Annotated in this window: 118 protein-coding genes and 1 pseudogene; 56 read left to right on the top strand and 63 right to left on the bottom strand. The window is 59.5% G+C overall.

What is annotated here, in order from left to right; translation table 11 throughout:
• Window positions 1-409: 409 nt before the first annotated feature.
• Complete coding sequence (locus ACMVPR_RS12510; RefSeq protein WP_416883154.1) at window positions 410-1,174, top strand: hypothetical protein; 765 nt, start codon at window positions 410-412, stop codon at window positions 1,172-1,174.
• The gene (locus ACMVPR_RS12505) at window positions 1,171-2,133 is read left to right on the top strand and encodes a hypothetical protein (protein ID WP_416883153.1); all 963 of its coding nucleotides are present in this window, start codon (window positions 1,171-1,173) and stop codon (window positions 2,131-2,133) included. The genes ACMVPR_RS12510 and ACMVPR_RS12505 overlap by 4 nt, the downstream gene beginning before the upstream one ends.
• A gap of 537 nt (window positions 2,134-2,670) precedes the next feature.
• Here ACMVPR_RS12505 and ACMVPR_RS12500 read toward each other — a convergent pair.
• A protein-coding gene (locus ACMVPR_RS12500) for an IS3 family transposase (protein ID WP_416883152.1) occupies window positions 2,671-3,800 on the bottom strand; the annotation gives its coding sequence in 2 pieces (ribosomal slippage) (window positions 2,671-3,557 and window positions 3,557-3,800; 1,131 coding nt in all).
• Window positions 3,801-3,938: 138 nt separating this feature from the next.
• Here ACMVPR_RS12500 and ACMVPR_RS12495 point away from each other — a divergent pair.
• Window positions 3,939-4,631 (top strand): hypothetical protein, encoded by a 693-nt coding sequence (locus ACMVPR_RS12495; protein ID WP_416883151.1) that lies wholly within the window; start codon window positions 3,939-3,941, stop codon window positions 4,629-4,631.
• Between the two features lie 39 nt (window positions 4,632-4,670).
• Here ACMVPR_RS12495 and tnpC read toward each other — a convergent pair whose 3' ends face one another.
• Genes tnpC through ACMVPR_RS12480 form a run of 3 tightly spaced genes read right to left on the bottom strand, consistent with a single transcriptional unit; the run spans window position 4,671 to window position 6,974 of the window.
• The gene (gene tnpC / locus ACMVPR_RS12490) at window positions 4,671-6,182 is read right to left on the bottom strand and encodes an IS66 family transposase (protein WP_416882482.1); all 1,512 of its coding nucleotides are present in this window, start codon (window positions 6,180-6,182) and stop codon (window positions 4,671-4,673) included.
• A 55-nt stretch (window positions 6,183-6,237) separates the two neighbouring features.
• Complete coding sequence (gene tnpB, locus ACMVPR_RS12485) at window positions 6,238-6,591, bottom strand: IS66 family insertion sequence element accessory protein TnpB (RefSeq protein WP_416882483.1); 354 nt, start codon at window positions 6,589-6,591, stop codon at window positions 6,238-6,240.
• Window positions 6,588-6,974, bottom strand: a complete 387-nt coding sequence (locus ACMVPR_RS12480; RefSeq protein WP_416882484.1) for a transposase — start codon at window positions 6,972-6,974, stop codon at window positions 6,588-6,590. The genes tnpB and ACMVPR_RS12480 overlap by 4 nt, the downstream gene beginning before the upstream one ends.
• Before the next feature lie 729 nt (window positions 6,975-7,703).
• Here ACMVPR_RS12480 and ACMVPR_RS12475 point away from each other — a divergent pair.
• Window positions 7,704-8,636, top strand: coding sequence for an AAA family ATPase (locus tag ACMVPR_RS12475; RefSeq protein ID WP_416883150.1), 933 nt, complete (start codon window positions 7,704-7,706; stop codon window positions 8,634-8,636).
• Window positions 8,637-8,779: 143 nt separating this feature from the next.
• On the opposite strand, the gene ACMVPR_RS12470 is transcribed toward ACMVPR_RS12475, so the two are convergent.
• Entirely contained in the window at window positions 8,780-9,733 is a 954-nt protein-coding gene (locus ACMVPR_RS12470) for a LysR family transcriptional regulator (RefSeq protein ID WP_416883149.1), read from the bottom strand.
• Between the two features lie 145 nt (window positions 9,734-9,878).
• Here ACMVPR_RS12470 and ACMVPR_RS12465 point away from each other — a divergent pair, with 145 nt between their 5' ends.
• The 4 genes from ACMVPR_RS12465 to ACMVPR_RS12450 all read left to right on the top strand — a co-directional run bounded on the left by ACMVPR_RS12465 (window position 9,879) and on the right by ACMVPR_RS12450 (window position 15,178).
• Complete coding sequence (locus tag ACMVPR_RS12465; RefSeq protein ID WP_416883148.1) at window positions 9,879-10,889, top strand: TAXI family TRAP transporter solute-binding subunit; 1,011 nt, start codon at window positions 9,879-9,881, stop codon at window positions 10,887-10,889.
• Window positions 10,890-10,963: 74 nt separating this feature from the next.
• Complete coding sequence (locus ACMVPR_RS12460) at window positions 10,964-11,692, top strand: aspartate/glutamate racemase family protein (protein ID WP_416883147.1); 729 nt, start codon at window positions 10,964-10,966, stop codon at window positions 11,690-11,692.
• 23 nt (window positions 11,693-11,715) lie between these two features.
• Window positions 11,716-13,935 carry a TRAP transporter permease gene (locus tag ACMVPR_RS12455; RefSeq protein WP_416883146.1) on the top strand — a complete coding sequence of 740 codons (2,220 nt, stop codon included), beginning with the start codon at window positions 11,716-11,718 and terminating at the stop codon, window positions 13,933-13,935.
• A gap of 4 nt (window positions 13,936-13,939) precedes the next feature.
• Entirely contained in the window at window positions 13,940-15,178 is a 1,239-nt protein-coding gene (locus ACMVPR_RS12450) for an NAD(P)/FAD-dependent oxidoreductase (RefSeq protein ID WP_416883145.1), read from the top strand.
• Window positions 15,179-15,591: 413 nt separating this feature from the next.
• Here the strand turns inward: ACMVPR_RS12450 and ACMVPR_RS12445 are convergent, their stop codons facing one another.
• Genes ACMVPR_RS12445 through ACMVPR_RS12435 form a run of 3 tightly spaced genes read right to left on the bottom strand, consistent with a single transcriptional unit; the run spans window position 15,592 to window position 18,928 of the window.
• On the bottom strand, window positions 15,592-16,449 hold the full coding sequence (locus ACMVPR_RS12445) for a fumarylacetoacetate hydrolase family protein (RefSeq protein WP_416883144.1): 858 nt from the start codon (window positions 16,447-16,449) through the stop codon (window positions 15,592-15,594).
• Window positions 16,446-17,381, bottom strand: a complete 936-nt coding sequence (locus ACMVPR_RS12440) for a ketopantoate reductase family protein (RefSeq protein ID WP_416883143.1) — start codon at window positions 17,379-17,381, stop codon at window positions 16,446-16,448. The genes ACMVPR_RS12445 and ACMVPR_RS12440 overlap by 4 nt, the downstream gene beginning before the upstream one ends.
• Complete coding sequence (locus ACMVPR_RS12435; protein ID WP_416883142.1) at window positions 17,378-18,928, bottom strand: trimethylamine methyltransferase family protein; 1,551 nt, start codon at window positions 18,926-18,928, stop codon at window positions 17,378-17,380. Before ACMVPR_RS12435 ends, ACMVPR_RS12440 begins: the two co-directional genes overlap by 4 nt.
• Before the next feature lie 110 nt (window positions 18,929-19,038).
• Here ACMVPR_RS12435 and ACMVPR_RS12430 point away from each other — a divergent pair, with 110 nt between their 5' ends.
• Entirely contained in the window at window positions 19,039-19,935 is an 897-nt protein-coding gene (locus ACMVPR_RS12430; protein ID WP_416883141.1) for a LysR substrate-binding domain-containing protein, read from the top strand.
• On the opposite strand, the gene ACMVPR_RS12425 is transcribed toward ACMVPR_RS12430, so the two are convergent.
• Window positions 19,924-20,610: a Type 1 glutamine amidotransferase-like domain-containing protein gene (locus ACMVPR_RS12425; RefSeq protein ID WP_416883140.1), complete on the bottom strand. Its 687-nt coding sequence runs from the start codon at window positions 20,608-20,610 to the stop codon at window positions 19,924-19,926. The genes ACMVPR_RS12430 and ACMVPR_RS12425 overlap by 12 nt on opposite strands.
• A gap of 230 nt (window positions 20,611-20,840) precedes the next feature.
• On the opposite strand from ACMVPR_RS12425, the gene ACMVPR_RS12420 reads away from it, so the two are divergent.
• From ACMVPR_RS12420 to ACMVPR_RS12400, 5 genes are all read left to right on the top strand, one after another.
• Entirely contained in the window at window positions 20,841-22,319 is a 1,479-nt protein-coding gene (locus ACMVPR_RS12420) for an ABC transporter substrate-binding protein (protein WP_416883139.1), read from the top strand.
• 81 nt (window positions 22,320-22,400) lie between these two features.
• Window positions 22,401-23,360 carry an ABC transporter permease gene (locus ACMVPR_RS12415; protein ID WP_416883138.1) on the top strand — a complete coding sequence of 320 codons (960 nt, stop codon included), beginning with the start codon at window positions 22,401-22,403 and terminating at the stop codon, window positions 23,358-23,360.
• A complete protein-coding gene (locus ACMVPR_RS12410) occupies window positions 23,357-24,244 on the top strand; it encodes an ABC transporter permease (protein WP_416883137.1) in 888 nt (295 codons plus the stop codon). The genes ACMVPR_RS12415 and ACMVPR_RS12410 overlap by 4 nt, the downstream gene beginning before the upstream one ends.
• Window positions 24,241-26,286, top strand: coding sequence for a dipeptide ABC transporter ATP-binding protein (locus tag ACMVPR_RS12405; RefSeq protein WP_416883136.1), 2,046 nt, complete (start codon window positions 24,241-24,243; stop codon window positions 26,284-26,286). Before ACMVPR_RS12410 ends, ACMVPR_RS12405 begins: the two co-directional genes overlap by 4 nt.
• A complete protein-coding gene (locus tag ACMVPR_RS12400; protein ID WP_416883135.1) occupies window positions 26,283-27,347 on the top strand; it encodes an Ldh family oxidoreductase in 1,065 nt (354 codons plus the stop codon). The genes ACMVPR_RS12405 and ACMVPR_RS12400 overlap by 4 nt, the downstream gene beginning before the upstream one ends.
• Here ACMVPR_RS12400 and ACMVPR_RS12395 read toward each other — a convergent pair.
• The 5 genes from ACMVPR_RS12395 to ACMVPR_RS12375 form a co-directional block, all read right to left on the bottom strand.
• Window positions 27,296-28,390: a dimethylsulfoniopropionate demethylase gene (locus tag ACMVPR_RS12395; protein WP_416883134.1), complete on the bottom strand. Its 1,095-nt coding sequence runs from the start codon at window positions 28,388-28,390 to the stop codon at window positions 27,296-27,298. The two genes, ACMVPR_RS12400 and ACMVPR_RS12395, sit on opposite strands and share 52 nt — an antisense overlap.
• A 14-nt stretch (window positions 28,391-28,404) precedes the next feature.
• Window positions 28,405-28,734: a hydroxyisourate hydrolase gene (locus ACMVPR_RS12390; RefSeq protein WP_416883133.1), complete on the bottom strand. Its 330-nt coding sequence runs from the start codon at window positions 28,732-28,734 to the stop codon at window positions 28,405-28,407.
• Between the two features lie 5 nt (window positions 28,735-28,739).
• A complete protein-coding gene (locus ACMVPR_RS12385) occupies window positions 28,740-30,458 on the bottom strand; it encodes a thiamine pyrophosphate-binding protein (RefSeq protein WP_416883132.1) in 1,719 nt (572 codons plus the stop codon).
• Between the two features lie 15 nt (window positions 30,459-30,473).
• Window positions 30,474-31,670, bottom strand: a complete 1,197-nt coding sequence (locus ACMVPR_RS12380) for an alpha-hydroxy acid oxidase (protein ID WP_416883131.1) — start codon at window positions 31,668-31,670, stop codon at window positions 30,474-30,476.
• A 318-nt stretch (window positions 31,671-31,988) separates the two neighbouring features.
• On the bottom strand, window positions 31,989-32,930 hold the full coding sequence (locus ACMVPR_RS12375; protein ID WP_416883130.1) for a LysR family transcriptional regulator: 942 nt from the start codon (window positions 32,928-32,930) through the stop codon (window positions 31,989-31,991).
• An 876-nt stretch (window positions 32,931-33,806) separates the two neighbouring features.
• On the opposite strand from ACMVPR_RS12375, the gene ACMVPR_RS12370 reads away from it, so the two are divergent.
• Window positions 33,807-34,880, top strand: coding sequence for an ATP-binding protein (locus ACMVPR_RS12370; protein ID WP_416883129.1), 1,074 nt, complete (start codon window positions 33,807-33,809; stop codon window positions 34,878-34,880).
• Window positions 34,881-35,123: 243 nt separating this feature from the next.
• On the opposite strand, the gene ACMVPR_RS12365 is transcribed toward ACMVPR_RS12370, so the two are convergent.
• Complete coding sequence (locus ACMVPR_RS12365; RefSeq protein WP_416883128.1) at window positions 35,124-35,972, bottom strand: fumarylacetoacetate hydrolase family protein; 849 nt, start codon at window positions 35,970-35,972, stop codon at window positions 35,124-35,126.
• 312 nt (window positions 35,973-36,284) lie between these two features.
• Here ACMVPR_RS12365 and ihfB point away from each other — a divergent pair, with 312 nt between their 5' ends.
• From ihfB to ACMVPR_RS12350, 3 genes are read left to right on the top strand one after another with little or no spacing between them, the layout of a single operon-like run.
• Window positions 36,285-36,566 carry an integration host factor subunit beta gene (gene ihfB, locus ACMVPR_RS12360; RefSeq protein ID WP_292267937.1) on the top strand — a complete coding sequence of 94 codons (282 nt, stop codon included), beginning with the start codon at window positions 36,285-36,287 and terminating at the stop codon, window positions 36,564-36,566.
• A gap of 6 nt (window positions 36,567-36,572) precedes the next feature.
• A complete protein-coding gene (locus ACMVPR_RS12355; RefSeq protein WP_292267930.1) occupies window positions 36,573-36,923 on the top strand; it encodes a LapA family protein in 351 nt (116 codons plus the stop codon).
• Window positions 36,924-36,931: 8 nt separating this feature from the next.
• Window positions 36,932-37,588, top strand: coding sequence for a phosphoribosylanthranilate isomerase (locus ACMVPR_RS12350; RefSeq protein WP_416883127.1), 657 nt, complete (start codon window positions 36,932-36,934; stop codon window positions 37,586-37,588).
• A gap of 90 nt (window positions 37,589-37,678) precedes the next feature.
• On the opposite strand, the gene ACMVPR_RS12345 is transcribed toward ACMVPR_RS12350, so the two are convergent.
• Together ACMVPR_RS12345 and ACMVPR_RS12340 are read right to left on the bottom strand one after the other, a co-directional pair.
• A complete protein-coding gene (locus ACMVPR_RS12345; protein WP_416883126.1) occupies window positions 37,679-38,725 on the bottom strand; it encodes a quinone-dependent dihydroorotate dehydrogenase in 1,047 nt (348 codons plus the stop codon).
• A complete protein-coding gene (locus tag ACMVPR_RS12340; RefSeq protein WP_300584905.1) occupies window positions 38,722-39,057 on the bottom strand; it encodes a DUF952 domain-containing protein in 336 nt (111 codons plus the stop codon). Before ACMVPR_RS12340 ends, ACMVPR_RS12345 begins: the two co-directional genes overlap by 4 nt.
• A gap of 163 nt (window positions 39,058-39,220) precedes the next feature.
• Here ACMVPR_RS12340 and ACMVPR_RS12335 point away from each other — a divergent pair, with 163 nt between their 5' ends.
• Window positions 39,221-40,804, top strand: a complete 1,584-nt coding sequence (locus ACMVPR_RS12335; protein WP_416883125.1) for a bifunctional metallophosphatase/5'-nucleotidase — start codon at window positions 39,221-39,223, stop codon at window positions 40,802-40,804.
• Here ACMVPR_RS12335 and ACMVPR_RS12330 read toward each other — a convergent pair.
• A complete protein-coding gene (locus ACMVPR_RS12330) occupies window positions 40,794-41,438 on the bottom strand; it encodes a flavodoxin family protein (RefSeq protein ID WP_416883124.1) in 645 nt (214 codons plus the stop codon). The two genes, ACMVPR_RS12335 and ACMVPR_RS12330, sit on opposite strands and share 11 nt — an antisense overlap.
• Window positions 41,439-41,447: 9 nt before the next feature.
• Here ACMVPR_RS12330 and ACMVPR_RS12325 point away from each other — a divergent pair, with 9 nt between their 5' ends.
• The gene (locus ACMVPR_RS12325; protein ID WP_416883123.1) at window positions 41,448-42,113 is read left to right on the top strand and encodes an SOS response-associated peptidase; all 666 of its coding nucleotides are present in this window, start codon (window positions 41,448-41,450) and stop codon (window positions 42,111-42,113) included.
• 57 nt (window positions 42,114-42,170) lie between these two features.
• Window positions 42,171-43,556 (top strand): FAD-binding oxidoreductase, encoded by a 1,386-nt coding sequence (locus tag ACMVPR_RS12320; protein ID WP_416883122.1) that lies wholly within the window; start codon window positions 42,171-42,173, stop codon window positions 43,554-43,556.
• Between the two features lie 121 nt (window positions 43,557-43,677).
• Here the strand turns inward: ACMVPR_RS12320 and ACMVPR_RS12315 are convergent, their stop codons facing one another.
• From ACMVPR_RS12315 to ACMVPR_RS12300, 4 genes are all read right to left on the bottom strand, one after another.
• Entirely contained in the window at window positions 43,678-44,559 is an 882-nt protein-coding gene (locus ACMVPR_RS12315; protein WP_292267923.1) for a carbohydrate ABC transporter permease, read from the bottom strand.
• 11 nt (window positions 44,560-44,570) lie between these two features.
• Complete coding sequence (locus ACMVPR_RS12310; protein ID WP_416883121.1) at window positions 44,571-45,596, bottom strand: carbohydrate ABC transporter permease; 1,026 nt, start codon at window positions 45,594-45,596, stop codon at window positions 44,571-44,573.
• 77 nt (window positions 45,597-45,673) lie between these two features.
• Window positions 45,674-46,915 (bottom strand): ABC transporter substrate-binding protein, encoded by a 1,242-nt coding sequence (locus tag ACMVPR_RS12305; protein WP_416883120.1) that lies wholly within the window; start codon window positions 46,913-46,915, stop codon window positions 45,674-45,676.
• Between the two features lie 78 nt (window positions 46,916-46,993).
• Window positions 46,994-48,046, bottom strand: coding sequence for an ABC transporter ATP-binding protein (locus tag ACMVPR_RS12300; RefSeq protein WP_416883119.1), 1,053 nt, complete (start codon window positions 48,044-48,046; stop codon window positions 46,994-46,996).
• Window positions 48,047-48,336: 290 nt separating this feature from the next.
• Here ACMVPR_RS12300 and ACMVPR_RS12295 point away from each other — a divergent pair, with 290 nt between their 5' ends.
• Entirely contained in the window at window positions 48,337-50,217 is a 1,881-nt protein-coding gene (locus ACMVPR_RS12295; RefSeq protein ID WP_416883118.1) for an acyl-CoA synthetase, read from the top strand.
• Window positions 50,218-50,362: 145 nt separating this feature from the next.
• Complete coding sequence (locus ACMVPR_RS12290) at window positions 50,363-50,761, top strand: DUF1801 domain-containing protein (RefSeq protein WP_416883117.1); 399 nt, start codon at window positions 50,363-50,365, stop codon at window positions 50,759-50,761.
• Here the strand turns inward: ACMVPR_RS12290 and ACMVPR_RS12285 are convergent.
• The 11 genes and pseudogenes from ACMVPR_RS12285 to rpsU form a co-directional block, all read right to left on the bottom strand.
• Window positions 50,758-52,176 (bottom strand): amidase, encoded by a 1,419-nt coding sequence (locus ACMVPR_RS12285; RefSeq protein ID WP_416883116.1) that lies wholly within the window; start codon window positions 52,174-52,176, stop codon window positions 50,758-50,760. The genes ACMVPR_RS12290 and ACMVPR_RS12285 overlap by 4 nt on opposite strands.
• Window positions 52,173-52,493 (bottom strand): ArsR/SmtB family transcription factor, encoded by a 321-nt coding sequence (locus tag ACMVPR_RS12280; protein WP_416883115.1) that lies wholly within the window; start codon window positions 52,491-52,493, stop codon window positions 52,173-52,175. Before ACMVPR_RS12280 ends, ACMVPR_RS12285 begins: the two co-directional genes overlap by 4 nt.
• 71 nt (window positions 52,494-52,564) lie before the next feature.
• A pseudogene (locus ACMVPR_RS12275) lies at window positions 52,565-53,799 on the bottom strand (mandelate racemase/muconate lactonizing enzyme family protein).
• Between the two features lie 85 nt (window positions 53,800-53,884).
• Window positions 53,885-54,964 carry an alcohol dehydrogenase catalytic domain-containing protein gene (locus ACMVPR_RS12270; protein WP_416883114.1) on the bottom strand — a complete coding sequence of 360 codons (1,080 nt, stop codon included), beginning with the start codon at window positions 54,962-54,964 and terminating at the stop codon, window positions 53,885-53,887.
• Between the two features lie 74 nt (window positions 54,965-55,038).
• Window positions 55,039-56,244: a TCR/Tet family MFS transporter gene (locus ACMVPR_RS12265; protein WP_416883113.1), complete on the bottom strand. Its 1,206-nt coding sequence runs from the start codon at window positions 56,242-56,244 to the stop codon at window positions 55,039-55,041.
• 66 nt (window positions 56,245-56,310) lie between these two features.
• On the bottom strand, window positions 56,311-57,099 hold the full coding sequence (gene pcaD / locus ACMVPR_RS12260; protein ID WP_416883112.1) for a 3-oxoadipate enol-lactonase: 789 nt from the start codon (window positions 57,097-57,099) through the stop codon (window positions 56,311-56,313).
• A gap of 10 nt (window positions 57,100-57,109) precedes the next feature.
• Complete coding sequence (locus ACMVPR_RS12255; protein ID WP_416883111.1) at window positions 57,110-58,087, bottom strand: threonine ammonia-lyase; 978 nt, start codon at window positions 58,085-58,087, stop codon at window positions 57,110-57,112.
• Window positions 58,088-58,090: 3 nt separating this feature from the next.
• Window positions 58,091-58,912, bottom strand: coding sequence for an alpha/beta fold hydrolase (locus ACMVPR_RS12250; RefSeq protein ID WP_416883110.1), 822 nt, complete (start codon window positions 58,910-58,912; stop codon window positions 58,091-58,093).
• On the bottom strand, window positions 58,912-59,589 hold the full coding sequence (locus ACMVPR_RS12245) for a haloacid dehalogenase type II (RefSeq protein ID WP_416883109.1): 678 nt from the start codon (window positions 59,587-59,589) through the stop codon (window positions 58,912-58,914). The genes ACMVPR_RS12250 and ACMVPR_RS12245 overlap by 1 nt, the downstream gene beginning before the upstream one ends.
• A 77-nt stretch (window positions 59,590-59,666) precedes the next feature.
• Window positions 59,667-60,218, bottom strand: a complete 552-nt coding sequence (locus ACMVPR_RS12240) for a hypothetical protein (protein ID WP_416883108.1) — start codon at window positions 60,216-60,218, stop codon at window positions 59,667-59,669.
• Between the two features lie 340 nt (window positions 60,219-60,558).
• Entirely contained in the window at window positions 60,559-60,765 is a 207-nt protein-coding gene (rpsU, locus tag ACMVPR_RS12235; protein ID WP_092835189.1) for a 30S ribosomal protein S21, read from the bottom strand.
• A gap of 210 nt (window positions 60,766-60,975) precedes the next feature.
• Between rpsU and ACMVPR_RS12230 the strand changes: the two genes are divergently transcribed.
• Window positions 60,976-61,668, top strand: a complete 693-nt coding sequence (locus ACMVPR_RS12230) for a COQ9 family protein (RefSeq protein ID WP_300584924.1) — start codon at window positions 60,976-60,978, stop codon at window positions 61,666-61,668.
• Between the two features lie 2 nt (window positions 61,669-61,670).
• Here ACMVPR_RS12230 and ACMVPR_RS12225 read toward each other — a convergent pair whose 3' ends face one another.
• Window positions 61,671-62,309: a ribonuclease T2 family protein gene (locus ACMVPR_RS12225; RefSeq protein WP_416883107.1), complete on the bottom strand. Its 639-nt coding sequence runs from the start codon at window positions 62,307-62,309 to the stop codon at window positions 61,671-61,673.
• A gap of 133 nt (window positions 62,310-62,442) precedes the next feature.
• On the opposite strand from ACMVPR_RS12225, the gene ACMVPR_RS12220 reads away from it, so the two are divergent.
• Complete coding sequence (locus tag ACMVPR_RS12220; protein WP_416883106.1) at window positions 62,443-63,216, top strand: DUF1013 domain-containing protein; 774 nt, start codon at window positions 62,443-62,445, stop codon at window positions 63,214-63,216.
• 63 nt (window positions 63,217-63,279) lie between these two features.
• Here ACMVPR_RS12220 and ACMVPR_RS12215 read toward each other — a convergent pair whose 3' ends face one another.
• The 6 genes from ACMVPR_RS12215 to ACMVPR_RS12190 all read right to left on the bottom strand — a co-directional run bounded on the left by ACMVPR_RS12215 (window position 63,280) and on the right by ACMVPR_RS12190 (window position 67,893).
• Entirely contained in the window at window positions 63,280-63,660 is a 381-nt protein-coding gene (locus ACMVPR_RS12215; protein ID WP_416883105.1) for a rhodanese-like domain-containing protein, read from the bottom strand.
• A 107-nt stretch (window positions 63,661-63,767) separates the two neighbouring features.
• Window positions 63,768-64,361 (bottom strand): recombination mediator RecR, encoded by a 594-nt coding sequence (recR, locus tag ACMVPR_RS12210; RefSeq protein WP_292267901.1) that lies wholly within the window; start codon window positions 64,359-64,361, stop codon window positions 63,768-63,770.
• A 94-nt stretch (window positions 64,362-64,455) separates the two neighbouring features.
• Window positions 64,456-64,800 carry a YbaB/EbfC family nucleoid-associated protein gene (locus tag ACMVPR_RS12205; RefSeq protein WP_416883104.1) on the bottom strand — a complete coding sequence of 115 codons (345 nt, stop codon included), beginning with the start codon at window positions 64,798-64,800 and terminating at the stop codon, window positions 64,456-64,458.
• Window positions 64,801-64,815: 15 nt separating this feature from the next.
• A complete protein-coding gene (locus ACMVPR_RS12200) occupies window positions 64,816-65,199 on the bottom strand; it encodes a hypothetical protein (RefSeq protein WP_416883103.1) in 384 nt (127 codons plus the stop codon).
• Window positions 65,175-66,923, bottom strand: coding sequence for a DNA polymerase III subunit gamma/tau (locus ACMVPR_RS12195; RefSeq protein WP_416883102.1), 1,749 nt, complete (start codon window positions 66,921-66,923; stop codon window positions 65,175-65,177). The genes ACMVPR_RS12200 and ACMVPR_RS12195 overlap by 25 nt, the downstream gene beginning before the upstream one ends.
• 76 nt (window positions 66,924-66,999) lie before the next feature.
• Window positions 67,000-67,893: a substrate-binding domain-containing protein gene (locus ACMVPR_RS12190; RefSeq protein WP_416883101.1), complete on the bottom strand. Its 894-nt coding sequence runs from the start codon at window positions 67,891-67,893 to the stop codon at window positions 67,000-67,002.
• A 134-nt stretch (window positions 67,894-68,027) separates the two neighbouring features.
• Here ACMVPR_RS12190 and tsaA point away from each other — a divergent pair, with 134 nt between their 5' ends.
• Together tsaA and ACMVPR_RS12180 are read left to right on the top strand one after the other, a co-directional pair.
• Window positions 68,028-68,519 carry a tRNA (N6-threonylcarbamoyladenosine(37)-N6)-methyltransferase TrmO gene (gene tsaA / locus ACMVPR_RS12185; protein WP_416883100.1) on the top strand — a complete coding sequence of 164 codons (492 nt, stop codon included), beginning with the start codon at window positions 68,028-68,030 and terminating at the stop codon, window positions 68,517-68,519.
• Window positions 68,520-68,622: 103 nt separating this feature from the next.
• Window positions 68,623-69,651, top strand: a complete 1,029-nt coding sequence (locus tag ACMVPR_RS12180) for a fatty acid desaturase (RefSeq protein WP_300584934.1) — start codon at window positions 68,623-68,625, stop codon at window positions 69,649-69,651.
• A 109-nt stretch (window positions 69,652-69,760) separates the two neighbouring features.
• On the opposite strand, the gene rpsI is transcribed toward ACMVPR_RS12180, so the two are convergent.
• The 4 genes from rpsI to ACMVPR_RS12160 all read right to left on the bottom strand — a co-directional run bounded on the left by rpsI (window position 69,761) and on the right by ACMVPR_RS12160 (window position 72,911).
• Window positions 69,761-70,249 carry a 30S ribosomal protein S9 gene (gene rpsI, locus ACMVPR_RS12175; RefSeq protein ID WP_292267911.1) on the bottom strand — a complete coding sequence of 163 codons (489 nt, stop codon included), beginning with the start codon at window positions 70,247-70,249 and terminating at the stop codon, window positions 69,761-69,763.
• Entirely contained in the window at window positions 70,249-70,713 is a 465-nt protein-coding gene (gene rplM / locus ACMVPR_RS12170; protein ID WP_292267912.1) for a 50S ribosomal protein L13, read from the bottom strand. The genes rpsI and rplM overlap by 1 nt, the downstream gene beginning before the upstream one ends.
• Before the next feature lie 175 nt (window positions 70,714-70,888).
• Complete coding sequence (locus ACMVPR_RS12165) at window positions 70,889-71,413, bottom strand: GNAT family N-acetyltransferase (protein ID WP_292267914.1); 525 nt, start codon at window positions 71,411-71,413, stop codon at window positions 70,889-70,891.
• Window positions 71,414-71,501: 88 nt separating this feature from the next.
• Window positions 71,502-72,911, bottom strand: a complete 1,410-nt coding sequence (locus ACMVPR_RS12160) for a PLP-dependent aminotransferase family protein (protein ID WP_300584936.1) — start codon at window positions 72,909-72,911, stop codon at window positions 71,502-71,504.
• A gap of 111 nt (window positions 72,912-73,022) precedes the next feature.
• On the opposite strand from ACMVPR_RS12160, the gene ACMVPR_RS12155 reads away from it, so the two are divergent.
• Window positions 73,023-73,250: a DUF1127 domain-containing protein gene (locus tag ACMVPR_RS12155; protein ID WP_416883099.1), complete on the top strand. Its 228-nt coding sequence runs from the start codon at window positions 73,023-73,025 to the stop codon at window positions 73,248-73,250.
• A 68-nt stretch (window positions 73,251-73,318) separates the two neighbouring features.
• Here ACMVPR_RS12155 and dacB read toward each other — a convergent pair whose 3' ends face one another.
• From dacB to ACMVPR_RS12140, 3 genes are all read right to left on the bottom strand, one after another.
• Window positions 73,319-74,827, bottom strand: coding sequence for a D-alanyl-D-alanine carboxypeptidase/D-alanyl-D-alanine-endopeptidase (dacB, locus tag ACMVPR_RS12150; protein ID WP_416883098.1), 1,509 nt, complete (start codon window positions 74,825-74,827; stop codon window positions 73,319-73,321).
• A gap of 97 nt (window positions 74,828-74,924) precedes the next feature.
• On the bottom strand, window positions 74,925-75,533 hold the full coding sequence (locus ACMVPR_RS12145) for a nicotinate-nucleotide adenylyltransferase (RefSeq protein ID WP_416883097.1): 609 nt from the start codon (window positions 75,531-75,533) through the stop codon (window positions 74,925-74,927).
• Between the two features lie 2 nt (window positions 75,534-75,535).
• Window positions 75,536-76,321 carry an enoyl-CoA hydratase gene (locus ACMVPR_RS12140; RefSeq protein ID WP_416883096.1) on the bottom strand — a complete coding sequence of 262 codons (786 nt, stop codon included), beginning with the start codon at window positions 76,319-76,321 and terminating at the stop codon, window positions 75,536-75,538.
• 56 nt (window positions 76,322-76,377) lie between these two features.
• On the opposite strand from ACMVPR_RS12140, the gene ACMVPR_RS12135 reads away from it, so the two are divergent.
• Complete coding sequence (locus tag ACMVPR_RS12135; RefSeq protein WP_416883095.1) at window positions 76,378-76,803, top strand: PaaI family thioesterase; 426 nt, start codon at window positions 76,378-76,380, stop codon at window positions 76,801-76,803.
• 5 nt (window positions 76,804-76,808) lie between these two features.
• Here ACMVPR_RS12135 and ACMVPR_RS12130 read toward each other — a convergent pair whose 3' ends face one another.
• Window positions 76,809-77,180: a tellurite resistance TerB family protein gene (locus tag ACMVPR_RS12130; protein WP_300584942.1), complete on the bottom strand. Its 372-nt coding sequence runs from the start codon at window positions 77,178-77,180 to the stop codon at window positions 76,809-76,811.
• 180 nt (window positions 77,181-77,360) lie between these two features.
• On the opposite strand from ACMVPR_RS12130, the gene ACMVPR_RS12125 reads away from it, so the two are divergent.
• Together ACMVPR_RS12125 and ACMVPR_RS12120 are read left to right on the top strand one after the other, a co-directional pair.
• Window positions 77,361-78,938 carry a lysine--tRNA ligase gene (locus ACMVPR_RS12125; RefSeq protein WP_416883094.1) on the top strand — a complete coding sequence of 526 codons (1,578 nt, stop codon included), beginning with the start codon at window positions 77,361-77,363 and terminating at the stop codon, window positions 78,936-78,938.
• A 63-nt stretch (window positions 78,939-79,001) separates the two neighbouring features.
• Complete coding sequence (locus tag ACMVPR_RS12120) at window positions 79,002-79,418, top strand: DUF4864 domain-containing protein (RefSeq protein ID WP_300584944.1); 417 nt, start codon at window positions 79,002-79,004, stop codon at window positions 79,416-79,418.
• Window positions 79,419-79,439: 21 nt separating this feature from the next.
• Here the strand turns inward: ACMVPR_RS12120 and ACMVPR_RS12115 are convergent, their stop codons facing one another.
• Window positions 79,440-79,919, bottom strand: coding sequence for a HugZ family protein (locus ACMVPR_RS12115; RefSeq protein WP_416883093.1), 480 nt, complete (start codon window positions 79,917-79,919; stop codon window positions 79,440-79,442).
• A gap of 95 nt (window positions 79,920-80,014) precedes the next feature.
• On the opposite strand from ACMVPR_RS12115, the gene parA reads away from it, so the two are divergent.
• From parA to ACMVPR_RS12075, 8 genes are all read left to right on the top strand, one after another.
• Complete coding sequence (parA, locus tag ACMVPR_RS12110; protein WP_416883092.1) at window positions 80,015-80,656, top strand: ParA family partition ATPase; 642 nt, start codon at window positions 80,015-80,017, stop codon at window positions 80,654-80,656.
• A gap of 30 nt (window positions 80,657-80,686) precedes the next feature.
• Window positions 80,687-81,532 (top strand): DUF6206 family protein, encoded by an 846-nt coding sequence (locus ACMVPR_RS12105; protein ID WP_416883091.1) that lies wholly within the window; start codon window positions 80,687-80,689, stop codon window positions 81,530-81,532.
• Between the two features lie 114 nt (window positions 81,533-81,646).
• On the top strand, window positions 81,647-82,054 hold the full coding sequence (locus ACMVPR_RS12100) for a universal stress protein (protein WP_416883090.1): 408 nt from the start codon (window positions 81,647-81,649) through the stop codon (window positions 82,052-82,054).
• Window positions 82,055-82,102: 48 nt separating this feature from the next.
• Window positions 82,103-82,654, top strand: coding sequence for a hemerythrin domain-containing protein (locus ACMVPR_RS12095; RefSeq protein WP_416883089.1), 552 nt, complete (start codon window positions 82,103-82,105; stop codon window positions 82,652-82,654).
• Window positions 82,655-82,717: 63 nt separating this feature from the next.
• Window positions 82,718-83,710 (top strand): methylmalonyl Co-A mutase-associated GTPase MeaB, encoded by a 993-nt coding sequence (gene meaB, locus ACMVPR_RS12090; RefSeq protein ID WP_416883088.1) that lies wholly within the window; start codon window positions 82,718-82,720, stop codon window positions 83,708-83,710.
• A gap of 509 nt (window positions 83,711-84,219) precedes the next feature.
• Entirely contained in the window at window positions 84,220-84,510 is a 291-nt protein-coding gene (rpmB, locus tag ACMVPR_RS12085) for a 50S ribosomal protein L28 (protein ID WP_247081535.1), read from the top strand.
• A gap of 102 nt (window positions 84,511-84,612) precedes the next feature.
• Window positions 84,613-84,963: a hypothetical protein gene (locus ACMVPR_RS12080; RefSeq protein ID WP_300584951.1), complete on the top strand. Its 351-nt coding sequence runs from the start codon at window positions 84,613-84,615 to the stop codon at window positions 84,961-84,963.
• Between the two features lie 41 nt (window positions 84,964-85,004).
• Window positions 85,005-85,490 (top strand): copper chaperone PCu(A)C, encoded by a 486-nt coding sequence (locus tag ACMVPR_RS12075; RefSeq protein WP_416883087.1) that lies wholly within the window; start codon window positions 85,005-85,007, stop codon window positions 85,488-85,490.
• 5 nt (window positions 85,491-85,495) lie between these two features.
• Here ACMVPR_RS12075 and ACMVPR_RS12070 read toward each other — a convergent pair whose 3' ends face one another.
• A complete protein-coding gene (locus ACMVPR_RS12070; protein WP_416883086.1) occupies window positions 85,496-86,191 on the bottom strand; it encodes an NAD-dependent deacylase in 696 nt (231 codons plus the stop codon).
• 44 nt (window positions 86,192-86,235) lie between these two features.
• Between ACMVPR_RS12070 and ACMVPR_RS12065 the strand changes: the two genes are divergently transcribed.
• Window positions 86,236-86,700: a low molecular weight protein-tyrosine-phosphatase gene (locus ACMVPR_RS12065; protein WP_416883085.1), complete on the top strand. Its 465-nt coding sequence runs from the start codon at window positions 86,236-86,238 to the stop codon at window positions 86,698-86,700.
• On the opposite strand, the gene ACMVPR_RS12060 is transcribed toward ACMVPR_RS12065, so the two are convergent.
• The 4 genes from ACMVPR_RS12060 to ACMVPR_RS12045 all read right to left on the bottom strand — a co-directional run bounded on the left by ACMVPR_RS12060 (window position 86,688) and on the right by ACMVPR_RS12045 (window position 88,108).
• Window positions 86,688-86,870, bottom strand: coding sequence for a CTP synthetase (locus tag ACMVPR_RS12060; RefSeq protein ID WP_416883084.1), 183 nt, complete (start codon window positions 86,868-86,870; stop codon window positions 86,688-86,690). The two genes, ACMVPR_RS12065 and ACMVPR_RS12060, sit on opposite strands and share 13 nt — an antisense overlap.
• A gap of 91 nt (window positions 86,871-86,961) precedes the next feature.
• Window positions 86,962-87,162, bottom strand: coding sequence for a hypothetical protein (locus tag ACMVPR_RS12055; RefSeq protein ID WP_416883083.1), 201 nt, complete (start codon window positions 87,160-87,162; stop codon window positions 86,962-86,964).
• Between the two features lie 75 nt (window positions 87,163-87,237).
• Complete coding sequence (locus tag ACMVPR_RS12050) at window positions 87,238-87,543, bottom strand: DUF6455 family protein (RefSeq protein ID WP_416883082.1); 306 nt, start codon at window positions 87,541-87,543, stop codon at window positions 87,238-87,240.
• A gap of 253 nt (window positions 87,544-87,796) precedes the next feature.
• Window positions 87,797-88,108: a TraR/DksA family transcriptional regulator gene (locus tag ACMVPR_RS12045; RefSeq protein WP_416883081.1), complete on the bottom strand. Its 312-nt coding sequence runs from the start codon at window positions 88,106-88,108 to the stop codon at window positions 87,797-87,799.
• A gap of 175 nt (window positions 88,109-88,283) precedes the next feature.
• On the opposite strand from ACMVPR_RS12045, the gene ACMVPR_RS12040 reads away from it, so the two are divergent.
• Window positions 88,284-88,745, top strand: coding sequence for a hypothetical protein (locus ACMVPR_RS12040; RefSeq protein WP_300584957.1), 462 nt, complete (start codon window positions 88,284-88,286; stop codon window positions 88,743-88,745).
• Window positions 88,742-89,278, top strand: a complete 537-nt coding sequence (locus tag ACMVPR_RS12035; protein ID WP_416883080.1) for a hypothetical protein — start codon at window positions 88,742-88,744, stop codon at window positions 89,276-89,278. The genes ACMVPR_RS12040 and ACMVPR_RS12035 overlap by 4 nt, the downstream gene beginning before the upstream one ends.
• Window positions 89,279-89,290: 12 nt before the next feature.
• Here the strand turns inward: ACMVPR_RS12035 and ACMVPR_RS12030 are convergent, their stop codons facing one another.
• The 3 genes from ACMVPR_RS12030 to ACMVPR_RS12020 all read right to left on the bottom strand — a co-directional run bounded on the left by ACMVPR_RS12030 (window position 89,291) and on the right by ACMVPR_RS12020 (window position 90,989).
• Entirely contained in the window at window positions 89,291-89,917 is a 627-nt protein-coding gene (locus ACMVPR_RS12030; RefSeq protein WP_416883079.1) for a hypothetical protein, read from the bottom strand.
• 154 nt (window positions 89,918-90,071) lie between these two features.
• Window positions 90,072-90,506, bottom strand: a complete 435-nt coding sequence (locus tag ACMVPR_RS12025) for a hypothetical protein (RefSeq protein ID WP_416883078.1) — start codon at window positions 90,504-90,506, stop codon at window positions 90,072-90,074.
• A gap of 246 nt (window positions 90,507-90,752) precedes the next feature.
• Entirely contained in the window at window positions 90,753-90,989 is a 237-nt protein-coding gene (locus ACMVPR_RS12020) for a DUF2442 domain-containing protein (RefSeq protein WP_416883077.1), read from the bottom strand.
• A gap of 364 nt (window positions 90,990-91,353) precedes the next feature.
• On the opposite strand from ACMVPR_RS12020, the gene ACMVPR_RS12015 reads away from it, so the two are divergent.
• Both ACMVPR_RS12015 and ACMVPR_RS12010 read left to right on the top strand, forming a co-directional pair.
• Window positions 91,354-91,539, top strand: a complete 186-nt coding sequence (locus tag ACMVPR_RS12015; protein ID WP_416883076.1) for a hypothetical protein — start codon at window positions 91,354-91,356, stop codon at window positions 91,537-91,539.
• Complete coding sequence (locus tag ACMVPR_RS12010; protein ID WP_416883075.1) at window positions 91,532-92,203, top strand: Fic family protein; 672 nt, start codon at window positions 91,532-91,534, stop codon at window positions 92,201-92,203. The genes ACMVPR_RS12015 and ACMVPR_RS12010 overlap by 8 nt, the downstream gene beginning before the upstream one ends.
• A gap of 93 nt (window positions 92,204-92,296) precedes the next feature.
• Here ACMVPR_RS12010 and lepA read toward each other — a convergent pair whose 3' ends face one another.
• The gene (lepA, locus tag ACMVPR_RS12005) at window positions 92,297-94,099 is read right to left on the bottom strand and encodes a translation elongation factor 4 (RefSeq protein ID WP_416883074.1); all 1,803 of its coding nucleotides are present in this window, start codon (window positions 94,097-94,099) and stop codon (window positions 92,297-92,299) included.
• 177 nt (window positions 94,100-94,276) lie between these two features.
• On the opposite strand from lepA, the gene ACMVPR_RS12000 reads away from it, so the two are divergent.
• Entirely contained in the window at window positions 94,277-94,624 is a 348-nt protein-coding gene (locus tag ACMVPR_RS12000; protein WP_416883073.1) for a hypothetical protein, read from the top strand.
• Here ACMVPR_RS12000 and ACMVPR_RS11995 read toward each other — a convergent pair.
• Window positions 94,618-95,382, bottom strand: coding sequence for an alpha/beta fold hydrolase (locus ACMVPR_RS11995; RefSeq protein WP_416883072.1), 765 nt, complete (start codon window positions 95,380-95,382; stop codon window positions 94,618-94,620). The genes ACMVPR_RS12000 and ACMVPR_RS11995 overlap by 7 nt on opposite strands.
• A gap of 63 nt (window positions 95,383-95,445) precedes the next feature.
• On the opposite strand from ACMVPR_RS11995, the gene ACMVPR_RS11990 reads away from it, so the two are divergent.
• The 3 genes from ACMVPR_RS11990 to ACMVPR_RS11980 are packed head-to-tail and all read left to right on the top strand — an operon-like array spanning window position 95,446 to window position 98,035.
• Window positions 95,446-95,820 carry a hypothetical protein gene (locus tag ACMVPR_RS11990; protein ID WP_300584966.1) on the top strand — a complete coding sequence of 125 codons (375 nt, stop codon included), beginning with the start codon at window positions 95,446-95,448 and terminating at the stop codon, window positions 95,818-95,820.
• Between the two features lie 41 nt (window positions 95,821-95,861).
• Window positions 95,862-96,527 (top strand): SDR family NAD(P)-dependent oxidoreductase, encoded by a 666-nt coding sequence (locus ACMVPR_RS11985; protein ID WP_416883071.1) that lies wholly within the window; start codon window positions 95,862-95,864, stop codon window positions 96,525-96,527.
• A complete protein-coding gene (locus tag ACMVPR_RS11980) occupies window positions 96,521-98,035 on the top strand; it encodes a cryptochrome/photolyase family protein (RefSeq protein WP_416883070.1) in 1,515 nt (504 codons plus the stop codon). Before ACMVPR_RS11985 ends, ACMVPR_RS11980 begins: the two co-directional genes overlap by 7 nt.
• A 41-nt stretch (window positions 98,036-98,076) precedes the next feature.
• On the opposite strand, the gene ACMVPR_RS11975 is transcribed toward ACMVPR_RS11980, so the two are convergent.
• Window positions 98,077-100,356, bottom strand: coding sequence for an NADP-dependent malic enzyme (locus tag ACMVPR_RS11975; protein ID WP_416883069.1), 2,280 nt, complete (start codon window positions 100,354-100,356; stop codon window positions 98,077-98,079).
• Window positions 100,357-100,442: 86 nt separating this feature from the next.
• Window positions 100,443-100,634: a DUF3072 domain-containing protein gene (locus ACMVPR_RS11970; protein WP_416883068.1), complete on the bottom strand. Its 192-nt coding sequence runs from the start codon at window positions 100,632-100,634 to the stop codon at window positions 100,443-100,445.
• A 118-nt stretch (window positions 100,635-100,752) separates the two neighbouring features.
• Between ACMVPR_RS11970 and ACMVPR_RS11965 the strand changes: the two genes are divergently transcribed.
• The 6 genes from ACMVPR_RS11965 (at window position 100,753) to ACMVPR_RS11940 (ending at window position 106,014) form a co-directional block, all read left to right on the top strand.
• On the top strand, window positions 100,753-101,145 hold the full coding sequence (locus tag ACMVPR_RS11965; protein WP_300584971.1) for a cytidine deaminase: 393 nt from the start codon (window positions 100,753-100,755) through the stop codon (window positions 101,143-101,145).
• Complete coding sequence (locus ACMVPR_RS11960) at window positions 101,145-102,437, top strand: thymidine phosphorylase (protein ID WP_416883067.1); 1,293 nt, start codon at window positions 101,145-101,147, stop codon at window positions 102,435-102,437. The genes ACMVPR_RS11965 and ACMVPR_RS11960 overlap by 1 nt, the downstream gene beginning before the upstream one ends.
• Window positions 102,434-103,642, top strand: coding sequence for a phosphopentomutase (locus ACMVPR_RS11955; protein ID WP_416883066.1), 1,209 nt, complete (start codon window positions 102,434-102,436; stop codon window positions 103,640-103,642). The genes ACMVPR_RS11960 and ACMVPR_RS11955 overlap by 4 nt, the downstream gene beginning before the upstream one ends.
• A 62-nt stretch (window positions 103,643-103,704) precedes the next feature.
• Window positions 103,705-104,682, top strand: coding sequence for an adenosine deaminase (locus tag ACMVPR_RS11950; RefSeq protein ID WP_416884654.1), 978 nt, complete (start codon window positions 103,705-103,707; stop codon window positions 104,680-104,682).
• Window positions 104,679-105,311: a uracil phosphoribosyltransferase gene (gene upp / locus ACMVPR_RS11945; RefSeq protein ID WP_292269705.1), complete on the top strand. Its 633-nt coding sequence runs from the start codon at window positions 104,679-104,681 to the stop codon at window positions 105,309-105,311. Before ACMVPR_RS11950 ends, upp begins: the two co-directional genes overlap by 4 nt.
• Window positions 105,312-105,369: 58 nt before the next feature.
• Window positions 105,370-106,014 carry a hypothetical protein gene (locus ACMVPR_RS11940; protein WP_416883065.1) on the top strand — a complete coding sequence of 215 codons (645 nt, stop codon included), beginning with the start codon at window positions 105,370-105,372 and terminating at the stop codon, window positions 106,012-106,014.
• Here ACMVPR_RS11940 and ACMVPR_RS11935 read toward each other — a convergent pair whose 3' ends face one another.
• Window positions 106,015-107,040: a hypothetical protein gene (locus ACMVPR_RS11935; RefSeq protein WP_416883064.1), complete on the bottom strand. Its 1,026-nt coding sequence runs from the start codon at window positions 107,038-107,040 to the stop codon at window positions 106,015-106,017. It lies immediately after the preceding gene.
• Between the two features lie 252 nt (window positions 107,041-107,292).
• On the opposite strand from ACMVPR_RS11935, the gene ACMVPR_RS11930 reads away from it, so the two are divergent.
• Entirely contained in the window at window positions 107,293-107,679 is a 387-nt protein-coding gene (locus tag ACMVPR_RS11930) for a lysozyme inhibitor LprI family protein (RefSeq protein ID WP_416883063.1), read from the top strand.
• Between the two features lie 15 nt (window positions 107,680-107,694).
• Here ACMVPR_RS11930 and ACMVPR_RS11925 read toward each other — a convergent pair whose 3' ends face one another.
• Window positions 107,695-109,323, bottom strand: coding sequence for an AMP-binding protein (locus tag ACMVPR_RS11925; RefSeq protein WP_416883062.1), 1,629 nt, complete (start codon window positions 109,321-109,323; stop codon window positions 107,695-107,697).
• Window positions 109,324-109,429: 106 nt separating this feature from the next.
• Between ACMVPR_RS11925 and ACMVPR_RS11920 the strand changes: the two genes are divergently transcribed.
• On the top strand, window positions 109,430-110,080 hold the full coding sequence (locus ACMVPR_RS11920; protein ID WP_416883061.1) for a sulfotransferase family 2 domain-containing protein: 651 nt from the start codon (window positions 109,430-109,432) through the stop codon (window positions 110,078-110,080).
• Window positions 110,081-110,193: the final 113 nt, after the last annotated feature.

Here is a 110,193-nt window from a genome sequence, read left to right as displayed (position 1 = left end):
GGCCCATCGTAGCTGAGTGTTTCTGTTCCGTGAAAGGTTGCCGTGTCAGTGGCGATGCCGTGAAAACTGACGACAGAAAGCAGCACGGACGCTGCTGCTGGACACTTAAAAAGTCCGGTTCGACGAACAGTAAATCAAGAGAGGGGATTTGCCCAACCACAATAAAACTATCCGCAGCTAGGGCTGGCAAATGTAGGGGCGAAGCTCGCTACCCATCGACTTGAGACCTCGAAGCGGTAATCGAACTGCCTCCAATGCTCAAGCCCTAACACGACAACTTCCTCGGCAAATCTTCCGGGCGCCTCGCTTTTCGGGCCGAAGCACGTCACCCAAACATGAAAACGTTCCGAGGAACGATCAACTGCAATTTTTCGCGCCTTGTCTTTTGGTGCGCCAGGAAAGCCATGCCATGAAACCATCCAATTATGTTAAGAAAACCCCTCTGGCTGTAGACTACAGCAAACGTCGCCGAGCGACTTTCTCGCCGCCGCCGCTTGCTGATCCCGATGATCCCCACAAAATTGTTCGTACACGGTTGGGCAAAGATGATATCGGCAAATCCAGCGGCACTTGTCGCGTCGCTTTCCTCACCCGTTTGCATCGGCGTGCGGCCATTGAGGAATTCTGGTGCGCTTCTTATGAAGAAGCACAAGTTTTTCTGCAGATTGCCGGCCATCCTGACGTCGTGAATTTTAAGGAACAATTCACCGAGGTGCCTTTTGAAGACCTTGACGGAAAGCAGACATTTACACGCCTCGATGCTCATGTGATGTTTCGCGATGGGCGCGAAGTCTTGGTTTCGATCAAGTATGACGAGAAGGCGCGGCGCAAGTCCTACTTGAAGGAAGTTGCGAATATTGCAGCGCAAACGCCAGTTGAAGTCGCAGATTTTTATGCTGTTACGTCGCGCTACATGTTTCACCCCACGTACCGTCAACGTGCTGAAGCGATTCACAAAGCACGTCGTGGCTGGGATCCTGAGGCTGACGACGTGGTTCTCAAAATCGCCAACCAGAACCGCTGCCGTTTTCGTCTCCAGGAAATTGTGGAGGCCTCTGGACTAGGGCATCGCGCGCAGCGCGCTGTCGTTCAACTCGTGGGAGATGGGGATATCCGTAAGGACCTCTTTGACCCCTTCACACCTGAAACCGAGCTTTGGAGCGCTGCTGCATGACTTACTTTCAGCATCTGACACCAAATGATCGGGTGACGTATGGCAATTGTCAGGTATCGAACATTGCGATCGATATCGACAAGAATTCTAAGGATATCAAGCACTACCGGATGTCGGTCAAGGCTGAGGATGGCGAAATCGAAATCCGGAAGTTTCGACCGGAAGAGATCCGGCATCTGGTCGATACCGAGATCCTTGTCGTGGAGCGCGGCTACTACAATGCTGCGCGAGTTCGGGATCGAGAACTCTACGCAGGACGCGAACTTAATGGTGCAAATGCCCATCAGAGAGAGCGTGTTGATCTGCTCATTCAGCAATGTCGTTTGATGGAGCGATACCATGCCATGGGCATGAAATTGACCAGAGACGGAGTAACTGAATTCCGGGCGTCTCTCATAGAAGACTACGAAACCTATCAAGCTCGAAAATTCTATGGAACAAGAAAGGCAAACGCCGCTCAACGCTTGAAAAAGCTACCAGCGGTCAGCACGCTGCTTGAAAATTATCGGAAGTATCGTCGGGCGAACGGCAACCCGAATACGTTCCTTCCAACTGTCTCTGAGCCGATCGATTTGGATCTGCAGGCGAGCTTGGACTTTTGTTTCGTCATGGAGAGGCTGGGCAAATACGCCTGTGCCACTCAAGTCTCGAAGAGCAAAGTAATCGACGACATGATTGAAGATGTTAGGGCCGAAAACGCTGCCCGCGCTTCGCTGGGGCAGCCACTGATCAAAATTCTTTCTCACCGTCAATATGAGCGATGGATTGAACTCTATCTTGATCCCTTCGACGTGATGATGCAGCGCAAAGGACTGGCAGCTGCTGTCAAGAAATACGGTTCTTTCGAGCCGGGGAGGACTGCTTCGGCGATCGGGCAAATCGTCTTGTTTGATGCCTGGCGTTCACACGTGAAAGTGCTCGATTGCACGCGCGCCGAATACAACGCGATGTTCAGATGAACAGAGAGGGAAGGTCAAATTCATCAGCCCATGGGTCACAACGGCACAGGACCTTGCCACAAGGGCGATCGTCGGGGTGTCTTTCAGTAAGACGCCAAATCAGGAAGCATCACTTGAATGTCTGCGTATGATTTACATGGACAAGACGTATTTGTTCAGAGACGTGGGCTTGAAGGGGTCGCATTGGAATTTCTGCTGTTTGATGCAAGAGGGCAGCAATGACAGTGGTTCCGAGTTTGGTAAGGAGCCATTTGGCGGCGCGCAATTTTCGATGGCGGTACAACTCTTGGGTAGTAGCCAGATGAATGGCGCTGCGGGTGTGTCACACTTGCGCGGAGCCATGGAGCGGTTTTTCTGGACGTGTGACTTGAAGTGGGCGCGGTTCCTTCCAGGCTACACGGCAAGAAATCCGCAAGCTCGAAATGACAGGAAATACTTGTCGGAAGTGTGCATCTGCTTCGATGAGTTTCAGATCCTCTATCTTTTGTTCATCGCTGAGTGGACTTGTCACGCTTTTGTGCCGCCCCCTGTGCTCGTTTAAGCTACTTTCCGTTCGAAGGCGACCGGGCTTTTCCAGCCTAATGCTGAGTGCCTGCGACGCGGATTGTAGAAGCCGTTGATGTACTGGAAGATGGCCACTTCAGCTTCCCGTCTCGTCGGCCAGGACCTGCGCCAAAGCATCTCAGCCTTGATCGTTTTGAAGAAGGTTTCGACGGCGGAGTTGTCGTAGCAATTGCCCTTGCCGCTCATCGATACCTGGAAGCCGTGCTGGCGTAGGAGCTTCTGATAATCGTGGGAGCAATATTGGCTGCCACGGTCGGTGTGGTGAATGCAGCCCCTGGGCGGCTGGCGTAGCGCCACAGCCATCTGCAAAGCCCGGATGGCCAGGTCGCGTTTCATACGATTGCTGACCGCCCAACCGATGACCCGACGGGAATGCAGATCCAGTATCACAGCAAGGTAGAGCCAGCCCTCTCGGGTCCACACATAGCTGATGTCACCGGCCCACTTCTGGTTCGGCTGATCTGCGCGGAAGTCGCGGTTCAGCAGGTTCGGCGCGATGTTGAACGCATGGTTGCTGTCGGTCGTCACCTTGTATTTCTTGGACCGTTCGACGCGTATGCCATTCTCGCGCATCAGTCGGCCAACGCGGCGATGGCCGATGTTCAGGCCAAGCTCTTTCAGCTCCTCGGTCATTCTTGGTCGACCGTAGCTGCCCAGGCTTAGACGGGATTGTTCCTTGATGTGGGCCAGCACGACCATGTCTGTCCGCTGCCTTTGACTGGCCGGACGGCTGCGATAGGCACGCAGGCCGCGTTCGCTAACATCCAGAACCTGGCAAAGGCGGTTGGTCGGGAAATCGCGGCCATGCTCCTCGATGAACCTAAACCTCATGGCTTTTGGCTCGCGAAGAAGGCCGTGGCCTTTTTTAGGATATCCCTCTCCTCCTTGAGAATGCGGTTCTCCCGTCGAAGCCGCTCGTTCTCTCGGGCCAGGTCCAGTTCCTTGTCCGACACCACATCAGTGTCACGATGCGCCATCACCCATTTGTTCAGCGTCGATAGGCCAACACCCAAATCTGACGCAACCTGCCTGCGTGTCAGCCCGCTCGTCAGCGCGATCCGCACCGCATCAGCACGGAACTCTTCCGTCCGTTTCGTTCCCATAGTTCGTCTCCTTTGCTGCAATAAATGCTATCAAAGGAGCGGCATCAAACCGCGACACGTCCAGAGTATCACAAAACGCCACACAGAGGTCTCAAATATCGAACACCTGCAGCGATGTGGGAGGAGCTCTCTCAAGGCGTGGAGTATGATCCAACACTTATGCCGTCGCCTGCTCAGTTTCGTGAGGCCTGTGGATATCATACAAAGGCTCAGGTGACAGCCGAAGGTATTCGATACGGTGGCGTCGTCTATTCCAATGCGGTGATCCGCAACGACCGCAAAGCACGCCTGGCTGATCGTATCGCAGCGCCCGGCGATAGCGTCGAAATCATGGTTGATCCGTACGATATGGGAGGCATCTCGGTTCTGACGAAAAATGGTTTGATCAGCGTTCGGTGTTTGGATCACACCATGGCCGGAAAATCGCTACGCGAATGGCGCGCTGAGCAAGAGTTGCAGCGTTATAAGGCAAAAGTGGAAGCCCAAGAGCAGGAAGGTGCTCGTCGTGAAGCACACGACAGGTGGCGGGGCCTTTCGAATGTAATCATGCGGGCGTCTGACATCGGTATTTTTGGCTATACCAAAGCGGAAATCGATCGCGCGAGGTACGAGCTAGATTTCGGGAAAGGTCAGCATGAAAAGCATTTCATCGGTCGCGACGAAGGCGCTGATCCATTATCGCATCACATGTACGAGACGGGTGGCATCGCTGCCCAGCAAGATGACGTTGATGAGTACGACCCTGACAGTCTCGAAGATGAGCCAAAGACGGGTATGGATCGACTCCGATCAAATGCAAGAGAGCGAAGGCGAGGTCAAAAGCGCAAGTGATCTAAGCCATCGCGCCTTTCATTGTAAGCGGTGCGCCGTTCACACGTGATTGACGTGGTTCCAGGGCAGCAGCAGGTTGATATCGGTCTGTTTGTGCCCGGCTGCAATGGCGGTCAGGACGCCGGATAGATAGCCGTGGGGTTCGATCCCGTTGAGTTTGCAGGTTTCGATCAGTGACGCGATGACGGCCCAGTTTTGTGCGCCGGTATCATGGCCAGCAAAGAGCGCGTTTTTGCGGTTGAGAGCGATTGGACGGATGGTGCGCTCGACGGCGTTGGAATCCAGTTCTATGCGACCGTCGTCGAGGAACAAAATAAGCCCGTCCCAGTATTTGGCGATGTATTTCAGGGCTTCTCCGGTTGGCGACTTTGCCGAGACACGGGCACGGTTCTGGGCGAGCCAGATTTCGAAGGCGTCGATGAGGGGTTTTGAGCGATCCTGTCTAGCGTCATGGCGCTGGTCTGCAGGCAGGCCGCGCAGATCTTTTTCGATGCGGTAGAGCGCCTGGATTTGGGCCAGACCTTCCTGCGCGATTGGGGCAGTGCCAGATTGGGTGACATCATGCAGTTTGCGGCGAGCGTGCGCCCAGCAATATGCCAATGTCACATCCTGGGTCGGGCGTTTAAGCAAGCGATTATAGCCAGCATAGCCGTCAACCTGCAGGATGCCGCTGAAACCCTTCAAAATATTGTCTGCATGCTGGCCAGAGCGTCCCGGTGCATAGGTGAAGGCGACACCGGGTGGATCATCGCCTTTCCATGGCCTGTCATCACGGGCCAGCGCCCAGAAGTAACCGGTTTTGGTGCTTTTGCGCCCTGGGGCCAGAACCGGAGCAGGTGTTTCGTCCATGAAGAGCTTGGTGGAGCGCTTCAGATCAGCCATCAGGGCATCATAAACAGGGGTCAATTCGAAAGCCGATTTGCCGACCCATGTGGCCAAGGTCGAACGATCCAAATCGATCCCTTGGCGGCTGTAGATTTGCGCCTGCCTATAGAGCGGCAAGTGGTCCGCATATTTTGAGACGAGCACATGGGCCAAGGTAGCCTCGGTCGGCATGCCGCCTGCGATGATGTGGGCTGGTGCCGGAGCTTGGGTGATCCCGCCTTCGCAGGATCGGCACGCGTATTTGGGGCGACGGGTGACGATCACCCGGAATTGGGCGGGAATGATATCCAGCCGTTCGCTGACATCTTCGCCGATGACATGGCGCTCGGCTCCGCAGGCGCAGGAGAACTCGGGTTCAATGACCACTTCCACCCGCTCCAGATGCTTGGGCAGTGACCCCCGGTTGGTCTGACGCGGCTTTGGTGGTCGCACGGGCGCAGTGCGCGGGTCAGCATCAATCTCAGCATCCACCTGCGCGATGGCCGTCTCGATGTCTTCGAGTTCCAGCTCGTATTGGCCTGGATCGATCTTCTCGGATTTGCTCCCGAAGAGCGCCTTCTTGAAGGCGGCAACCAGAACTTCGAGTCGGGCATTCTGATCCTGCTGCGCACGGATGATCGCCTTCAACTCGGCAATATTGTCGGGCAATTCATCAGGCGTGACCATGCCCGATGCCATAACAAAACAGAGGCAGAATGACCCCTGCAAAGGGTTCCGTGAGTCACTCCGCCGCAGACGGTGCTGCGACCTCCAAGGGCTGCACGCGCCGCCAATCCAAACCCGCGAACAGGGCTTCAAACTGGGCTGGTTCCAGACGCACCACCCCGTTCTTGATCGCGGGCCATTTGAAGCTGTTATCCTCCAGCCGCTTATACGCCATCACCAGCCCGCTGCCGTCCCAGTAAATCAGCTTCAGCCGATCCGCCCGTTTGGCGCGGAACACATAAACCGACCCATCAAACGGCTTCTGGCGCAAATGACCCTGCACCAGAGCGGCCAGCCCGTCGTGACCCTTGCGGAAGTCGACCGGATCACTGGCAACAAAAATCCGGACCTTGTGGGATGGCGTGATCACGTGGTCATGGCCCGCGCGATCTCGGCGACCCGCGCGGCTGGCGTTGCCGCGTCAAGACGAACGGTGATGTCGCCTCTGATCACATCAATCGTGCTGGCGGAAGCGGCAGGCAGAGGCTGGGCTAAAGGCGCAGGCGCCTCGATCTCAACAGGCACAAAATCCATGCCATCCAAATTCGGCAGGACCAGCTTGCCCTGTCGTGCCATCCGACGCCAATCAGACACTGTACTGGGGATCAACTCATATCGCTTCGCGACCGCGTTGACCGTCTCGCCCTCAATCAACGTCTCCGCCACAATCCGCGCCTTCAACTCGGCAGGCCAATTCCGTTTCCCATCCGTCCGGCGCGGAACCCTTGCCAGAAACTCGCTTGTAGCTCCCATCGAGAAACTCCCCACAAACCAAAGAAGCCTCTGAATCGCAGATCACACGTCAGCTCGAAAGTGTGGGCGCGGCGCACCGCTTACCTTTCATTGCGTCTCCTTCTAGGTCGGAAAAGCGCATGCCGCTGGTGAAGCGTGCAAGATACTTCCTCCGGTCAGAGGTCAATTGCCGCCAACTGTAGCTGGTGCCGCGGTCCTTCATCCGCGGCACAGAGCCTTATCTGTGTTGCAAAGTTGCTATCGGTTTGATCGGAGGTTCTTGATGGGGGTACATCACCAATGAAAACCGGAGCGTGTGGGCAGCACGGGCTGCTTCGAAGCGATCATTGTTAGTGGCATTACAGCTAGAAGTCCCAGCCTGGCAGCGGCAAAGGCTCGCGCTAATGACATGCGAAAAAGCAATAAGGCCAAAAATTCGCAATAATAGTGAATGTTTTCAATGTCTTAATGTCTTTTTGCGTTGACCGCATCACGCACATTTATTAGGGTGGTGGTGATTGGAAGCGCTGCATTCGAGCGGGCCTTGCTCCGTCTATCAGCACATTGACGCCAGCGTTGCGCGCGGCCTTGCGTAGCCGTCCGCAGTGTCTTTATCTCGGGAGTAGTCGCCAAATGGCACGGCCAACGTACCCCATTGTTTCGCCCGACCTCTATTTCCCTGGTCTGTCGGAGACAGAAAAGACCGTACAAGCGGCTCTCCTTCGCATACTCAAAGCTCGAGACCCGAGCGTGACAACACTTCCTTATGAGAAAGCGCGGATGGCTCGAAAACGTAGCCAAAGGATTTATGAGTGCCGCTTGCGCAGGTCTGGCCTGTACGGCCTCAAAGACGAGCAGCGGGAAAGGATCGTCGCCTTGGCACGTGCAGGCGGGCAGATGGCGGGTCCCCTGACCATGCATGACGTCGATGAATGGGCTGCTGAAGTGCATTACCGCTCGCCTTGGATGGGCAAGTTGACCACACACCTGATGCGCCACATGCGCTACCGCGTAGCGGCCGGGAAGTTTGGGCTTTCGTTAATGCCTTTGCTCATTGTTGGAGACACAGGGAATGGAAAGACGACATACGCGCAAATGCTCGGAGAGGTCGCCGGGGCACCGGTTCGCGAAGTTGATGTCGGAAGCGGCAGTTCCGCTTTCAGGATTGCTGGACTTGAGAAAGAGTGGGCAAGCGCAGGTGAAGGCGTTCCGATCGAAACGGTGCTCATGCACAGGATCGCGAACCCCGTGATTGTTGTGAACGAAGTCGACAAAGCCGGTGAGAAGGTCAGCTCGAGATCTGGTGGCGTGACCAGTTTGACGACGGCGCTCCTCCAAGTTCTCGAACCTGAAACCGCGGGAAGATTTGAATGCCCGGTTCACCGAGTCCGGTTTGATCTTTCGCGATTCAACTGGGTCCTGACCGCAAATCACTTGAGCGCAGTGCCTAGACCGCTCCGCGACCGGTGTCACATCTTTCATATGCCGCTTGTTACGCCAGACGTTGCGGCGCAGATGTTCGACACGCTCCTCCGCGACTTCGACGCTGACATTGACGATGATGTATGTCGCGCGGTCCGGGCTGCAGTCATCGAAGCCGCAGAACACGGGCATGTCAGCTTGCGGCAGATCCGGCGTATCTTGGAGCGGATTGCCGCGGCCGGTCCGCAAATATTGCACTGATCGAAGAGCTTGCGTTGTGGCAATTGGAGCAAGTGGGCCGTTGATGAATGTATGACCAGTGCGCGTTCTAGACAGAATTATTCCTACCAGTGTTTTCGAGAAAGGTCGTAGTTGTGAATTGGGGCTGGCGAACCACCTATCTCCTACTGGTTACAGAGCTTTTCGGTTGCATCGACAATGCTTCGGACATAGCGCAACCAATCATCAGCAAAGGTCTTGGCCAACAGCGATGGTGGACGACGCGAAGGTGTGACCAAGGCATAACCAAAAGGAACGCTTGGTTCGAATTTGACGAATTTGATCCGTTGCTGCTCCCGACCTTTTTGCAGCAAATAACTCTTGGCGCTAAGTGGATCGACAATGGCGCAGATTTGTTCCGCTTCAACAAAATTAAAAAGCGGCAGGAAATACTGAGCGTCGACCCGCACGTTGAACTGCGCCCCGGCTTTATCAAAGGCGTTTTGTGTGTCTTTGACTGTCGCGTGCCCCAACTGCAACGTACCCATCGGGTGTCCATCCAAATCGGCAGCTGTGATGCTGGTGTAGCTGGCCAACGGGCCATTTCGAGGCACGGCACACAGGCATTCGCAGGTGACGCGTACCATCTTGAACAGCTCATCTGGTAAGTTTTCCGTGATGGTGTCTGTCATCCCCAAGTCACAAAATCCGATGTCAAAGCTTTGCGCGGCAATCAGGTTCAGGATCTGCGGGGAACTTCGGGTCGACAAAGTGATGCGCACATCAGGAGCGCCGCTACTGAACCGGCTTACGAAATCGGGCATGAGATATGCCGACGGTCCGGGCATGGCGACAATCCGCAACGACCCCCGCACGCGATTGCGCATGCCCTCCATGTTTGACCGTGTGGCAGTCAACCGATCCAAGATTTCTGATGCCTCAGACAAGAGATAACGCGCTTCCGGAACTGCTATCAAGCGACGCCCCTCGCGTTGGAACAACTCCATACCCAATGACGCTTCAAGGGCTTTAAGCGACGCACTGACAGCCGGTTGGGTCCGGTTCAAGTTTCGCGCGGCCGCGCTTACCGAGCCGGTGTTCATGATTTCCCGAAAGACTGCCAGTTGCTGCAAATTCATGCAAATCAGCATATAAGATAAATTTTGGTTAATAAATAAATTTCAAATTTGATTTTATCTGAGTCGTGCGGTCAGATTGAAGTAGTCCATAACTGCGTCGTGCGGTTGAAAAGTCGTGCGGGGCTAACTTCAGGGAGAGAAAAATATGGGACTGTTTACGAAAATTACTGCAGCAGCGATTGCAACAGCGCTGACTGCAGGCGTCGCAGCGGCGCAGGATCCGACATTCTTTCGGATCGGCACCGGATCTGCTGGTGGCACTTACTTCCCAATCGGTGGAACTATCGCCAACGGTATTTCCGCGCCTCCAGGATCGCGTCCTTGCGACGAAGGTGGTCAATGCGGCGTTCCCGGCCTGATCGCGATTGCGCAATCGACGACAGCTTCGGTGTTCAACAACACGGCCGTCCAAAACGGTGAGCTTGAGGCCGGCATGGCCGCAGCCGATGTCACCCGCTCCATGTACCTTGGCGAGGACAAGTTTGAGGGCAAACCCCACGACAAGCTGCGGATCGTAGCCAACCTGTTCCCTGAAGATCTGCACCTTGTTCTGCCCAAAGGGACGTCAATCGAAAGCCTTGCCGATCTCGAAGGCAAGCGCGTAGGTATTGCGCAGGCAGGCTCCGGTACGCAGGTTGCCGTACTACAGATGCTCGAAAAATGGGGCATCACCCGCGACAATATCGACGAGGCTGAACTGAACAACAGCCAGTCGGCAGAACGTCTGGCGGACGGTCAGATCGACGCATATTTCTACGCCGCAGGATGGCCGGTATCGGCGATGGTCCAATTGGCGACCACCAAAGGTATGGAGTTGCACAGTTTCTCCGATGAAGACCTTGCCATCATCAATGAAACGATCCCGGCCTACATCCCCTCGACGATCCCTGCGGGCGTTTACGAAGGTGTGGACTATGATGTCAGAACGCCCGCCGTATCGGCGCTCTTGGTCGTTTCCTCTGATCTAAGCGAAGAGCTCGTTTACGGCATCACCAAAGCGCTCTGGAACGACAACACGCGGACGCTGCTGGACAATGGTCACGCCAAAGGCAAGCAGATTACTCCGGACACCGCGCTCGACGGGATTGCTGCGTTGGGCGTGCCACTGCACCCCGGTGCTGAACGGTTCTATAAGGAAGCCGGGTTGCTCCAGTAACCCTTTCAGTCGGGCAGGCGGATCAATCGGGTCTGCTTGCCCGCATCTCTTTTCCGATACTTTGGAGGGCGACCGTGGCTGTTGTTTCAGGCGGACAGAATATTTGCGGCGTGTCGATCGGCGTTCTGTCGCTGGAGAGCTACTTCCCCAAGCCGCCCGGACATATCAAGAACCCATCAAGTCTGCCTTTCACGACCAGTTATGAGATCATTACCGGACTGACCATACCCGTTTTGTTGAACAATCCATCGCCAGACATGATTGCGCCGTTGATCGCTGCTGCACAACGTCTGGAGAAAAGCGGCGTCAAAGCAATCACTGGGTCATGCGGATTTCTTGCGCTGTTTCAGAATGAGATCGCAGCGGCAGTCGACGTGCCGGTCTTTGTCTCGTCGCTGATCCAGGCAGAGATGATCCATCGCATGACGAACCGCCCGGTTGGCGTGCTGACGGCGTCCGCCGATCTGCTGACACCCCGTCACCTATCAGCCGTGGGTGCGGAGAACACCCCGCTTGTCGTCGAGGGCATGCAGGATGGGAGTGAATTTTCGGACGTCATCCTGCGCAATAGCCGCAACGACATGGACCTTGAGAAGATTGAAGCCGAGCTGCTTGCCGCCGGCGAGAGGCTTGTTGCGCGTGCGCCCGACGTGGGGGCCATCCTACTCGAATGCACGGACCTGCCACCTTACGCCCACACGCTGCAATCACGGCTTGATCGGCCTGTCTTCGACATCATCACCTTGGCAACGATGATTGACCATGCGGTTCTCCGGCGACCGTTTTCCGGCTTCATCAACTAAGCAACAGCGCGAGGGAATTTCGCATGACCAACCCGGCAACACCTGAAAAAGATGGCCGCGAATTGTCTGCCGAAGACCTTGCTGACATTGAGAAAAAATATGACGAAGGCGCTGCAACGCGGCAGGTCTCACCCGGCTTTGGAAAGTTCCTGCGCTACGTCGCACTCATCTTCGCAATTTACCACTATCTAACCGCCGGGTTCGCTCTGCCAACAGATTTCTGGCACATGGGCTGGCACCTGTCTGGATTGTTCATACTGACCTATGCACTCTTCCCGATGTTCAAAACCAAATCGGCGTTCGATCTTCATAACAGCCCATTCCGGATCGGAGGCGTGCCGCTGATCGACATTCTGTTGATGGTCCTCGGCACCTCGGCAGCTCTCTATCTTGGGCTCGCATGGCGCGGTATTGAATGGCTGGGGATCGAGGAACAGACGTTCCGAATGGGCAATCCCAACACTTACGATATGGTGTTCGGCTGTATTCTGATCGTGTTGGTGCTGGATATTGCGCGCCGCACACTTGGGTGGATTCTGCCGATGATTATCTGCGTATTCATCGCCTACGCGCTATTTGGCCCGGTTTTTCCGGGGCTTCTCCAGCATCCGGGTGTGAATTTCAGAACCTTCGTCAGTTCGATGTATTTCCCGGCCGAAGGCATCTTTGGCGTCACGCTTTGGGTCGTCTCTACAATCGTTTTCCACTTTGTGTTGTTCGGGGTCATCGCCCAACGTACCGGGCTGGGGCAGTTGTTCATCGACAACGCAACGATCCTTGCTGGTCGCTATACCGGAGGTCCAGCCAAGGTTTCAGTCGTGTCTTCAGCCTTTTTCGGCACGATTTCGGGATCGTCCGTTGCCAACACCGTGTCTACAGGGGCCCTGACCATCCCGAACATGAAGCGACTTGGCTATCCAGGTCATTTTGCAGGAGGCGTTGAGGCGGCGGCATCGGCAGGAGGACAAATCACGCCGCCGATCATGGGGGCTGCGGCCTTTATCATGGCCGAGTTTCTGGAACTTCCCTATACGACTATCGTGATCGCAGCGATCTTCCCGGCGTTCCTACACTATGTTGGCGTGTTCGCCGTCGTCCATTTGATGGCCCGCCGTTTGAACTTGAAAGGACTTCCTGCTGACAAGCTGCCGAAACTCAAGGCAGTCTGGAGCCACGGCTGGGCCAACATCGTCCCATTGATTGGCCTGCTCGTCGTACTTTTCTCCGGTTACACGCCCTATATGTCGGCGTTTTGCGGCATCTCACTGGCGATCGTCGCGGGGATGTCCCGGTTCAAGGAACCCATCACGCTGATCTATTCCGCGGCTTTTATTGCCTTCGTGGTTTGGAAATACCTAGGAGGAGGGTTTGACCTGACGATGTCAGCCATCCTGATTGCAGGGGCGGCGATCGCGACGTTCAACCCGCAGCAACGCACCACACTGACCGAAATGGCAGACACGTTCGAAACGGGTGTGAAATATGCGTTGGCTGTGGGGGCCGCGTCGGCGGCTGTGGGCATCGTCATTGGTGTGATCAACACCACTGGTGTGGGGTTCCGCATGGGTTTCATGGTCACACAGGCGGCATCGAACTTTGGGACTGATCTTCACTGGCTCTTTACCTTTGGGACGTGGGAGCTGTTCTCAGTGGCCGATCTGACGCTGTTCATAAGCCTCGTGTTCATCGCGCTGGCCTGTATTCTGATGGGCGCGGGCGTGCCGACAACGGCGCTTTACATCATGCTGGTCTCCGTTGCGCAGCCCGCCCTCGCACAATTGGGCATCCCGCCCATCGCCAGCCACATGTTCGTGCTCTACTACGGCGTCGTGGCCGAAATTACGCCGCCAGTCTGCACCTCGGCCTATGCTGCCGCAGCGATTGCCGGTTCCAACCCATTCCGCACGGGGATATCCGCGTTCACCCTTGGATTGGGGAAGGTCGTGGCCCCTATGGCGTTTGTCTACGCGCCAGTGCTGCTCTTCGTGTCGTCTACCGGGTTCGACCTTTGGGAATTCTCGTACACGGCGGCAAGCTGCATTGCCGGAGTGATCGCGCTCTCATCGGCGGTGGTGGGGTATTGGCTCGCGCCGATGGGTACGCTGTACCGTTGGCTCATGGCAATGGCCGGTCTGGTCTTCATTGCTCCATCGCTTCAGGCCGATCTCACCGCATTGATCATTGCCAGCCCTGCGATCATCAGCCAGCTGATCCAGCGCAAACGCCTTGCCCAGCCGGTCTGATCCAATGGCCCCGCAAGTCACTGTCTTAGGCGCTGGGATCATCGGCATTTGCACCGGTCTCTCGTTGCTTGAACGTGGTGCCGCAGTGCGCCTGATCGACCGAGGTGATCCGGGACAGGAAACCTCGTTCGGAAATGCCGGAGTGATCTCGCCGTGGTCCATCGTGCCGCAAGCCATGCCGGGCGTCTGGAAGAAAATCCCCGGCTGGTTGATTGATCCGTTGGGTCCGGTCTCTGTCCGCCCGAGTTATCTGCCTCGACTGACAAGTTGGGGACTGAAGTTTCTGGCAAATGGCACCGAAGCGCGCGTGCGCGAGATTTCGGCGGCCATGGACATCCTCAACCGGGATTGCGTCACTCTGTACCGGCATCACCTCCGCGGCACGGGACATGAGGACCTTGTTCGCGACAGTTACTATATCCATGCCTATCGCGATGCAGAGGGCGCACGCCTCGACACATTGGACAACGAATTGCGTCTGGCCGCCGGAGCCGATCTCGAACGCGCCGACGCGCGTCGTCTTCGGGAATTGGAGCCCGACCTGTCAACCGATTTCAAATCTGCGATCGTGATCAAGGGCCAGGCCCGTGCCCTATCACCGGGGCGCATCGGGCAGGTTTTGACGGACAAGTTCCAGAAGATGGGTGGCGAGATAGAGCGCGCCACGGTCCAGAGCATTGCCCCGCTGGAGGAAGGCGGCTGGCGCTATGTGACCGAGCACGGGGAATACACCACGCCAAAGCTTGTCTTGGCGATGGGCGTCTGGTCCGCCGAACTCTTGAAACCTTTGGGTGTCCGCATCCCATTGGAATCCGAGCGCGGGTATCATGTGAATTTCACCGCGCCGGGGATCACGCTCAATCACTCGATCATGGATGTGGACATGAAATTCGTGGCGTCATCGATGCAGGATGGCGTTCGTGTGGCGGGCACGGCGGAATTCGGTGGGCTGGATGCGGCAGCCTCGGAACGGCGCAGCGACGGTCTTGTCACATTGGCAGGAAGACTTTCGCCAAGGCTGAACACCGAAGCCTATACAACGTGGTCCGGTCAACGCCCAAGCCTGCCTGACAGCCTGCCGTGTATCGGCGAAATCGACGGATTTCCCGACCTGATCACCGCTTTTGGCCACAGTCACTGGGGCCTGATGATGGCCCCCAAGACAGGACAGATCGTGGCTGATCTTGCCACCGGAACCAGAACAAATCTCGACCTCTCGCCCTATAAGGCGAACCGATTTTGACCAATTAGTAAAGCCGATGAACAGACAAAGACAGTGGACCGATGCTGCTCCACACTTCAGTTGGTATGCTAGGCTTGAATACCCCCAAGGATTTGCAGCCAAAAGCCGAGAGGCTTGGGTCAGGATTTGCTGTTTGGCTGTTGCCCGGTGCAACGGAAACAACGCAAGGTGAAAGCCATCGTAAGCAGTCGGGGAGTTTAGACGCTTTTCCACTGGATTTCTCGGCGGGGCTTGCGTGACCGAGTTGCGCTGATCATCAAAAATGACAAGGAATTCAAAGCTAAACGATCCAACGGACCAATTTCAGGGAACTACTACACGTAGCTGCTGTCAGCGCCGCTACTCTCGATGGTAGGTCAATCGGTGCGCATCAAGAACATCAAAAAGAAGCTGCGTGACACCCCCAAATTGTTTCATGACCCCGAGGAGACGGTGTTAGAAAGGGTTCCGATTCCTTGAATAGTGACGCTCACGATATCCTTCGGTTTCAGGAAACGCTTTGGCGTTCGACTACCGCCGGTGCCGTCTGGCGATCCAGTTGCGATCACGTCACCGGGGCGCAAGGTGAACAGGGACGACGCGTATGCGATTTGCTGGGGGAGGGTGAAGATCATCTCGTGCCCGAAGGCGGATTGCATGAGCTCGCCGTTAAGCGAGACAGTCAGGTGCAAGTCCGTAATCGGCGGCAGCGCATCTGCAATGGTGATCCAGGGGCCCCATGACCCTGAATTGGCAAAATTCTTGCCCGCGTATATCGAATGTCTTTGCCAGTCGCGCACGGAGCCATCGTTGAACGGCGCGTACCCCAGAACATGCTCCATCGCCTGCTCGGGCGTCACGTGTCGCGCGGGCTTGCCGATGATGGCAGCGATTTCCCCTTCGTAGTCGAAACTATCTGCCGCTTGGCCCTGCGGAGTTTCTAGCGGTCTTTCATGCCCGACAAGGGCTTCGCGTTCCTTGCCGAAGAGGATAATGTTCTCCGGGTTTGGCGGGGCCACGCCGTCAACCGGGTAGGGTTTGGGATAGTTCATCCCAACGCAGATGATTTTTTGCGCGTTTGGAATTGGTGTTTGGAACACAATGTCTGCAACGGGCAGTGTGGCCGCAAGGTTTCCCGCGCCGTTCAGGGCGTCGCAGTTGTGGTCCGCCTCCAGCAGATCGCGGAGCGTCGGATAGATCGCACGCAGCGCGTCGCTGGCCGGGGTGACGGTATCATCATTGAAGACACCATATTGCGCCTGGCCATGATGCAGAAACGAGCCGATGTTCATGCGCCTTCCCTCTCGAATTCTGCTTCTCGCTGACGTAAAACGGCGGTCAGCGTGTCATTATACGGCGTAGAAATCCCCATTTCGCGACCCATGACCGGGACAATACCATTGATTGCGTCCAGTTCCGACGCGCGGCGTGCCATGTGATCCAGCAACATGGACGGGCGCGCATTCGGCATGCCCTCGCCGAACGCGGTGACATAGGCGACAGGGTCATCAAACGACAGCGGCACACCTTTAGCGCAAGCGATATTATGCGCTTCAAGCATGGCGCCAAGGGCAATCTGCCAGTGATCGGAGTGGGCCATCAACTCACCGACCGTGACGTTGAAGGTTGTGCAGGGGGCGCTGAAAGTGACGTTGCACAGGAATTTCTCCCAGATCAGCTGGGTGATGTTCTCGAACGCCCGCGCGTTGAAACCAGCTTCTTGCCAAAGCGCCTCCACGCGCTTCAAACGGTCCGTGATCCCACCGCCCAACTCTCCGATCCGGATCAGTTTCATGCTGTTGTGATGGGCGTGCCCGAGGCCTTTCATCGAAGCCCCAAAGCCATCTGCGACACCAAGAAGCACATTGCGCGAGGGCATATGCGCGGCGATCCTTTCGCCTGCGCCAAGACCGTTCTGAATGGTCAAAACCATGGCATCCGGCCCGATCACAGGCGCCGCAGCTTGCGCGGCCGGGCCCACACCAGAGGCTTTGGTGGCAAGGATACACAGATCGCACTGTCCGACATCCGCGATCCGGGTGGTGGCCCGCACTGTTCGGACTGTCCTGTCGCCGCTGGCCCCCTCGACCCGCAGACCATGTGCGTTGATCGCATCCACATGGTCGCGCCAGGTATCTACCGCCCAGACCTCGTGGCCCGCGTCTGCCATCAGCGCGGCATAGATTGATCCCATGGCACCTGCGCCGATCACCGCGATTTTCATGAGGCTGTCATCCTTTCGGCAGGCAAGCGGATATCGAAACGCGCCCGCAGGTCTTTTTCGATATCCGTGCTCAGGTGTCGTGGAAAATGGCGGGCGAGCGTGTCCGATACGGTCCTGCGTGCCGAGTTGTTGATGTTTGGCGCACCGCTAGAAAGCCAGGCTTCGGGTGCTTGCCGGTCGGCGTGGGCTGGGTAGACAAAATCGGTTTTCATGCGCGCAAATGTGTCTGCGTGGCCCAGATAGTGTCCCTCGCCACGGACGGTTTGGGCGATCACATCGACGGCGAGAGTTGCGTTGTTGACCTCGATGGGAAACGCAGATCTCAGAATTGCACCCAGCATGTCATTGTCGATGACATAGGCCTCAAGCGAGGTGGCCATCAGCCCCGCCTGGGTGCCTGCCGCCTGCGTGATGAGATTGGCCCCGGCCTGCGCCGCCAACGTCACCGAAAGCGCTTTTTCAAAGCCGGATTGTGCATCGGCAAGCTTGCTGTCTGTGGCCCCGGCTATGGTCGAATTGGGCAGATCATAGAAGCGGGCCAATTGTGTAGCAGCAGCGGTCAGCACAGCTTGTTCGCCACCGCCGCCCGCCATGCCGCCCGACCGCAGATCTGTCACCATGGGCCGCGCGCCGTAAACCGCACGCGCCTCGGGGTCCAATGTCCACGCAAACACCATCCCCGCGAGTGTTTCGGCATTGGTCTGCGCGAGACAGCCCGCAATGGTCACCGGGCTCGATGCGCCCATCTGTCCGAATGTGTTGACCATCACCGGGATGCCGGACCGCACAGCGGCGGCCATCACCTCACAGGCGTCGGCATCAAAACGCAATGGCGGCACCGCGTGATTGATGTTGAGCGACAGAAACGGTTCTGCGCGAAAGGCCGTCTCGGACCCGGCGACAGCATAGCACATCTGCGCAATGTCATAGACATGTGCCGGATTGCTGGCGCTGACCATGACGTGTTTCGAGGTCCCCGCCAAAGAGGCGAAGGCTGTATTGATATCCAGCGCATGAGCGGTAGGCATATCGCCGGCGATCATTGAGCGCGAAAAGAAGCGCACATGCTCGAGTGTATCCACAAGCCTTGCGGCATCATAGAGATCTGACAGGGTCGCGGCGCGATAGCTGCCGTCCGCAAGATCCACAATATGCGGCGACGCTCCGCCGGACCCCGCGTGGACTTTAGCGCCTGTTAGGTCCAACTCATGACCCTTAGACCGGCCAAAAAGTCGAAATCTGCGCCGGAACCCGGCAAGTGCGTCGATGACAAGGTGTTCAGGGAACACAAGCCGCCCATCATCGGAAAGCCTGCCACCCCGCGCCGTGATCGCGTTTACCACGATTGGCGGCGCATCGCTGATGCCGACCCGGTCAAGGATTTCCAAGGAAGCCGCGTGGATTTGTGCCAGCGCCTCATCGCTGAGCGGGTTGAGGCGGCCGGCAACCGGTGCGTCACGCGGGACGGCTTGTGCATCTTGCAACTCGCCGGCTTTTCGTCGCCCTCCAGAACGGCGGCGCGATGCGATATGAGCTGAATGATCCATGGATCTCCATCCACCGTTTTCGCACCAACCTCGCCTTCGCCGAGACATTGGACAAGCAACTTGTCTGCGTGGCATGAATAAAGAAAACTGTCGCTATGGGATGGGGCGAAATGGGCCGGACGCCACGCAAACTTCCACTGACCGCACTGCGCACGTTCGAGGTCGCAGCGCGCCGTCTCAGCTTCAAGGACGCTGCCGATGAGCTTTGCGTGAGCGCGACCACTGTCAGCAACCAGATCCGCGAACTTGAAAGAGACTGGCGCTGCCAGCTGTTCATCCGAAAGACCCGCGCGGTGGTTCTAACCGACGAGGGGCGATCATTGAGCCGTGTGCTGACCAAGGCGTTCGACGACATCCGCGCAGAGATCGAAATGCGTGGTCAGAGCACCCGCAAGACAGTCACCCTTGCGGTTGGGCCGATCTTTGGGACCCGCTGGATGGTGCCGCGGCTAGCCCGGTTCCGCCGCGACCTGCCCAATATCGACCTGATCCTGCAAGATAGTCCGCGGATCACGGATGCGGTCATGATGGGGGCACATCTTGCTGTGGATTGGGGCGAGGGGAACTGGGCCGGGCTGGACAGCATGCATCTGTTGGACATCACCTATGCACCCGTTGTGAGCGAAGCGCTTTTGGCCGAGAGGGGCGGGTTAAGCCGTGTCGAGGACCTTGCGAACTATCCGGTCATTCACCAACGCGATCGTTCCGAGTGGGCTGCATGGCTAGGGATGATAGGGTGTTCTGGTCTCGAGTTGAAAGAAGAAGTCATCATAACGGACACGAATACCGTGATGCAGGCAGCACTTGAGGGCCAGGGAGTCTCTCTGGGGATATTTCCCTTTTTGAACAGGGAGTTGAATTCTGGTGCGCTGATCAAGCCTTTCGATGTCGAACTAAAGCCCAAGCGGTCGTTTTACCTTCTGGCCAAGCCCGGCAGCGAGCGCACGGCAGAAGTCTCGTCCGTCATAAAGTGGCTTCTCGATCAGGCCGGTGCGTCACAAGAATAGACGGGTCTTGGTTACATCTCCCGCTTCTGTTCGCCGGACGTGAAAGGCAGATGCCTCTGGTTCGGCGCTGAAAGTTGCGACTGGGCCGGACGCGTCGAACACAACAGCCACCCCGTCATCCATGGCAATGGTGTCCGGCATGGTGCCGCGCGACACGGCGTCATGCAGCGCTGCATGGCGGACTGTTTCGGTGGAGTAATGCGGGCAGGCACCTCCCTTGATCAGTCCCAGACCCTGCAACGGACGCATCGGTCCGCTTCCCGAGTGAAACAGGAATCGGTCGAACCAACACACCGCACCGGCGCTCACTCCGGCAATCGCCAGTCCCTGTTGGGCTGCATCGCACAGAACGCGCTCCCAGCCCTTTCGACGCCACAGATCAACCATGGCTTCGGTATCGCCGCCGCCGACATAGACCATGTCGAGCACGTTGAGCTGATTTTCCAGAGTCTGCGCGTCCATTGTCATCGGCAGATGGACATGCCGGGCGGTTAGACCGTCGAAACGGGCATGAAACCGGTCGATCTTGATCGGATCATCGTTGCTTGCCGCGCCAATGAAGCCCAGCCGAACGTCTTCCTTGCCCGCCTGATTCAAGCAGAATTCGTCGAGCGCTGGAAAGGTGTCATGGGTGAATCCACCGCCACCTATGGCGGTGATGTTGATCGCGTTCATGGTGGCTTCTTACATGCTCTTTCCAAATGGACACCTCAAAGAACTGTATTTGTTCTTTGACTGTCAAAGGGAAACTATGGAGCCAGGTCCACGACCGGAAATCGATGATGGATAAGGTTTTTCATATCTATCAGTAGCAGATTTTGTGTTTGTCGATTTGCGCGTGCGGGGAGGAACATCTTGTCAAAACGAGAGCGCAATAATCGCTCCGGGACATGGGAGGAAGACACATGAAAAAACTGATCACAATGGTGTCCGCGGCGGCGCTATTGGCCGGACTGGCATCAGCCGAGCCGAGCGGTACGTTCCGTCAGGCCCACGAGCTTGGATTTGGTGCGCAATCGAGCCTCGACCCGATATCGAAAGGTCGGGTTTTCCAGATCACCGAAAAGATCATGAGCCGTCTTGTGCGTCCGGGTCTTGATGGCAAGCCAGAGGCCGATCTCGCGACAAGCTGGGAGTCCAACGAGGATGCAACAGTCTGGACTTTCAAGCTGCGTGACGGCGTGACGTTCCACGACGGCTCGACCTTTGAGGCCGCTGACGTAGTCTACTCGCTCAACCGTGTGCTTGATCCTGAAAGCGACAGCCCGGCGCGCTCGGCGGTCAAGATGATCACAGAGGTAAAGGCGCTGGACGAAATGACCGTCCAGATCACGCTGGATACACCATTTGCCGACATGCCGTTGCAATTGATGGATTACCGTCTGCGAATGCTGAACGAAGGGTCGGGCGATACGATTGCGACCACAGGCAACGGCACCGGACCTTTCAAGGTCGAAACATTCGACGCCGAAGGCACCACAGTTCTGGTCGCCAATCCCGACTACTGGGAAGGTGCGCCCGGTGTGGCCCGCATGGAAGTGATCGGCATCGCGGATGGACAGGCCCGTTTGCAGGCGCTTCTGGGCGGCCAGATCGACATGGAGCGTGGTATCACGGCACAGCAACAGGTCATGCTGCAAGGGTCTGACAAGTTCTATGTTCAAGTGATCCCAACCGGCAACTGGCGCGGTCTTGTGTTCCGCACCGACGTGGAACCGTTCAGCGATATCCGCGTGCGTCAGGCAGTTCGCATGGCTGCTGATCGCGAAGAATTGGTGGCGCTTGTGCTGGGGGGTGAAGGCATCGTGGCTTGCGACACACCTGTCGAGCCGAATGACCAGTATCGCGCCGATCTGAGCTGTCCGCAGGACATTGAAAAGGCTAAGGAATTGCTTGCCGAAGCCGGATATCCCGACGGTATCGACATCGACGTGCATGTCGCGACGCTTGAACCCACATGGCCCACGCTTGCCGTGGCCTATCAGGAACAGGCTGCCGCTGCGGGCATTCGGGTGAATGTGGTGCAGGCACCGACGGATGGATATTGGTCCGAAGTGTGGATGAAAAAGGACGTGGCAGCAACGCGCTGGAACGAACGTCCCGCTGATCAGGCGCTTCACGAGATTTACCTGTCGAACGCCAAGTGGAACGAAAGTTACTACAAGGACGAAGAGTTTGACGCCCTGCTCGCCGAAGCACGTCGCGAGCTGGATTTCGAAAAGCGCAAGGCGATCTATGTTGCGGCCCAGGAGCACTTGCTCGAGACGTCCGGTACCTTGATCCCTTATACAGTGACGAGGCTCGTGGGCGTGTCTTCGCGGGTGTCCAATCTTGACGAAGTCAAGAACGACGCGGTGCGCTGGCACAAGATCACGGTCGACTAAAACCGCGATCAGGTACGGAAAAGGAGAAGGGCGCGCGCATTGTCCCGCGCCCTTTGGTCCCTCATGAACGGGTGGTGATCCATGCTTCGTATGCTTTTGCGACGTATGTTTCTCGGTGCGACTACGGTTGTAATCGTCTCGATGATCATTTTCGCAGGCGTGGAAATGCTGCCCGGGGATGCCTGCACGGCGTTTCTAGAACGCGAAGCGCAGGGCAAGTTGCTTGAAAACTGCCGCGAGGCACAGGGTTTGAACCGTCCCGCAGTCGAACGTTACCTTGACTGGGCGACCAGTGCTATCCGCGGCGATCTGGGTGTTTCGGCCAACGGACAAAAAAGCATTGCCGAACTGGTTGGTGATCGCCTGGCCAACTCGTTGTTGCTGGCGGCGTGTTCGCTTGCATTGGGTGTGCCGTTGGCAATCTTCCTTGGAGTGGTCACCGGGTTGTGGCGTGACCGTCCGGTGGATCTGATCTTGTCCACGCTGACGATTTTCGCAATGACGATCCCCGAATTTGTGTCGGCCACGGTTCTGATCCTTGTGTTTTCGGTTTGGCTGGGTTGGTTGCCCGGGATCGTGCTGACATCCGCAAGCGCGCCCGCAGCCGAGTTTTTCCCTGAAATCATGTTGCCGGTTCTGGTCCTGACCATGGTGATGACAGCGCATATTCTGCGCATGGTCCGATCCTCGGTGATCGAGGTCATGGCGGGTGATTATATCCAGATGGCGACTCTCAAGGGCGTACCATATTGGCGGATTGTATTCCGGCACGCTTTGCCCAACGCCCTACTGCCCGCGATCAATGTCGTTGCGCTGACGATTGCATGGCTATTGGGCGGCGTCGTCGTGATCGAGGTCGTGTTCAATTATCCTGGATTGGGGCGGATGATGATCGACGCCATCTCGGATCGGGATTTGCCCGTTGTTCAGGCCATCGCTTTGATTGTCGCCACGGTGTACGTCTGTGTGAACCTGTCGGCGGATATCCTGACAATGTTCGCCAACCCTCGCCTGCGTACATTGCACATGAGGCGCGGATGACCCTGGCATCAAACCCTCCGCAGAACACTCCATGGAACCGGGCGATGTCGGTCTTAAGGGATGTGATATCGCGTCCCTCTGGTGCAATCGGACTGTTTCTTGTGGTGTTCCACGTGGTTCTGGCCATCGTCAGCCCCTGGGTTGTTCCCTATGACTACAAGGCGATGAATTCGACGTTGATGCTGACGGGGCCCGATGCGGCCCATTGGCTGGGCACCGATCACTTGGGCCGCGATGTTTTCTCACGTGTCTTGCTGGGCGGACGCGAAGCCCTTCTGGTGACTGGGATTGCCACGCCGATCGCCGTCACTTGGGGTGGGTTCGTGGGTATTTTGTTCGGACTGGTCGGCGGGCGTGTGGATGAAGTGCTGATGCGCGTGGTTGACGCCTTTCTTTCGCTGCCATGGATTCTGAAAATGCTGGTGCTGATCGTGACTTTCGGCACCGGCATCGAAGTGCTGATCCCGACGCTTGCCTTCTTCTACGGAATTCCTGTGATCCGGATTGCCCGGGCTGCCACACATGATGTGGTGGCGCGCGACTTTGTTTCAGCTGCTCGGGCACGCGGGCATAGCCGTCTGACGATCATCCGCCGTGAATTGCTGCCCAATGTTCTGGACACGCTTATGGTCGAAGGTGCGATGCGTTGGTTGTGGATGTTGCTGGCGTTTTCATCGCTGTCCTTCCTCGGATTTGGGGTCTCTCCACCGACGCCGGATTGGGGTCTGATGATCGCGGACGCGCGCGGATTTATGTCTTTTGCCCCTTGGGGTGTGCTGGGACCTGTGATCGCTCTGTCGTCGCTTATCATCGGGATCAACCTGACGGCGGATGCTCTCGCGAAAGCGCTTGGCATCGACCGTGCGCAGAAGGCTCCGGTATGAGCGCGCCGCTGATCGAGATCCGCAATATCTCCGTTGGATTCACGGGCAAGTCGGGGGCGATCCTACCGGTCCTGCGGGACATCGACCTGACCGTAAAGACAGGCGAAACCATCGGTATCGTGGGTGAGAGCGGTTCGGGGAAGTCGACGCTGGCTCTGGCGGCCATGGGTTACTTGAAACGCGGATTACGCCTGCTTGAGGGGTCCGTCGCTTTCCAGGGGCAGGACATGTTCGCCCGCTCGCGCACCGAGCTTGAGAAAATACGCGGTGGTGAACTTGCGTTGATTCCGCAGAACTCGGGCCAGTCCCTGACGCCGACCTTGCGGATCGGTGCACAGTTGATTGAAGCGCTGCGTCTGCATTCGGGTGTGCCGCAGTCCGAGTTTTCCGCAAAGGCAATCGAACTCCTGGGCCAGGTCAGGCTGCCTGATCCTGCCGCGATTATGACCCGCTTTCCGCATGAGTTGTCTGGCGGGCAACAGCAGCGCGCCGCAATCGCAATGGCCTTGGCTGGCGAGCCGACAGCGCTCTTGCTCGATGAGCCGACGACCGGTCTCGATGTGACGACGCAGGCCCATATCCTCGAGTTGCTGCGCGACATTGCGCGCGACCGGGACATGGCCATGGTTTATGTCAGCCATGATCTGGGTGCGATTGCGCGTGTCTGTGACCGTGTCGTGGTGATGTATGCCGGTGAGGTTGTGCTCGATGGCTCCACGCGTCAGGTTCTCAAGGCTCCTGTGCATCCATATGCGCGCGGCTTGCTGGCCTCGATCCCACGGCTGAGCGATCCGCGTCTTCCTGTGGCGTTGGATGGCCGTCCGCCCGCGCCGGGTGGCGCAGGTCAGGGGTGTTCTTTCGTCGACCGCTGTGCCTTGGCGCAGGATCAATGTCGCAGCCGTCGGCCTGTTCTGGAGCTCTTGCCGAGCGGTGAGTCAGTCCGGTGCTTCCGCCACGAACATGCCGAAGAACTTTCTTTGACGGGCAGCGGCGCGATGCCGGCAAAACTGGACAGCGACGCCATTCCGGCTTTGCGGCTTGATAACGTGGCGATCCGCTACAATCGGCCCCGATTGCTGGACAAACTGCTGGGACGTGACAGCGCTTCGGTTGCCACGGTCGATGGTATCGAAATCACCGTAGCCAAAGGAGAAACGCTGGGCCTTGTCGGGGAAAGCGGTTCGGGCAAATCGACCATCCTGAAGGCAGTTGCAGGCTTGCTGCCGCCGTCGGACGGCAAGATTACGTTTGCGGGCGTCGAGGCGTTGGCCCCCGAAGTGGAGCAGCGCAGCCCGGATCATCTGCGTAGGATACAGCTGATATTTCAAAACCCGGACGACAGTCTCAATCCGCGCCAGACCATCGCGCAAATTCTCGAACAACCCCTGAAGCTGTATTTCGGTCTGAGCGGCGACGCTCTATATAAACGGTCCGCCGAAATTCTGGAGCGGGTGCGACTGGGCGCGCATTATCTGGACCGCTTGCCCAGTCAACTTTCGGGCGGTGAAAAGCAGCGTGTCGCCATCGCGCGTGCGTTTGCCGCCGATCCCGATCTCGTGCTGTGTGACGAGGTCACGTCGGCTCTGGATGTCTCCGTACAAGCGGCGGTTCTTGATCTGTTGAACGATCTCAAGTCGACGCAGGGCACCACATACGTGTTCGTGAGCCATGACCTCGCCGTTGTACGGGCATTGTCAGATCGTGTTGCAGTGCTTTATCAGGGGCGTCTGTGCGAGTTGGGACCGTCAGCTGACGTCTACGCCACACCGTCGCACCCGTATACCGAAGTTCTGCTTGGCGCTGTTCTGGAACCTGACCCGGACACTGCCCCAACTCTCAGCGCGGATGACGTGGTCGAGTTGTCGCCGCCGGCAAGGGGCTGTCCGTTTCAACGCCGGTGCCCGCGCAAAATCGGGCCGATCTGCGATAGCGATGCGCCGCCCTGGCGTTACCGCGCGGACGGCCATGGAATCAGATGTCACCACACAATCGAGGACCTGGAAGCTGTGCAGCACGCAGACGTCGCGGAGCGCTACGCTTGAGCAAGCTTCGTTTGACCGAGGATCGTGTGTCTGTGCCGGTCGCTCAGGCCCGTGCCTGTGCGATCCAGATTTTGTTGTCGGGTGGCTGCGACACGGAACGTGCCGAAGCGATAGCGGATCATCTGACGGATGCAGAGCTTTGCGGTGTCGAATCCCACGGACTCATGCGGGCGCTTCAATACCGGGATGAATTCAGACGGGGGTATCTGGCCGCAAATGTCGCGCCGGAAGTGAACATGGGGCCGGGGGCAACCGTACATGTCGATGGGCGCGGCGGGATTGGCATTCTTGCTTTGGCGGTTGCGACGGAGGCCGGGATACGCGCCGCGCGCGACTTCGGAGTTGCCGCTGTGGCTGTACGCAATACCGGACACACGGGGCGATTGGGGGCTTTTGCAGAACATGCGGCGCAGGCGGGCTGTCTGTTCATCGCCTGCGGCGGAGGTGCGCGTGAGCGGTGGCGCATGGTAGCACCACATGGCGGCCGAAAGGCGGTCTTGCCGACAAATCCGTGGTGTCTGGGCATTCCGGGCGGCACGAATGGGCCGGTGGTGCTGGATTGCGCGACGGGACAGATTGCGGGCGGGTGGATTTACGCAGCACGGCGCGCCGGGGCAACCCTGCCGGAAGGTTCGGTTCTTGATCGGGACGGCAGCCCGACAACCGACCCAGCAGATTACTTTGATGGCGGTGCCATCCTGCCCAAGGGTGGCGCGCTGGGTTATGGTCTTGCCACCATGGGCGAACTTATCTGCGATGCGATGCTGGGACCGGCACGGGTTGAATGCAATACATTCATCCTTGTGGTGGACACCGCGCGATACCGGGATGCGGGGCCTATGCAGCGCGCTGCCGAAGCGATCCTCTCGGAGCTTCGAAACTGCCCGCCGGCTGAAGGCTTCGACCGTGTCGAGGTTTGCGGCGAACGCGAGGCCATGCAACGGAAGGGCCGCGTCACCGTGGAATTGCCTGCAAGAACATGGGACGCCCTTCAGGACGCAGCCAACGATCAGGCAAAGGGAAGCAGCGAAACCTCTCCCGATCGAACCATTCCATCCTGAGAGTGGACTTCGACTTCCTGTCCCGCATCCCAGTACCCACGGTCGATCAGTGATTGGCCGACATTTCGCTTGAGGCGTGGGGACCAAATGGCGGAGGTCACCTGACCGACGCGGACATCTTCCACCATGACGGCCCAGGGTTTTGAACAGGTAGGGCAGGGACCGCCGTCAAACGCCACACCGCGGATTTCACGGGTCGGCCCCGCCGTCGCGATCTGTTGAAGTGCGGCCCTACCAATATAGTCGATTGAACCGTCGACCACGCAGAACTTTCCATGCCCGATTTCGAACGGATTATTTTCTCGCGTGAATTCATTGCCGTAAGACAACAGGCCGCCTTCGATCCGTTCGATCAGGTTTGGGCAACCGGGGCTGATATCATGCGCCTGACCTGCCTCCCAAACGGCATCCCAGAGGGCTGAGCCAAGGTGGCCACCGTTCAAGTAAATCTCAAAGCCGCCCTGCCGCGAATAGCCGGAACGGGCGATCAGTTGCCGGGTGCCCTGAAAATCGACCCAGCCGAATTTGAAAAAGCCGATGTCGCGGATGTGGTCCCCGAAAAGCTCTGCCACCACGTTTTCGGCCTTGGGGCCTTGGATGGCCAGCGGCGAGACGTCAGGCTCACTGACTTCGACTTCCAAGCCCCGCCCCAAAGCCAGGCCCATCGCATAGAGCAACACATCACTGTCGGCGATGGACAGCCAGAAACGATCCTCGGCCAGCTTCAGCATGACTGGATCGTTGATCATACCCGCCTTTGCGTCGATGATCGGGATATAGAAACAATCTCCGACCTTTGCGCGTGCGATATTGCGGGGCGTCATCCATTGCAAAAGCATTGCGGCATCCGGTCCGGTGATCTGGACCTGACGCTGGCAGGAGACGTCCCAAATTTGGACGTGCTCTCGCAGGTGCCAGTAGTCTTCTTCGACTGATGGCTGAAACGCCTTGGGTAGAAGCATGTGATTGACAACGGAAAAACCGCGCACGCCCGCTTGTTCGACGCGATCGGTATATGGTGTGCGGCGGATACGCCGCGACATGTTCAGGCCATCCATCAGCGTGACGTCCACATCGAATAGGAATTGGGGTTCAGGATCACCGGCATGTGGTATTTACCCTCTGGGTCGGGCATCGCAAAGCGCAGGGCAATCTGGGTGACCGTCGCCGGGATGTTACGGGCGGCCCAGTAGGGCCCTGTGTCAAACACCAATTCATAGGTGGCATCCGGATAAATCACCTGCGCGTCGATGTCTTGCGACAGGCGGCCACCGTCATCCATCCGCGCGGTGAAAACGATTGCTCCATGTATCAGGTTCGTCAGTGTGACAGCGATCCCACCCGCGTGGGTGCCGTCGCTTCCGTTCAGCGTATGCGAGCTAAGCATTGCCATTATTCGATCGAAGCCTTGTCGCGTTTGTCAGATGTCGCCGCTACGATGGGGCTGATCACCCCGCGACATTTGACGTTGACGATGGCAACCTTGCCGCTGGCCATGGCACGTTTCAGGGCAGGGGCGAGCTGGTCGCGCGTTTCCACCAATTCACCATGTCCTCCCATGCCTTCGCACATGCTATGGAAGGGAATGTCACGGAAGTCGGTTGCGAAGTGTTTGCCGTTTGCAAACAGGCGTTCCTGCTGTTGTGAGATACAGTCCAGACCACCATTGTTGTCGATCACGATAGTGATTGGGAGGTTGTCCTGAAATGCGGATTTAATCGAAAGGCCCCCTGACAGAAACGCCCCATCCCCCGAAATGACGACCACATTGTGCTCTGGGTGCAGCGCCTTGGCCGACACGCCAAAGGACACGCCAACCCCAAGCAGTGAGTAATTGCCGGGATGCATGATCCCGCCCAGTTTCTGGCCGCGCCACCCCGCCATGTTCACCGCGATTTCGGACCAGAAATGCGTGTTGCCGCCGTCAAAGATCAGCCAGTCCTCGTCACCCATCTGTTCTTGAACATCCAGCGAGAGTTGCAGCGGGTGCATCTTGCCCGGCTTGGCGGACTCGGCCTCGATATGCGCATACCATTCATCAACCCACGCGGCGCGGCGCGTGCGCTGCAAATCAAACCAGTCAGGCCAGGTCTTGCCCACACCCTCAAGCGCTTCGAGGAACGCGGCGGGGTCGGACAGCAGCACCTCATCTGCGGCCTGATTGTATTCCAGTTCCTCGTGGCTACCGTTGATGCAAATCAGCGTCTGCTCTTTGGTGAAGAACGGCGGGTTGCCGAAATTCATCTGGTTGTCCAGGCGGCCTCCGATCATCAGCACCAGATCTGCTTCGTGGATGGCGGGTTTGGACGGGTGGTATTGGTGAAAATCTGCCAGTCCCATATAGGCCTCGCATTCCTCTCCCAGCAGCTTGGAATGGTAGGGCACATTGAAGACCGGCAGGCGCAGAGCTTTTCCGACCTGTTCCAGCTTGTCCTCGGATTTCGACCACCAGATGCCGTGGCCACCGATGATGACCGGACGCTCGGCGCGTTTCACCTTTTCCAGAACCACCTCAAGAGCCGTAGGATCAGGCCACGCACGCGCCACCGGTCGAGCGGCGCGGTAGAACGGGCGCTCGTCAAGACCCGCATCCGGCGCGAAGGACGAAAACATGATGTCCACCGGCAGCGAGATATGAACTGGGCCGGGGTACCCCGTGGTCGCGGCGATCCAGGCGCGATTGACGAATTCGCTGATCCGCTCTCCATCTGTGATCTGAACCGAATACTTCACCAGCGGAGCCGCGATGGCGACATCGTCAATCTCTTTGAACCCACCCGCGCCCTGACGCTTGAGAGTGGAGGAGCCAGTCACGAAAATGACCGGGCTGCGTTCGCCACCGGCTTCGAGCATGGCGGGCACGGCGTTGGCAAAGCCTTCGGGCCCCACTAGACAGACCACCGGCTTGCGCGTGATACGCGCATGGCCGTCTGCGAGATGCCCCGCGATCTGTTCATGGGGGGCGTTGATGACCGGCATCTGACACTCCATGAACCCTTCCAGTGCCGGATTGCAAAAGCCGCCCGCGAGGGTGAACACATGGTCGACCCCCTTTTCCTTGAGCGCGCGGGCAAGCAACGCCCCACCTCTGATCTTTTTTTGGTCCGTCATGCGATCAATCTCATTTCAGGGTTTCGCGGCAAGCCGCATGGCCGCCTGCGTTCTTGTGTCCGGTGTGTCACTGGCCCGCGCAGTGTTGTCGAAGAGCACGTCGGGCCCAAGCTGATCGATCGAGGTCACGCCAAGTTGCGCCATCACGACACGAATATCCGAGGCAAAGCTCTGAAGCAGCGCAGTCAACCCGCGTGATCCTTCTGCGCCCAAGGCAAAAAGGGCCGGGCGGCCGATCATGACAAAGTCAGCGCCAAGAGCAAGGGCCTTGACCACGTCTTCGCCATTGCGAATGCCACTATCGAAAAGCAACGGAAAATCTGGTCCAACAGCATCGCGGATCAACGGCAACAGGCGGATCGCGGGCGGGACCGAGTCAAGCTGCCGCGCCCCGTGGTTGGACACATAGACGGCATCGGCTCCAAGGCTGCGGACCCGGCGCGCATCAATCGCCGATGTCACGCCTTTGACAATCAACTTTCCAGGCCATTCCTTTCGCAGAACGTCCAGAAATGCCCAGTCGGCGCCGGACCGGCTTGCGCCCCGGTCGAAGGTGTTGCCACCGTTGGTGCCTTCAAAGTTCATCGGGCGCGGCGCGCCTGCCGCAAGCGTGCTGAGCGACCATCGCGGATGCGACGCAAAGTCGAGAAATGCACGAGGCGACATCCCGAATGGGACAGAGAAGCCATTGCGCAGGTCCCGCAGCCGTCGGGACACCTGCGGGACATCCACCGTGAGGACCAATGTTTCGTAGCCCGCGGTGCGGGCGCGGTCTACCAAGGCCAGCGAGGCTTCTTTGGACGCCCCGAAATAAAGCTGAAACCATGCATGCCCCGCAGCCAACTGCGCCATGTCTTCTATAGACGTGGATGCTGCCGACGATAGGCACACCGGGAAACCCATTGACCTTGCGGCATTGGCCAGAGATTTGTCCGCACTGGGGTGGACCAGATTACACATACCCATCGGAGCAATTCCGAAAGGCAATGCGTGGGACTGCCCCAGCAATTCGGTTGTCAGCGAACAGACCGAGACATCCGCCATCACCCGGGGTTGCAACATGATCTCATCGAATTGGGACAGATTGCGCGCGGCCCCTGTCTCTCGGCCTGCAGCCCCCTCGACAAAGTCGAAAACCAAGCGCGGCAGCCGCCGCCGTGCAAGCCGTCGCGCGTCTTCGGTCGAATATATGCGGCTGCGTTGGGGCGACATAGGTGTTACTGCTTTGGCGTTTCATACAGGCTGACTTAGGCTACAAAAAGTTAGGCGCGGCTGACCAATCGAATATCGTGGTGAACTCATACGGCAGACGTATGCCAGTGTGTCTTCGTGCAGAAATCCCATGAACCGCTCCATGAGATCGGTTGATCAAGGCACACTGGTCGAGGTCGCCATCTTCACTGCGGCAGCACTTGTTTTCGCGAGCCACGCGAAAGCCTTTTTTGAGGCCTTTGCTTGTCAGGGCAGTCGCCATTCACGGAGTGTTGATGCTTGCCGTTTCGCAAGTCGCGAATTTATTGCAAGACGCGTTCAGCTTGGGTGACTGCTCAGCTTTTCAACCTTGTCGACGCGCAGTTGCAATTGCTTTGCGAAGAGGTCGACAAATTTCAGCGCCTCGCGCGACAATTCTTCGCGACGCGCCGTCACCACGGCGACGAAATAGGTCAGTTTCTGCTTGATCGGTCGAAACACCACCCCGCCCATGCGCACCGCCTGTTCGGCGGAAAACGGGTCTGCAATGGCCAAAACCGAGACTTCGCGTACCAAAGCGCCCGCAAGCGGCATGTTGGCCACGGAGAGCCGCGAGCGCGCACGCAGCTTTTCCGACAGCTGGGGATCAATCGACATCATGGAGTCCGGATAGCTTGTTCCGAAGGTCACAAAAGTCTCTGTCATGGCAAGCTCTTCGAGATCAACGGGCCCGTATTCTGCCGCAAGCCGATGGTCCTCTGGTATCAGGCAGACATAAGCAACCGAAGTCTGGAACAGCACCTCCACGCCTGCATAGTCTGGTTCACGCCCGACAATGCCCAGATCAAGTTGGCGCATCTGAACGGCGTCCAGAATGGCGGGTGTGTTTCGGGATTGTACGATGAATTCGACATCGGGGTTATCATTGTAAAGGCGGCTGATCGCTTTGGGTAACTCGATTGTTGCAATGGACTGAATTGCCCCGATCGAGATCGTCCCCCCTTGAGAGGTGCGGATGGATTTCGCGAGGTCCTGCAACCGGTCGATACCCACGAACATGCCTTCGACACCGTTATAGAAATGCCGCCCCTCGACGGTCGGGGTCAGTCCTCTGCCAACGCGTACAAACAGCGGGAATCCTGCGGACTTTTCGAGGTCCGCGATAAGCCTGCTGACGCTGGGTTGTGAGATATGCAGCATCTCTGCAGCCCTGGTAATCGAGCCACAACGGATCGTTGCCCTGAAAGCTTCGAGTTGACGAAGGTTCACGGAGATTCCCATTCGTGAAATTATGCAATCACGGTAACAAATTACTTTGATCTATGTATACGCACTTCTGCGGGTCCTCTAACTCTGATACCTTGAAGCGTTTTCGCTCCTGTGCCCGCGAGGATAGATTTCTCGGAAAATCCAGCTTGTGGCGATCCAAGTTTAGTGAGGATTGCACCAAGCTGCAGCCTCTCATTAAGAGTGAGTGACCAACATGGGGCGGGTCATGATCACTTGCTTGTCTACCAAGCCGGCGGCCTGTTGAGTTTTCTATATAATTAATCATGCGCGAAACAGCCCCAAGCCGAATTTTTTGCATACGTAAGTTCCAGCCAAAGGAAAAACGAAGGTTTGGGACCATGATGAGCACCGAAGAAAGGCAGGCGCAGAAGCCGATTTGCGAGAAACGAAGTTTCGGAAAAATTCTTCAAGTAATTGATTTTCAATTACTATTTGACGAATCGATGTTTGCGTGGGCTACTGTTTGAGTGTTGGTAGTGGTCACTGCTCGGCGTCTCAGAATGGGGATCGCCACCAGTACGAAGAAAAGTTGGCGCATCAGTACCGGTCGTGGCCAAAACTTGGATTCCGTCGTTGTTTCAACCCGCCAAAACCACAAGTGCAGGCTTCGAGTAAGCCAGAAAGGAAATGCAGAAGACTAATGATGCGCGGTGAAATTCGCCGCATTTGAGGAAGAAAAGCGAGCTTGGTCACGGCCCATATAGACGGTGTCCGAGACTGGTTTCGCTTCGAAATCTCCAAATAGCCGTAGGCAGCTTCGCTGCGGCCTTATCCAAATCGGCCGACTGTCACACGAGGCCATCTCGCAAGCCCAACCCCCAATGCACCGCGCCTTTAAACGATGGCCGCGAACCGAAGAGTAATGCCATGTATGATGCCTACAACGCAAATAATGACAGCGATTTAGAACTGTCTGCTTTCTCATCCGATCTCTTGGAAAAATCGGACGCGAGTCTTGAAGAGTTCAACAGAATGAATGAGTTGGCCGAACAGCTCGTCCAGCTGGAGAGGCACTTCGAAAAAACGGACACTTACCACGATTTTCGGCGCAGGGTTTTCGACGTCTTGGCCGCACGTGAGGCTCGCATGCGGCAAGGCAAGACAGAGGTGAAAGGCGCAATGTTGATCGGACCTGCAGGTTCAGGAAAGTCACGTATCGTCGCAGAAATCATCCGGGAGCATGAGGCACTTACTGCATATGCTGGCAACTGGCGCTTTGGTACGAGAATTCTGAGTGTTGTAGTGCCGGGACGGTCAACTGTTAAGGAAACCTTGAAAGCGATCTTGAATGAGCTCGGATTTCCGGCTCGCGGGCGCCGCGACGAGGACTACCTGGCTCAGCTTGTTACGCAATACTTGAAGGAATGCGGTATTGCTGCCCTCCACTTGGACGAGGTCCAAGACAGCGGGCGCTACAAAACCAAGGACAGCGCGGAGGCGTTCCTCAAAGTGTTCCGCAACATGATGCAGCACAAAGAGTGGCCAGTTTGCATTATCATGACGGCCACACCCGAAGCCCGACATCTACTCGACTTGGACCCAACGCTTCTGCGTAGGTTAAAGCCGATGCAGGCGCGGCCTATCACATTTGTCGAAGATGGTCCGCTGGTTCGCGAAACCGTGAAGCAGTTGTTTGCGGATGCGGGCGTTGTCGACCCAGGCATCGTCGCCATGGATGAATTCATCAAGATATTGATGCATGCCGCTGCTGGTCGTTTTGGTGTGCTGTTGGAAATGACCATCGAGGCAATCGGAGAGTGTTTGGCGGAAAGTAACGCGGAAATAGATATCGGGCATTTCGCTGACGCCTACGAGATGCGCATGGGCTGCGATGATGAATTGAACCCTTTCTTGGCTCAATACTGGGCCAGCATTGATACATCGACCGCTTTGCAGCGGTATCATGAGCAGAGGCACGTCGAAAGGCGAGCGCCATCATAAGCTGCACCGCACAAATGAACTGAGTCATCGAAACCGCCCTTTGGGGCGGTTTTTTCATGCGTAGCGTCCAACGTGATGACCGTTGTCAAAAAAGCAGAACGGGTTTTTCGTGTCGGAAGACGTGAAAATAGTGTCGAAAGTCGGAAGGGTAAATGTCGGATTGGATGTTAAGTTATTGATATTATTTAGTTTAAATTTCAGCCAAGACGTAATTCCCGTGTCGGACGATACTGACGGCCCGCCTCAGTCGCGTGCTGCGATGCAGGTCTGGCGCTGTTCGCCCAAGCCTTCGATGCTGAGGACCATTTCGTCGCCCTCGCGCAGGTAGACCTGCGGCTTTTGCCCCATGCCCACACCCGGAGGCGTTCCGGTGGCGATCACGTCTCCCGGATAGAGCGTCATGAACTGCGAAAGATGCGAGATCACGGTGGCGACCGAGAAATGCATCGTGCGGGTCGAGCCATCCTGCATGCTCTGACCATTGACCGAAAGCGTCATGGCAAGGTTCTGCGGATCGGGCACTTCGTCTGCCGTGACGAGCCATGGGCCCATGGGCGCGAAGGTGTCGTGTGATTTGCCTTTGACCCACTGACCCGACCGGTGAAGCTGGAAGTCGCGTTCGCTCACGTCGTTGAGGATGCAATAGCCCGCGACATGCGAGAGTGCGTCCGCTTCGGACACGTATTTCGCGCGGGTGCCGATGACCACGCCCAGTTCCACTTCCCAGTCGGTCTTGGTCGATCCGCGCGGGATTTCCACCGCGTCATTCGGGCCGCAGATCGACGAGGTCGCCTTGAAGAACACGATCGGTTCCTCGGGCAGCGCCATATTCGCCTCTGCCGCGTGGTCTGCATAGTTGAGACCGATCGCGATCAGCTTGCCGACCGCGCCGACGCATGCGCCGATCCGGGGCTGACCGGCGACAACGGGAAGGTCGTTTGGATCGAGGCCGCGCATGTTTTCGAGCGCTGCCGGAGACAAGGTCGCCCCCGAGATGTCATTGATCCGGCTGGACAGGTCGCGGATCTGTCCGTCTGCATCGAGCAGTCCGGGTTTCTCTGCACCAAGCTCTCCGAAACGCAGCAACTTCATCTGATATCCTCTCCAAATTTGTCTGCCTGCACAGAGCCAGCGATGGGGGCGGAAGTCCAGAGATCTGCGCAAAAAGGTGGCGGTCCGATTCCGGCCAACGGAGCGAATCGTAATGTGACTTCAATACAGACACATGCGGGTCGAATGCCGGTTTTTTCCGATTCCACCGCGCGAGGTGGCTTTGAACCGCTTAATTTGGCTGAACTTTCTGCCAAACCCGTCAACGCCATGGTTTCCGTCTTGGCATGTCCTGCGTATACTCGCGCCAAAGAACAGCACGGAATGGGCGTGCGACCAGAGGGATGTATGACGATGATACGGTCTGAGTTGATTCAAAAGATTGCCGACGACAATCCGCATTTGTACCAGCGTGATGTCGAACGGATCGTGAATACCATTTTTGAAGAGATCATCGACGCGATGGCGCGGGGCGACCGGGTCGAACTGCGCGGCTTTGGCGCTTTCTCGGTCAAGAAACGCGATTCCCGCACTGGACGGAACCCGCGCACCGGCGAGGCGGTTGAAGTGGAAGAAAAGCACGTGCCGTTTTTCAAGACTGGCAAGTTGCTTCGGGACAGATTGAACGGAAAGTAAGGACTGATGCGATACATCCGCTATGCATTTCTCGCGGCACTGGCCATTGTGCTGGTGTCCGTCGCACTCGCCAATCGTGGCATGGTGATGCTCCAGCTTCTGCCTTCGGGACTGTCCGAAATGGCGGGGATGAACCGATCCATCGAACTGCCGATGTTCATCGTGATCTTCGGGAGCATTATTGCCGGCCTGCTGATCGGGTTCGTCTGGGAATGGCTGCGGGAGCACAAGCATCGTGCGGCAGCCTCTCAGCGCCAGACCGAGGTCAAGCGGCTAGAGCGGGAACTGCGCCGAACCAAGGCAGAACGTGACAAGGACAAGGACGAGGTTCTGGCGCTTCTCGACGAGGCGAGCTGAGCCGGTCGATGACCCCAGGCATTCGGACAAAAATCTGCGGGCTCACCCGGCCCGAGGACGTACACGCCTGTGCGACGGCAGGTGCGACTTATATCGGTCTGAACTTCTTTCCCAAAAGCCCCCGCTTCCTGTCATTCGACGCCGCGCGCGCGCTCGCGGTCGAAGCGCCGATCGGTCTGGCCAAGGTGGGTCTTGTGGTGAACGTCGACAATGGGTTTCTGGATGATCTCGTGGCGCAGGTCCCGTTGGATTTCATTCAATTGCATGGCAGCGAAAGCCCGGAGCGCGTGAGCGAGGTTCGGGCGCGCTATGGTTTGCCGATCATCAAGGCCGTGGGCGTGGCAGATGAAGAGGATGTGGCCGCATTGGACCTTTATGCCGAGGTGGCAGACCAGATCCTTGTTGATGCAAAACCACCCAAAAACGCGGTGCTGCCCGGGGGCAATGGTGTGTCCTTCGACTGGCGGCTGATCTCGGCACGCCGTTGGCCCAAACCTTGGTTGCTGGCGGGAGGTCTGACGCCGGATAACGTGGCCGAGGCGATTGCGTTGACCGGGACCAAGCAGGTGGATGTGTCGTCCGGGGTGGAATCTGCACCCGGCGTCAAGGATGCGGGTTTGATCCGGGATTTCATCGCGGCAACGCGCATGCCTGTAAGGCTCTAGCAGGTCGGGAACAGGGATTTTCCGAAAAACGGAAAATCTGGGGCGCTGCCCCAGACCCCGAAGTATTTTCAAACCAGAGAAGACGAAAGATCAGGCGCCTGTGCCGACGGCTTCGGCGACAGTTGCGTAGCCATCACGTTTGAGAAGCGCATCAAGTCCCTCGGCGATCTGCGGCACAAGACCCAAACCGTGATACACCAGTGCCGAATAAAGCTGCACGGCCGACGCCCCGGCCTTGATCTTGGCATAGGCGTCTTCTGCAGAAGCAACGCCGCCCACTCCGATGATCGGTAGCTTACCTTCGATGGCGCGGTAGAGCTGAGCGAGCACACGGGTGGATTTCTCGAACAGCGGCTGGCCGGACAATCCACCTTTTTCGTCGCGATGTGCGGAGGTCAGCCCGCGGCGGTCCAGCGTGGTATTCGTCGCGATCAGGCCGTCGATCCCCGAGATCAGAGCCACCTCAGCCACATCCGCGATTTCCGCATCCGTCAGGTCAGGCGCGATCTTGAGGAAGATCGGGATTGGGCGGTCCAGTGCCGCGTTGGTGGACATGACCCCGGCCAGAAGCGCGGACAGTGCGTCTTTGCCCTGTAGATCGCGCAGTTTTTCGGTATTGGGCGAGCTGACATTCACCGTCGCAAAGTCCAGATGCGCCGCGCAGGTGGCCAGCACGGTGGCGAAATCGGCGGCGCGGTTCTCGCTATCCTTGTTGGCGCCGAGATTGAGACCGATGATGGCGTCGCGCGGGCGTTCGCTCAGACGGGCGGCAATGGCCTGCATGCCGTCATTGTTGAACCCGAAGCGGTTGATCACCGCGCGGTCTTCGGACAGGCGGAAGAGGCGCGGTTTCGGATTGCCGGGCTGTGGGCGCGGGGTGGCGGCGCCGACCTCGATGAAGCCAAACCCGGAACGGGACAGGGGGCGCAGGGCCGTGGCGTTCTTGTCGAAGCCGGCGGCAAGTCCGACCGGGTTGGCAAGCGCCATGCCAGCGAGATTTGTGCGCAGGCGCGTGCTGGTCACTGTCCCAGCGGTTGGTGAGAGGCCGAACCGCAGCGCGGTCAACGCCATGCCGTGGGCAGTTTCAGGGTCGAACCGGTGCAGCAGGCGCAGCCCGGCTTGTTCCAGCAGGCTCATGCAAGATCGTCCGGAAATTCATGCCATTCGCCGTTGCAAGGCAGGGGCTTGGCCCAGACCACATCTGCCAATCGGAGCGGCCCGTAGAGATGCGGGAACAATGCGCCGCCTCGGGAAGGTTCCCAGCGCAGGTCGCCTGCCATCGCGGTTTCGTCGTAGGCCAGAAGCATCAACCCATCCCGACCGGCGAAATGCTTGGCCGCTGTTTCACGCACCTGTTCGGCGGTGGAGAAATGCACATAGCCGTCGGTCACGTCTATCGGCGCGCCGGAGGTTTCGCCATCGGCCTGCAGGGCGAGCCATTCGTCAGTGAGGAGGATTTTATAGATCATGCGATTGGATGTGCCGTTTGCGGGCCCTCGCGTCAAGCACTGTCATTTGCCTGTTCGCTTTGCGCGGTATCGGCAAATGCGCATGTGTCCCTAGGGTAAGTTTTGACTCCCCCCGCAAGGCGATGCACGATTGCGCCATAACAAACCGACAGAGGGGACTCACATGTCTTACCGACTTCTTTCAAGTGCCGCAGCATTGGCGTTGACTGCTGGCGTGGCACAGGCCGATTACACGCTCCACGTTATTCACATCAACGATTTGCACAGCCGTATTGAACCGATCAACCGTTTCGATTCCACCTGTTCCGCCGAGGACAATGCCGAGGGCAAATGCTTTGGTGGCGTCGCGCGGGTCAAGACGATGATCGACCAGTTGCGCGCCGAACTCGACGGGCAGAACGTGATCGTGGTGGATGCGGGCGACCAGTATCAAGGCTCGCTCATGTACACGACCTACAAGGGTGATGTCGAAGCCGAGATGATGGAGAAGATCGGGTTCGACGTGATGGCTGTCGGCAACCACGAATTCGACGATGGCGATGAAGGTCTGCTCAAGCTGATCGACAACGTGTCCTTCCCGGTCATTTCCGGCAACCTCGATGTGAGCCGGTCGAACATTCTGGCCGAGAAGGTTCAGAACCACGTGGTGCTCGAAGTGGGCGGCCAGAAAATTGGGATCGTGTCTGCGCTGGCGACCGACACCGTGGAAACCTCGTCGCCTTCGGAAGCCGTGATCTTTCAGGACGAGATCGACAGCATTGCGGCGGATGTGTCGACCTTGACCGCCGAGGGGGTCAACAAGATCATCGCGCTGAACCATGTGGGTCTTCCGCGTGACCTCGAAATCGCAGCAGCGGTGCCGGGGCTGGACGCGGTTGTGGGCGGTCACAGCCACACTTATCTGTCTGCAACCGACCCTGACCGTCAGGGTGCCTACCCGACCTTTGCCAGCCAGGAAGACGGAACATTGGTGCCCGTGGTGCAGGCCTATGCCTACTCCAAGTATGTCGGCCATCTGGTTCTGAACTTCGACGATGAAGGCAACCTGACCTATGCGTCGGGCGACACGATCCTGCTGGACGCGTCGGTTGAGGAAGACCCGGAGATCGTCGCGCGGGTGGCAGAACTCGCCGGTCCCATCGAAGAGATGAAGACCCGCGTTGTCGCCGAGGCGGCAGAGGCCATTGAAGGCAGCCGTGATGTCTGCCGCGCGATGGAATGCCCGATGGGCAACCTTGTGGCCGACGCGATGCTCGACCGTGTGAAGGATCAGGGCGTCCAGATCGCCATTCAGAACGGGGGTGGTCTGCGTGCCTCCATTGACGCGGGCGAGGTCACCATGGGTGAGGTTCTCACTGTGCTGCCGTTCCAGAACACGCTGTCGACCTTCGAGGTGACGGGTGCGCAGATCCTTGCAGCGCTTGAGAACGGAGTAAGCCAGGTCGAAGAGGGCGCAGGCCGTTTCCCACAGGTGGCGGGCATGAGCTTTACCGTCGATCTGACGCAGGCTCCGGGCAGCCGCATCTCCAACGTCATGGTGGGCGATGCTCCGCTTGACCCAGAGGCCACCTATGGTGCGGTGTCCAACAACTATGTTCGCAACGGTGGTGATGGCTACCGGATGTTCCGGGACGCGATGAACGCCTATGATTACGGCCCCGATCTGGCGGATGTGACAGCCGAGTATCTGGCCAAGGTTGGTCCGTATCAGCCCTTCACGGACGGCCGGATCACCGTTAACAAGTAACCTTTTCAGCGTGGGGCAAACCTGCCCATCGCAATGTCACCTTTTCGAACCGCGCGCCAAACCGGCGCGCGGTTTCTTTGTCGTGATCATCGATAAGGATTGATTTGTTTCTTGAAGAGGTGGCGATCAATCCCAACCACCCGCCGTCTCGGTTGATTCCGGGGTTGCTCATGTCCACCGGCGCGCCGATTTCTGTCTGGCCGACCCAGATCATCCCCATTTGTGCTGCGTAGATCGCCATGCGTGTCAAGGAAGAGAGCTTGTCACCAGAACCATAGGTTCCGACCGTGAATCCTCCGGCCAGTTTGTCTTGCCAGTCCTGTGTCTCCCACCGCGAAGCGGCCTCTTCTAGGAACGCACCAAACTCCGCTGCGGTGGAGCCCATATAAGTCGGTGCGCCGAAAAGGATCGCGTCTGCCGCATCTAATGCGTCCCAATCCGTGTCGGTGATCTTGGTCACGTCAATCAGCCGCGAACAGCCGTCGGATATTCCAGTAGCAATGTTTTCTGCCAGCCGCGCCGTGTGCCCGGCGCCGCTATAGTATGGGATACAAACCGAAATGCTCATGCGAAACAGATTATTGCAGACGCCGCGTTTGGCAAGCTGCTTGCCCTCGTGCTGTTGCGGGGTCATCCTCGGCCCATGTGTGGACGTTTCGCCCTGACCCTGCCGCATGATGCGATGGCGCAGCTGTTTGATGCGGTGCCGTCGAACGCGTTGCCCGACCTTCCCAATTACAACATCTGTCCGACGAACCACATCCATGCCGTTCATGTGCTGGAAGGGCAAAGGCGGCTCGTTGCGATGCGCTGGGGGTTTTTGCCGCATTGGTACAAGACGGAAAACGGCGGACCGCTGCTGATCAATGCGCGGGCCGAGACAATCGCGGAAAAGCCCGCCTTCAAAGCGGCCTGTCGCGAGCGGCGCTGTCTGATCCCGGCGACCGGGTTTTACGAATGGACCAAGGATGACGAGGACAACCGCCTGCCGTGGTACATTCATCCGGCCGATGCCGAACTTTTGGTCTTTGCCGGGGTCTGGCAGGATTGGGAGCGCGATGGCGTCGCACATCGCACCTGCGCCATCGTCACGACCGGCGCAAATGAGCGGATGTCGGCCATTCATCATCGCCAGCCCGTGACGCTGCGCCCCGAGGACTGGGCGCTTTGGCTGGGCGAGTCGGGGCATGGGGCTGCGACCTTGATGCAGGCGGCCCCCGAGGATGCGATGGACTTCTACCGTGTTGATCGGCGCGTGAATTCGAACCGTGCGTCGGGACCTGAATTGATTGAACCGATAGACGGTTGAACAGGGTTTTCCCCACCGCGAGGACGCAGTAGCGTGGCGCCGATCTGGGAGGTCCACATGTCCAACGCCAATATCGAAGCAACCCTTGCAGCTTTGCGCGAACTCTTGGGAGACCGCCTGTCCACGGGGCCGTCCATCCTCGATCAGCACAGCCGTGACGAGGCCTATACGCGACCTGTTTTGCCTGACGCGGTTGCGTTCCCCGAGACCACGGATGAGGTGTCCCAGATCCTCAAGACCTGTTCGCAGTACGGCTGTCCGGTGGTCCCGTATGGAATCGGATCGTCGCTGGAAGGACATATCGTGCCCATTCATGGCGGGATCACTGTCGATACGAGCCGGATGAACAAGGTGCTTCAGATCAATGAAAGCGATCTGGACGCGGTGGTGGAACCGGGTGTGACGCGGGTGCAATTGAACGAGGCGCTGCGCGCGACCGGGCTCATGTTCACCGTGGACCCCGGCGCTGATGCCACCCTGGGCGGTATGGCGGCGACGCGGGCGTCCGGCACCAACACGGTGCGCTATGGCACGATGGCGGACAATGTGCTGGCGTTGGAAGTGGTCTTGCCGGATGGGCAGATTATCGAAACTGGCAGCCGGGCGCGGAAATCCTCGACGGGATATGATCTGACGCATCTTTTTGTCGGGTCGGAAGGCACGCTGGGCATCATCACCAAGCTGACGGTCAAGTTGCGCGGTCAGCCCGAACATGTCGCGGCGGCGACCTGCGCCTTTCCGGATATTGCAAGTGCTGTAGACACGGTGATCCTCGCGATCCAGATGGGGATCCCGATGGCCCGGATCGAATTGCTGGACGAGGTGCAGATGAAGGGTATGAACATCTACAACCCCGACATGGGGCTGCCGGAAGTGCCGCATCTCTTCCTCGAATTCCACGGATCGGAGGCAGGGGTGGCCGAGCAGGTGGCGAGTTTTTCCGCGCTCGTGGACGACCATGGCGGGTCGGATTTCCAATGGGCCACCAAGACCGAAGATCGCAACCGGCTTTGGCAGGCGCGGCACAACGCATATTATGCGGGCCGGTCGCTGCGACCGGGGGCAAACGGAGTGATCACCGATTGCTGTGTGCCGATCTCAGCCTTGTCCGAATGTCTGATGCGGGCCAAGGATTTGGCGGCCAAGTCGGGTTTTCTTGCGCCGATCGTCGGGCATGTGGGGGACGGCAACTTTCACCTGCTGATCCTTGTCGATCCCGAAAGCGAGGACGAACTGACGCGGGCGAAGGCTCTTGTCGAAGCGGTCAATATCCTTGCGCTGGAATTCGGCGGCACCGTGAGCGGTGAACATGGCATTGGTGCGGGCAAGCGCAAATATCTGGTGCAGGAACATGGCGCGGCTTATGCGCTGATGGCAACGCTGAAGAAGGCGATTGATCCGGGCAATATCATGAACCCCGGCAAGCTCGTGACGTTGAACTGAGCGCGGGCGAGGATGCGTCGACGCATCCTTGCTTTCCGTTGACGGAAAGCGGGGGCTCTGCCCCAGTCGCCCATTGGGCGACTTCCCCGAAGTATTTCTGAACCAGAGAAGCCTAGGAGGGTCAGCCCTTCACCGCGCCCGCTGTAAGGCCCGACACGATCTGGCGTTGGAAGAACATGATCAGCAGAAACAGCGGCGCGGTTGTCGAGACGACGGCGGCGACGGCGAACATCACGTTGCCCTTGGTCTGAGTTGTGCCAAGGAAAGACGCGATCTTGGGCACCATGGTCTGGTTCTGTTTGTCGAGGATCATCGCGGTCACGGCGAAGTCGTTATAGGCCAGCAGGAAGCTGAACAGCCCAGTGGTGATCACGCCGGGCCACATGACCGGGATGATCACATGGCGGAAGGCCTGAAAGCGGGTGCAGCCGTCGACCATCGCGGACTCATCAAGGTCTTGGGGTATGTTCTTGAAGAAGGAATGCAGCATCCAGAGAGTGAAGGGTTGGTTGATCGCCACCAGCACGATGATCGCGGTGGGCAGGTAGCCCCAGATGTTCCACTGGAAGAACACGGGCAGGTAGCCCGAGACCAGCGTGATCGGTGGCATGGCGCGGAAGATGAGCGCGATCAGCAGGAACCAGAACGCGTAGCGATAGGTGGACCGAGCGAGCGCATAGCCCCCCAGCGTTCCCAGTGTCAGCGAGATGGTCACGACGAAGAGACAGACCAGCGTGGAATTCCACGCGGCTTTCCAGAACTCTTCCTGCACCCAAGCGCCGGAATAGCCTTGCGTGGTGAAGGCATCGCCGGTTTCACGGGTGGTCATCTCGCCGGTCAGCACATTGGTCCAGTCGGCCAGCGAGAAGAAATCGCCTTCGACCTTGAACGACCCCCAGAGTGTCCAGAAGAACGGGAAAGCGGCCGCGATCATCCATGTGATGAGGATGATCACGAGGATCGCCTGAAGGGCGGCGGGGCGTTTCTGCGCCTGGTTCGCCATGGTCGTCCTCCTCAGGCCGCTTTGCCGTAGTCGCGATAGGTGCGGATCAACACCGGTGACAGCAGGATGGCCACGCCGATGATGGTCAGCACCGAGGTTGCGGCGGCGGAACTGAGCTGCTGTGTCTCGCCCCCAAGATCGTTGTAGATCGCCCAACTGAGCGAGGTCGCATGGGCGCTCGCGTTGAAGCTGACGATGGGCTCGAACACCCGGAAATTGTCCATCAACTGCATCAGCGCGATGAAGGTGGTCAGCGGCAGAAGATGCGGGATTACCACATGGCGGATCTGCTGCCAGCGGCTGGCACCGTCGATGCGGGCGGCTTCAAGCGTGTCGGTGTTCACGGTTTGCAGGCCGGCGTAGTAGACGATGAAGGCGAAGGGTGCGGAGTGCCAGACACCATAGACCATCAGCATCGCCCACATCAGTCCGGTGTCGGCTTTGACGGATAGGCTCGGGTCATCGGCAAGCCAGCGGAGTGCTGTGCCAAGGATGCCGCGCGCATCGACCATCCAGAACAGGATGAGCGATCCGATCAGCGGAGTGACCATCATTGGCAGCAGCGAGAAAAAGATCAGCGGGCCACGAATGGCGCGGGCGGCGCTGTTGACGGCAACCGCGATGATGAAGCCAAAGATGATCGTCAGCGGCGTGACCACAAAGGTAAAGGTCAGGGTAAAGCCGAGGGCCTTGTAGAAGGGCAGGTTCATCAGCTTGCCAATGAAATCGCCAATACTTGTGCTTTGCTCCCAAAGCGGGCCGATCTGGGCGGTCGCCAGGTGGTTGCGGTCCTTGTAGATTTCCAGACCGGCGAAGCGACCCAGCGGCTGTTCTTCGCGCAGTGCAGCTGTGGCCTCCTGGTCGATGGCGGTGGCCTTTGTGCAGCCGAAGGGGCCGCAGTTTTCCACCTCGATGATGACCTGCTCATGCGCCGCGTGCAGCGACTGGACCACCACGGACACGATCGGGAAGAAGATGAACAGCAGCATGGCGACTGCCGAGGGCAGAACAAACCAGAAAAACGCGCTGTGTTTCATCGGAGCTTTCCCTGAGCTTGGGGCAAACAGGAGAGGTCGGGGGCGGACAAAGCCGCCCCCGTTTGATCAGGCTTGCGTCAGTTGACGAAGCCCTTTTCGCGCGCGGCGGTCATATAGGCGTCTTCGATGTCCGACAGCGCCTGCTCTGCGCTTTCCTTGCCTTGCAGGAAGTCAGCAATGTTGTCGCCAAGGGCTGTGTGCAACAGTCCGTGATGCGGCAACATCGGGTAGGGGGTGGTCTGCATCGAGATGGCCGAGAACACGCCTTCGTTGACGGGTGCGGGCTGGTAGCCTTCGATCATCCAGACCGCCTGACCCATGGTCTCGTCGTTCAGGATCGCCGGGCTGATGCCGTGCTTCATCGCCTTGAAGGTGGCTTCGGCGTCAGCATCGCTGATGTTCTTGGCGACGGTCCAGCCGTCCCACCAGAGGGTCGAGGCGGGTGAATTTCCACCTGCAACAGTCATCGGGCCGCCAACGGTGGTGTTCTCGTACACCTCTGGTGTGGAGCCTTCGGCATCCATCAACACGCCGGTCCGTGACCCCCACATGTTCATCAAAGCGACGTTGCCTGCTTCCCATTCCGCGCTGGTGGCGTTGGAATCGTGGGTCAGGTAGTCGGGGTTCATGTAGGCGCTGAGCGATTTCAGCATCTCAAGCGTGGCGACACCGGCCGGGTTGTTGATCGAGACCTGTGCGGTGCCCGGTTTGTAGAATTCGCCGCCATGGCCGATATACATGTTCACGAATTCCTGCGCGAGGTTCCAGCCTGCCATATACGCGCCGCCCAGCGGGTATTCGAGGATGCCTTCGGCACGAATTTTCTCGGCTGCGGCCAACATATCTTCATAGGTCTTTGGCGGCTCCATCCCGATCTGTTCGAGGATGTCCTTGCGGTAGACGAGGTGCTGTGCGTTCGCCATGAAGGCCACGGCCATCACCTGACCGTTGATGGTAATCAACTGGTTCTTCGGGATGTCCTGACCAAAAGCGGCGACAAGATCGTCCAGTGGGCGGATCACGTCTTCATTGACCAGCGCGACAATCGACGAGTTGGCCACGATGGCGGTGGTGTATTCTGCCGGGTTGCCCTGCATGCCGGCAAGGTTGATCTTCTGGTGGTCGGCTGTGAGGTTGGCCTTTGCCTCGCTCAGACCGGCGCAGTCCTGCGCGTTCCGCGCAACGGTCTGGATCGCCGGGAATTCGTTGCCGATGATGCTCAGACGGCCTTCGGTGATGCCGCAATCGGCAGCCATGCTCGCGGTCGCGCTGGCAGCGACAAGGAACGAGCCTGTCATCAGGATGTGTCTAAGGTTCATTTTGGTCTCCCTGTGTGTCTGGATGCGCGGTTCTGGTCGCATCTCTGTTTCCCGGATGAGCCGGGACTCTCTGGTCGGTCAGCCGTCGATGCGTTGGCCTGTCTCGGTCGAAAACAGGTGGCAGATCTCGGGCGGGACATGGATCGAAACCGGTTCCCCGATTTCGGCCCGAAAGGTCTTGTCGGCCTTGACGGCGACAAGGGCAGAGCCGATGCGCACCGATATCATCGTGGCATCGCCTAATAGTTCGAGTGTGTAGATCGGCGCGGTGATCTGACCGTCGCCCGCGGGCGCGAGCGAGGCATCCTCGGCGCGAAAGCCCAGCGTGGTCTTGCCATTGGCGGCGGACAATCCGGAAATGCGGGTGTCGCGGGCGGTGAAGACGCCGTCATGGCTGTCCCCCTCGATCAGGTTCATGGCGGGGCTGCCGATGAAGCTGGCGACGAAGATATTGGCGGGGCGGTCATAAATCTCGGTCGGGCTGCCAACCTGTTGAACGATGCCCTTTTCCATGACGACCACGCGGTCGGCCAAGGTCATCGCTTCGATCTGGTCATGGGTCACGTAGATCGTCGTGACGGCGAGTTCATGGCTCAGGTTCTTGATCTGGGCGCGGGTGCTGACCCGCAACTTGGCGTCGAGGTTCGACAGCGGCTCGTCCATCAGGAACACGTTGGGTTCGCGCACGATGGCGCGGGCCAGCGCCACGCGCTGGCGCTGACCTCCCGACAGTTCTGCAGGCTTGCGGTGCAGGAAATCGTCAAGCTCCACCATTGCGCTGGCACGGCGCACCTTGGCGTCATGTGTGGACGGGTCAATGCCGCGCACCTTGAGGGGAAAGCGGATGTTCTCGTAGACGTTCATGTTCGGGTAGAGCGCGTAGGACTGAAAGACCATCGCCACATCCCGGTCCTTGGGGTCGAGATTGTTCACCACCTTGCCGTCGATGGCGATCTCGCCTTCGGTGATGTCTTCGAGTCCCGCAATCATCCGCATGGTCGTGGTCTTGCCGCAGCCCGAAGGGCCGAGCAGGACAAGGAACTCCTTGTCGGCAATGGTCAGGTTGAAATTGTCGACGGCGACGAAGCTGCCCCAGCGTTTGTTGACGTTCCTGAGCTGGATTTCCGCCATGGCTTCCCCCTGCGCAAAGATAGAATTTGCGGTCGACCACCCCACCAAGCCATAGGGTTCGCGGTTTGGCAAGACTTCTTTGCAAACGTGTGCAAAAAATCAAAACAGGGTCGGCACGCATCCAAAATCACGAGGGATCCACGGGACATGCTGCACAGGATCAGCTAAGAACGCAGCGTCACGACCGCTTTGTCGTAGCGTCGGACTGTCTTGTTTTGTCCAAATATCCGCTAAACAACAGGGCCTGACGCGCCTGAGCGCAGGTGGACTGACACGAGGGAGGGGACACCATGACGTTTGCGAGTTTCGAGGACCGCGACGCGATCGAGAATGAGATGCCATGGGCAGACCGGGATGTGCCGGCGACGCTTTATGGCCAGTTGAGCAAGACGGCGGCTGCGTTCCCAAATCGCCCGGCTGCCAGTTTCCAGTTGCTTTCAGGGCCGAAGGACAAGGCAGAAACGCTGACATGGTCCGAACTGCGGTCGCGCACTGTTCAGGCAGCGAACCTGTTCCGCAAGCTGGGCGTCGGCGAAACCGACGTGGTCGCCTATGTGCTTCCCAACAGCACCGAAACCATCGTCACCCTTTTGGGCGGTGCGATTGCCGGGATCGCCAATCCCATCAACCCGCTTCTGGAACCGGAACAGATTGCGGCCATTCTGCGCGAAACGAACGCCAAGGTGGTTGTCACGCTCAAGGCGTTTCCCAAGACCGATGTTCCCCAAAAGGTGGCCGAAGCCTGCCGCCATGCCCCCAATGTGCACACGGTGCTCGAGGTTGATCTGAACCGCTACCTGACGCCGCCCAAGTCATGGATCGTTCCCTTGGTGCGGCCCAAGAACCCCGGCGGGCATCATGCCGATGTGCTGAGTTTCACCGCTGAGCTGAAAAAGCAGAATACGACGCTCGATTTCGCTGACAGCGCTGGCGACCGTGTGGCGGCGTATTTCCATACTGGTGGCACCACGGGTATGCCCAAGGTGGCGCAGCACAAGTATTCCGGAATGATCTACAACGGGTGGCTGGGCAACAAGCTTCTGTTTACGGAGCAGGACAGCATCATGTGCCCGCTGCCGCTGTTCCATGTTTTTGCCTGCCATGTGATCCTGATGGCCTCGGTCGTGTCAGGGGCGCATACAGTGTTCCCGACGCCGCAGGGCTATCGCGGAGAAGGTGTGTTCGACAATTTCTGGAAGCTTTGCGAGAGGTGGAAAACCACCTTCGTGATCACCGTGCCCACTGCAATGTCCGCGATGATGCAGCGTCCGGTCGATGCCGATATCTCGACCATCAAAACGGCGTTTTCCGGCTCGTCTCCGCTGCCGCTTGAACTTTTCCACCGGTTCGAGAAAGCCTGCGGCGTGCGCGTGGTCGAAGGCTATGGCCTGACCGAGGCGACCTGTCTTGTGTCCTGCAACCCGCCGGATGGGGAAAAGAAAGTCGGATCGGTCGGGATTCCATTCCCCTACACGGATGTGAAGATCCTGACCCAGAAGAACGGATCGGTCGTTGCGTGCGGCGCGGATGAGATCGGAGAGATTTGTGTTTCGAATCCCGGCGTCTTTGCCGGCCACACCTATACAGAAGAGGCCAAGAACGCGGATCTGTTCCACTTCGGCACCCATCTGCGCACCGGCGATCTGGGGCGCATCGACGCGGATGGCTATCTCTGGATCACGGGACGGGCGAAAGACCTGATCATTCGGGGCGGGCACAATATCGACCCCGCCGAGATCGAAGAAGCCCTTTTGGCGCATCCCGCCGTGGCCTTTGCCGGTGCCATCGGTCAGCCTGACGCGCATGCGGGTGAACTGCCCTGTGCCTTTGTCGAACTGGTGGATGGTGCCAGTGTCACAGAGCAGGAACTTATGGAGCATTGTTCGGTGCATGTCCATGAACGCGCGGCCATCCCGAAGCACATGACGATCCTTGACGAGTTGCCCAAGACGGCGGTGGGAAAGGTGTTCAAGCCTGATCTGCGCAAGCATGCCATCACGCGGGTGTTCAATGCGGCATTGGACGAGGCCGGTTGCCCGGCGCGTGTGGTCTCGGTGGTGGACGACAAGACCCTTGGGCTGGTGGCGCAGGTGGATTTGCACGGGGCGGCGTCCGAGGATGTGGGCCACGTGCTGGGCAACTTTGCCAACCGGTGGGAGGCTGCGGCCTGAGGCACTTTCGGATCGGCTTTGCCGATCCGAAAGGCGCGCGCCTTCGGCGCGTGTTTTGCGTATTTGGAAAGAGAAGAAGACGGCAGCTGGATTGGGGTGTTTAGCGGCTTGACGACAGTGGATGTCGGCATGCGATGCTTGCCGAATGAGACCCGCACCTCCAATCCCGGACGACATCCAAGCTGCGTTGAATGTTCTGCCGGACGCTGCGCGCCCTGTGCTGTTTCGCCTGCGGGAGGCGATCTTTGAGGTGGCAAGCACCATACAGAACGTTGGCCAAGTGACGGAAACGCTCAAATGGGGACAGCCGTCCTATGCGGTTGCGACAGGCACGCCGCTGCGTTTGGGCATCACCAAAACGGGCGTTCCGGCCATATTCGTGCATTGCCAGACGACAATCGTGGCAGATGCGCGACTGGCGCTTGAGCCTGACCTGAGTTTCGAGGGCAACCGCGCCGTCCTGGTCCCGCAGGACAGGGCATTTCCCGACGCAGCGCTGCGTCAGGTCATCCATTCTGCGCTGACCTATCGTTCAAGGCGTTAGCGGACGATCGGGTCGATCAGGGTCACGGGCAAGTTCAGCGCTTGTTCCAGCGTATGCGCCACCTGCAAGAGCCGAGCTTCGCCGCGCGGTGGACCGATCAACTGCAGTCCGACGGGCATGCCTGAGGGCGTGAAGCCAACAGGTAGGGATAGCGCGGGAAGGCCTGCCACCGTGGCAAGAAACGCGAATTGCAGCCAGTCGATATAGTCGCGCATCGGGCGGCCCGCGACCTCTGTCGGGTATTCGATCTCGACCGGCAGAGGGGCAAGGCCATTGACCGGGCAGGCCAGCACGTCATGCGTTTTGAAGAAGCCGGCCATCGTGTTGTAGATTGCGGCGCGGTCGCGTTCAGCCTGGACATAATCGTCAAACGTCATCGCGCGGGCGTCTTTCAGGTTGCCCTTGATGGTATCCTTGTAGTGCATGGTGACGCTTTCCGGCGTCACCTGATAGCTGCCGAGGAAGGACAGGCAGCGCAGGGCGCGGAATGTTTCGTCCAGTCGGGGCACGTCGGGGCAGGTTTCTTCGAGCGTGATCGAGGGCAGTTTCAGGTTTTCCAGAGCGCCCCGCAGAACCCTGTCAATTTCTGAGGTGACGGCGGCAAAGCCATTCAGGTCGGGCGTGTAGGCGATGCGGATCTTGCCAGCGTCGCGGCGCGCAGTCTCAAGGTACGAGGTTTCGGGAGCCGGGAAGGAAATCGGCCAGACAGGATCGTAGCCCGCCATCGCATCGAGAAAGAGCGCACAGTCGAGAACGTCCCGCGCCATCGGGCCATCGACACCGCCATTGGTGAAGCCCAGATGTGCCGAGCTGCCGCCAGCGATACCGGGCGAGGGGCGCAGGCCCACGATGCCGCAGTAATTCGCGGGGCTGCGCAGGCTGCCGCCGAAATCCGATCCGTGGCTGAGCCAGAGCTCTCCGGTTGCCAGCGAGACAGCCGCACCACCCGATGACCCGGCGGCATTCATCCGCGTGTCCCACGGGTTGCGGGTGGCCCCGAAGACCGCGTTGAAGGTGTTGGCACCAGCGCCCAATTCGGGCGTGTTGGTCTTGCCCAGTACGACGCCGCCGCGCTGTTCCAGTCGCAGGACAAGCGGGTCGGATGCGCCGGGCACGTGATCGGCCATGCCTTTTGTGCCAAAGGTGGTGCGGACGCCTTCGACTGGGTTGAGATCCTTGATCCCGATAGGAAGCCCAGCCAAAGCGCTGTCCCTGGCGACAGTCGCCGCGCGTGCCCGGTCAGGGCAGCGGGTGACCACAGCGTTCACCGCAGGTTCCACCTGATCCATGCGTGACAGGCTGGCGGTGATCAGATCCTCTGTCGTCACCTCTCCCTTGCGGAGAAGAGTGATGACATCACGCGCGGATTTCGCGCACAGCTCGGGGCCGGAAAAGGCGGTGTCAGGGCGCGTCACGATCCGCAGAACATCCCATGCAGATGCGCGATCAGACGCGCGGTGTTGTCGTCGTTCAGGCTGTAGTAGATGGTCTTGCCATCGCGTCGGGTCTTGACCAGCTTTTCGTCACGCAGACGCGCGAGCATCTGGCTGACCGCAGCTTGCCGGATATTGAGCAGGGCTTCCAATTCGCCGACGGACTTCTCGCCCACGCCGAGGTGGCAGAGGATCATCAGCCGGCCTTCATGCGCAAGCGTCTTGAGATAGGCGGCTGCCTTTTCGGCACTTTCGGCCATGTCCTGCGCGGCATTGGGCGCGACACTCGTCTCGTTCATCGGATAACCCCCAGCAATCCCCGCGCTTTTAACACCGAAGGGAGGCAGGTTTCAAAGATTTATCGCGGCCTTTACGCCTCGGATTTTGTCGGAGCGCCGCCGGTGAAGGCGTTGCCATTCTTGTACTCACACGGCGCCTCTTGCATTTGCAGGTGCAGGCCGGTTCCGGTGAAAGGATGCGCGCGGGCGAGATCTTCGTCCACGTCGATGCCCAGACCGGGTGTGTCAGGAGCCGTGATGAACCCGTCCTCGACCCTTATCGTATTGCGGATCAGGGCAGCGTGGAACGGGGTTTCGATGCTTTCTGCCAAAAGGACATTGGGAATGGAGGTGCACAGATGCACGTTCGCCGCCCATTCGACGGGGCCTGCGTAGAGATGCGGTGCCATTTCCGCGTTGAACGCTTCCGCCATGCCAGACAGCTTTTTCATCTCCCAAATGCCGCCTGCGCGACCCAGGGCGGGTTGCAGGATCTTGGCCCCCCCCGTGCGCAGAAGTGTTGCGAACTCGGCCTTTGTGGTCAGGCGTTCGCCGGTCGCGATGGGGATGCGCACGGCGCGGGCCACTTCAGCGAATTCGAGCAGGTTGTCGGGCGGGATCGGCTCTTCGTACCAAAGCGGCAGATACGGTTCGATTGCCTGTCCCAGACGGATCGCGCCGGAGGTGGTGAACTGGCCGTGGGTGCCGAACAGAAGATCGGCCTTGTCACCGACGGCGGAGCGGATCGCCTTGCACATCTCGACGGACAGCGAGATGTCCGTCAGTGCAGGTTGGTGGCCGCCCCGGATCGTGTAGGGACCGGCGGGGTCGAATTTCAGCGCGGTAAAGCCAAGTTTCAGATAATGCGCGGCAGCCTCGGCCTGTGCGTCAGGGTTGGTCCAGAACCCATCGATGTCGTGATGGGGCAGGGGGTAGAGATAGGTGTAGGCGCGGACCTTTGGCGTCATCTGTCCCCCCAGAAGCGCCCAGACGGGACGTCCGCGCGCCTTGCCGAGGATGTCCCAGCAGGCGATCTCCAGACCCGAGAACGCGCCCATGACGGTCAGGTCGGGGCGCTGGGTAAAGCCCGAGGAATAGGCGCGACGGAACATCAGTTCGATGTTCTCGGGGACTCGCCGCGCATGTGCCGGTCGAACACGTCCTCGATCACAGCTTTCATCGCGCCAGGGCCGACGCTGGAGGCGTAGCATTCGCCCCAACCGGTGATGCCGGTGTCGGTGGTCACCTTGACGAGCGTCCAGTACCGCCCGCCCCAGCCCGGAGCAGGGGGTGCGGTGGTGATCACATCAAGCGCGTGCAGTTTCATGTGCGGTCCCTTTCCTGTGGGCTGAGGATGCGTCGACGCATCCTCGCGTTTCCGTCGACGGAAACGCGTGTTTGGCGGAGGTCGGTCAAAATAGGATCACGTTGCGCTTGGCCCCGCCGGCCTTGGTGTCGGCGATGGCTTCGTTGATCTGGTCAAGGGACCAGCGGCCGGACACCAGCTCGTCCAGCTTCAGACGGCCCTGACGGTAAAGGTCCGCCAGCCACGGGATGTCGCGGCGGATCACCACGTCGCCCATCTTGGAGCCGATCATGCCCTGCGCCATGTAGGCCAGCACAACCGGTTCGTATTCCGCCATGGCACCGGAATGGGGCATCCCGATCATCACCATGCGGCCGCCCCAGCCCAGATAGCGCGGCGCGTCGTTGTAAGCCGGGATCGCGCCCACTGTGACTGCGACCAGATCTGCGCCGCGTCCGAGGATTCTCTGAACCGCTTTCCACGGGGCCTTGTGTGTGGCAAGGACGCCGTCGGTTGCGCCAAAGGCTTTTGCTGTTTCCAGCTTGTCCTCGGTCATGTCCACGGCGACGATGCGCCGTGCCCCGGCGATCCGTGCGCCCTGAATGGCGTTGAGACCCACGCCGCCCGCACCAATCACCACCACGTCTTCACCCGCGCGCAGTTTGCCCGCGTTCACGATGGCACCAACGCCAGTGATGACGCCGCAGGCCATCAGCGCGACGGCTTCGGGTGGTATGTCGTCGGGCAGGGGGACAACCTGGCTATGATGTACGACGACCCGCTCGGCAAAGGCGCCGCAATCCATTGCTTTCTTGACCGGTGTGCCATCAGGGCGGGTGATCGGGGACGGGCCGGTATCCGGGGCCTCGCAGATCGTAGGCTTCCCGCTGGCGCAATTCGCGCAACTGCCGCAGGAGCGGATCAAAGTGACCACAACGCGCTGCCCGACCGTCAGGTCACTGACGGATGCACCCACGGCTGAAATCCGCCCTGCCGCTTCGTGACCGTACACCGCAGGCAGGTCTCCGCCCCATGCGCCTTCGGCATAGTGGATGTCGGAATGGCAGATCGCCACCGCTTCGAGTGTGACTTCGATCTCGCCTGCCTCGGGCGCGCGCAGTTCCAGCTCTTCCAACTGGAGCGGTTTGCCGAATTCGGTGCAGACGGCGGCTTTGATGCGGGTCATGCGGTCTCCCTTGTGTTGGGGCCAACCTGAGGGTCGTACGGGACAAGCGCAAGCGGGAAGTCGACCTCTGCAGGTCAGGCCGCGACAGGGCTGCGGCGCGGGGCGAGGAACACGACGAGGGCCACAAAGATCAACGCCAGCGACAACAGGAACGGCGCGCCGGGGAAGAAGATGTCAGCTTCCGCGCGGGTGTATTGCGCAAAGACGCCGGTCATCACCACCGGTGAGACAATCATCGCAATTGCCCCGATCGAGGTGAGGGCGCCTTGCAATTCGCCTTGCCGCTTCGCGCCAACCGCCTTGGACATGATGCCTTGCAAGGCGGGTGTTATGACCGCGCCAAGGGCAGCCAGCGGTGTCAGGATCAGTGCCACGGTGCCCGATGTGACAAAGGCCAGTGCGCCGAAGGCGAAGACATCGAAGACAAGACCGTAGATCACCGTGCCGCGTTCGCCCAAGCGGGCGAGGATCAGGCGGATCAGCCCGCCTTGCACCACCGCCATCATGATCCCGAAAAGACCCAGAGACAGGCCGATCATGCCCGCGTTCCAGCCAAAGCGCGCCTGTCCGTAATAGGCCCAGACCGCCGGATAGACGAAGAACGCCACTTGGTAGAGGAAGAACACCGCGAAGAGCCGACCAAGGCCGGGCAACTCGCCCAGCGATTTGAAGGCCCCGAACGGATTGGCGCGGCGGCAGTCAAAGGGGCGTCGGATCGCGTCGGTCACGGTTTCGCGCAGGACGAAGTAGCCCAGAACGGCGTTTGCGCCCGCGAGCGCCGCTGCCGCCCAGAAGGGCGCGCGGGTGCCCCATTCGCCCAGCAGACCGCCCAAGAGCGGGCCAATCACAAATCCCAATCCGAACGCTGCGCCCACGAGACCAAAGTTCTGCGCCTTTTTGTCGGGGTCCGAAATGTCGGCCATATAGGCCGAGGCCGTGGCTTGTGTGGCCGAGGTGATACCCCCGACGATCCGACCCAGCAGCAAGAGCCACATGCTGCCCGCCACGGCCATGACCACGTAATCCGCCGCCATCACCACAAGCGAGATGAGCAGCACTGGCCGCCTGCCGAAACGATCCGACAGGTTGCCGATCACCGGACCAAAGAGGAACTGCATCACGGCGAACACGGTTGTCAGCACACCGCCCCAAAGCGCCGCATTGGCCAGATCGCCGCCTGTGACCTCGCGGATCAGGTCGGGCATCACCGGGATGATCAGTCCAACCCCCATCGCGTCGATCATCACGGTCAGCAGGATAAAGACGACGGGCAGGCGCATGCGCAGAGCTTTCGGGATCAGGCAGATGCGCCCTCAATGTGTAAACTACACTTGACAGTTCGCCAGTCAATGCGCCTGTGCGGCAATAAACGCGCTCAGCACGCGGGCGTATTCGTCAGGCGCTTCAACGCAGGGCAAATGGCCTGCCTTACGGATAAGATGGAACTGCGATCCCGGCACCAGAGCGGTGGTTTCGCGCACCAGATCGGCGGGTGTTGATCCGTCCTCGCTGCCTGCGATCCCCAGTGTCGGCAGGCGCAGCGACGCGGTGGTCGTGTAGAAGTCGGTGCCTGCGATGGCATGGGAGCAGCCGATATATCCATCCGCCGGAGTGCGCACCATCATGTTGCGCCAAAAGCGAAATTCATCGGTGGCGCGGAAGGCGGGTGTGAACCAGCGGATCATGGTGGCATTCGCCAGCGCCTCGACCCCACCCTTTTCGACATCGGCGATACGCTGGGCCCAGATCTCGCGCGTGGCAATACGCGCGGCGGTGTTCGAAAGCACAAGCGCGCGGACAAGGTCCAGGCGCTTGGCCGCCAGCCCTTGCGCGGTCATCCCACCTATGGATAAGCCAACGAAGACTGCGTCCTTGATGCCGAGATGGTCCATCAATCGCTCGACATCGCGCACCAATGTGCCCATCCCGTAGGGCGGTGGCGTACTATCCGACAGCCCATGCCCGCGCGTGTCGTAGCGGATGTATTTCAACCCGGTTTGCGGCAGGCGCGCGATCACTTTGTCCCAAAGGCGCAAATCGGTGCCAAGGGAGTTGGAGAAGACAACCGGCGCGCCGTCGGGGTCGCCGTCGATGCGGTAGTGCAGGCGGATATCGTCAAGATCAGCAATCAGCATGGCCCGGGGTTTATCCTTCGCCGAACTGTTCAAGCGCATGCAGGAACACCGCGCGGTCCACATTGCCACCGGAGATGGTGCAGATCACCGTGTCGCCTTCGATCTGGTCACCGTGATAGAGCGCCGCCGCAAGAGCCACCGCGCCACCGGGTTCGGCGACAAGCTTCAACCGCGCAAAAGCCTGCGCCATGGCACGCTGTGCCTCGTCATCGGATACGACGATACCCTGACCGCAAAGCCGGTGCATGATCGGGAAGGTGAGGTTCCCCGGTTGCGGTGTGACGATCGCATCGCAGAGGCCACTCGCGCTGCCGGTGTTGCGTTCGATCTGGCCTGACGCCAAAGAGCGGCTCACATCGTCAAAGCCTTCTGGCTCCGCTGGGCGGACCCGCATGCCCGGAGCACGGGCCTCCAGCGCCAAAGCGATGCCGGATGTCAGACCACCGCCGCCGCAGCAGACAATCACATCGGCCTCGGTCACGCCCAGTTCCGCCGCTTGTGCTGCGATTTCGAGCCCACACGTGCCCTGTCCTGCGATCACTTCGGGTTCGTCGAAGGGGCGGATCAGGGTCAGGCCGCGCTCGTCTGACAGTTTGGTTCCAATGGCGTCCCGGTCTTCTGTTGCACGGTCGTACAGCACCACTTCGGCCCCAAGGGCGCGGGTGTTGTCGATCTTCATCTTGGGCGCATCCGCGGGCATGATGATCACAGCGCTGGCCCCGAATTGCCTAGCGGCCAAAGCCACACCCTGTGCGTGGTTGCCCGAGGAATAGGCGATCACGCCGTTCTTGCGCTGCCCGTCCGAGAGGGCGGATACCGCCGACCGCGCGCCGCGGTATTTGAAGCTGCCGGTATGTTGCAGGCATTCCGCCTTGACCAAGACGCGCCGCCCGGCGATCTCGTCCAGAAACGGTGACGACAAAAGCGGTGTGACCCGCGCGTGACCTTTCAGGCGGCTTGCTGCCGCTTCGATGCGTTGAATGTCCATGGGTTACCTCAGCATATCCAGCCAGCGCCGCAGCGCGTTCAGGCTTTCGGGTTCATCAAGAAAGGGAATGTGTCCCCGGTCCGGGACTTCGACCGCGATCATGTCTGGGCGACGGCGTTTCATCTCGGCAAAGGTTTCGGGTAACAGCAGATCAGAATTTGCAGCCCGAATGCTCGCGAGCGGCAGGCCGGAAAGGGCATCGAACAATGGCCAGAGATCGGGCATGGGCTGGGCACCGCCCTCCAGCACCGCGTCACGCAGTCGGGGGTCGTAGGTCAGTTCAAGCCCGTCGTCGGTTTCGTTGAACAGGATCTGTGCCTCACGCAGCCAGCGCTCGGGCGGCACATTCTGGAAGGCGGTCATCACCCGCGCGCGGGCCTCTGCCATCTCGGAATGCGTTTTCAGCACAGGCGGTCGGCCAATATAGTCCTTGATCACCTGAAGTCCTTCGGGCGCAATGTCAGGTCCGATGTCGTTGATCGCCACGCCAAGCAGCCGATCCTTGACCGTCGCTGCGAGAACCATGGCAATGAGACCACCGCGGGACGTTCCCAAAACGGCCGCCTTGTTGATCCCAAGGTGATCGAGCAACTCCACCGCGTCCCGGCCTTCAACCGGGATCTGATAGGTGGCCGGGTCACCCCAATCGGATTGGCCGCGCCCGCGATAATCCAGCCGGATCAGGCGCACCCCTTCAAGATGTGGTGCCACGAATTCGAAGTCGCGCCCGTCGCGGGTGAGACCGGCAAGGCAGAGCAGGGGCAGGCCTTCGCCTTCATCGGTATAGTGCAGGGACAGGCCATCTGACGTGGTAAACTTGGGCATCACGCCAACTCCGGGATCGTGGTCAGGTCTTTGAGCACATGTGCAGGGCGATGCGGCAGGCGGTCCACCGGATCGCCCGCGCGATTGACCCAAACCGTCTCAAAGCCATAGCCTGCGGCGCCAGCAATATCCCAGCCGTTCGAGGACACGAAAAGCACATCCTCCTTGGTGCAGCCGAACCGCGCGCCGACCATGTCATAGACGCGGGATGAGGGTTTGAAGATGCCCACGTCTTCAACCGACAGAACGGCATCGAGGAATTCTCCGATCCCGGCGCTGTCGACCGCACCTTCGAGCATGTCGACACTGCCATTCGACAGGATCGCGCAGGTCTTTCCCGCTGCCTTGAGCCGCGCCAGCATCATCGGCACCTCGCGGTATGCCGCCAGTTCCCAATAGAGCGCCAAAAGACGTTCGCGCAGTTCCGGATCGTCGGTCAGCCCGACCTTCTCAATCGCCCAGTCTAAACCGTCTTTGGTGACCTCCCAAAAGGGCGTGTAGTCATCGGTGATTGTGCGCAGCCACGTGTATTGGAGTTGCTTCAGCCGCCAGTGTTCTGCCAGTTGTGGCCACACAGCCTTGAGCGCATCACGCCCCGGTTCTTCTGCCGCGTTGCGTGCGGCCGCCGCCACGTCGAACAGCGTGCCATACGCGTCGAATACACAGATCTGTACCATCAGCGCCGCCTTCCTTCCGATCATTCAGCCGCAACGTGTCAGATCACGCGGGGGGAGGGAAGCGCTGTTTCATCCCGTCAGGGATCTGTCGTGGTCCAGGCGACCCGGTCGCCATTAGGGCGTAGCGGGAGAATTGGTCGGTACAGCCGTTGATAGGAGCGCGGGTGATAATCGCAGATCAATGTGTCGCTCGCGTCCTTGATGAAGAGGTAGGCGCCGTTTCGGTGTTGCCACGCGACACCGCCATAGCTTGCGATGGTCATTGCAGTGATGTGGTTGTTGGCAGACCAGAACCCATAGTCGTCTGTGCCGTATATGCCACCCCTGATAGCCTCGGGTTCATCCGCCTTGGCTTCGGCGACCAGCCCTCCGACATAATCATCGACCGCCGCCTTGATAATCCCCGTGATCGTCGCCGGAACGACCAGAATCCAGCCTGCGGCTGCACCAGCTGCGCCGACGCCATAAATGAATGCGTCACCAGCATCCGGTCCGGTTCCAGTTACTGCCCAGACCACAGGCTGCACGACCAAACCCGCAACACTGCCGCGTACGCCACCAACGGCGCGCTCGACGGCAAAGGCCGCAACGGTGACGGCGGCGTTGGTGGCAGAGTTCTGTCCAGTCATAATTTCCCCCCTTTAAAGGCAGGCCACGCTGGGATCGTGAAACGCAAAGGCCGTCCATGCGGGCCGAGAATAAACAAAGCTTCGGCGGAAATACTGTGCCGGGCTGGTATAAAGCTGGCACGGACGGGGCGAGTCGTGCAAGTGGGGACCGCGGAAAGCGCCGTATACTTGCCCGTCGAAAGGATGATCCCATGACAAGACGCGCACGGGTGCCTGAGAATCTTCGTACGAAGATTTTTGGCCGGCTTGGTTTCAAAAGAGTTAACCGGGCAAAAAACAAACCCCCGGAAGCGCGGGGCTCCGGGGGCTGTCAAAATCAAAGCGTGTTGGAAAGAACTGCTTAGACCATACCTTCGCGCTGTGCCTTTTTACGCGCCAGTTTGCGCGCACGGCGGATCGCTTCGGCTTTCTCGCGTGCTTTTTTCTCAGACGGCTTTTCGAAATGCTGCTTGAGCTTCATTTCACGAAAAACGCCTTCACGCTGCAGTTTTTTCTTCAGAGCGCGGAGCGCCTGATCGACGTTGTTGTCACGAACACTTACCTGCATGTGGTTTTCACCACCTTTCTAAGTTGGATTTGCAAGGATTTGCAGGAGCGCGCCGTATAGCAAGGCTTGGATGCTTTGTCCAGCGCAATGCTTTACCAAACCTGCCTTGGCTCGGCTGATGCAACTGACCGATAAACCACTGTGCCGCGTGGTCTTGGGCGGGTCCGTGCGCTACTATTGCACATGAACCTGCAACACAGGAGGCGTGTGATGCCTGAACCCATGCAAGACCCGGCAGACCTGGTGCTCAACGCGGCGCTTTTGCATGTGCCCTTCGATGGGTGGTCCGAGGCTGCGTTCAAGGCCGCGATCGCGGATGCCGATGTGTCGCCTGTGGTGGCGCGAGGCCTGTTCCCGCGCGGGGCCATCGATCTTGCTGCAGCCTATCACCGGCGCGGCGACGACGCGATGATCGCGGCGCTCGAGGCGCGGGATCTGACTGACATGCGGTTCCGGGATCGGGTCGCCTTGGCGGTCCGTCTGCGGCTCGAACTGGTTGAAGACAAAGAGGCGGTGCGCCGGGGCGCAACCCTGTTCGCGCTGCCGATGCACGCTGCTGAAGGGGCCAAGCTGATCTGGGGCACGGCGGACCGAATCTGGACCGCGCTGGGTGACGGGTCACGGGACATCAACTGGTACACCAAACGCGCGACGCTGTCGGGGGTCTATTCGTCGACCGTGCTTTATTGGCTGGGGGACGATTCGCTCGACAATCAGGCGACATGGGCATTTCTGGATCGTCGGATCGACGACGTGATGCAGATTGAAAAGGTCAAGGCGCAGGTGCGCAAAGCGCCGGGGATCAGTCGGCTGATGAAGGGCGCGGAATCCGTTCTGTCGCGGATCAAGCCGCCCAAGGCGCGGCGTGATGACCTGCCCGGTGGTTGGACGGCCCCGCGCTGACCTTACCGTATCGGATCGAACAACGCATCTGTCGCGGTGCAATCACGCACCACGTCCCGACCGCAGGGCACAGGGTCGAGTGTCTTTGACAGGCAGATGCGCGCCTCCTGAATGCGACCGTCCTTGCAGGTGATGGTGATCATATCAGGCTCAAGCTGCGGATTTGCCTTGAGAAACGCCTCTTCGACCACCGAAGCGGGCAGTTTGACCGACTTCTCCAGCCGTCTGAAAACCTCGGGCCGCACCACTGTGCCATAGGCTTTGCGCGAGAGGTCATAGTAGTTCTGCGCTGACAAACCGCTGCACACACCGTGCTTGTTCCACTGGTGCCAGGCCAGACCGGAGGTCCCCATGATATCCGCCATGTCGTTGGTCATCGACCGCGATGGATTGCGTTCGACCGTCGGACAATAGGACGGCCAACCGCGGTGATATTGCGGCCAAAGACCGTGCAAGACCCAACCGAAATCGGCATCTGAATCGCATTGCGGCGACTGCCGTGCGTCCCCTTCGAGGGCGCACCATGTGGGCGACCAGCTGAGCGACATGACGTAATAGTCGAACTCACCAGAGCGTTCGCCTTTCGCCCAGGCCATCGACGACGCAATCAGCCCCGCCACGGCCAGCACCAAAAACCGCATTGCCTCTTCCCTCTTTGCCTCTGCGCGACTATAAGGCCGCCAAGTTCCCTGACAATGGAAACCGTCCCGGAAGACCGGGACCTCTTGGACCCGCTCCGAGAGACTGAAAAAGCTATGCGTAAGGAGACGCGAGATGGGTAAACCGATTATGGCAAAAGCCACCGCAGTCTGGCTGGTGGACAACACGACACTGACCTTCAAGCAGATCGCGGATTTCACCGGAATGCACGAGCTTGAGGTACAGGGCATTGCCGATGGCGACGTGGCTGTTGGGGTCAAGGGGTTCGATCCCATTGCCAACAATCAGCTTGAGGCTGACGAGATCCAGAAGGGCGAAAAAGACCCGGCGCATAAGCTCAAGCTCAAGGTATACGCCGCGGCTCAGGGCGAGGAAAAGCGCCGTGGCCCCCGCTATACGCCGCTGTCCAAGCGTCAGGACCGCCCGGCATCGATCCTGTGGCTGGTCAAGTTCCATCCGGAACTCAGCGATGGCCAGATTTCCAAACTGGTTGGCACAACAAAGCCGACCATTCAGGCGATCCGCGAACGCACCCACTGGAACATCAACAACATCCAGCCGATTGATCCGGTCGCACTCGGCCTCTGCAAGCAGTCCGAACTGGACGCAGCCGTTGCCAAAGCTGCGAAAAAGCAGGAAGCGGTAATGACAGATGATGAGCGCCGCAAGCTCGTGTCCACCGAACAGAGCCTTGAGATGGACGCCGAACCGCGTCTGCCGAGTGCCATCGAAGGTCTTGAGACCTTCAGCCTGTCTGGTTCGTCCTACGAGAGCAGTGACTCCGGCAGCAAGGATGACTACTCTGACGCGGACAGTTTCTTCAACCTGCCCGACGGCACACATGACGACGACGATGATGAGGATGACGACGACGATCCCCGTCGCTGATCAAAGGCAGCAGTCCTTGAAAAGCCCGGCCCGCGCAGCGGTGCCGGGTTTTTTCTTGCGCTGTCAGGTCTTGCGCATCTCTTTGGGTGCCCCGGTCGCCATGTCGGTTCCGATGTAAGCCTGCCCGTCTTCTTTCCACGCGGCAAAACCCCCATCCATGTGGGCGATCCGGTCTTCGCCTGCCGCGAGGCAAAGCTTGGCGACACGGGCAGAGCGCACACCTGATCCACAGTGAAACACGATCTGTTTCTTCGACTGGTCCGGCATGTGGTTCGGCTGGAACGACTGCATCGGGGCAAGCAACGCACCATTGATCCGCTCCAGTGCAAATTCCTGCGGGGTGCGCACGTCGATCAGCACGATCCTGTCCTCGTTGAACGCCGCCGCAACATCCGCCGGGGTCCAATGTTCAAGCGTGCCTTGGTCTGTCTGTTCGATATCCATGACGATCTCCTCAAGCCGTGTCGGCCCTGTCCGAGTCATGCCCGATCTGGGGCGTTGGAACGAGCCTTTTCTTGCGGTCCACTTGGACGCAAGGATCCGTGTTTGCCCTAAATCGGCTTGCGCGCGTTCATCGCCGCCGTGATCGTGCCTTCGTCGAGGTAGTCCAGTTCCCCGCCGATGGGCACGCCTTGCGCAAGGGAGGTCATCGTCACCCGGCCTTCGAGTTGGTCGGCGATGTAATGCGCGGTCGTTTGCCCGTCGATGGTGGCGTTGAGGGCGAGGATGACCTCGGTGATCTCTTCGCTTTCCACCCGCGCCGAAAGTTTCGGAATGCGCAATTCTTCGGGGCCGACCTGATCCAGTGCCGACAGGGTACCGCCCAGAACGTGATAGCGCCCCTTAAACACACCCGACCGCTCCATCGCCCAAAGGTCGGATACGTCTTCAACCACACAGAGCAAACCATTGTTGCGCTGGTTGTCCTGGCAGATATCGCAGATGTCTTGCGTGCCGATATTGCCGCAGTTCAGGCACTCGCGGGCGTCCCGCGCCACGCGCGTCATCAATTCGGCCAATGGCCCCAGCAACAGCCCGCGTTTGCGGATCATGTGCAGCACGGCGCGGCGGGCGGACCGGGGACCAAGCCCCGGCAGCCGCGCCATCATCGCAATGAGCGCCTCGATATCGCCGCCGTCACGCATCATGCGCCTGCCGTCATCTTCGGGCTTGACCCGAAGATCGTCTGAAAAAGGGTCCTCGGGTCAGGCCCGAGGAAGACGGCAGTGCACTGCATGATCAGAACGGCAGCTTCATGCCTGCTGGCAGGCCCAAACCTTCGGTAAGCTTGCCCATCTCTTCCTGCGCCTTGTCCTGCGCCTTTTGCTGCGCGTCCTTGATCGCGGCAAGGATCAGGTCTTCGACCACTTCCTTGTCATCGCTGTTGAAGATCGACGGATCGATATCGAGTGCCGTGAGTTCGCCCTTGGCCGTTGCGGTGGCCTTCACCAGACCTGCGCCGCTTTCGCCGATCACGGTCATCGTGGCAAGGTCTTCCTGCATCTGGGCCATCTTGCCCTGCATTTCCTGCGCGGCCTTCATCATCTTGGCCATGTCGCCCATCTGGCCCAAACCCTTGAACATCTGTCTCTCCGTAGCTCAGCGCCCCTTGATCGGTGGCGCGGTGTAAAAGATCGTCCCGACACATATTGCAGCGATGACCCCGAGGAACAAGGCGGGCGAGCCGACACAGCCTTCCGCCATCGCCAGTTTCCGCGAAGCGGGTGCCAGCATGGTCAGGAAGGTGACAAAGGCCGTCCAGCCCAGAACCACGGCGAGCGACCCCCATTGGCTCTTGAAGCGAATGGCGACGGCGGTGCCGAGCAACAGAACCAATGCAGCGGGCGAGGATGCGAGAAACACCGCTTCCTGCACTACGCTGACCGGCGCCCCATCCCATCCCGGTCGCTGCACCGCGCAATCCTGCGCCCATGCCACACCGGGTAGAAGCGACAGGATCACTCCTCTTCGAACGGGTCCCATTCGTCTTCCACTTCGGGCAGTGCCTCGGCTTCGGCCACGGCGGCCAGTTGGTCGGGCGTCCGCACTTCTTCGATCACGGAGCCGGGAAAGGCGTCCAGCACCGCCTTGACCAAGGGGTGTGCCGCCGCCTGCGCCTTGATTGCCATCTCGGCAGCATCGCGGGTCTCAACGATGGTTGGCGCATCGGAACCGTTGACCAAAGTCACCGCCCAGCGGTTGCCGGTCCAGCGCTGCAAGGCACCACCAAGGCGCTGCGCCAGATCGCCAGGGGCGTTGTCGGTCGGTGTGAACTCGATCCGTCCGGGCTGATAGGCCGCCAGACGCACGCAGCCTTCCACCTCGACCAGCAGTTTCACATCGCGGTTCGACCGGATCAGTTCGATCACATGCTCGAACGTGGGATACCGCGCCAATGCCTGATCGGCGGCAACCGCCAGAACCGCGCCTCCGTACGAGGCGTGGGGCCCCGATGACGACGCATGCGTCGGGGCAGGGCCTCCCATTGCTTGCATCCGCGTAGCGCCGCCCGCAGACATCCCGCCGCCCGAAGGAGGGGGCGGTGGAGGCGCATCCTGCAGCCGTTTCACGAGGTCTTCGGGGCTGGGCAATTCCGAAACATGCGTCATGCGAATGATTGCCATTTCGGCGGCCATCATCGCATTGGGGGCCTGCGCCACCTCGTCCAGCGCCTTGAGCAACATCTGCCACAGCCGCGTCAGCGGCCGCATGCCAAGCGCATTTGCGAAATCCTGGCCGCGCTGGCGCTCATCAGGGCTGATGGTGGGGTCTTCGGCAGCTTCGGGTGTGATCTTGACCACGGAAATCCAATGCGTGATTTCCGCCAAATCGCGCAGCACAGCCATTGGGTCGGCCCCGTCGGCATATTGCGCACTCAGCTCCGTCAAAGCGCCCGCCGCATCGCCCTTCATCACCAGATCGAAGAGGTCGAGCACGCGGCCACGGTCGGCGAGACCCAACATCGCGCGCACCTGTTCGGCGGTGGTTTCGCCTGCACCGTGGCTAATCGCCTGATCCAGAAGCGAGGTCGCGTCTCGCGCAGACCCTTCCGCCGCCCGTGTGATCAAAGCCAGCGCATCATCCGTGATCTCTGCATTTTCGCGCGTGGCGATCTTGCGCAGCAGCGCGATCATCATTTCGGGTTCGATCCGCCGCAGGTCGAACCGCTGACAGCGCGACAGAACGGTGACCGGAACCTTGCGGATTTCGGTGGTGGCAAAGATGAATTTCACATGTGCTGGAGGTTCTTCCAGCGTCTTCAAAAGCGCGTTGAACGCACTGGTCGACAGCATGTGAACTTCGTCGATGATGTAGATTTTGTAGCGGGCTGATGCCGCGCGGTAATGCACGGAGTCGATGATCTCGCGAATGTCTCCCACGCCGGTGCGCGAGGCCGCGTCCATCTCCATCACGTCAACATGCCGACCTTCCATGATCGCCACGCAATGTTCGCACTGGCCACATGGGTCGGTCGTCGGCCCACCAGTACCATCCGGCCCGATACAGTTCAGACCCTTTGCAATGATCCGCGCGGTGGTGGTTTTGCCGATGCCGCGAATCCCGGTCATCACGAAAGCCTGGGCGATGCGGTCGGCGGCAAACGCATTCTTGAGCGTGCGCACCATCGCCTCTTGCCCGACAAGGTCGGCAAAGGTTTCGGGGCGATACTTGCGGGCAAGCACCTGATACGGGGTTGCGTCGGTCATTCAGGCATCCTTGGTTGCGGGCAAACCTAAGCTGCGCGTGCGCCAGCGTCCACCATTTGTCGGACGGTTTTCCGCGTCATCCGTTCCAACGGACCGTTCCGGCCTCGGAAAGGTCATAGCCTTTCATTGCGGCCGCGTATTCGATGAACTCGGCCGAATGCAGGAACGCCAGAAACCGTTGCATCGGCGGCTCGAAATAGGCGTGGCGGGCGACCAGCAGATCAAAGTTTTCCTCGATCAACGGGACAAAGGCCAAATGATGCTGGGCGGCCAGCGCTTCAAGCCCGAAAGTCACGTCGGAAGGACCCGTTGCCACATCCAGCACCGCATCCGCCTCACTTCGGGCGACAGGCCGCATGCGCAGGGTCTCAGGCAGAATATCGGCGTCGCGCAGCAGAGTGTCGAACAGCGTGCGGCTGCCAGCACCGATTTGCCTCGGTGTCACAGACCGACCCACCAGATCAGCAAGACCGCCGATGTCTGCCGCCAGATCGGGTTTCATCACCAGCCCACGCCGCCGTTTTGCGAAGCCCAGCAGAACTGCGGGGGATCCGGACAGGGTGGCATTGACCGAAGCCACGTTCCACGTGCCCGACGCGGCGTGGAACATGTGCAATCCGGCTGCCACACCTTCGCGGGCGGCAAACCGGTCAAGCCCGTCCTGCGATCCGTCAAAAAACGTGGCGATGCCGCATTCGGATTGGCGCAATGCCCAGTCGAGCAGAGGGTCGTGGCTGCCGAGAAACACCGCCGGTCGCGCCGCCTGATCCTGTCCCGATCCGGTCTGGCCACGCTCAAGCCAACGGCGCACGGCTTGTTCAGGAAACAGCAGTTTGCCAGTGACCTTGGAACAAGGCACGGCTCCGGTGGCCGCGAGATCGTAGACCTTGCGTTCCTTGATCCGCAAAAGCGCCGCCAATTCCGGCACTGTCAGGTAGCTTTCCGCAGGGGATGTGTCTGTATTCGCCATAGCGACGCGACTATGGAGGACACGCCGAGGCGCGGCAAGATGGGCAACGCATGCTTTCTTGCTTAGCGTGATCGCCACTGGCCATCGCGACCAAACTTTGCATTCTGTCACGGTACCCGTCGCGGAGGCGAGAGATGACCGATTCCAACCCGACCGATCTGCGTGAAGGCGAAATCGCCATTGATCCAATCCTGCCCGATGGCGACACCGTTTATTTCATCGGAACGATCCGCACACCTTTCACCACGCGCGATCTGTGCCCGCGGCAAGGCAAGCTGACTGGCCCGGAGTGCCGGATCGAACTGCATCCTGATTGGGCGCCCGCTTTAAAGGGCATCACCAGCTTTGAATTTCTCGATGTGCTCTACTGGTTGCATCGATCCCGGCGGGATCTGGTCCTGCAAAGCCCGCGCGGCGATGGTGTTACCACAGGTACATTCGCGCTGCGGTCTCCGGTGCGACCAAACCCCATTGGCCTGTCGCGCGTTCGCCTGATCCGGCAAGAAGGCCCAGCCCTGATCGTCAAGGGTTTGGATTGCCTCGACAAAACACCGCTGATCGACATCAAGCCAGAGCGGTGCGCCTACACGCCTCAAGCTCCGCACAAGGATGCCGACCACAACTGACAGTGGCAAAATGCCTCAAATCTTCGATTGAACACGAAAGAGAAGTAGGCGGATCGCGTTGGATCGGGTAAAACGCCGCAACAGTGACAAAAAAAGCAGGCTTATGTCCGAGCAGTTTACAATTTCCGGGCAAACGCCCGTGCAAACATCCGCCAAAGACTGGGTAAAAGTTCTCGCCAAATATCGTGAACCGAACGCAATGCGCAGTTCTTTCGAACTCGCCGTGACGCTTGGCCCGTTCGTCGCCCTTTGGGTCGCCGCTTGGTGGGCCTTGGGGATCAGTTATTGGCTGACCTTCATCATCTCTTGTGTAAACGCAGCCTTTCTTCTGCGTTTGTTCATTATCCAGCATGATTGCGGGCATGGATCGTTCTACAACAACCGGACGCTCAGCGATTGGCTGGGCCGCATTTTGGGGGTTCTCACGCTCACCCCGTATGATGTGTGGCGGCGTACCCATTCGATCCATCACAGCGCACACGGCAATCTGGAACGCCGGGGGATCGGTGATGTCCACACGATGACCGTTGCAGAGTACAAGGCGCTTTCTGGCTGGAACAAGCTGATGTACCGGCTGTACCGCCACCCGATCATTCTGTTCGGTTTGGGGCCGGGATACCTGTTCCTTGTTCAAAACCGCATCCCGCTTGGCCTGATGTCCAGCGTCCGCTACTGGGCCAGCGCCATGGGCACAAACGCGGCGATCCTGACCGGTCTGCTGATCATGCTCTACTTCGGCGGGCTGATGCCGATCCTGTTGATTTTCCTGCCATCCACGCTGCTTGCAGCGACGGCAGGTGTGTGGCTCTTCTATGTGCAACACCAGTTCGAGACCACGTTCTGGGAAGGCGAGGAGCAGTGGCAATTGCACGATGCTGCGCTGCATGGCAGTTCGCATTACGTGATGCCAGCCGTGCTTCAATGGCTGAGCGGAAACATCGGCATCCACCATGTGCATCATCTATACAGTCGCATCCCGTTCTATCGACTGCCCGAAGTGGTGCGCGATCATGCGAGCCTTGCCGAGCACAATCGCATGACAATCCGCGAAAGCTTTGCCAATGCACGTCTGCATCTGTGGGACGAAGGCTCCCGTCGGTTGCTGTCGTTCCGCCAGGCGCGGTCACTCTGATCCAGTCTCAAGCGTAGGCCGGGCGTCAGCCCGGCACGTCCAGGACGTGATGCCAGAAACAAAAAGGCCGCCCCGAAAGGCGGCCTTTTCGATATTCTGAAAGCGCGGATTAACGCTTGGAGAACTGGAAGCTCCGACGCGCCTTGCGCTTACCGAACTTCTTACGTTCCACAACGCGGCTGTCGCGTGTCAGGAAGCCAGCAGCCTTGAGCGCCGAACGCAGGTTCGGATCATAAAGCTGCAGCGCCTTGGAGATGCCGTGCTTGACCGCACCGGCCTGACCGGACAGTCCGCCGCCCTTGACGGTGGCCATCACGTCGAACTGGTCGGCAACGCCGGCCACGTCGAACGGCTGGCGCAGGATCATCTGCAGAACCGGACGTGCGAAGTAGGCGTTCATTTCCTTGCCGTTCACATTGACCTTGCCGGAACCCGGCTTGATCCAGACGCGGGCAACCGCGTCTTTCCGCTTGCCGGTGGCATAGGCGCGGCCCAGCGCATCACGCTGCGGCTCACGCGGGATTTCAACCACTTCCGGCGCAGCATCGAGGCCTGCGGCGGTGTTCAGCTGTTCGAGAGAATTGAGTTGCTCAGCCATTATTTCGCCGTCCGGGTGTTTTTGGAGTTCATGGATTTGACGTCCAGCACTTCGGGGCTCTGGGCCTCGTGCGGGTGCTCGGCGCCAGCATAGACGCGCAGGTTGGTCATCACCTTGCGGGACAGGCGGTTGCCCGGAAGCATGCGCTGAACCGCTTTCTGGACGACGCGCTCGGGGTGTGCACCCTCGAGGATCTGCTGCTTGGTGCGGGATTTGATGCCGCCCGGGTGGCCGGTGTGCCAGTAGAAGTTTTCCTGACGCTTGTTGCCGGTCATCTGGATCTTGTCCGCGTTGATCACGATGACATTGTCACCCATGTCCATATGCGGAGTGAAGGACGGCTTGTGTTTGCCGCGCAGGCGGGTGGCGACGATCGCGGCAAGACGGCCCAGAACGACGCCCTCGGCGTCGATCAGGATCCATTTCTTGTCGATGTCTGCCGGTGTTGCAGAAAAGGTTTTCATCGTGGGATGTCCCTGACGTTTGATTGGTAAGGCAGGGTGCAGGCACCCCGTATATTCCGATGGGCGGGTTATAAGGATTGCCAAATCGCAGTCAAGCGGCGTTTATCTGAATAAATGTTTTGAAATCAGTGACTTAAAAATAAGGTATTATTATACCCCATCTATTTCGACTGTTTCAGGCGTCCGCCAGTTCGAGCTTTCGATAGACGAGATACTTCTCGAAGGCCGCCGGATTCGCATTCCCATCATAGCGGGGGGTTTCGCTGAACCCCAATCGGTCATAAAGCGCCAGCATGGAGCTGTTGCCGCGCACGGTGTCGGCAAGGATTGTCGTGGCCCCAAGTTCCTTGGCTTTTTCGATCCGCATCTCGATCATCCGGCGACCAAGTCCATAGCCTCGGGCAAGGTCGCGCACGAAAAGACGCTTCAGTTCGGCCCGGTGGTCGTCGATCATCCGGACAAAGCCGCACCCCAGAAGGTATCCGGAACTGTCCCGCGCCAAAAGAATACCGCCATTCGGCGGCATGAAGTCATCAATCACATCAAGGCTGGACTTTACATGATCTTCGACAGACAGGCTTGGACCGCCAACCGCCATCAATCGCTCGAGAATCTGGGCGTAATATTCGGTCAGAATGTCGGACAATTCGTCGAGATCAGGCCGCGTTTCGACGAAGGCCACGCTGATGTCTAAACCCATTGATGTCTCTTGGTAGGTGAGTTGCGAAATGCAGCCTAGCCTCCGAATTGGTGGCAGGCGACCGTTTTTTAATCATTCCAGCGGGAAATCAGACACTTATCTGCTCGGGCGGGTGTCCAAGAAGATCACGCAACTGCAACATGGCGTTTTCGAACTCCTGCAGGGGAACCTGCGCGTTCACGGCGATTCGGACTGCATGAGGCGCGCGACCGTCGCGCAGAGCGAATTCATCGGCGGATCTGATCTGCACGCCACGCGCTTCGGCGGCCCGGCAAAACGCGGCGGCGCGCCACCCTTGGGGCAGGGGCAACCACAGGAACGGGACGTCCTCGTGCCAGGTCAGCCGATACGTTCCGAGCGCATTTACCGCGACGCGCACGTATTCGGCCATGCGTTCGCGGATTGCGACAACGATCTCATCGGTTTCGGGCAGGGTGAGGATGCGTTCGGCCACTTCGGCCAACGGTTGGGCTATGCCGAAAAAGCCATGTTCGGCCACCTGACGTAGATCGGGGCCGCGGCCTCGGGGTGCTACGGCAAAGCCGATCCGCAAGGCGGGGGTCAGTATCTTGGAGATCGACGACAAGTGCCAGGTCCGCTCTGGCGCAAGAATACGGTAGCTTGGCGCATTGGTGTTGGCGCGCCGATAACAATTGTCCTCGATGATCTGGATATCCTGCGCGCGGCAGACCGCAGCGATTTCGTTGCGCCGCTCGGCGGGGGTGCAGTTCAGCGTCGGATTGTGCACATCCGGTGACGTGCACAGCACTTGCGCCCCCGTGCTGCGGGCAATGTCGGCTAGTGCATCGGGCAACAGGCCTTTCTCGTCGCTTGGCAACCCGACAACATCGGCACGCAAGAGATCTGCGGTACGGCGAAACCCCGGATAGGCCAGATCCTCGACCAATACGGTGGGGCGGGAGCCGCGCAAGATAGCCTGCAGGATCACGGTCAGACCGTTCTGTGCACCGTGCACGATCACCACATCGGACTCATCGATGCTGCCCAATGGTATGCTGCGCAACCAATGGACAGCCGCCTCGCGCAGGGGGCGGTACGCGTCACGCGTGGGGTAGTGCAGGAGGCGCTCTGGTGCGGTTTCTCCAATCCGGGCAAAGGCGTCCTGAATAAGAGCGACCTGACCAAGATCGGGCAGTTGCGGGCTGAACAACGACAATTTCCCGTCCTGCGTCGGAACCGACACGTATTCGCGGGCGGGGGGCTGAGGGCGCGTTCTGCGCTCTGCCACAAATGTTCCGCGCCCAACCTCGGCATTGACGTGGCCGGCATTCGTCAGCAGCGTATAGGCGCGCGCCACGGTTCCAGGTGTGATGCCCAGCGACCATGCCAGTTCGCGGACCGGCGGCAGTTTGTCTCCGGCGCGCAAGTCACCTGAACGGATCGCGGATTGTATCGTGTCGGCGACCCTTTTGTACTTTGGTCCGACAGCGGGTTGTGGCAGCGACACGATCTTGTCTGGGGAAATTGTATCCGACACAATCTTTCTCTGGAGCGTTTTCTGAGTCGAATGTATCCATTTTTGTATCGCAAAGGCAATACACTTGCTGCGATAAGTAAAATTGTGTCGATACATTTGAGGAGTACACCCATGGCACACGCAACCCACGCCCCGCAGATCGCCTATCTTGGCGGACAGTCGAACCTGTCCCCGCTGGCTGTCGTCGCGCTGCGCGTTGCGGTGACGGTCACGGTGTGGTCCGAACGCCGCCGCACGCGGCAGCATCTCAAACATCTCGATGAACACCTGCTGCGTGACATCGGTCTGGATCGGTTGACCGCCCAAAAGGAGGCCAACCGCAAGTTCTGGCTGCCGTAAATCCCTGCGTCAGTCAGACCTCTGGGGGCGCAAAGACCGGCTTTGCGCCCCTTTTTTGTCCCAAGGGATCAGCCGTTGTACAGGATGCCCCAGCGCGCCAAAAGCCGTTGCTGCAATTTGCGCGACGCGACTGCATAGGATTGTCCGCCGGGCGGGTCCTCGCGTTGTTCGCGGGTCAGCGAATCCCGGCGGGGCAGATCCGCCGAGAAATAGGCGAAAGCGAGTTCCGTGCCATCGGGAAGGTCAATGAATCCGCCCAGTCCGCTGACGAAATTCAAGGTGCCCGTCTTGGCGTGAACTTTCACAGGGTGGTCTTCGAGGATCTTGCGATCCTCGTCCCGAAGGGGGTGCTCCTTGAGCAAGGGTTTGATCCCCATGGTTTTTCGCGCAGCGATCAGCGCCACCACCATGTCTCGCGCGGACAGGCGGCTGTCATCGCCCAGACCGGAATGGTCCTCAAGCGCGACAGAGCTCATGCCTAGCGTGTCCTTCGCCCATGCATTCATCGCGTCAGCCGACGCCTTCAGCGATGAGACTGCGCCGACCCGCTTCGCCGTCGCGGTCATGCCCACACATTCCGCCGTGATGTTGGTCGAAAATTTCAACATGTCGCGGAGGATGATGCGCAAGGGCGCGCTCTCATGGGTGAGGACGGTCACGGCGCCGGATGGCACGCTGTCGATCAGTTCCGGCGATTTGAGAACGATACCGTTCGACCGCGCGAGGATCTGGAACACTTCGGCGGCGTAGCGGGCGGGTTTGCGCACCGGCAACCAACGCGCCCCGTTGCGCCCCAAGGCCCCACGCGCCACGGTCCAGTCGTCAAAGTCTCCGCCGTCCTTGTAGGTGTAGATTGGGTGATTGCGCACTTCGACCCGCATGCGCGCAGAACGAACATCCGGCCGCAATGTCGAAGAGCGGGCGTCCATCGTCACATTGTACCGATCACCCGCGCGCTGCCATTCGAAATGGACCCGGTTGAAATTCAGGTTCAGCCCGGAAATCCCCGGATTGTACCCCACCTGGTCTGGCTGTTCGCTGTCGATGCCGTTCAAAGCGGGCAAGGCGCCGCCCCAGACAAGGAACCGGCCTGTGACCTCTGTCACGCCGGCCTCTTCGCGCAGCCGCTTGGCGATCGCGGCGATGGCATCCGTATCAAGGGTCGGATCGCCACCACCGGCAAGGATCAGGTCGCCGTTGATCCGACCATTCGTAACCGGGGCTGTCGCCAAGATGCGGGTTTCGAAATGGTAACCCGGTCCCAGCACATCAAGCGCGTAGCACGCGGTCAGCGCCTTTGCGACGCTGGCTGGGGGCAGGGCGCGCAAAGGGTTGTGGGATTCCAGCACCAGCCCGGTTTTGACATCGGCCACCTGAACGCTGACATTGCCCGCGAGTCCGGCATCTTCGATCAACGCGCTCAAAGGCGGCTGATAGGTTTTGAGGATATCCTCAGCCCGCGCTGCAGGCCTTAGGGATGTGGTCGGGGCCAAGGCGGATTGAGCAAATGCAGTCGGTGCGACCATGGCCGAAGCCAGACCGCCCAAGACCGCGCGACGTGTCACTTCCCGTGTCATGTGGCGGATGTAACCTCACTGGTCGCCGACTGACAAGGACACGCTTTGGTGAGGGGTGGGCTATTCTTTGGCAGCAACATGATCGTGTTTCGCGGGCTCAGTTTTCGGACTGCCATATGCCTTTTGCCCGCAGCTCTGTGGAGCTGACCTGCATCATCGGCATGTTCACAAAACACCACGCTGGCGCCGCTTGATCCGCCAGCATGAACGAGGAGCGACCCGGCAGGCGCATATGGTGATATTTGCGCGCGGTGCGGGAATTCAGCCCGGCTTGCCGCCAGCCCGGTCGCGCCAGAACGCCAACAGGCACCGACTGCATGATGTCTTCCCAGCGTTGCCAGCGGTGGAGCTGATGAAGGTTGTCCGCCCCCATGAGCCAGACAAAGTGTACACCGGGATAAGCCGCTTTCAGGACATCGACCGTTTCGGCGGTATAGGCCGTGCCGATCTGCGCCTCGAAATCGCTGATGATGACCCGAGGATCGCGCATGATCGCCTCGGCGCGTGCAATTCGCGCCTCAAGTGCCGCCGGACCTCGCGCCTTCAGCGGATTGCCCGGAGACACCAGCCAGACCACCTTGTGGAGCGCGAATCGGCGCAGAGCGACCTTGGTCAGATGCACATGCCCTTCGTGCGCCGGATCAAACGACCCGCCAAGAAGGCCCACGCGCATGCCGGGCCGAAGATGGAGCCTGTGGTGTGTCAAATTTACTGCGACCAGTCGGGGGGTCGTTTTTCCAGAAACGCCGCGATTCCTTCCTCAGTATCGCGGTAGAGCATGTTCTCGACCATAACCTGACCAGTATAGGCATAGGCGTCGTCGAGCCCCATCTGGACCTGTTCGTAAAACGCCTGCTTGCCGATCTTCACCGCCGCGCCCAGCTTGCTGGCGACCAATTGCGCCATCTCATGCGTGGCATCGGCCAGATCCTCGGCGGGAACCACCTTGTTCACCAATCCAAGCGCCTCGGCGCGGTGGGCGTCGATGAACTGGCCGGTGACCAGCATTTCAAATGCCTGCTTGCGCGGGATGTTGCGTGATAAGGCGACCATCGGCGTCGAGCAGAACAGCCCGATATTCACACCATTGACCCCGAACCGCGTGCCTTCGGCAGCGACGGCCATGTCGCAGGACGCCACCAACTGGCATCCAGCGGCGGTTGCAATGCCATGAACCTGCGCGATCACAGGTTGGGGCAGGCGTTGAACGCCCGTCATCACCCGTGCGCAGCGGTCAAACAGGTCTTTGAAATACGCCTTGCCGCCATCCTCGGCCTGCCGCCCCGCTGTCATCTGCTTGAGGTCATGCCCCGCGCAGAATGCTTTGCCCGCACCCGAGATGACGACAACCCGCACTGTGCGGTCATCGTGCAGCGCGTCGATCTGCTCTTGCAACGCGGCCAGCATTTCATCCGACAGCGCGTTCAGGCGCTCAGGCGCGTTCAGGTGCAAATGGCAAACCGCGTCGGTGTCGCGACGTTCCAGGATTTTCATCTTGTCCTCCCAGTGACTTGGCGCAACTCTATCGGTTCAGGGCAGCGGAGGAAAGCATGGCGCTCAAAGTTCCGGCAGATGAAATGGAAGCGTTCTTGGACGAGGTGTTTCCACAGGTCAAAGGCATGTTCGGCATCGACCATCTGGATGAAGACCTGCTGGTGATGCGCCTTCATGCGGGGGAACAGCACCTGCGCCCCGGCGGCACAGTGTCCGGCCCGGCGATGTTCAGCCTTGCCGATGTGGCGGCCTATGTCGCCACAATGGCCCGCATCGGGAAAGAGGCACTGGCGGTCACCACCAATTGCTCCATCGACTTCATGCGCAAACCGGTGGCAGGAGCGGACGTGATCGCCCATGCCAAGGTGCTCAAGCTGGGACGCGCGCTGAGCGTGACGGACGTGCTGCTCTATTCTGAAGGTCAGAGCGACCCTGTTGCGCGCGCCACTCTGACCTATTCGATCCCGCCAAAGCGCGATTGATCCGTTTACATACTCAGATGTCGCGCCCGTGCTCCGCGTTCGATGGCAGCGGCGTGCAGCCGGTCCAGATCAAGCTCATAGCGGATCTCTTCCAGCAGGCGCAATTCGCCCTCGCGCAGCGTGCCGTCTGCGGCTGCAACATCACAGGCCAGCGCGTACGCGGTTTCGAACAGCCGTTCCGGCAGGTTGTCGCGGATCAGACCGAACAGCGCATCCAACCCGTCTTCTTGTTCAAACAGGTCGAACACCAGTGCCGACATATCGGGGATGCGCGCTTCGTCGTATTCGCCAAAGATCGGGAGGTTGTTGACCGCTGACTGGATCTTCACCAGTTCGGCCGTGCGGATGCTTTCATCCGACGCAGAGACCGCGATCATGAGCGCGACAAGACAATCCTGCGGGCTGAGGGGGTGGGGATCAATATCTGGCACAGGCTATCGCTTTCTGGAACGTGTGTTTGATGTCCAACTTATTGACCCGCCTGCGCCCCCGCAATAGGGAGTGCCGGTCGAACGTCCGCACAAGACCGTGCGGCGACCATCCGGAGTGAATGAGCAATGTCCGATCTGCGCGAAGCTGCAATGACCTCAAAGGCCTGGCCCTTTGAAGAGGCGCGCCGGCTGCTCAAACGGTATGAGAAAAAGCCGCCGGAAAAGGGCTTTGTCCTGTTCGAAACCGGCTATGGCCCGTCTGGTCTGCCGCATATCGGCACTTTTGGAGAGGTCGCGCGCACCACGATGATCCGCCGCGCGTTCGAGGTGATCTCTGACATCCCGACCAAGCTGATCTGCTTTTCGGATGACCTTGATGGGATGCGCAAGGTGCCGGGCAACGTGCCCAATCCCGAGATGCTGCGCGAACATCTGCAGCGTCCGCTGACCGATGTGCCTGACCCGTTCGGGACACATGACAGCTTTGGCGCACACAACAACGCGATGCTGAACCGCTTTCTCGACACCTTCGGGTTTGAGTATGAATTCATCTCGTCGACCGAGTTCTACCGCTCGGGCCGCTTTGACGAAGTGCTTCTGCGCGCTGCCGAGCGGTACGACGCGGTGATGGAGGTCATGCTCAAGTCGCTACGTGACGAACGGCGCGAGACCTATTCGATCTTCCTGCCCATCCACCCCGACACAGGCCGTGTGCTTTATGTGCCGATGAAGAACGTCGATGCGGTGAAGGGCGAGATCACCTTTGACGACGAAACCGGGCGCGAGATCACGCTGCCGGTCACCGGCGGCAACGTCAAACTTCAGTGGAAACCCGATTTCGGTGCCCGCTGGGCCGCGCTCGACGTCGATTTCGAGATGTACGGCAAGGATCACAGCACCAACACGCCGATCTACGACAGCATCTGCGAAATCCTCGGCGGCAAAAAGCCCGAGCACTTCACCTATGAACTGTTCCTTGATGCGAATGGTCAGAAGATCTCCAAAACCACCGGCAATGGCGTTTCCATTGACGAATGGCTGACCTATGCCAGCACGGAATCGCTGTCTTACTTCATGTATCTCAAGCCCAAGACGGCCAAGCGGATGCATTTTGACGTGATCCCCAAGGCGGTCGACGAATACCACCAGCAGCTTCGCGCCTATCCGACGCAGGACGCTGCCGGTCAGGCCAACAACCCGGTCTGGCACATCCACTCCGGCAACGTGCCTGAATCGCACATGGTCGTGCCGTTCTCGATGCTGCTGAACCTCGCCTCTGCCGCCGGGGCCGAGGACAAGGACACCATGTGGGCTTTCATCAAGCGTTATGCGCCTGACGCCTCGCCCGAGACCCATGCCGATCTGGATCAGGCCGCAGGCTTTGCCGTGCGCTATTACGAAGATTTCGTAAAGCCCACCAAGACGTTCCGCGCACCGGACGCAAAGGAACGTGCCGCGATGGAGGACCTCGCGTCCCGGCTCGAGGCGCATGACGGCCCGACCGACGACGAAACGCTGCAGACCATCGTTTTCGCCGTCGGCAAGGACCACGGTTTCGATCCGCTGCGCGACTGGTTCAAGGCGCTTTACGAGGTGCTGCTTGGGCAGTCCCAAGGCCCGCGTTTTGGTGGTTTCGTCGCGCTCTACGGGGTCGACGAAAGCGTGGCTTTGATTCGCAAAGGTCTGGCGGGCGAACTTTCATAGACCGGGCATTTTGCCGGGCGCATGAATCGCGCTACCTTTCGTACAGCAACGAGAGGTGACCCCATGCGCAAACTCATCACCGGGCTGGCCCTTGCCCTTTCGATGACAGGCTCGCTTTGGGCGCAGGAGGTTCTTGCGCCCGAACCCGGTATCGAAACGACGATCCAAAGTCAGATCGACGCTTTCCTGCAGGACGATTTCGGCACTGCCTTTACCTTTGCCGCCCCGAACATCCGCAACATCTTCCGCACGCCTGAAAATTTCGGCGCGATGGTGCAGCAGGGCTATCCGATGGTCTGGCGCCCGGAAAGCGTGACTTTCGGTGATCTGCGCGCCATCGCGGGTGGGATTTACCAGACGGTGATCCTCACCGATGCGGCGGGCAATCTGCACTACCTTGATTACCGGATGCAGATGATCGACGGTCAATGGCGCATCGCCGGGGTGCAAATCCTGCAAGCGCCAGAGCTTGCGGCGTAGGGTGCGTGATCTCACGCACCGTCACGACAAATCATCCGCGTTCAGCACATACGCCTTGCCGAATCCGCCATTCAGATGCGCGCCCAGCGGCGTGAATCGCACCAACGCGAAATCCGCGAACCCGATGTAAAGCTTGGCTTTCGGTTGTTTTGACAGGAATGCCTTGGCCAAAGCGGTGTGTTCAGGCTCGCCATGTCGGATGAATTGGGCCTCCGCCCTCAGGCTCAACCGAGGATGCATAAGAGGGTCCCCCTTGCCTTTCGGTTCGCCGATCAACAGCGAACACACGGGATTATGCTGCAATGCAGCGCTGTGATGGCTGAGATCCGACATCAAGCTGAGAGGCATGCCATCCGGCCCCGAAACCAGTGCCACACGGCTCACCATTGGGCTGCTATCCGCCATATCCATATAGGCCAAAGCCGCAAAGCGCGCGCCTGCCATCAGGTCGCGTGCCAAGCTGAGCGCATCGTCATCGGTGGGGCGAATGGGTGATTTCATGTGACTCATCCTATCATCTGCCGGGGGTGTGGCAATTTTTATGCTGCACCTGCACAATAACCCTGTACCCTCGGCACGAATTGAAGGAACAGACCATGTCCGGCCACGTCATTACAGTTGCTCAGCAAAAAGGCGGCTCTGGCAAGACCACCGTTTCCGCCAACCTCGCCATTGGCTTTCTGCGTCAAGGCAAGCGTGTGGCGCTTGTCGACATCGACCCGCAGGGCAGCCTAGGGCGCTGGTTCATGACCCGGCTGGAAACAGAATCCGGGCCGGTGGATGGGCTGGAATTCGCCACGTCTTCGGCATGGGGCATCACCTACGAGGTGCGCAAGCTGTCCGAGAAGAACGACATTGTCATCATCGACACGCCGCCCAAGGCTGATAGCGATCTGCGCCCCGCCTTGCGTGTGGCTGATCTTGTGGTTGTGCCGGTCAGCGTCAGCCATGTGGACCTTTGGGCCACCGAGGGTGTACTGGATCTTGCGCGGCGCGAAGACAAAGAAGCGATCATCGTTCTCAATCGCGCACGGCAGAACACCCGTCTCGGAGTCGAAGTGGCCGTGGCTGCGGAAAAGCTGATGGCCCGCATCGCGGAAGCGACGCTCGCCAACCGGGTGATCTATGCCGAGGCGCTGGGTCAGGGCCGGGGCGCCGCCGAAGGCCGCAAGACACCCGCACAGGCCGAGGTGGATGCGCTCACCTCAGAGGTGGCACAGGTGCTGGCAAACGGGTAAGGCAGGGCACCCGACCAAGGAGCCTGCGCCATGACCGACCTCGACGCCCTGAAAGCCGTGATCCGCGCCGACGGTGCCGCGCGGGGCCAGACCGTGTCCAAACTTGGCTATTTCTGCGCGCCATTCCGGCCGGCATCCGGCCCGTTCTCGGACAAGGTGATCAAGGTCTATCGCGGGTTGCGGGATCAGGCCGCGCTCGACCGGCTTGCGCAATGCCATGACGATTACGTCGCCGCTTTGAACCAAGCCGGGGTCGCCCTGCCACAAACCGAATTCCATCTGCTCGACATGGACGGCACCCGCATTCCCGTGATCGTGCAGGAGGCGCTGCCCTCGGACAGCATGATGCGCCCGCAGATGCAGACTGCCAGCGCCGACGAAACGCTCCAGATGATGGAGGCTGCAGGCGACGTGATCGCGACCTTCTGGAACAACGCCGACCAGTTCGACACCCGCATCGGCTTTCATCCGTCGATCCGAAATTTCGCCTATCTGGATGGCAAGGCGCTTTTCTTCGACACCTTCCCGCCGCTGATCCACTACAGCCGTGAAGAGATGGGCAAGATGCTGCTGCTGTTCTCGGACAAGGCGCTGATGCGTTGGGTCGGGCCGTTCTTGCAAGCCAAGGTCACCGGCATTCAGGACGAATGGTACTCGGCCCCGGAAACGCTGGTGGGTCTGGTCGGGTCCGCCTGCCGTCTGCGCCCGAACGACGCTCAAGCCTATCTTGACTGGGGCCGCGACTTCACCCAGCGCCGCATGTCCCGCTGGGCGGATGAGGCGCTGCCGCAGCTTCAGGAACCGCCCCGTCTTCCGGGGTATTGGACGGGCTTCCGCAAACTGTTGGGATTGCAGGGCGAACCCAACGTGTCCTGAGTTTGCAAATGTCCCGACCGGGTTTGCAAACCTGGTGGGGACATGATGCGGATCAAAGTGCAGCACTCCCAACACGGCTATCCTTGTCCCATCCTGAGGAAAGGGAGGGGACCCATGTATTCGAACATTCTCGTACCCATTGCGCTTGATAATGAAGACGACCGCACTGCGCAGGCGCTCGACATTGCCAAGTCGCTGTCTGCCGAAGGCGCCACGATCACGCTGCTGCATGTCGTGGAGGCCATGCCCAGCTATGCGATCAGCTACATTTCTGCTGATATCCTGAGCGCCACGCGTAAAGGGATCGAAACCGAACTGGCGCGGCTGGCGGCAGAGATCGGGGCCAATTCGGTGGTGATTTCTGGCCATTCCGGGCGCTCCATTCTCGACTACGCCGAGGAGCAGGGCAGCGACCTGATCGTCATCGCCTCGCACCGCCCCGGAATGCAGACACTGCTGCTTGGATCAACGGCGACCCATGTGGTGCGCCATGCAAATTGCTCGGTTCATGTCTTGCGTTGATTGACATTCCGGGCGCGCACTGCACCTCCTGCCCGACAGGAGGTGCCCATGGACCAGACGCTCAAACTCGACACTCGCGATCAGTTACCAGACGCGCTGCGCGTTTTGTTGCAGGATTTCCCTCGCGAGACATGGCCTGAGCACAACAATTTCGCAGGGCTGGTGGCGTTCTGGCTGGATCGGCACCTGATGTTCCGTCGGCTGATGGCAGCCCTTATTGATGACGCGGAACAAGCCGTGGACCGCAAAATTGACGCGCAGACCCATGCCGCGAAGCTCTCGCGCTATGGGTCGATGCTCCTGCAGAACCTGCACGGGCATCATCAGATCGAAGACCACCATTATTTTCCAGTACTGGCCACGCGGGAACCGATCCTGAACAAGGGGTTTGAGCTGCTCGATTCCGATCACCACGCGATGGACGGTCTGCTCAACCGCTTTGCCGATGGGGCCAATGCGGTGATCCAGGGGAAAACGGAACCCGGTAAGTTTCGCGAAGACCTGCTCAGCTTTCGGGCGATACTCAACCGCCATCTGATCGACGAAGAGGAACTGGTGGTGCCGGTGATCCTCAAACACGGACCCGGCGGACTGGGCTGACGGGTTTACTTGGCCGGTCGGCCCATGGCACATGTGCCGCCAGACCAAGACGGAGCCCCGCGCATGGACATCGACGATCTGGCCACCCGCATCCTTGCCGGGGAACGTCGCGCACTGGCGCGGGCGATCACACTGGTGGAAAGCGGACGTGCCGATCATCGGGCTGATGCGCTGGTGCTGTTCGACCGGCTCAAAGGTCACGGCCGTGAAGCGCTGCGTATCGGGCTTTCCGGCACGCCCGGCGTGGGTAAATCCACCTTCATCGAAACCTTTGGCATGATGCTGACAGCGCAGGGGCTCAAGGTGGCGGTGCTGGCCGTGGATCCCAGCTCTGCGCGCTCCGGTGGGTCGATTCTTGGCGACAAGACCCGGATGGAGCGCCTGTCGCGCGACCCCAACGCGTTTATCCGCCCATCGCCGTCGCAATCCCATCTGGGTGGCGTGGCGCGGCGCACACGTGAGGCGATCGACCTCTGCGAGGCTGCTGGCTTTGACCTGGTGCTGATCGAAACCGTAGGCGTGGGGCAGTCTGAAACCGTGGTGGCGGAAATGTCCGACCTCTTCCTTCTGTTGCTGGCACCTGCAGGGGGCGACGAATTGCAGGGCGTCAAGCGCGGCATCATGGAGATGGCGGACATCATCCTTGTGAACAAGGCCGATGGCGATCTGAAGGCCACCGCAACCCGCACCTGTGCGGATTACGCGGGTGCCTTGCGCCTCTTGCGCAAGCGGCCGCAGGACCCTGAAGGATTTCCCAAGGCGATGACGGTTTCTGCGCTGGAAGACACCGGTTTGGCGAAAGCATGGGAAGAGATGCGGAGCCTAGCAGACTGGCGCCGCGAACACGGTCATTTCGCCGCCCGCCGTGCTGAACAGGCGCGATTCTGGTTCGAAGCGGAACTGAAGCAATCCTTGCTGGCGCGGCTGGATCGGGAACCTTTGAAAGGGCTCGTCCGGTCGCTGGGACGCGCTGTGGAAGACGGGGCAAAGACCCCAAGTCAGGCGGCGGATGAAGTGTTGGCACAGCTCGAGGGGAGAACCCCACCTGCCGCATGAACCAAAAGCGCGCCTGCGGTGCAACGGTTTGAGCTTGCATGGCCTTTGGCCATCCAAGCCGTTTTGGGGGCGCTGCCCCCGTCGCCCGTTGGGCGACTCCCCCGAGGTATTTGTAAAACAGAGAAGAAACCGGGGCGGTCCACCCCCTGCGCAATGCAACAGGGGGCTTCTCTGTTTACGGTCATCGGCGCCTCCGCCTGTACCGCCACTCAAGTCAACGCGAGTCGGGTTAAGATTTCCTTTATTCTCTGTTTCAAAAATACCTTGGGGGGAATGCCGCGCTTGCGCGGCAGGGGGGCAAGGCCCCCAACCTGTCGGACCGCGGCACGCGGTTCGACATAAAGTTCCCGAACCTGGGGCGGACTCCCGGTTTTCCCGCAAGGCCCCACTTGACGCCTTTCCCGCATCCCTCTAAGGACAGCCAACGAGATTCCGGGCGCTGCCAGTCGGCGCCCTTTGATATTGGCGGAAGAGCCGTCTTCTGCCTCTGATAGAACGAGGATGAACCCATGTCGCGTGTTTGCGAACTGACCGGTAAAGGCCCGATGACTGGCAACAATGTCAGCCATGCCAACAACAAGACACGTCGGCGTTTCCTGCCGAACCTGAATGACGTGACCCTGCAGTCTGAGACTCTGGGCCGTGGCATCAAGATGCGCATCTCTGCGCACGCGCTGCGCAGCGTCGATCACCGTGGTGGTCTCGACAAGTTCCTTGCGAAAGCCAAGGACACCGAACTGTCGGCCAATGCGCTGAAGGTCAAGAAAGAGATCGCAAAGGCACAAGCCGCTCAGGCCTGATCCTTTTCGCTTTAAAAGTCAGACAGCCTCGCACGGGTTCCCGCGCGGGGCTGTTTCCTTTTGTCGCCTTGTGAGGTCGGACAGGGTCGTTACCTAGGCGTTATGGCTTTGTGGCTTCGGCATATCACCGTTCTTGGACTGGCGCTGCTGATCGGGTTCACCAGCGTGCAGTTTGCGGCTGCCCGTGGGCAACCGCCTGCCGTCGGCACGATGGAGATCTGTACCGGCACCGGCCCGATCCACATCCTCGTGGACGAAAACGGAGAGCCAACGGGCGGGGTGATGATCTGCCCCGACTACGCTCTGGCCTTCTTTGCCGATGTTTGGGCAGAGGGTGCGCAGGCGCTCTGGGTTGCGCAGTGGCAGGGTGTGTCGCTGCCACAGACCACGCATCGCAGAGTCTCTGCCGAGGTCCAGTCAGCGCAGGCACGAGGGCCACCGTCTTTGGTTTGAACGTCCCAATATCCTGACTTCAAACAAAAGAGATCACGTCTATGTTCAAAACAACCCTTATCGCAGGGGCCGTTGCCCTTGCCTCTGTCCTGCCTGCCTTTGCAGAAATCACCATCGAAGACGCCTATGCGCGCTCTGCCTCACCCATGGCGAAATCCGGGGCGGCATTCATGATGATCAAGAACTCCGGCGAGGCAGATCGCCTGATCGCTGCCTCCTCCGACGCCGCGGCCCGCACCGAATTGCACACCCACCTTGAAGGCGAAAACGGCGTCATGCGCATGGTGCATGTCGAGGAAGGCTTCGAGTTGCCGGCAGACGGCATGATCGCCATGCAGCGCGGAGGCAAGCACGTCATGCTCATGGGGTTGAACGCCCCTATGGAGCAGGGCGCCACGGTCACCGTCACCCTGACCTTTGAAAAAGCAGGCGACGTTGTGGTCGAGGTTCCGGTCGATCTGGAACGGCAGGACCATGGCGGCATGAACCACGGTCACGGCGGCATGAACCACGGCTCCGGCAGCTGATCTGTTCAGGCCAGCAGGCGGTCCACCCATGCGGGGACCGTCTTGCTGGCCGGTCCCACGATATGCTCTTCAAAGGCGTACGACATGTCGCTGTCCCGCAGGTTCAACTCGACCGTGGCCGCCCCTGCCATGCGCGCCTCTTCGACGAAACCGGCTGCCGGATAGACCTGGCCTGAGGTGCCAATGGCGGCAAACAGATCGCAGGTCTGAAGGGCTTCGATGATCTGTTCCATGTGATAGGGGATTTCGCCAAACCAGACGATGTCCGGACGCGCCGTTGGTTTGTCGCAGACAGGGCAGGGCTCTCCGACGGACATCTCGGCTGGCGCATCCCAGCGATGCTCACAGGCGGCGCAGAGGGCTCGGGACAATTCGCCATGCATGTGGATCGCGCGCGCGCCGGCCTTTTCGTGAAGGCCGTCTACGTTCTGGGTGACCAGCAGGACGTCGCCGGGAAAATCGGCTTGCAGCCGCGCCAGCGCGTGATGCGCCGGGTTCGGCTGAGCCGCTGCCGCCTGAACCCGACGCGCGTTATAGAAGCGGTGTACGAGGTCGGGATTGCGCACAAAAGCCTCTGGTGTGGCAACATCCTCAATCCGGTGCTGCGCCCACAGACCTCCCTCGTCGCGGAACGTGCCCAGCCCGCTTTCCGCAGATATCCCGGCCCCGGTCAGAATGACGATCCTGTCGATCCGTCGCATCGCTTCCCCTTTTCGAGCAGTCCGCAACCGACTAAGTCACGGGCATGACCCACCGTATCCTCTTTGTCTGTCTGGGCAATATCTGCCGTTCGCCCACCGCCGAAGCGGTGACTCGCGCCAAGGCTGCGGCCCGGGGACTGGAGCTCACACTGGACAGCGCGGGCACAGGGACCTGGCATTTGGGCAAACCGCCCTATGGTCCGATGCAGACCGCCGCCCACGCCAAGGGCTATGACCTGTCGACGCTCAGGGCGCGGCAGGTGTCCCCCGCAGATTTTGGCGCATTTGACCTGATCATTGCGATGGATGCCGAAAACATGGCCGATCTTACGGCCTTTGGCCCTGCGGACCGCGTGTCTCTGTTCACCGATTTTGCACCAGACACGACCGCCACCCATGTGCCTGACCCTTACTTCACACGGGATTTCGATGGGGCCTTGGCCTTGATCGAACGCTATGCCGACGGGTTGCTCGACGCAGTGGCGGCGCGGTCACATCAGGAGTTGTAAAGCTCTCGCGCGACCAGATAGCTGATCGGCAAAGCCGCCGCCGCGCCAATGACAGCTGCGATCAGGATCGGCACAAGGGTGTCGTATCCGATGGTAAGAACCGCAATCACGGCGGTTCCGGCTAACGTGGTTGCAATGAGCGAATAGAGAATACTGGCAAGGCGGAACATAAGACCCTCCATAATATGCGTCTTGCCAACACATGCCACTTTTAGAATTCTTTGTCCTTGATCGCGATCAAGTCATAGTTATCGTTCCGGGCTATTTGGTTGAAAGGTCGCGGGCTAAAAGCCATGCGAGCGGCAGCGACAGGAGCGCACCAGCGAATACCGCCAAGGTCAGATAAAAAGTAGAGCCAAGTCCGATCGCGACAAACAGAATGATTAAGTTTCCGGACAGGGCGATGGTAATCAACGGATACAAGATACTGGCAAGTCTCAACATACAGGCCTCCAGTTCCATAGGAATCACCGCTAATCTCAGCATATGAGATTTGTTTTGCCTAGTAGGAACATTCACCCTAAGAAAATAATTTCATCATAGTGGTCGGTTGTGAAAACTCATTTTCTCAGCGAGCAGTGCAGCGCAGGCTGCACGCAGTTTCAGGAATGTCCCGCGTTTGTGGCACCAAGGGGGAGGGCCGTCATCAGATCCGCCTTGCCATTCAAGACAGGTCTTTGGGCAATGGCAGGCGCCGCAAGCGCCGAATGTTGCCTTCAGTTCCGAAATTACCAGTGGCGCGTCCTCGTCGCTCAGGTTCAAACCGAGATGCGCCAACATCCCTTCATGGGCGCTCATGCGGGCATCAAAATCCCGCCGCATAGAGTCTAGAAATTCTGACACATCCCCCTCCTAAAGTGTAAAAATTTTCTGACACTTTTGTGTACGGCTGTATGCAGGAACCGGATCACGTTCATCGAGAAAAAAGTGTTAACGTGCTGGTAAGAAACAAAAAGAAATCCGGCCCCCCCGTTCTTATGAATTGACATGGAAGTTTGACGCGACCTGAGATGCTGCGGCGGGTCGGCCGCGATGCGGCGAACCGAGTGTTTTGCTTCGCGCCGCCCCAATGCTGAAGCGGTCTGTGTGCCGTGCCCTATGCACATTCTCGGCAAAGCGCGGCTGTCGGTACCACCGTCAACCGTTCGTCGGAAATCGGGTCGCCGCATTTTGCGCAAATCCCATAGGTGCCGTCTTCGATCCGGGCAAGCGCCGCATCAATTCGGCGAAGCTCCTCCAAATCCGCATTGCCAAGCGCTTCTAGAACCTCGTCGCCCTGCCGTTCCGAGGCGCGGTCTTCCCAATCACTGGGCATCGGGTCGTCGAGCTTGTCTTCGATCTCAAGCAGCGCACCGGACAGTTCGGCGCGACGTTCAAGAAGCAGGGTTTTCTGTGCAGTCAGGTCCATATCGGGTCTCCCTTGATACCCTGAGTCTGACAGACGGCGCATGACGGTGCGTTGATATCGGTCAAACGCAATCTGGGTTCGTCATCGTCTTGCTGACAAATCTGTTGCCCAACTCTCTGCCATGAGCGTAAGCTTTTCCGTATTGAGAAGAGTATTTTTATGACGGAGTTTTCCAATGAGCTACACGATCAATGTCGTGCGCAAGAACGGCACAGGCACCCTTACTTTCAAAAGCGGATCGGTGAATATCTCCGAAACCTGCTGGTGGGACGAGAAAGTCGTGATCGACGCCGGGTCATACACCGGCTACGCGACACGCATGGCGAACAAGACTGACGGAACCGATGGCGGCAAACGTGAGGCGATCTGGCTTGGCCTCAAGGTGCCCTATAATGGCGATGGCAGTACGGCCAACGGGTTCTTCATTCACAAGGGAACCAACGCGTCTTGGTCAGACGGCTGTATCGTCTTGCCGGGGGCCAAGGTCTACCAGATGTGGTCCGAGATCACGCCCAAGGAAACCGGCAACATCACCGTCACGATCAAGGACGAGACGGTCGAGCGTGGACGCCCGCTGGATTGGGATTGCACGCGCCACATGCACTCGTTCTGGGGTGGGATGCCCGCGTTCGAATGACGTCAAAGCGCATCATCCCAGGGGTGCTTGCCCTTGGTCTTTTGATGTCGCCCACGTCGGCACAAGAGGCGCCGCTGCAGCCCGATCCAGCAGATGCGGTCGAGATGATCGAACTCATGCTGGGGCGGGTTCCGTCCCGGCATGACACACCATTGGCCGCCATGCACGGGCTGGCCGATCTTTACGGACGCAGTTTGGATCAGGCGAAAACAGGTGTTCCGGGGGCCTTGGGACTGTGGATTCTTCTGGGAGACGTGACGTGGCGCACCGCAGATGCGGGACTGATGCAATCCTATGCCGCTGATATGCTGCCGCTCTATCGTCTGCAGCCAGAGGCGTTTCTGGCGGCCTTGTCTGACGCACCTTGGCTTGCCGCGTCAGCCTGTCATCATCTGTCGGCGTATTTCGGGTCCGAGGACCGCGCAGAAGAAGGCCGCGCCCCGTTTCTGGAGAATGAGTCCGCGCGGATCAGCAATGTCCTGCCAAAGCCGGTCGCCGAAGCATGCCTCGAAACACTCGCTTCGGCGCAATAACCGGCGGCACTGTCACTTCTGAACCCCGACCACCTGCAGCGCCACGTTGCCGATCACCGTGTTTCGCCCGGCGTCGCGGTGCATCAGTACGCCGTCAGTGATGTAGAGGTTCTTCACATCAAAGATGAACGGTCCAACCCCTGTCGCAGCGATGCGCACCTTGTCGTCCCCGGCAATGGCGTTGCGACCCTTGAGTGTCACGTAGTCGGTGCCCTCCGGGATCAGCCGAAACATCGTGGGGTCCGAATTGGCTGACAGGTTCGACACGATATACAGGATCTCGTCGTAATCGGTGATCCGTTCCTGACGGAAGTAGCAGACGCCTTCGTAGCTGCCCAAGGCGACGGCGGTCAGCCCGGCGACTGCGATGGTGACAGGCGCAGTGGCAAGCGCGCTCGCGGTGGTCAACGCGCCACCCGCTCCGGCGGCCACACTGCTGCCAGCGGCGGCGGCGCTGCTGACACCTGTGCTGATCATGCTGATGCCAGAGACTGGGTTTTCGAGCGTGTAAACGCCGACCGCCCTGACGCCTTCGGTGGCAACAGACGCGACTGCACCGGCCGTGGCTTTGGCAGCCTGACCGGCCTTGCTTGCAAGGAGGCTTGGGCGGAAATCGCAGAGGTCGGCTTGGACAGACATTGGGGCCGCCAGAAAGGCAGCAACGAGAATCGGGCGCATTTTTTAACCTGCTCGGAGTTTTTCCGGCAGTCTACACGCTCTTGCAGGCGCTGTGCAGAGGGGCTTTGGCGACGATGCGGGGATCGGCGAAACGATGCCCGCACCGAGCCGGGCGTTAAGGCTTCACGTAGGCGTAGCCCTGTTCCTGCAATTCGATCAGGCGCACCACGCCCGACGGGGTGACCGTGGCTTCGGACATCAGCACGATGTCATGCCCGGCCTTCTTCTGCATGGCGGCCAAGGTGTTGCCACAGGCCGAAAAGCTCAGGTTCTCAAGCTCAAGCGACATGGCGGAGATGCGATCCTCGACCGGGCTCTTGCCGGGGATGAACATGTTGAGACCGGGCCCATAGGCCACCATCTCGATCACCACCTCATCGCCTTTCGACGCATAGTAATTCGCGACGTTCTGCGCGTTGTTAAGCGCGATATTCATGACCTGAGGATCGTTTTCGTTGACATGGATCGCCACGTGATGCGTCAGCCCTTCGGCAAGCGCTCCCGAGGCCAGCGCCAGCGACAGCGCGGCGGCGGTGATCAGATGTTTCATAGTGGTTCCTCCCTTATGTCGGAGGAGCGTAGCACGGGTGCAAAGTTTTGCATGTGTTTTTTGCGCGGTAGGGTGCGTGCTCGCACGCACCTTTCGCGCCAAGGCACGTAGGCAACCGGCAGGGGATGGCCGCGGCCTGCCGCTGCCCGAGGGCGCTTCGCGCCATTCCTCGGGCGGGGCGTAGGGTGCGTGTTTACACGCACCAATGTATCGGTTGCGGTGGAATGGTGCGTGAGATCACGCACCCTACGCGGCGTTCTCGTTCGCGCCGCGGCCTTCAAGAAGGCCCGGAACGGAGATGTCTTCGTCTATTGCGGACCAGTGCAATCCGAAGGCGGAGAACTGCACATCAGCGCGCTCTTCTTCCGTTGCTGCCATCAGCCGGGGAAACCATGACATCGGCACGCCAATTACGCGCCCGTCTTCAAGTGTGACCCACATCTTATCCGCATCAAAGCGGACATCAGTTGCCGAAATGATCATGCCACGCCTCCTCGATCCGATTTTTCACGTTTCACTCGCTTGTTGAAAACGTCAGACCTTGTCATATTAGTAGTTTCGATACAGCCGCAATGCTGGCTAGGTTAGACTTTCACTTCACCATGCTACCGGCTTGGTTTTGTGAGGAAATTCAATTGCAAAGCTCTTCTGCGCTGTCTTGGGGAGAGCGAAGACGTGCCGCTTCAAGGCAGGAGTATGAATACGGTTGGATCTGTCTGCTAGAAGCGTTAGGCGTTTGTTCGATCGTTGGGAAATTGGCACTGTTTCGTAACTTTTTCTGGTCAGTGTTTTTTACGGTTTGGTACGAGTTCTGTCGTGTTAGAGTGCAGAAACGGGAGATAAAAGAATGACACATGAGCAGCAGCAGGAACTGGCGTACCTCATTGAAGAAGCGCGCAAGGTGAGTATGACTGACGTTGAGATTTCAGAGCAGCGTATGAGCTTTGCTTATGGCAACTCAGCTTTTGAGAACCCAATGATCACAAAAGAAATGGTTGAAAACGAAGCAAGGAAACTTGCAACTAATGAATGATGAGCTGAGAGTTCGACACAGCGAAGCTAAATCTGCTTCTTTGATCAGTGATCCTGTCGCGAAAGCGGAGAAAGAAGCAGCAAACGCCTTGCGGCAGGCTGATCGTGTCAAGGACCTGATTATTCAGAGCATAGATCGAGGAGGTCTTTTCAAACTAAGGCCTTCAACCCTCCTCGATTTAAACAGATGCGCGATCGAGGGGTTGGATGCTTACGCAGGCAGCTGGCGTCCTGGGGGAGTGAAAATCAACAAAAGCAAACACGTTCCACCGGATGGCCATCTTGTAGCCGAGTTGGTTGAAGATCTTTGTGATTACGTGAACGGTCAATGGAACCGATGTTCAGCAATCCACTTAGCCTCAATTGTGATGTGGCGCTTGAATTGGATACATCCGTTTACGGAAGGCAATGGCCGAACGTCCAGAGCAGCATCATATTTGGTGCTGTGTGCAAAAGAACAGATTCTTCTACCAGGTGGCTACTCCATACCTGAACAAATTGTTGAGAACCGAACCCCTTACTATGAGGCGCTGGAAGATGGGGACAAAAATTATGAGAATAATGGGCGCACACTAAACGCGGAGGTTGTCCCCGCCATGGAAAGACTACTCGCTGGTATGTTGGCGAGACAGCTTACCGCTCGCCACAAGAATGCGACTGAGTAGATAAAGGCTTCACGCGTATTGACGCCCTAAATGGGACGATGGACGTCTCTAAAGGTATTTGAGCGAGAATAGCAGATTTGTAAGCTTGTCTTCTCACCCATCCATCTTCAACGCCGAGATGAACGCTTCCTGCGGGATCTCGACCTTGCCGAACTGGCGCATCTTCTTCTTGCCCGCCTTCTGCTTTTCCAGAAGCTTCTTCTTCCGGGTCGCGTCGCCGCCATAACACTTGGCGGTCACGTCCTTGCGCAGGGCAGACAGGGTTTCGCGGGCGATCACCTTGCCGCCGATGGCGGCCTGGATCGGGATCTTGAACATGTGGCGCGGGATCAGGTCCTTGAGCTTTTCGCACATGGCGCGGCCCCGCGTTTCAGCGCGGTCGCGGTGCACCATCATCGACAAGGCATCCACAGGTTCGTCATTCACGAGGATCTGCATCTTCACGAGGTTGTCCTCGCGGTAGCCGATCAACTGGTAGTCAAAGCTGGCATAGCCCTTGGTCACTGATTTCAGGCGGTCGTAGAAGTCGAATACCACCTCGTTCAGCGGCAGGTCATAGACCACCATCGCACGGCTGCCGACATAGGTGAGGTCAAGCTGCAGGCCGCGACGGTCCTGGCAGAGCTTGAGAACATCGCCCAGATACTCATCCGGCACAAGGATCGACGCCTTGATGCGCGGCTCTTCGATATGGTCGATTGTGGACGGGTCGGGCATGTCGGCGGGGTTGTGCAACTCCTGCATCCCGCCGTCCTTGGTGTAGACGTGATAGATCACCGACGGGGCCGTGGTGATCAGGTCGATGTCGTACTCACGCTCCAGACGGTCGCGCACCACTTCGAGGTGCAGCAGACCAAGGAACCCACAGCGGAAGCCAAAGCCAAGTGCGGCCGAGGTTTCCATTTCGAAGGTGAAGGACGCGTCGTTCAGCGCCAGCTTCTCCATCGCGTCGCGCATGTCTTCGAAATCGTTGGCGTCCACCGGGAACAGGCCACAGAAGACCACCGGGATCGACGGTTTGAAGCCCGGCAGGGGGGTCTCGCACCCCTTTTTCTCGGTGGTGATCGTGTCGCCCACACGGGTGTCGCTGACCTGTTTGATCTGTGCGGTGATGTAGCCGATCTCGCCGGGGCCAAGCTCTTTGACCTCCTGCATCGCGGGGCGGTAGACGCCGATCCGGTCGATATCATAAGTGCCGCCGGTTTTCATCATCCGGATGCTCTGGCCCTTTTTCAGGACCCCGTCGATGACCCGCACGATGACCACAACGCCGAGATAGGGGTCGTATTTGCTGTCCACCAGCATCGCCTTGAGCGGCTTGGTCGCATCGCCTTCGTGGGGCGGGGGCAGGCGTTTGACGATGGCTTCCAGAACAGCAGGAATGCCCACGCCGGTCTTGGCGGAAATCTCCAACGCCTCGGAGGCGTCGATGCCGATCACATCCTCGATCTGTTCCTTCACGCGCGCGGGTTCCGACGCGGGCAGGTCGATCTTGTTCAGCACCGGCACGATCTCATGATCGGCGTCAATCGCGGTGTAAACATTGGCCAGCGTCTGCGCTTCCACGCCCTGCGTGGCGTCGACCACCAGCAGCGATCCTTCGACCGCGCGCATGGAGCGGCTGACCTCGTAGGCAAAGTCCACGTGGCCGGGCGTGTCGATCAGGTTGAGGATATAGACCTCGCCATCCTCGGCCTTGTATTCGATCCGAACCGTGTTGGCCTTGATCGTGATGCCGCGTTCCCGCTCGATATCCATCGAGTCAAGAAGCTGTTCCTTCATGTCCCGTTCCGACACCGTATTGGTGGATTGGATCAGCCGGTCGGCCAGGGTGGATTTCCCGTGGTCGATATGGGCAACAATTGAGAAATTGCGGATGTGCGAAAGCTCTGTCATGCGCGGGATATGATGCGGTTTTGGGGTCTGGTCAAGGTGGCGTGACAGTGGCGCATCGCTTGACAAAAGGTGATTTGAAAACAGGTCACATTTCAGGCATGTTTCCCGCAGGCAGACGGTCAGCATACTGGGCAGAAGACCCAAGGCATGGCCGTAGACATAAAGAGAACAGGCGCAATGAGAGTCTTGGCAGCGATAATGGTTACGGCGTTGGTCGCCGGATGCGGTGGTAACCGGTATGACCGCAACGACAGCGGCATGGTCACACGGTTCTCGAGCGGTCCGATCAGCCGTGCCTGCCTCTCCTCTGATCGCCGGGCGCGCAACCCGCAACTTTGCGGCTGCATCCAGACCGTCGCCAACCAATCGCTGTCCGGGGCCGACCAGCGCAAGGCGTCGCGGTTCTTTGCAGATCCGCAGAGGGCGCATGACACCTGGATGTCGCAATCGCCATCGGATGACGCGTTCTGGGAACGGTACAAAGCCTTCGCCGCCCGCTCCGAACAATCCTGCCGCGGTTACTGATCCCGGTCGAGAAATGCTCTGACCGACGCTTCGAATTCGCGCGGTTTCTCGGCGTGCAGCCAATGCCCTGCACCGGGGATCTTGGCAAAGCGTGCTATCGGAAACAGGCGCTTGATCGTGGGCCGTGCCTCGGCTGTCACGTAGTTCGAGAGCGCGCCGGACATGAACAGCGTCGGTTTGTCGAACGCGCCGTCTATTTCGGGAAAGCCAAGGATCTTCGGCATTTCCGCCGCCAGAGCATCAAGGTTCAGTTTCCAGCGTTTGGCCTTCACGTCGAGCGATTGGGTAAAGAACGCCTGAAGCGTCGGGTCGTCGACATGGGCGGCCAGTTGCTCGGACGCGTCCGACCTCTTTTCGACCTTCGACAAGTCCACGGCCCGCATTGCTTCGATGAACTGGATTTGGGAGTGGGAGTAGCCCACCGGCGCGATATCGGCCACGATCAGCTGCTCCACCAGCTCGGGCCGTGTCAGCGCCAGAACCATCGCCGCCTTGCCGCCCATCGAGTGCCCGACCACATCCACAGGGCCACCCAGACTGGCGATCACCTCTGCCAGATCGGCGGCCATATCGGGATAGGAGTGACTGTCAGACCAAAAGCTGTCGCCATGATTGCGCTGGTCCACGGCGATGACCGGACCCCGGTCAGACAGGCGTTTGGCGATCACACCCCAGTTGCGTCCCGACCCATAAAGCCCGTGAACGATGACAATCGGGCGTGCGTGGCCGGTCGATTCTGTAAACAGTGTGTTCAGCATTTGGGCCGCATATAGCGCCATATTCGTATTGAGAAAAAGGGGCTGGAGGCGTATGTTTTTTTGATGGAACACGCAGAGATGATCAAATCCAACGCCGACGCATTGCGCTCTCTTTTGGCGAAGCGTCTTGGCTTGAAACGGGGCTCGCTGGCCAAACGCGCGGCAAAGGCTGGTCGGATGCTGCCCTCCGGGGTGTGCCACGACATCAAGATCGTGGCCGAGGCGGAACAGATGGCGCGCAATCCGAAACTCGCGATCCGCCTTGACCCCAATGCGACCAAAAGCGCCTATGACCGCGCTGCCACACATCTCAAGGCGATTGATGTTGCGGACCGTCGCAAAGGCATCGCACTGTCCGTGATGGGCAGCATGGCATTCAACTTTCTCGCCGCCATCACGCTTTTCATCGTCGTCCTGCGCTGGCGCGGCCTGATCTGACACGGTTGACCGACTGATCCGTCACCCTAGGTGGCGGGGTCATGGAAACAGCACTCATCATCGGATCAAGCGGCGGCATTGGCACGGCGCTGTCAAACGCGCTGACCGCGCGGGGCATTGCAGTCACCGGCCTGTCGCGCAGCCGCGATGGGCTGGACGTCACCGACGAAACCAGCGTTGCGGCGGCGCTCGGAGCGCTGACGGGACCCTTCGACCTCGTCTTTGTCGCCACGGGCGCGTTGGAGATCGGGGGGGCAGAGCCGGAAAAAACACTGCGACATGTGACGGCTGATGCGATGATCGACCAGTTCAAGCTGAACACGGTCGGACCGTCGCTTGTTCTGAAACATGCGATGCGGCTGTTGCCCCGGAAGGGGCGGTCGGTCTTCGCGGCACTCTCGGCGCGCGTTGGCTCAATCGGGGACAACCGATTGGGCGGCTGGTACAGCTACCGCACCGCCAAGGCAGCCCTGAACCAGATGATCCACAGCGGCGCCATAGAGCTGGCCCGCACCCATAAGGACCTGATCTGCGTCGCGCTGCACCCCGGTACGGTCGAGACGAAATTCACCGAGAAATACGTTGGGCAAAACCCATCCGTACCCGCGTACCAAGCGGCGGCGAACCTGCTGTCTGTGCTGGAGGGGCTGACACCCCAGGATACCGGCAAGTTCTTCGACTGGCAGGGCAAAGAGGTGCCGTGGTGACGTGCCTTGTTCTGGTCCTTGGGGATCAACTGACTGACACGCTCTCTGCTCTCGAAGCGGCTGACAAGGCGTCAGACGTGGTGGTGATGGCCGAGGTCGCCGAAGAGGCCACCTATGTGCAGCATCACCCCAAGAAGATCGCCTTCATCTTCGCCGCCATGCGCAAATTCGCCGCTCGCCTGCGCGATGATGGCTGGGATGTGCGATACACGCAGCTTGACGACACCGAAAACGCGGGCAGCATCCCCGGCGAATTGCTCCGCCGTGCCGAAGATACCGGCGCATCCGAGGTGATCGCCACTCAACCCGGCGAATGGCGTCTGATCGAGGCGCTTGAGGACATGCCTCTCAAGCTGACGATGAAACCCGACACGCGGTTCGTCAGCACGCAGGAGGAGTTCGACACATGGGCCGAGGGTCGCAAAGCCCTGCGGATGGAGTATTTCTACCGCGACATGCGCCGCAAGACCGGCCTCTTGATGGATGGCGACGACCCTGAGGGCGGCAAGTGGAACTACGATTCCGAGAACCGCAAACCGGCACCAGACGACATCGCGTTTTCTGGCCCTATGCAGTTCACTCCGGATGAAACAGTAGAAGAGGTGCTCGATCTCGTCGAGTCGCGCTTCGGCAACTCTTTTGGCACGCTACGCCCCTTCTGGTTCGCCACTGATCAGGGACAGGCCCGCCGCGCGCTGGCGCATTTCATCACGTACGCCCTGCCGCGCTTTGGCGATTTTCAGGACGCGATGATGAACGACAATCGCTTCCTCTACCACGCGACGATCTCGCCCTATCTGAATGTCGGGCTGCTTGACCCAATGGAGGTCTGCAAGGCGGCTGAAGACGCGTACAAGGACGGTCACGCGCCGCTGAATGCCGTGGAAGGGTTCATCCGCCAGATCATTGGCTGGCGCGAATATGTGCGTGGCATCTATTTCCGCGAAGGCCCCGACTACACCCGCCGCAATGCCTTGAACCACCAGCGCAAACTGCCGGACTTCTTCTGGACCGGCGACACCAAGATGAACTGCCTGTCAAAGGCAATCACCCAGACGGCGGACGAGGCTTATGCCCACCACATCCAGCGCCTGATGGTCACGGGCAACTTCGCGCTGCTGGCGGGCATCAATCCTCACGAGGTGCATGAGTGGTATCTGCGCGTCTATATCGACGCGTTCGAATGGGTCGAAGCGCCCAACGTGATTGGCATGAGTCAGTTCGCCGATGACGGGATCATCGCGTCCAAACCCTATGTGTCGTCAGGGGCTTACATCAACCGGATGTCGGATTATTGCAAATCCTGCCGCTACAAGGTGAACGACAAAACCGGGAAAGACGCTTGTCCGTTTAACTTGCTTTACTGGGCGTTTCTTGACCGCCACTCTGAAAAGTTCAGCAAGAACCAAAGGATGAGCACGATCTACGCCAACTGGAAACGGATGGATGAGGACCGCAAACGGACGATCCTCTCAGAAGCTGAGGCGTTTCTCGACGGGTTGACCTAGGGGTTTAAGTCAACCCAAACCCGCGATGCGCGGTCGCATGGTCACCCGTACCGAGCTACCGGCGTGCCCGCGATCGCGGCCATGTTCAACAAACCGCGTGCCGTGATCCCCGGTGTGACCACATGCGCGCGGTTGCCCATGCCCATCAGGATCGGCCCAACTTCCAGCCCGCCTGCGCGCATCTTGAGGATGTTGCGCACCGCAGACGCCGCGTCGGCATGACCGAAGATCAGAACGTTGGCGACCCCCTGCATCCGGTTGCCCGGCAACAGACGCTCGCGCAATTCGGGGTCAAGCGCCGCATCCACGTTCATCTCGCCCTCGTAGCAGAAGTCCCTCGGCTGGGAATCAAGAAGCGCGATTGCCTCGCGCAGCCGCTGACCAGAGCCTTCCTCCTGATTGCCGAACTGGGACTGCGAGCAGAACGCGATGTTCGGCGTCAGCCCGAACCGCCGCACATGCCGCGCGGCGCCGATGGCAGTCTGGGCCAACTCTGCCGGAGTGGGTCGCGACCGCACATGGGTGTCCGCGATGAAGAGCGGCCCGTCTTCAAGGATCATCATGCTCAGCGCGCCATGCGGTGACAGCGTTTCCGACCCAAGCACCTGCGTGACATAGTTCAAATGCCAGCGGAATTCGCCGAACGTGCCGCAGATCAGACTGTCGGCCTCATCGCGATGCACCATGACTGCGCCGATCGCGGTCGTGTTGGTGCGCATGATCGCGCGGGCCAGATCCGGCGTCACACCGCGCCGCGCCATGATCTTGTGATAGGTTTCCCAGTAATCGCGGTAGCGCGGGTCGTTCTCCGGGTTCACCAGCGTGAAATCCCGCTCCGGCCTGATCTCCAGCCCCAACCGTTCGCAGCGCGACGCGATAACGTCGGGACGTCCGATCAGAATCGGCGTTTCCGTCGTTTCCTCGAGTATGGCCTGCGCCGCCCGCAATACCCGCTCATCCTCGCCCTCGGCAAAGACGATCCTGCGCGCACCCGTGGCCGCCGCCTCGAACACCGGGCGCATGAGCATCGCGGATTTATAGACGCTGGCATCCAGCTTGGCTTTGTAAGCCTTGAGGTCCTCGACCGGGCGCAGGGCCACACCCGACTCCATCGCCGCCTGCGCCACGGCGGTCGACACCACGCCGGAGAGGCGCGGGTCAAAAGGTTTCGGGATCAGGTAATCCGCACCAAAAGTCAGTTGCTCGCCGCGATAGGCCGCTGCCGCCTCGGCGCTTGTGGTCGCCCGCGCCAGCTTGGCGATCCCTTCGACACAGGCGATCTGCATCGCGTCGTTGATCTCGGTCGCGCCGACATCCAATGCGCCGCGGAAGATGAACGGGAAGCAGAGCACGTTATTGACCTGGTTGGGAAAATCGCTGCGCCCGGTCGCCATGATGGCACCCGGTGCAACCTCGCGCACCTCGTCGGGCAGGATCTCAGGCGTTGGATTGGCCAGCGCAAAGATGATCGGGCGCTCGGCCATGCGGGCCACCATTTCAGGCTTCAGAACTTTCGGTCCGCTCAGCCCGAGGAACAAATCCGCCCCGTCGACCACGTCATCCAGCGTGCGCAGGTCGCTCTTCTGGGCAAACGCCGCTTTTTGAGGGTTCATATCCTCGGCCCGGCCTTCAAAGACCAATCCATGAATATCGCAGAGCCAGATGTTCTCGCGCTTCACCCCCAGCTTCACCAGCATGTTGAGACAGGCAATGCCCGCAGCCCCACCGCCGGTAGAGACGATCTTGATGTCCTCGAACGCCTTGCCAGCCACGTGCAATGCGTTTGTGGCAGCAGCGCCCACCACAATCGCCGTTCCGTGCTGGTCGTCGTGGAAAACGGGGATATTCATCCGCTCGCGACACAGCTTTTCGACGATGAAACAATCCGGCGCCTTGATGTCTTCTAGGTTGATCGCACCGAAGGTCGGCTCCAGCGCACAGACAATATCGGCCAGCTTTTCAGGATCGCTCTCGTTTACTTCGATGTCGAAGCAGTCGATATTGGCGAATTTCTTGAACAGAACCGCCTTTCCTTCCATCACCGGCTTGGACGCCAAAGCGCCGATATTGCCCAGACCAAGCACCGCCGTACCGTTCGACACGACCGCCACAAGATTGCCCCTCGCGGTATAACGCGCAGCATTGGTCGGGTCGGCCTTGATCTCAAGACAGGCTTCGGCCACGCCGGGACTATAGGCGCGGGCCAGATCACGGCCATTCGCCAATGGCTTGGTGGCGCGGATTTCAAGCTTACCGGGCTTGGGATGTTCGTGGTAAAAAAGGGCCGCCTGACGCAGCGTTTCGTTGGTGTTGTCCGACATGAATCCCGTCCCGCTCAAATTTGGTTTAGGGTTAAACCTTTTGCGAGCGGAGGGAAAGAGCGCCAGTTACCCATGCGGCAAGAAACTCATTTCAAGTATTCTTCAAGATGCGCGATGCGCCGCTCTGCCTGTCTCCGGGTCAGGCTGCCATCGAACGGTTCATCTGCTGCGCTGGCCAGTTCACGCAGCTTGATCGCCTGCTGTTCGGTCATTTCCTCTTCGGAGTCGGGGCCAAGTCCGACTGCCGGATCAAGGCTCACACTGTTCTGAATGGGCATGGTCACCTACTGTGTCGAAGAGAAAACGCGAACGCTGCGTTTCCGGTTCCCACGAGCCCTTGCAATCAGGCGCGTGCCCCCGCAATCATGTGGGTCTGAAATCGGGAGCGGGGTCACGATGGAACTGAAAGAGGCGGCGCGGGCAGTTCGGGAAAACGCATACGCGCCCTATTCGAATTTCAAGGTTGGTGCAGCGCTCCTGGCCGATGATGGCCGCGTCTATGTCGGCTGCAATGTCGAGAATGTGGCCTATCCCGAAGGCACCTGTGCCGAGGCCGGAGCCATTGCCGCGATGATCGCCTCGGGGGCGCACAGGATCGTCGAGGCGTATGTGATCGCCGACAGTCCAGAGCCAGTACCTCCATGTGGCGGGTGCCGCCAAAAACTGTCCGAATTCGCAGCACGCGATGTGGCAGTGACGCTGGCCACCACCGATGGTTCCGAATTCAAGACCACAGTCGGAGACCTGCTGCCGGGCGCGTTCGACGCAGGGCACATGGACCGCACCTGATGGATGCAAGGGCCATCATCGCCACCCTGCGCAAAGGGGGGACACCTGACGCCGCTGCGCTGGCTTGGTTCGCGCAAGGGCTGGCAGATGGATCAGTCAGCGATGCGCAGGCTGGGGCATTTGCCATGGGCGTGTGCCTGAACGGATTGGGGGATACGGGCCGCGCAGCCCTGACCGCCGCCATGCGCGACAGTGGTAAGGTGTTGCGGTGGGATCTCGACGCGCCCGTGCTCGATAAACACTCGACCGGTGGGGTGGGCGATTGCGTCAGCCTGATCCTGGCACCTGCGCTGGCAGCCTGCGGCGTCTACGTCCCGATGATTTCAGGCCGGGGCCTTGGTCATACGGGCGGCACGCTCGACAAACTCGAATCGATCCCCGGCTTCCGAACCACCCTGACCGAGGACCAGTTCCGCCAGGTCGTGTCCAAAGTCGGCTGCGCCATTGTCAGCGCCAGCGCAGACATCGCCCCTGCGGACAAGCGGCTTTATGCGATCCGCGATGTGACCGCGACTGTGGAAAGCCTCGATCTGATCACCGCGTCGATCCTGTCCAAGAAACTCGCTGCAGGTCTCGAAGGCTTGGTGCTCGACGTGAAATGCGGCTCGGGCGCGTTCATGAAATCGCAGGACGACGCCCGCGCTTTGGCCCGTGCCTTGGTCGATACGGCCAACGCCACCGGCTGCCCGACCTCGGCCCTCATCACCGACATGTCGCAACCCTTGGCCTCCAGCCTTGGCAACGCGCTCGAAGTGATCGACGTGATGCGCGTTCTGACCGGGGCGGCTTCTGGCCGATTGCTGGACCTGACCGTCGCTTTGGGCGGCGCGTTGCTCGAACAAGCCGGGATCGGCGATGGCACCAAAAAGATCGCTCAAGCCATCGCCAGTGGCGCCGCCGCCGAGAAATTTGGAGCCATGGTCTACGCGATGGGTGGCCCGGTGCATTTTGTCCAAGACTGGGTCCGTTTCCTTCCTGAAGCCCCCGTGATCCGTGAAGTCACTGCCACCACATCCGGCACCGTCACCACCATCGACGGCGAAGCCTTGGGCCTGACCGTTGTTGCGCTGGGCGGGGGACGCCAAGTGGAAACGGATGTGGTCAATCCCTCTGTTGGGCTCAGCGATGTGGTCTCTATCGGGGACCGGGTGACGAAAGGCCATCCGCTTGTCCGCATCCACGCCGCACGGGAAAGCCAGGCAGATGAGGCCGAACTGGCCGTTCGCGCCGCAATTACCTTGGGTGACGGTACGGCCTCACCGCCCAAGTTGGTGCTGGAGCACATCACATGAGCCGTGCGTTCCTTGTGGTGATGGATTCCGTCGGAATCGGCGGTGCGCCGGACGCCGACCAGTTCTTCAACGGCACTGTCCCTGACACCGGGGCAAACACGCTTCTCCATATCGCCCAAGCCTGCGCGGCGGGACAGGCAGAACAAGGTCGCACAGGCCCGTTGCACCTGCCGACGCTCGACGCTCTGGGTCTTGGCCGCGCTGTCGAACTGGCCAGCGGAGAGGCCGCTCCGAACCTCACCGAAAGACCCACAGGCCGCTGGGGCGCTGCAACCGAGCTGTCCAAGGGCAAGGATACCCCCTCGGGTCACTGGGAACTCGCGGGCCTGCCTGTGCCGTGGGATTGGACCTATCTCCCAGACACCATCCCGTCCTTTCCAGACGACATCACCCAACGCATCTGCGACCTCGCTGGCACCGACGGCATCCTCGGCAATTGCCACAGCAATGGTGTGAGGGTGATCGAAACCTTCGGCGCAGAGCACCTCAGAACAGGCAAGCCGATCTGCTATACCTCTGCCGACAGCGTGCTCCAGATCGCCGCGCATGAAGAGGCGTTTGGCCTCGATCGACTGTTGAAGCTTTGCCACGACCTCGCGCCGATGTGCCATGAGCGCCGCATCGGTCGCGTGATCGCACGGCCCTTTGTTGGGCAAGAGGGCAGCTTTGAACGCACCACCAACCGGCGCGACTATGCGATCGCACCGCCCGAACCCGTGCTCACAAACTGGGTGCAGGACGCCGGGCAAGCGGTCATCGGCATTGGAAAAATCGGCGACATCTTCTCGATGGCGGGCATCGACACGGTACACAAAGGATCGGATGCGCAACTGATGCAGCACCTCGCGCAACAGATCGACACCGCCCCCGAAGGTGCACTGATCTTTGCAAACTTCGTCGAATTCGACAGCAAATATGGCCACCGCCGCGACGTGTCCGGTTATGCCCGCGCGTTGGAATGGTTTGATGCCGAGCTGGCCAAACTGCTGCCAAAGCTGAAACCCGATGACCTGTTGCTCATCACGGCGGATCATGGCAACGACCCCACATGGACCGGCACGGACCACACCCGCGAACGGGTACCAGTTCTCGTCGCCGGGACAGGCGAGGGCGAGATTGGGCATGTCGGGTTCGTCGACGTGGCGGCCAGCATCGCCCAACATCTGGGTGTCGCGGCAAAAGGATCGGGGCGGAGTTTCCTGTGATGGATGAAGAAGAACGCGAGCGTCTGAGCCGTCCGATGGACGAAGAACAGCTTGATCGCATCATGCGCCTGCCCAAGGTCGAACTGCATCTGCACCACGAAGGCGCGGCCCCACCTGCGTTCATCAAAGGGTTGGCGAAAGAAAAATCCGTCAATCTCGACGGCGTGTTCAAACCCGATGGCAGTTACGCCTTCCGGGATTTCGTCCATTTCCTCAGCGTGTATGAAGCCGCCACAAGCGTGCTCAAATCGCCCGAGGATTACGCCCGCCTGACCAAAGCCGTGCTTGAAGAAAGCGCCGCAAACGACGTGGTCTATTCCGAAACCTTCCTGTCACCAGATTTCTGTGGCGGCAGCGACGTGGGCGCATGGCGCGAATACCTGCACGCGATCAAGGACGCCGCCGACGAGGCCGAACGCGACCATGGCATCATCCTGCGCGGCATCATCACCTGCATCCGCCATTTTGGCCCGGAAAAGGCCAAGGCCTCGGCGCTGTGTGCGGCAGAAACAGCAGGCGACTGGATTGTCGGCTTCGGCATCGCCGGTGATGAAATGAAGGGTAAACCCAGGGACTTCGCCTACAGCTTTGATATGGCACGCGAAGCCGGGTTGCGCCTGACGGCCCATGCCGGGGAATGGGGCGGCGCGCAATCGGTGCGCGACGCGGTGGACGATCTCAAGGTCGAACGCATCGGCCACGGTGTTCACGCGATCAACGATCTGGCGCTTGTGGACAAACTTGTGGAGAACGAGATTACCCTCGAAGTTTGCCCGGGTTCCAACGTGAACCTCGAAGTTTACCCGAGCCTTGCTGCACACCCGATTGAAAAACTGCGCAAACGTGGGGTGAAGGTCACGGTCTCCACCGACGATCCGCCGTTCTTCCACACCACGATGCGTGACGAATATGTCAATCTTGCCCGCACCTTCCGCTGGGACGAAGATGTATTTTCCGAACTGAACGACACCGCCGCCCGCGCGGCCTTCTGCGACGAGGACACGCGCACCCGTGTCCTGAAACGACTGGAGCGCACATGACCCAACATCTGACCATCGTTGACCACCCGCTTGTTCAGCACAAACTGAGCCTGATGCGCGAAAAGGACACTTCGACCAAATCGTTCCGTCAATTGCTGCGTGAAATCAGCCACTTGCTGGCCTACGAGGTCACGCGAAACCTGCCGCTCACCACCAAGAAAATCGAAACCCCGCTCTGCGAAATGGACGCCCCGGTGATAGACGGCAAGAAGCTCGCGCTGATCTCGATCCTGCGGGCGGGCAACGGGTTGCTGGACGGTATTCTTGAACTGATCCCCGCCGCGCGGGTCGGCTTTGTCGGTCTCTACCGTGACGAGGAAACGCTCAAACCGGTGCAGTATTACTTCAAGGTCCCCGCGCAACTCGAAGACCGGATTACGATTGTCGTCGATCCCATGCTCGCCACCGGCAACAGCTCTGCCGCCGCTATCGACCTCGTCAAGAATGCCGGTGCCAAGAACATCATCTTCCTCTGCCTGCTCGCCGCGCCCGAAGGTGTGGCCCGCATGAAAGAGGCGCACCCTGACGTGCCGATCGTCACCGCCGCGCTGGATTCGCACCTCAACGAACTGGGCTACATCGTGCCGGGTCTGGGCGATGCGGGCGACCGGATGTTCGGGACGAAATAGCCCTTTACACCCAATCACCTGACGGGCAGTCTTCCTGCACATCTGTGGGGACAGACAAATGATTGTGTACCGTATCAAAGCTGCGGCCACCCTGGCCGCGCTTCTCGTTTCAACGATTTCCGTATCGGCTCAGGGCTTGCAGGTCACGCCACCTGCCGAAGTGCCTCCCGCCAGCTATGACGCCCGGCAATATGTCGACAGCCGGGGCTGCGTCTATGTCCGCGCAGGCGTCGATGGCGCGGTCAACTGGGTGCCCCGCGTAAGTCAAAACCGGCAACCGATCTGCGGTCAGACCCCGAGCCTCGTCCGTTCAGCGCCCGCGCCGGTTGTCGTGGCTGAAGCACAGCCGGTCATCATCACCCCGCAGCGCATCATCACCCCACAACGAGCCGTGCCGATGGTTTCAAACCGGACTGTCCAAGCGCAGAAATACAGCCAGCCCCAACCCCGCGTCTATGAAGAGCGGATCGTGCCCAAGCATGTCTACGACGCTCAGGGTCACACGTTGCCCAAAGTGCCCAAGGGCTACAAACCGGCGTGGGAGGATGACCGCCTCAATCCGCATCGCGCGCACATGACCCGGCAGGGCTATCGCGCGACGCAAGAGGTCTGGAGCAACACCGTGCCACGGCAGCTGTTGACCAAGGACCAGAAGATCAAGGAACCGGTCATCGTCGGGCGCGGCAAGGGGCTTGGCCACTGATCATTCGCCGCAGATCCCTTGCAGGCGCAACCAATCCGCATCGCTAAGGACGGGGCGCGTCTCTTTGCCTGACATCGGATCGGCCTCGATCAATTGAAGGGTCGTTTCTCCCGTGATATCAACGGCATAGGCATATGGTGTCGTGCGCAGGTTCGCCATTTCGAAACCAGCGATGATCACATCGTTCGACAGTTTGGCGGGCGTTCGCGCCAAGAGGTATTCGCTGTATCGGTCGAGATCCGCATCTGCCATCTCGCCTGTCGTCAACAAACGCAGGCTCGACCAGAGACCCGTCTCGATCAGCATTTCCTCCAGCGGGTCTTGCGTCAGCGCGCGCAGCCGTTCGGTCAGGACATAGCCCGCCGTCACATCCGGTTCTTCCGGGTCTTCGATCAGAGCCCGGTTCAGCAGGATGCGTCCGCCCGGAAGATGTGCCGTCTCGGCCACGCCACCGGGCAGCACCACCAAGGCACCTCGCTGTGCCGGTCCCAACACGCGTGAGGCCAGCCGCCGCAACGGTTCGCGGGCATCCCGCGTCATGCAGGCCTGCCCGGAAATCCGCATGATCCGGGCCAAAAGGGCATCCCCGATCTCGACCCGCTTAACCGCAGGCACCACTTGAACGGTATGCCGCAATAGAGCATCGGGCAGCCAGAAGACGATCCCTGCGATCACCGATGCCGCGATCAGCCCCGTCATCCAGAACCGAAGCTTTCCCGGTTTTGGGCGCGTCCGGTCGATGGCGGTTCGGATGCGCTCTATCGCTTCGATCATTTGCGCACTGTTCTCGCCGAATTCGAGCGTTTCGCCCGGATCGCCGTCAGGATGATAGATCGCGGGCATCTGCCCCTTGTTTGCCCTCGCCACGGCAGCAACTGACCAATGCGCCAGCACGTTTTCCCGCAAATCAAGGATCGTCAGTGAGGCATCGCCCAAGGACACGATCACATCCTTGCGCTGGTCGGCCGGCGTTGCACGCCAGACACCTTCGGCCTCCAGCCGTTGAAATTCCTTCAGCGCGGTCATGCGGGCTGCTCTGCCTCGTTGATTATGGGTTAGGGTACACCCGTGTGGCCTTTCGCGCAATGCGGCAGGGGCTTCCCCCGCGCTTGCACGAGGTATGCCATCTTGGACAGTGGTTGGTTGCAATGCCTTGGCCCGCCATCGCCGCAGATGCAGGCTTGAGCAGAGTTATTGCTTTCGGGAAAAGTTACACGGTTTTATGGTGTCGATAGACGAGATTGGTTCCGTCGATCCAGCATGACCGGAGGTTCTGCCATGAAGCCATTCACATTCGTCGCGTGCCTTGTGCTCTGGAGCGCGGGATCTGCCCTCGCGGACCCGGCCACCGAATGCGGCGGCAGCAGCCAGGTCGAGATCGGCAATTGCGTGGCCGACACGCTTGCGCGGGTGGACGCAACCATCGAGATTTATCTGGGGTTTGCAAAGTCCTCCGCGGCAGAACTGGACGGGATCACTGGCCGTGTGGTCACGGTGCCCGCGCTCGACGCCGCGCAGGCCGCGTGGCTGGCGTATCGCGATGCTCAATGCGATTATGTGGGTGCAACCTTTGGCGGCGGCTCGGGCACGGGGATCGCGATCAATGCCTGCAAGGTGGAACTGGGCCGCGCGCGGGCGGCCGAGCTTATGCGCTATATCCAGTAAGCGAAGACCGCTGACTCAAAGCGCCTTGGCCCGCTCCCGCAACTGGAACTTCTGGATCTTGCCGGTCGACGTTTTCGGCAACTCCTCGAACACCACCTTCTTGGGTGTCTTGAACCCGGCCAATTTGGTGCGCGCAAAGGCGATCAGTTCTTCCTCGGTGGCGCTGTGGTTGCCTTTCAGCTCCACAAAGGCGCAAGGCACTTCGCCCCATTTCTCGTCCGGCTTGGCGACCACGGCACAGAGCAGCACCGCATCATGCGCCATCAGGCAGCCTTCGACCTCGACCGAAGAGATGTTCTCGCCGCCCGAGATGATGATGTCCTTCGCGCGATCCGCAATCTGGCAGTAATTGTCCGGGTGCATCACGGCGATGTCGCCGGAATGGAAATGCCCGCCTTCAAAGGCCTCGTCCGTGGCCTTGGGATTCTTCAGGTATCCCTTCATCACCGCATTGCCGCGAATGACGATTTCGCCCTGGGTCTTGCCATCGCGCGGCACAGGGGTTCCGGTGTCATCCAGCACGTCGATCTTCTCCATCATCGGGAAGGCCACACCCTGACGCGCCTTGATGGCCGACTTTGCGTCCTGTTCCAACCCATCCCACGCATCGCCATTCCAGACGCATTCGGTGACATGGCCATAAGTTTCGGTCAGCCCGTAGACCTGCATCACGTGAAAGCCCAGATCACCGATCTTGGCCAGAGTTGCCGGGGCAGGGGGCGCGCCGGCGGTGTAAACTTTGACCAGATGGTCAAATTCCCGACGATCCGCAGGGTCCGAGTTGACGATCATGTTCAGAACGATGGGCGCACCGCCGAAATGGGTCACGCCTTCATCGGCAATCGCATTGTAGATCGCCTTGGCGCTGATATCGCGACAGCAGACAACCGTCCCGCCCAGCATCGGCATCATCCATGTGTGGTTCCAGCCGTTGCAGTGGAATAAAGGCACGATGGTCAGATACTTGGGCCGCAGCGCCATTTCCCAACTGACCGCCGTGCCCATCGTCATCAGATACGCGCCACGATGGTGGTAGACCACGCCCTTGGGCCGCCCCGTGGTGCCAGAGGTGTAGTTGAGCGCGAGGCTCTCCCATTCGTCTTCTGGCATGATCCATTTGAAATCCGGGTCTCCCCCAGCCAGCACGTCTTCGTACTCGGGATAATCGCTCGCCGCGCTCACGCCTTCATGCGGATCGGCCACTTCGATCACGTTGGGTGCGGGACCCTCCATCTGTTCTATGGCGTTGGCCAGCACGGGCATGAACTGCGGGTCACACAGGACAACCTTCGCCTCGCCATGGTCGAGGATGTAGGAAATCGTGTCCACATCCAGACGCGTGTTGATGGTATTGAGAACAGCACCACAGGCGGGCACGCCAAAATGCGCCTCGGCCTGTGCGGGGATGTTGGGCAGGATCGTCGCCACCACGTCACCCGGTTTCACCCCCATGGAAACAAGCGCCGAGGCCAGCCGGGTCACACGCTCATGATATTCGCGGTAGGTCTTGCGATGCGCGCCATGCACGACGGCAATCGTGTCGGGGAAGACCTCTGCGGCGCGCTGTAGATGCGACAGGGGCGTCAGTGGCACATAATTCGCGGTGCGCTTTTCAAGGCCCGTTTCATCCCGCATCCAACCCATCTCGTGCCCTCCCTGCGACAATCTGTACAGGGTGACATAGCGCAGGGATCGAACAAGGGAAAAGCCCAAACTTGCGTGACCTCCGCCAAACTGGCACCTCTGGCGTATGATCATCTCGCCCGCCCGGAAATTCATCTTCGTGCATATCCCCAAAACGGGGGGCACCTCTCTGGCCTTGGCGCTGGAGGCGCGTGCGCATCGGGATGACATCCTGATCGGGGATACCCCCAAAGCGATCAGGCGCAAGGCGCGGGTCAAGACGCTTGCCGCAAAGGGCCGGCTTTGGAAGCACAGCACTTTGGCCGATCTCGATGGGGCGCTGTCGCCGTCCGATCTCGACGGGATGTTTATCTTCACGCTGGTGCGCAACCCGTGGGACCGGATGGTCAGCTACTACCATTGGCTGCGCGACCAGAGTTTCGATCACCCTGCCGTCACGCTGGCCAAGGCTACCAGCTTTGAGGCATTCCTGTTGCACCCCGACACAGAAGCCAGCCTGCGCGCGCATCCAGCGGCGCGATATGTCACTGACGCGGCAGGTGTCGAGCGGTGTTCGGCCTATGTACGGCTGGAGCATCTGGAAGAAGACCTCGCCCCGGTTGAAGCGCATGTCGGGTTCCGGTTGGACGTCCCTCATGCCAACGCTTCGGATCGGCCTCGGGACTATCGCGGCGCGTATTCAGACCAGACCGCCGCCGCCGTTGCCGAGATGTGCGCCGACGATATTGCCCGGTTCGCGTATCGTTTTGGCGCCTGAATTCTGTGCGGTTTGATAGGTTTTGCACAGTATGCGCGCACTTTCACCGCAAAATGCTGCGGCGCAGCATGGGGTTTCAATCAAAAGTAAGGCTTTTGCGTTAGATTGACATC

The sequence above is a fragment of the Marivita sp. genome (genome assembly GCF_048006345.1).
GTDB lineage: Bacteria > Pseudomonadota > Alphaproteobacteria > Rhodobacterales > Rhodobacteraceae > Marivita.
This window is presented reverse-complemented; position numbering and strand designations above follow the sequence as displayed.

Coding starts and splice junctions, on each gene's coding strand:
- ACMVPR_RS12015 (WP_416883076.1), top strand. CDS start 91,354: ATGACACATGAGCAGCAGCAGGAACTGGCGTACCTCATTGAAGAAGCG.
- ACMVPR_RS12295 (WP_416883118.1), top strand. CDS start 48,337: ATGACGTTTGCGAGTTTCGAGGACCGCGACGCGATCGAGAATGAGATG.
- ihfB (WP_292267937.1), top strand. CDS start 36,285: ATGATACGGTCTGAGTTGATTCAAAAGATTGCCGACGACAATCCGCAT.
- ACMVPR_RS12125 (WP_416883094.1), top strand. CDS start 77,361: ATGTCCGATCTGCGCGAAGCTGCAATGACCTCAAAGGCCTGGCCCTTT.
- ACMVPR_RS12020 (WP_416883077.1), bottom strand. CDS start 90,989: ATGATCATTTCGGCAACTGATGTCCGCTTTGATGCGGATAAGATGTGG.
- ACMVPR_RS12265 (WP_416883113.1), bottom strand. CDS start 56,244: ATGCGCCTGCCCGTCGTCTTTATCCTGCTGACCGTGATGATCGACGCG.
- ACMVPR_RS12180 (WP_300584934.1), top strand. CDS start 68,623: ATGTCCGAGCAGTTTACAATTTCCGGGCAAACGCCCGTGCAAACATCC.
- ACMVPR_RS11925 (WP_416883062.1), bottom strand. CDS start 109,323: ATGGGTTGGATGCGGGATGAAACGGGCCTTGAAAAGCGCACCGCGAAT.
- ACMVPR_RS12350 (WP_416883127.1), top strand. CDS start 36,932: ATGACCCCAGGCATTCGGACAAAAATCTGCGGGCTCACCCGGCCCGAG.
- ACMVPR_RS12510 (WP_416883154.1), top strand. CDS start 410: ATGAAACCATCCAATTATGTTAAGAAAACCCCTCTGGCTGTAGACTAC.
- ACMVPR_RS12380 (WP_416883131.1), bottom strand. CDS start 31,670: ATGTCGCCCCAACGCAGCCGCATATATTCGACCGAAGACGCGCGACGG.
- ACMVPR_RS12395 (WP_416883134.1), bottom strand. CDS start 28,390: ATGTCGCGGCGTATCCGCCGCACACCATATACCGATCGCGTCGAACAA.
- ACMVPR_RS12480 (WP_416882484.1), bottom strand. CDS start 6,974: ATGGGAGCTACAAGCGAGTTTCTGGCAAGGGTTCCGCGCCGGACGGAT.
- ACMVPR_RS11930 (WP_416883063.1), top strand. CDS start 107,293: ATGAAGCCATTCACATTCGTCGCGTGCCTTGTGCTCTGGAGCGCGGGA.
- ACMVPR_RS12505 (WP_416883153.1), top strand. CDS start 1,171: ATGACTTACTTTCAGCATCTGACACCAAATGATCGGGTGACGTATGGC.
- ACMVPR_RS12330 (WP_416883124.1), bottom strand. CDS start 41,438: ATGACCCCGCAACAGCACGAGGGCAAGCAGCTTGCCAAACGCGGCGTC.
- ACMVPR_RS12420 (WP_416883139.1), top strand. CDS start 20,841: ATGAAAAAACTGATCACAATGGTGTCCGCGGCGGCGCTATTGGCCGGA.
- ACMVPR_RS12130 (WP_300584942.1), bottom strand. CDS start 77,180: ATGATCGCGGTCTCTGCGTCGGATGAAAGCATCCGCACGGCCGAACTG.
- ACMVPR_RS12190 (WP_416883101.1), bottom strand. CDS start 67,893: ATGGCGAATACAGACACATCCCCTGCGGAAAGCTACCTGACAGTGCCG.
- ACMVPR_RS12025 (WP_416883078.1), bottom strand. CDS start 90,506: ATGAAACATCTGATCACCGCCGCCGCGCTGTCGCTGGCGCTGGCCTCG.
- ACMVPR_RS12080 (WP_300584951.1), top strand. CDS start 84,613: ATGGCTTTGTGGCTTCGGCATATCACCGTTCTTGGACTGGCGCTGCTG.
- ACMVPR_RS12335 (WP_416883125.1), top strand. CDS start 39,221: ATGTCTTACCGACTTCTTTCAAGTGCCGCAGCATTGGCGTTGACTGCT.
- ACMVPR_RS11990 (WP_300584966.1), top strand. CDS start 95,446: ATGGAACACGCAGAGATGATCAAATCCAACGCCGACGCATTGCGCTCT.
- ACMVPR_RS12215 (WP_416883105.1), bottom strand. CDS start 63,660: ATGGATATCGAACAGACAGACCAAGGCACGCTTGAACATTGGACCCCG.
- ACMVPR_RS12075 (WP_416883087.1), top strand. CDS start 85,005: ATGTTCAAAACAACCCTTATCGCAGGGGCCGTTGCCCTTGCCTCTGTC.
- ACMVPR_RS12195 (WP_416883102.1), bottom strand. CDS start 66,923: ATGACCGACGCAACCCCGTATCAGGTGCTTGCCCGCAAGTATCGCCCC.
- ACMVPR_RS12340 (WP_300584905.1), bottom strand. CDS start 39,057: ATGATCTATAAAATCCTCCTCACTGACGAATGGCTCGCCCTGCAGGCC.
- ACMVPR_RS12440 (WP_416883143.1), bottom strand. CDS start 17,381: ATGAAAATCGCGGTGATCGGCGCAGGTGCCATGGGATCAATCTATGCC.
- ACMVPR_RS12445 (WP_416883144.1), bottom strand. CDS start 16,449: ATGAACATCGGCTCGTTTCTGCATCATGGCCAGGCGCAATATGGTGTC.
- ACMVPR_RS12325 (WP_416883123.1), top strand. CDS start 41,448: ATGTGTGGACGTTTCGCCCTGACCCTGCCGCATGATGCGATGGCGCAG.
- ACMVPR_RS12385 (WP_416883132.1), bottom strand. CDS start 30,458: ATGACGGACCAAAAAAAGATCAGAGGTGGGGCGTTGCTTGCCCGCGCG.
- ACMVPR_RS12455 (WP_416883146.1), top strand. CDS start 11,716: ATGACCAACCCGGCAACACCTGAAAAAGATGGCCGCGAATTGTCTGCC.
- ACMVPR_RS12035 (WP_416883080.1), top strand. CDS start 88,742: ATGACGTCAAAGCGCATCATCCCAGGGGTGCTTGCCCTTGGTCTTTTG.
- tsaA (WP_416883100.1), top strand. CDS start 68,028: ATGACCGATTCCAACCCGACCGATCTGCGTGAAGGCGAAATCGCCATT.
- rplM (WP_292267912.1), bottom strand. CDS start 70,713: ATGAAAACCTTTTCTGCAACACCGGCAGACATCGACAAGAAATGGATC.
- rpsI (WP_292267911.1), bottom strand. CDS start 70,249: ATGGCTGAGCAACTCAATTCTCTCGAACAGCTGAACACCGCCGCAGGC.
- ACMVPR_RS12290 (WP_416883117.1), top strand. CDS start 50,363: ATGAGACCCGCACCTCCAATCCCGGACGACATCCAAGCTGCGTTGAAT.
- ACMVPR_RS12305 (WP_416883120.1), bottom strand. CDS start 46,915: ATGAACCTTAGACACATCCTGATGACAGGCTCGTTCCTTGTCGCTGCC.
- ACMVPR_RS12060 (WP_416883084.1), bottom strand. CDS start 86,870: ATGTTCCGCCTTGCCAGTATTCTCTATTCGCTCATTGCAACCACGTTA.
- ACMVPR_RS11920 (WP_416883061.1), top strand. CDS start 109,430: ATGATCATCTCGCCCGCCCGGAAATTCATCTTCGTGCATATCCCCAAA.
- ACMVPR_RS11950 (WP_416884654.1), top strand. CDS start 103,705: ATGCGCCTGCCCAAGGTCGAACTGCATCTGCACCACGAAGGCGCGGCC.
- ACMVPR_RS12135 (WP_416883095.1), top strand. CDS start 76,378: ATGGCGCTCAAAGTTCCGGCAGATGAAATGGAAGCGTTCTTGGACGAG.
- ACMVPR_RS11965 (WP_300584971.1), top strand. CDS start 100,753: ATGGAACTGAAAGAGGCGGCGCGGGCAGTTCGGGAAAACGCATACGCG.
- ACMVPR_RS11985 (WP_416883071.1), top strand. CDS start 95,862: ATGGAAACAGCACTCATCATCGGATCAAGCGGCGGCATTGGCACGGCG.
- ACMVPR_RS11960 (WP_416883067.1), top strand. CDS start 101,145: ATGGATGCAAGGGCCATCATCGCCACCCTGCGCAAAGGGGGGACACCT.
- upp (WP_292269705.1), top strand. CDS start 104,679: ATGACCCAACATCTGACCATCGTTGACCACCCGCTTGTTCAGCACAAA.
- ACMVPR_RS12245 (WP_416883109.1), bottom strand. CDS start 59,589: ATGGTACAGATCTGTGTATTCGACGCGTATGGCACGCTGTTCGACGTG.
- ACMVPR_RS12255 (WP_416883111.1), bottom strand. CDS start 58,087: ATGGACATTCAACGCATCGAAGCGGCAGCAAGCCGCCTGAAAGGTCAC.
- ACMVPR_RS12155 (WP_416883099.1), top strand. CDS start 73,023: ATGGCACACGCAACCCACGCCCCGCAGATCGCCTATCTTGGCGGACAG.
- ACMVPR_RS12450 (WP_416883145.1), top strand. CDS start 13,940: ATGGCCCCGCAAGTCACTGTCTTAGGCGCTGGGATCATCGGCATTTGC.
- ACMVPR_RS12250 (WP_416883110.1), bottom strand. CDS start 58,912: ATGCCCAAGTTTACCACGTCAGATGGCCTGTCCCTGCACTATACCGAT.
- ACMVPR_RS12425 (WP_416883140.1), bottom strand. CDS start 20,610: ATGAACGCGATCAACATCACCGCCATAGGTGGCGGTGGATTCACCCAT.
- ACMVPR_RS12280 (WP_416883115.1), bottom strand. CDS start 52,493: ATGAACGAGACGAGTGTCGCGCCCAATGCCGCGCAGGACATGGCCGAA.
- ACMVPR_RS11995 (WP_416883072.1), bottom strand. CDS start 95,382: ATGCTGAACACACTGTTTACAGAATCGACCGGCCACGCACGCCCGATT.
- ACMVPR_RS12010 (WP_416883075.1), top strand. CDS start 91,532: ATGAATGATGAGCTGAGAGTTCGACACAGCGAAGCTAAATCTGCTTCT.
- lepA (WP_416883074.1), bottom strand. CDS start 94,099: ATGACAGAGCTTTCGCACATCCGCAATTTCTCAATTGTTGCCCATATC.
- ACMVPR_RS12065 (WP_416883085.1), top strand. CDS start 86,236: ATGACCCACCGTATCCTCTTTGTCTGTCTGGGCAATATCTGCCGTTCG.
- ACMVPR_RS12365 (WP_416883128.1), bottom strand. CDS start 35,972: ATGAAGTTGCTGCGTTTCGGAGAGCTTGGTGCAGAGAAACCCGGACTG.
- ACMVPR_RS12115 (WP_416883093.1), bottom strand. CDS start 79,919: ATGAAATCACCCATTCGCCCCACCGATGACGATGCGCTCAGCTTGGCA.
- ACMVPR_RS12240 (WP_416883108.1), bottom strand. CDS start 60,218: ATGACTGGACAGAACTCTGCCACCAACGCCGCCGTCACCGTTGCGGCC.
- meaB (WP_416883088.1), top strand. CDS start 82,718: ATGGACATCGACGATCTGGCCACCCGCATCCTTGCCGGGGAACGTCGC.
- pcaD (WP_416883112.1), bottom strand. CDS start 57,099: ATGCTGATTGCTGATCTTGACGATATCCGCCTGCACTACCGCATCGAC.
- ACMVPR_RS12140 (WP_416883096.1), bottom strand. CDS start 76,321: ATGAAAATCCTGGAACGTCGCGACACCGACGCGGTTTGCCATTTGCAC.
- ACMVPR_RS12055 (WP_416883083.1), bottom strand. CDS start 87,162: ATGGAACTGGAGGCCTGTATGTTGAGACTTGCCAGTATCTTGTATCCG.
- ACMVPR_RS12070 (WP_416883086.1), bottom strand. CDS start 86,191: ATGCGACGGATCGACAGGATCGTCATTCTGACCGGGGCCGGGATATCT.
- ACMVPR_RS12410 (WP_416883137.1), top strand. CDS start 23,357: ATGACCCTGGCATCAAACCCTCCGCAGAACACTCCATGGAACCGGGCG.
- ACMVPR_RS12435 (WP_416883142.1), bottom strand. CDS start 18,928: ATGGATCATTCAGCTCATATCGCATCGCGCCGCCGTTCTGGAGGGCGA.
- ACMVPR_RS11975 (WP_416883069.1), bottom strand. CDS start 100,356: ATGTCGGACAACACCAACGAAACGCTGCGTCAGGCGGCCCTTTTTTAC.
- ACMVPR_RS11935 (WP_416883064.1), bottom strand. CDS start 107,040: ATGACCGCGCTGAAGGAATTTCAACGGCTGGAGGCCGAAGGTGTCTGG.
- ACMVPR_RS12320 (WP_416883122.1), top strand. CDS start 42,171: ATGTCCAACGCCAATATCGAAGCAACCCTTGCAGCTTTGCGCGAACTC.
- ACMVPR_RS12200 (WP_416883103.1), bottom strand. CDS start 65,199: ATGGGACCCGTTCGAAGAGGAGTGATCCTGTCGCTTCTACCCGGTGTG.
- tnpC (WP_416882482.1), bottom strand. CDS start 6,182: ATGGTCACGCCTGATGAATTGCCCGACAATATTGCCGAGTTGAAGGCG.
- ACMVPR_RS12095 (WP_416883089.1), top strand. CDS start 82,103: ATGGACCAGACGCTCAAACTCGACACTCGCGATCAGTTACCAGACGCG.
- ACMVPR_RS11970 (WP_416883068.1), bottom strand. CDS start 100,634: ATGCCCATTCAGAACAGTGTGAGCCTTGATCCGGCAGTCGGACTTGGC.
- ACMVPR_RS12390 (WP_416883133.1), bottom strand. CDS start 28,734: ATGCTTAGCTCGCATACGCTGAACGGAAGCGACGGCACCCACGCGGGT.
- ACMVPR_RS12470 (WP_416883149.1), bottom strand. CDS start 9,733: ATGAATTTGCAGCAACTGGCAGTCTTTCGGGAAATCATGAACACCGGC.
- ACMVPR_RS12310 (WP_416883121.1), bottom strand. CDS start 45,596: ATGAAACACAGCGCGTTTTTCTGGTTTGTTCTGCCCTCGGCAGTCGCC.
- ACMVPR_RS12000 (WP_416883073.1), top strand. CDS start 94,277: ATGAGAGTCTTGGCAGCGATAATGGTTACGGCGTTGGTCGCCGGATGC.
- ACMVPR_RS12270 (WP_416883114.1), bottom strand. CDS start 54,964: ATGACCCGCATCAAAGCCGCCGTCTGCACCGAATTCGGCAAACCGCTC.
- ACMVPR_RS12430 (WP_416883141.1), top strand. CDS start 19,039: ATGGGCCGGACGCCACGCAAACTTCCACTGACCGCACTGCGCACGTTC.
- ACMVPR_RS12100 (WP_416883090.1), top strand. CDS start 81,647: ATGTATTCGAACATTCTCGTACCCATTGCGCTTGATAATGAAGACGAC.
- ACMVPR_RS12165 (WP_292267914.1), bottom strand. CDS start 71,413: ATGGGTTTAGACATCAGCGTGGCCTTCGTCGAAACGCGGCCTGATCTC.
- dacB (WP_416883098.1), bottom strand. CDS start 74,827: ATGACACGGGAAGTGACACGTCGCGCGGTCTTGGGCGGTCTGGCTTCG.
- ACMVPR_RS12405 (WP_416883136.1), top strand. CDS start 24,241: ATGAGCGCGCCGCTGATCGAGATCCGCAATATCTCCGTTGGATTCACG.
- ACMVPR_RS12230 (WP_300584924.1), top strand. CDS start 60,976: ATGCCTGAACCCATGCAAGACCCGGCAGACCTGGTGCTCAACGCGGCG.
- ACMVPR_RS12465 (WP_416883148.1), top strand. CDS start 9,879: ATGGGACTGTTTACGAAAATTACTGCAGCAGCGATTGCAACAGCGCTG.
- ACMVPR_RS12345 (WP_416883126.1), bottom strand. CDS start 38,725: ATGAGCCTGCTGGAACAAGCCGGGCTGCGCCTGCTGCACCGGTTCGAC.
- ACMVPR_RS11955 (WP_416883066.1), top strand. CDS start 102,434: ATGAGCCGTGCGTTCCTTGTGGTGATGGATTCCGTCGGAATCGGCGGT.
- ACMVPR_RS12205 (WP_416883104.1), bottom strand. CDS start 64,800: ATGTTCAAGGGTTTGGGCCAGATGGGCGACATGGCCAAGATGATGAAG.
- ACMVPR_RS12105 (WP_416883091.1), top strand. CDS start 80,687: ATGACCGACCTCGACGCCCTGAAAGCCGTGATCCGCGCCGACGGTGCC.
- ACMVPR_RS12040 (WP_300584957.1), top strand. CDS start 88,284: ATGAGCTACACGATCAATGTCGTGCGCAAGAACGGCACAGGCACCCTT.
- recR (WP_292267901.1), bottom strand. CDS start 64,361: ATGCGTGACGGCGGCGATATCGAGGCGCTCATTGCGATGATGGCGCGG.
- ACMVPR_RS12120 (WP_300584944.1), top strand. CDS start 79,002: ATGCGCAAACTCATCACCGGGCTGGCCCTTGCCCTTTCGATGACAGGC.
- rpsU (WP_092835189.1), bottom strand. CDS start 60,765: ATGCAGGTAAGTGTTCGTGACAACAACGTCGATCAGGCGCTCCGCGCT.
- ACMVPR_RS12415 (WP_416883138.1), top strand. CDS start 22,401: ATGCTTCGTATGCTTTTGCGACGTATGTTTCTCGGTGCGACTACGGTT.
- ACMVPR_RS12315 (WP_292267923.1), bottom strand. CDS start 44,559: ATGGCGAACCAGGCGCAGAAACGCCCCGCCGCCCTTCAGGCGATCCTC.
- ACMVPR_RS12375 (WP_416883130.1), bottom strand. CDS start 32,930: ATGGGAATCTCCGTGAACCTTCGTCAACTCGAAGCTTTCAGGGCAACG.
- ACMVPR_RS12355 (WP_292267930.1), top strand. CDS start 36,573: ATGCGATACATCCGCTATGCATTTCTCGCGGCACTGGCCATTGTGCTG.
- parA (WP_416883092.1), top strand. CDS start 80,015: ATGTCCGGCCACGTCATTACAGTTGCTCAGCAAAAAGGCGGCTCTGGC.
- ACMVPR_RS12370 (WP_416883129.1), top strand. CDS start 33,807: ATGTATGATGCCTACAACGCAAATAATGACAGCGATTTAGAACTGTCT.
- rpmB (WP_247081535.1), top strand. CDS start 84,220: ATGTCGCGTGTTTGCGAACTGACCGGTAAAGGCCCGATGACTGGCAAC.
- ACMVPR_RS12225 (WP_416883107.1), bottom strand. CDS start 62,309: ATGCGGTTTTTGGTGCTGGCCGTGGCGGGGCTGATTGCGTCGTCGATG.
- ACMVPR_RS11940 (WP_416883065.1), top strand. CDS start 105,370: ATGATTGTGTACCGTATCAAAGCTGCGGCCACCCTGGCCGCGCTTCTC.
- ACMVPR_RS12045 (WP_416883081.1), bottom strand. CDS start 88,108: ATGGACCTGACTGCACAGAAAACCCTGCTTCTTGAACGTCGCGCCGAA.
- ACMVPR_RS12220 (WP_416883106.1), top strand. CDS start 62,443: ATGGGTAAACCGATTATGGCAAAAGCCACCGCAGTCTGGCTGGTGGAC.
- ACMVPR_RS12300 (WP_416883119.1), bottom strand. CDS start 48,046: ATGGCGGAAATCCAGCTCAGGAACGTCAACAAACGCTGGGGCAGCTTC.
- ACMVPR_RS12030 (WP_416883079.1), bottom strand. CDS start 89,917: ATGTCTGTCCAAGCCGACCTCTGCGATTTCCGCCCAAGCCTCCTTGCA.